The 115,343-nt window shown below is 44.8% G+C and carries 108 protein-coding genes (2 of these 108 running past the window's edge); 80 read left to right on the top strand and 28 right to left on the bottom strand.

Annotation, left to right across the window (positions count from 1 at the left end):
• Nucleotides 1–288, bottom strand: partial view of a TIGR00153 family protein gene (locus FLM48_RS18110; protein ID WP_179025628.1) — the 5' end (the start) only. 393 nt of this gene lie to the left of the window's left edge; 288 of the gene's 681 nt are visible here — the first part of the coding sequence; its start codon is at nt 286–288; the stop codon falls past the left edge of the window.
• A 254-nt stretch (nt 289–542) separates the two neighbouring features.
• Between FLM48_RS18110 and FLM48_RS18105 the strand changes: the two genes are divergently transcribed.
• Nucleotides 543–2,033, top strand: a complete 1,491-nt coding sequence (locus tag FLM48_RS18105; protein WP_179025627.1) for an inorganic triphosphatase — start codon at nt 543–545, stop codon at nt 2,031–2,033.
• Between the two features lie 43 nt (nt 2,034–2,076).
• Here the strand turns inward: FLM48_RS18105 and FLM48_RS18100 are convergent, their stop codons facing one another.
• From FLM48_RS18100 to FLM48_RS18065, 8 genes are all read right to left on the bottom strand, one after another.
• Nucleotides 2,077–2,874, bottom strand: a complete 798-nt coding sequence (locus FLM48_RS18100) for an ion transporter (RefSeq protein ID WP_179025626.1) — start codon at nt 2,872–2,874, stop codon at nt 2,077–2,079.
• A 41-nt stretch (nt 2,875–2,915) separates the two neighbouring features.
• Nucleotides 2,916–3,248 carry a hypothetical protein gene (locus FLM48_RS18095; RefSeq protein WP_179025625.1) on the bottom strand — a complete coding sequence of 111 codons (333 nt, stop codon included), beginning with the start codon at nt 3,246–3,248 and terminating at the stop codon, nt 2,916–2,918.
• Between the two features lie 41 nt (nt 3,249–3,289).
• Nucleotides 3,290–3,943, bottom strand: a complete 654-nt coding sequence (locus FLM48_RS18090) for a hypothetical protein (protein WP_179025624.1) — start codon at nt 3,941–3,943, stop codon at nt 3,290–3,292.
• Nucleotides 3,944–4,040: 97 nt separating this feature from the next.
• Nucleotides 4,041–4,727, bottom strand: coding sequence for a PspA/IM30 family protein (locus FLM48_RS18085; RefSeq protein WP_179025623.1), 687 nt, complete (start codon nt 4,725–4,727; stop codon nt 4,041–4,043).
• Between the two features lie 27 nt (nt 4,728–4,754).
• Nucleotides 4,755–5,168 carry a YjfI family protein gene (locus FLM48_RS18080; RefSeq protein ID WP_179025622.1) on the bottom strand — a complete coding sequence of 138 codons (414 nt, stop codon included), beginning with the start codon at nt 5,166–5,168 and terminating at the stop codon, nt 4,755–4,757.
• A gap of 75 nt (nt 5,169–5,243) precedes the next feature.
• Complete coding sequence (locus FLM48_RS18075) at nt 5,244–6,971, bottom strand: polyamine aminopropyltransferase (protein ID WP_179025621.1); 1,728 nt, start codon at nt 6,969–6,971, stop codon at nt 5,244–5,246.
• A gap of 23 nt (nt 6,972–6,994) precedes the next feature.
• A complete protein-coding gene (locus FLM48_RS18070) occupies nt 6,995–7,897 on the bottom strand; it encodes a DUF350 domain-containing protein (protein ID WP_179025620.1) in 903 nt (300 codons plus the stop codon).
• Between the two features lie 13 nt (nt 7,898–7,910).
• The gene (locus FLM48_RS18065) at nt 7,911–8,864 is read right to left on the bottom strand and encodes a hypothetical protein (protein ID WP_179025619.1); all 954 of its coding nucleotides are present in this window, start codon (nt 8,862–8,864) and stop codon (nt 7,911–7,913) included.
• Nucleotides 8,865–9,116: 252 nt separating this feature from the next.
• On the opposite strand from FLM48_RS18065, the gene glnE reads away from it, so the two are divergent.
• The 3 genes from glnE (at nt 9,117) to FLM48_RS18050 (ending at nt 13,292) form a co-directional block, all read left to right on the top strand.
• Entirely contained in the window at nt 9,117–11,987 is a 2,871-nt protein-coding gene (glnE, locus tag FLM48_RS18060) for a bifunctional [glutamate--ammonia ligase]-adenylyl-L-tyrosine phosphorylase/[glutamate--ammonia-ligase] adenylyltransferase (protein ID WP_179025618.1), read from the top strand.
• Nucleotides 11,988–12,176: 189 nt separating this feature from the next.
• Nucleotides 12,177–12,794, top strand: coding sequence for a hypothetical protein (locus tag FLM48_RS18055; RefSeq protein WP_179025617.1), 618 nt, complete (start codon nt 12,177–12,179; stop codon nt 12,792–12,794).
• A gap of 102 nt (nt 12,795–12,896) precedes the next feature.
• Complete coding sequence (locus tag FLM48_RS18050) at nt 12,897–13,292, top strand: hypothetical protein (protein WP_179025616.1); 396 nt, start codon at nt 12,897–12,899, stop codon at nt 13,290–13,292.
• A 54-nt stretch (nt 13,293–13,346) separates the two neighbouring features.
• On the opposite strand, the gene FLM48_RS18045 is transcribed toward FLM48_RS18050, so the two are convergent.
• From FLM48_RS18045 to FLM48_RS18035, 3 genes are all read right to left on the bottom strand, one after another.
• Entirely contained in the window at nt 13,347–14,141 is a 795-nt protein-coding gene (locus FLM48_RS18045; protein WP_179025615.1) for an ABC transporter permease, read from the bottom strand.
• Between the two features lie 80 nt (nt 14,142–14,221).
• A complete protein-coding gene (gene zapE / locus FLM48_RS18040) occupies nt 14,222–15,364 on the bottom strand; it encodes a cell division protein ZapE (RefSeq protein ID WP_179025614.1) in 1,143 nt (380 codons plus the stop codon).
• A gap of 91 nt (nt 15,365–15,455) precedes the next feature.
• The gene (locus tag FLM48_RS18035; protein WP_028773288.1) at nt 15,456–16,073 is read right to left on the bottom strand and encodes a LuxR C-terminal-related transcriptional regulator; all 618 of its coding nucleotides are present in this window, start codon (nt 16,071–16,073) and stop codon (nt 15,456–15,458) included.
• Between the two features lie 630 nt (nt 16,074–16,703).
• Between FLM48_RS18035 and FLM48_RS18030 the strand changes: the two genes are divergently transcribed.
• The 50 genes from FLM48_RS18030 (at nt 16,704) to FLM48_RS17785 (ending at nt 69,169) form a co-directional block, all read left to right on the top strand.
• Nucleotides 16,704–18,680 (top strand): serine/threonine-protein kinase, encoded by a 1,977-nt coding sequence (locus FLM48_RS18030; protein ID WP_179025613.1) that lies wholly within the window; start codon nt 16,704–16,706, stop codon nt 18,678–18,680.
• A gap of 42 nt (nt 18,681–18,722) precedes the next feature.
• A complete protein-coding gene (gene tagH, locus FLM48_RS18025) occupies nt 18,723–19,994 on the top strand; it encodes a type VI secretion system-associated FHA domain protein TagH (RefSeq protein WP_179025612.1) in 1,272 nt (423 codons plus the stop codon).
• A gap of 18 nt (nt 19,995–20,012) precedes the next feature.
• On the top strand, nt 20,013–20,483 hold the full coding sequence (tssJ, locus tag FLM48_RS18020; RefSeq protein ID WP_028773291.1) for a type VI secretion system lipoprotein TssJ: 471 nt from the start codon (nt 20,013–20,015) through the stop codon (nt 20,481–20,483).
• Nucleotides 20,484–20,507: 24 nt separating this feature from the next.
• On the top strand, nt 20,508–21,836 hold the full coding sequence (tssK, locus tag FLM48_RS18015; RefSeq protein WP_179025611.1) for a type VI secretion system baseplate subunit TssK: 1,329 nt from the start codon (nt 20,508–20,510) through the stop codon (nt 21,834–21,836).
• Nucleotides 21,837–21,863: 27 nt separating this feature from the next.
• Nucleotides 21,864–23,156, top strand: coding sequence for a type VI secretion system protein TssL, long form (gene tssL / locus FLM48_RS18010; protein WP_028773293.1), 1,293 nt, complete (start codon nt 21,864–21,866; stop codon nt 23,154–23,156).
• Nucleotides 23,157–23,179: 23 nt separating this feature from the next.
• A complete protein-coding gene (gene tssM / locus FLM48_RS18005; RefSeq protein WP_028773294.1) occupies nt 23,180–26,728 on the top strand; it encodes a type VI secretion system membrane subunit TssM in 3,549 nt (1,182 codons plus the stop codon).
• Entirely contained in the window at nt 26,710–27,432 is a 723-nt protein-coding gene (gene tagF, locus FLM48_RS18000) for a type VI secretion system-associated protein TagF (protein WP_179025610.1), read from the top strand. Before tssM ends, tagF begins: the two co-directional genes overlap by 19 nt.
• A complete protein-coding gene (locus FLM48_RS17995) occupies nt 27,432–28,214 on the top strand; it encodes a PP2C family serine/threonine-protein phosphatase (RefSeq protein WP_179025609.1) in 783 nt (260 codons plus the stop codon). The genes tagF and FLM48_RS17995 overlap by 1 nt, the downstream gene beginning before the upstream one ends.
• A gap of 189 nt (nt 28,215–28,403) precedes the next feature.
• Nucleotides 28,404–29,510 carry a type VI secretion system protein TssA gene (tssA, locus tag FLM48_RS17990; protein ID WP_179025608.1) on the top strand — a complete coding sequence of 369 codons (1,107 nt, stop codon included), beginning with the start codon at nt 28,404–28,406 and terminating at the stop codon, nt 29,508–29,510.
• Between the two features lie 38 nt (nt 29,511–29,548).
• Complete coding sequence (tssB, locus tag FLM48_RS17985; protein ID WP_028773298.1) at nt 29,549–30,052, top strand: type VI secretion system contractile sheath small subunit; 504 nt, start codon at nt 29,549–29,551, stop codon at nt 30,050–30,052.
• Nucleotides 30,049–31,542, top strand: coding sequence for a type VI secretion system contractile sheath large subunit (gene tssC, locus FLM48_RS17980; protein WP_218645309.1), 1,494 nt, complete (start codon nt 30,049–30,051; stop codon nt 31,540–31,542). The genes tssB and tssC (FLM48_RS17980) overlap by 4 nt, the downstream gene beginning before the upstream one ends.
• A 40-nt stretch (nt 31,543–31,582) precedes the next feature.
• Nucleotides 31,583–33,118 (top strand): type VI secretion system contractile sheath large subunit, encoded by a 1,536-nt coding sequence (gene tssC, locus FLM48_RS17975; protein ID WP_179025607.1) that lies wholly within the window; start codon nt 31,583–31,585, stop codon nt 33,116–33,118.
• A gap of 19 nt (nt 33,119–33,137) precedes the next feature.
• Nucleotides 33,138–33,923 carry a type VI secretion system accessory protein TagJ gene (locus FLM48_RS17970; RefSeq protein WP_179025606.1) on the top strand — a complete coding sequence of 262 codons (786 nt, stop codon included), beginning with the start codon at nt 33,138–33,140 and terminating at the stop codon, nt 33,921–33,923.
• 26 nt (nt 33,924–33,949) lie between these two features.
• On the top strand, nt 33,950–34,450 hold the full coding sequence (gene tssE / locus FLM48_RS17965; RefSeq protein ID WP_179025605.1) for a type VI secretion system baseplate subunit TssE: 501 nt from the start codon (nt 33,950–33,952) through the stop codon (nt 34,448–34,450).
• Entirely contained in the window at nt 34,447–36,279 is a 1,833-nt protein-coding gene (tssF, locus tag FLM48_RS17960; RefSeq protein ID WP_179025604.1) for a type VI secretion system baseplate subunit TssF, read from the top strand. The genes tssE and tssF overlap by 4 nt, the downstream gene beginning before the upstream one ends.
• Nucleotides 36,276–37,262: a type VI secretion system baseplate subunit TssG gene (gene tssG / locus FLM48_RS17955; protein ID WP_179025603.1), complete on the top strand. Its 987-nt coding sequence runs from the start codon at nt 36,276–36,278 to the stop codon at nt 37,260–37,262. The genes tssF and tssG overlap by 4 nt, the downstream gene beginning before the upstream one ends.
• Nucleotides 37,263–37,287: 25 nt before the next feature.
• Nucleotides 37,288–39,888, top strand: a complete 2,601-nt coding sequence (tssH, locus tag FLM48_RS17950) for a type VI secretion system ATPase TssH (RefSeq protein WP_179025602.1) — start codon at nt 37,288–37,290, stop codon at nt 39,886–39,888.
• A gap of 412 nt (nt 39,889–40,300) precedes the next feature.
• Nucleotides 40,301–40,780, top strand: coding sequence for a type VI secretion system tube protein Hcp (locus FLM48_RS17945; protein ID WP_028773305.1), 480 nt, complete (start codon nt 40,301–40,303; stop codon nt 40,778–40,780).
• Nucleotides 40,781–40,851: 71 nt separating this feature from the next.
• Entirely contained in the window at nt 40,852–42,756 is a 1,905-nt protein-coding gene (locus tag FLM48_RS17940) for a type VI secretion system Vgr family protein (protein WP_179025601.1), read from the top strand.
• Entirely contained in the window at nt 42,756–43,115 is a 360-nt protein-coding gene (locus FLM48_RS17935; RefSeq protein WP_179025600.1) for a hypothetical protein, read from the top strand. Before FLM48_RS17940 ends, FLM48_RS17935 begins: the two co-directional genes overlap by 1 nt.
• Nucleotides 43,116–43,140: 25 nt before the next feature.
• Complete coding sequence (locus FLM48_RS17930) at nt 43,141–43,431, top strand: PAAR domain-containing protein (protein WP_179025599.1); 291 nt, start codon at nt 43,141–43,143, stop codon at nt 43,429–43,431.
• Nucleotides 43,432–43,468: 37 nt separating this feature from the next.
• Nucleotides 43,469–44,596, top strand: a complete 1,128-nt coding sequence (locus tag FLM48_RS17925; protein ID WP_179025598.1) for a hypothetical protein — start codon at nt 43,469–43,471, stop codon at nt 44,594–44,596.
• The gene (locus FLM48_RS17920; RefSeq protein WP_179025597.1) at nt 44,593–45,555 is read left to right on the top strand and encodes a hypothetical protein; all 963 of its coding nucleotides are present in this window, start codon (nt 44,593–44,595) and stop codon (nt 45,553–45,555) included. The genes FLM48_RS17925 and FLM48_RS17920 overlap by 4 nt, the downstream gene beginning before the upstream one ends.
• A 1-nt stretch (nt 45,556) precedes the next feature.
• A complete protein-coding gene (locus FLM48_RS17915) occupies nt 45,557–50,356 on the top strand; it encodes an RHS repeat-associated core domain-containing protein (RefSeq protein WP_179025596.1) in 4,800 nt (1,599 codons plus the stop codon).
• The gene (locus FLM48_RS17910; RefSeq protein ID WP_179025595.1) at nt 50,356–51,210 is read left to right on the top strand and encodes an immunity 49 family protein; all 855 of its coding nucleotides are present in this window, start codon (nt 50,356–50,358) and stop codon (nt 51,208–51,210) included. The genes FLM48_RS17915 and FLM48_RS17910 overlap by 1 nt, the downstream gene beginning before the upstream one ends.
• 361 nt (nt 51,211–51,571) lie before the next feature.
• Nucleotides 51,572–51,757: a hypothetical protein gene (locus FLM48_RS17905; RefSeq protein ID WP_179025591.1), complete on the top strand. Its 186-nt coding sequence runs from the start codon at nt 51,572–51,574 to the stop codon at nt 51,755–51,757.
• Between the two features lie 125 nt (nt 51,758–51,882).
• Entirely contained in the window at nt 51,883–52,608 is a 726-nt protein-coding gene (locus FLM48_RS17900; RefSeq protein ID WP_179025594.1) for an immunity 49 family protein, read from the top strand.
• 361 nt (nt 52,609–52,969) lie between these two features.
• Entirely contained in the window at nt 52,970–53,164 is a 195-nt protein-coding gene (locus FLM48_RS17895) for a hypothetical protein (protein WP_179025593.1), read from the top strand.
• Nucleotides 53,164–54,018, top strand: coding sequence for an immunity 49 family protein (locus tag FLM48_RS17890; protein ID WP_179025592.1), 855 nt, complete (start codon nt 53,164–53,166; stop codon nt 54,016–54,018). Before FLM48_RS17895 ends, FLM48_RS17890 begins: the two co-directional genes overlap by 1 nt.
• 361 nt (nt 54,019–54,379) lie before the next feature.
• Nucleotides 54,380–54,565, top strand: a complete 186-nt coding sequence (locus FLM48_RS17885) for a hypothetical protein (RefSeq protein ID WP_179025591.1) — start codon at nt 54,380–54,382, stop codon at nt 54,563–54,565.
• Nucleotides 54,565–55,416 carry an immunity 49 family protein gene (locus FLM48_RS17880; RefSeq protein WP_179025590.1) on the top strand — a complete coding sequence of 284 codons (852 nt, stop codon included), beginning with the start codon at nt 54,565–54,567 and terminating at the stop codon, nt 55,414–55,416. Before FLM48_RS17885 ends, FLM48_RS17880 begins: the two co-directional genes overlap by 1 nt.
• Before the next feature lie 350 nt (nt 55,417–55,766).
• Nucleotides 55,767–55,961 carry a hypothetical protein gene (locus FLM48_RS17875; RefSeq protein WP_179025589.1) on the top strand — a complete coding sequence of 65 codons (195 nt, stop codon included), beginning with the start codon at nt 55,767–55,769 and terminating at the stop codon, nt 55,959–55,961.
• On the top strand, nt 55,961–56,815 hold the full coding sequence (locus tag FLM48_RS17870) for an immunity 49 family protein (protein WP_179025588.1): 855 nt from the start codon (nt 55,961–55,963) through the stop codon (nt 56,813–56,815). Before FLM48_RS17875 ends, FLM48_RS17870 begins: the two co-directional genes overlap by 1 nt.
• Before the next feature lie 476 nt (nt 56,816–57,291).
• Nucleotides 57,292–57,744, top strand: a complete 453-nt coding sequence (locus FLM48_RS17865) for a hypothetical protein (protein ID WP_179025587.1) — start codon at nt 57,292–57,294, stop codon at nt 57,742–57,744.
• Nucleotides 57,745–58,045: 301 nt separating this feature from the next.
• Nucleotides 58,046–58,546, top strand: coding sequence for a hypothetical protein (locus FLM48_RS17860; protein WP_256870970.1), 501 nt, complete (start codon nt 58,046–58,048; stop codon nt 58,544–58,546).
• A gap of 285 nt (nt 58,547–58,831) precedes the next feature.
• Nucleotides 58,832–59,017, top strand: coding sequence for a hypothetical protein (locus FLM48_RS17855; protein ID WP_179025585.1), 186 nt, complete (start codon nt 58,832–58,834; stop codon nt 59,015–59,017).
• Nucleotides 59,017–59,871 (top strand): immunity 49 family protein, encoded by an 855-nt coding sequence (locus tag FLM48_RS17850; RefSeq protein WP_179025584.1) that lies wholly within the window; start codon nt 59,017–59,019, stop codon nt 59,869–59,871. The genes FLM48_RS17855 and FLM48_RS17850 overlap by 1 nt, the downstream gene beginning before the upstream one ends.
• 483 nt (nt 59,872–60,354) lie before the next feature.
• Nucleotides 60,355–60,855 carry a hypothetical protein gene (locus tag FLM48_RS17845; protein ID WP_179025583.1) on the top strand — a complete coding sequence of 167 codons (501 nt, stop codon included), beginning with the start codon at nt 60,355–60,357 and terminating at the stop codon, nt 60,853–60,855.
• Nucleotides 60,856–61,495: 640 nt separating this feature from the next.
• The gene (locus FLM48_RS17840) at nt 61,496–61,771 is read left to right on the top strand and encodes a hypothetical protein (protein ID WP_218645308.1); all 276 of its coding nucleotides are present in this window, start codon (nt 61,496–61,498) and stop codon (nt 61,769–61,771) included.
• A gap of 277 nt (nt 61,772–62,048) precedes the next feature.
• Nucleotides 62,049–62,507: a hypothetical protein gene (locus FLM48_RS17835; RefSeq protein WP_179025581.1), complete on the top strand. Its 459-nt coding sequence runs from the start codon at nt 62,049–62,051 to the stop codon at nt 62,505–62,507.
• Nucleotides 62,508–62,588: 81 nt separating this feature from the next.
• The gene (locus tag FLM48_RS17830) at nt 62,589–62,876 is read left to right on the top strand and encodes a hypothetical protein (protein WP_179025580.1); all 288 of its coding nucleotides are present in this window, start codon (nt 62,589–62,591) and stop codon (nt 62,874–62,876) included.
• Nucleotides 62,877–62,906: 30 nt separating this feature from the next.
• On the top strand, nt 62,907–63,416 hold the full coding sequence (locus FLM48_RS17825) for a hypothetical protein (RefSeq protein ID WP_256870969.1): 510 nt from the start codon (nt 62,907–62,909) through the stop codon (nt 63,414–63,416).
• Between the two features lie 283 nt (nt 63,417–63,699).
• Nucleotides 63,700–63,894 (top strand): hypothetical protein, encoded by a 195-nt coding sequence (locus tag FLM48_RS17820; RefSeq protein WP_179025579.1) that lies wholly within the window; start codon nt 63,700–63,702, stop codon nt 63,892–63,894.
• A 2-nt stretch (nt 63,895–63,896) separates the two neighbouring features.
• Nucleotides 63,897–64,745, top strand: a complete 849-nt coding sequence (locus tag FLM48_RS17815) for an immunity 49 family protein (RefSeq protein ID WP_179025578.1) — start codon at nt 63,897–63,899, stop codon at nt 64,743–64,745.
• A 361-nt stretch (nt 64,746–65,106) separates the two neighbouring features.
• Nucleotides 65,107–65,301: a hypothetical protein gene (locus FLM48_RS17810; protein ID WP_179025577.1), complete on the top strand. Its 195-nt coding sequence runs from the start codon at nt 65,107–65,109 to the stop codon at nt 65,299–65,301.
• Nucleotides 65,301–66,158 (top strand): immunity 49 family protein, encoded by an 858-nt coding sequence (locus FLM48_RS17805; RefSeq protein ID WP_179025576.1) that lies wholly within the window; start codon nt 65,301–65,303, stop codon nt 66,156–66,158. Before FLM48_RS17810 ends, FLM48_RS17805 begins: the two co-directional genes overlap by 1 nt.
• A gap of 118 nt (nt 66,159–66,276) precedes the next feature.
• Nucleotides 66,277–67,101 (top strand): TIGR02594 family protein, encoded by an 825-nt coding sequence (locus FLM48_RS17800; RefSeq protein WP_179025575.1) that lies wholly within the window; start codon nt 66,277–66,279, stop codon nt 67,099–67,101.
• A complete protein-coding gene (locus tag FLM48_RS17795) occupies nt 67,098–67,559 on the top strand; it encodes a hypothetical protein (RefSeq protein ID WP_179025574.1) in 462 nt (153 codons plus the stop codon). The genes FLM48_RS17800 and FLM48_RS17795 overlap by 4 nt, the downstream gene beginning before the upstream one ends.
• Before the next feature lie 304 nt (nt 67,560–67,863).
• Nucleotides 67,864–68,349 (top strand): OmpA family protein, encoded by a 486-nt coding sequence (locus FLM48_RS17790; protein WP_179025573.1) that lies wholly within the window; start codon nt 67,864–67,866, stop codon nt 68,347–68,349.
• A gap of 436 nt (nt 68,350–68,785) precedes the next feature.
• Complete coding sequence (locus FLM48_RS17785; RefSeq protein ID WP_028771620.1) at nt 68,786–69,169, top strand: STAS/SEC14 domain-containing protein; 384 nt, start codon at nt 68,786–68,788, stop codon at nt 69,167–69,169.
• Nucleotides 69,170–69,173: 4 nt separating this feature from the next.
• Here the strand turns inward: FLM48_RS17785 and FLM48_RS17780 are convergent, their stop codons facing one another.
• The 3 genes from FLM48_RS17780 to FLM48_RS17770 all read right to left on the bottom strand — a co-directional run bounded on the left by FLM48_RS17780 (nt 69,174) and on the right by FLM48_RS17770 (nt 73,143).
• On the bottom strand, nt 69,174–70,616 hold the full coding sequence (locus FLM48_RS17780) for an insulinase family protein (RefSeq protein ID WP_179025572.1): 1,443 nt from the start codon (nt 70,614–70,616) through the stop codon (nt 69,174–69,176).
• Nucleotides 70,613–72,046, bottom strand: coding sequence for a M16 family metallopeptidase (locus tag FLM48_RS17775; protein WP_372847486.1), 1,434 nt, complete (start codon nt 72,044–72,046; stop codon nt 70,613–70,615). Before FLM48_RS17775 ends, FLM48_RS17780 begins: the two co-directional genes overlap by 4 nt.
• 170 nt (nt 72,047–72,216) lie before the next feature.
• Complete coding sequence (locus FLM48_RS17770; protein ID WP_179025570.1) at nt 72,217–73,143, bottom strand: LpxL/LpxP family Kdo(2)-lipid IV(A) lauroyl/palmitoleoyl acyltransferase; 927 nt, start codon at nt 73,141–73,143, stop codon at nt 72,217–72,219.
• A 474-nt stretch (nt 73,144–73,617) separates the two neighbouring features.
• Between FLM48_RS17770 and FLM48_RS17765 the strand changes: the two genes are divergently transcribed.
• On the top strand, nt 73,618–74,445 hold the full coding sequence (locus tag FLM48_RS17765; protein WP_179025569.1) for a hypothetical protein: 828 nt from the start codon (nt 73,618–73,620) through the stop codon (nt 74,443–74,445).
• A 132-nt stretch (nt 74,446–74,577) separates the two neighbouring features.
• Here the strand turns inward: FLM48_RS17765 and FLM48_RS17760 are convergent, their stop codons facing one another.
• Nucleotides 74,578–74,862, bottom strand: a complete 285-nt coding sequence (locus FLM48_RS17760) for a hypothetical protein (RefSeq protein WP_028771615.1) — start codon at nt 74,860–74,862, stop codon at nt 74,578–74,580.
• A gap of 307 nt (nt 74,863–75,169) precedes the next feature.
• Between FLM48_RS17760 and FLM48_RS17755 the strand changes: the two genes are divergently transcribed.
• On the top strand, nt 75,170–75,772 hold the full coding sequence (locus tag FLM48_RS17755; protein WP_179025568.1) for a hypothetical protein: 603 nt from the start codon (nt 75,170–75,172) through the stop codon (nt 75,770–75,772).
• Between the two features lie 12 nt (nt 75,773–75,784).
• A complete protein-coding gene (locus tag FLM48_RS17750; RefSeq protein ID WP_179025567.1) occupies nt 75,785–76,867 on the top strand; it encodes a rhomboid family intramembrane serine protease in 1,083 nt (360 codons plus the stop codon).
• A 75-nt stretch (nt 76,868–76,942) separates the two neighbouring features.
• Here FLM48_RS17750 and FLM48_RS17745 read toward each other — a convergent pair whose 3' ends face one another.
• From FLM48_RS17745 to FLM48_RS17730, 4 genes are all read right to left on the bottom strand, one after another.
• A complete protein-coding gene (locus FLM48_RS17745; RefSeq protein WP_179025566.1) occupies nt 76,943–78,313 on the bottom strand; it encodes a MipA/OmpV family protein in 1,371 nt (456 codons plus the stop codon).
• A 135-nt stretch (nt 78,314–78,448) separates the two neighbouring features.
• A complete protein-coding gene (locus tag FLM48_RS17740) occupies nt 78,449–79,831 on the bottom strand; it encodes an NAD(P)(+) transhydrogenase (Re/Si-specific) subunit beta (protein ID WP_028771611.1) in 1,383 nt (460 codons plus the stop codon).
• Between the two features lie 6 nt (nt 79,832–79,837).
• Complete coding sequence (locus tag FLM48_RS17735) at nt 79,838–80,113, bottom strand: NAD(P) transhydrogenase subunit alpha (RefSeq protein ID WP_028771610.1); 276 nt, start codon at nt 80,111–80,113, stop codon at nt 79,838–79,840.
• Complete coding sequence (locus tag FLM48_RS17730; RefSeq protein ID WP_179025565.1) at nt 80,113–81,288, bottom strand: Re/Si-specific NAD(P)(+) transhydrogenase subunit alpha; 1,176 nt, start codon at nt 81,286–81,288, stop codon at nt 80,113–80,115. The genes FLM48_RS17735 and FLM48_RS17730 overlap by 1 nt, the downstream gene beginning before the upstream one ends.
• A gap of 337 nt (nt 81,289–81,625) precedes the next feature.
• Between FLM48_RS17730 and FLM48_RS17725 the strand changes: the two genes are divergently transcribed.
• The 5 genes from FLM48_RS17725 (at nt 81,626) to FLM48_RS17705 (ending at nt 88,862) form a co-directional block, all read left to right on the top strand.
• The gene (locus FLM48_RS17725; protein ID WP_179025564.1) at nt 81,626–83,410 is read left to right on the top strand and encodes an assimilatory sulfite reductase (NADPH) flavoprotein subunit; all 1,785 of its coding nucleotides are present in this window, start codon (nt 81,626–81,628) and stop codon (nt 83,408–83,410) included.
• 94 nt (nt 83,411–83,504) lie between these two features.
• On the top strand, nt 83,505–85,202 hold the full coding sequence (gene cysI, locus FLM48_RS17720; protein ID WP_179025563.1) for an assimilatory sulfite reductase (NADPH) hemoprotein subunit: 1,698 nt from the start codon (nt 83,505–83,507) through the stop codon (nt 85,200–85,202).
• Nucleotides 85,195–85,947 (top strand): phosphoadenylyl-sulfate reductase, encoded by a 753-nt coding sequence (locus FLM48_RS17715; protein WP_028771606.1) that lies wholly within the window; start codon nt 85,195–85,197, stop codon nt 85,945–85,947. The genes cysI and FLM48_RS17715 overlap by 8 nt, the downstream gene beginning before the upstream one ends.
• Before the next feature lie 708 nt (nt 85,948–86,655).
• A complete protein-coding gene (locus FLM48_RS17710) occupies nt 86,656–88,374 on the top strand; it encodes a hypothetical protein (protein ID WP_179025562.1) in 1,719 nt (572 codons plus the stop codon).
• 71 nt (nt 88,375–88,445) lie between these two features.
• Nucleotides 88,446–88,862: a DUF3010 family protein gene (locus tag FLM48_RS17705; protein ID WP_179025561.1), complete on the top strand. Its 417-nt coding sequence runs from the start codon at nt 88,446–88,448 to the stop codon at nt 88,860–88,862.
• Nucleotides 88,863–89,005: 143 nt separating this feature from the next.
• On the opposite strand, the gene FLM48_RS17700 is transcribed toward FLM48_RS17705, so the two are convergent.
• Complete coding sequence (locus FLM48_RS17700; RefSeq protein WP_179025560.1) at nt 89,006–89,536, bottom strand: redoxin domain-containing protein; 531 nt, start codon at nt 89,534–89,536, stop codon at nt 89,006–89,008.
• A 12-nt stretch (nt 89,537–89,548) separates the two neighbouring features.
• Nucleotides 89,549–90,988, bottom strand: coding sequence for a S41 family peptidase (locus FLM48_RS17695; protein ID WP_179025559.1), 1,440 nt, complete (start codon nt 90,986–90,988; stop codon nt 89,549–89,551).
• Nucleotides 90,989–91,330: 342 nt separating this feature from the next.
• Here FLM48_RS17695 and cobA point away from each other — a divergent pair, with 342 nt between their 5' ends.
• Entirely contained in the window at nt 91,331–92,152 is an 822-nt protein-coding gene (cobA, locus tag FLM48_RS17690) for a uroporphyrinogen-III C-methyltransferase (protein WP_028771601.1), read from the top strand.
• Here cobA and FLM48_RS17685 read toward each other — a convergent pair.
• Together FLM48_RS17685 and FLM48_RS17680 are read right to left on the bottom strand one after the other, a co-directional pair.
• On the bottom strand, nt 92,142–92,972 hold the full coding sequence (locus FLM48_RS17685; RefSeq protein WP_179025558.1) for a TIGR03899 family protein: 831 nt from the start codon (nt 92,970–92,972) through the stop codon (nt 92,142–92,144). The two genes, cobA and FLM48_RS17685, sit on opposite strands and share 11 nt — an antisense overlap.
• A gap of 84 nt (nt 92,973–93,056) precedes the next feature.
• Nucleotides 93,057–94,244 carry an MFS transporter gene (locus tag FLM48_RS17680; protein ID WP_179025557.1) on the bottom strand — a complete coding sequence of 396 codons (1,188 nt, stop codon included), beginning with the start codon at nt 94,242–94,244 and terminating at the stop codon, nt 93,057–93,059.
• Between the two features lie 376 nt (nt 94,245–94,620).
• Between FLM48_RS17680 and FLM48_RS17675 the strand changes: the two genes are divergently transcribed.
• The 4 genes from FLM48_RS17675 (at nt 94,621) to FLM48_RS17660 (ending at nt 100,337) form a co-directional block, all read left to right on the top strand.
• Entirely contained in the window at nt 94,621–96,024 is a 1,404-nt protein-coding gene (locus FLM48_RS17675; RefSeq protein ID WP_179025556.1) for a hypothetical protein, read from the top strand.
• A gap of 50 nt (nt 96,025–96,074) precedes the next feature.
• Nucleotides 96,075–97,229, top strand: coding sequence for an imelysin family protein (locus FLM48_RS17670; RefSeq protein ID WP_028771597.1), 1,155 nt, complete (start codon nt 96,075–96,077; stop codon nt 97,227–97,229).
• Between the two features lie 105 nt (nt 97,230–97,334).
• Entirely contained in the window at nt 97,335–98,972 is a 1,638-nt protein-coding gene (locus FLM48_RS17665) for a di-heme oxidoredictase family protein (protein WP_179025555.1), read from the top strand.
• A gap of 366 nt (nt 98,973–99,338) precedes the next feature.
• Nucleotides 99,339–100,337 (top strand): LysR family transcriptional regulator, encoded by a 999-nt coding sequence (locus FLM48_RS17660; RefSeq protein WP_179025554.1) that lies wholly within the window; start codon nt 99,339–99,341, stop codon nt 100,335–100,337.
• 69 nt (nt 100,338–100,406) lie between these two features.
• Here the strand turns inward: FLM48_RS17660 and FLM48_RS17655 are convergent, their stop codons facing one another.
• Nucleotides 100,407–101,372, bottom strand: coding sequence for a LysR family transcriptional regulator (locus tag FLM48_RS17655; RefSeq protein WP_179025553.1), 966 nt, complete (start codon nt 101,370–101,372; stop codon nt 100,407–100,409).
• Nucleotides 101,373–101,908: 536 nt separating this feature from the next.
• Here FLM48_RS17655 and FLM48_RS17650 point away from each other — a divergent pair.
• From FLM48_RS17650 to FLM48_RS17615, 8 genes are all read left to right on the top strand, one after another.
• Nucleotides 101,909–102,418 carry a DUF2726 domain-containing protein gene (locus tag FLM48_RS17650; RefSeq protein ID WP_179025552.1) on the top strand — a complete coding sequence of 170 codons (510 nt, stop codon included), beginning with the start codon at nt 101,909–101,911 and terminating at the stop codon, nt 102,416–102,418.
• 84 nt (nt 102,419–102,502) lie between these two features.
• Nucleotides 102,503–102,973, top strand: coding sequence for a nitrite reductase (locus FLM48_RS17645; protein WP_028771593.1), 471 nt, complete (start codon nt 102,503–102,505; stop codon nt 102,971–102,973).
• A gap of 16 nt (nt 102,974–102,989) precedes the next feature.
• Nucleotides 102,990–103,679 (top strand): 4Fe-4S dicluster domain-containing protein, encoded by a 690-nt coding sequence (locus FLM48_RS17640; RefSeq protein ID WP_028771592.1) that lies wholly within the window; start codon nt 102,990–102,992, stop codon nt 103,677–103,679.
• A complete protein-coding gene (gene nrfD / locus FLM48_RS17635) occupies nt 103,676–104,617 on the top strand; it encodes a cytochrome c nitrite reductase subunit NrfD (RefSeq protein WP_179025551.1) in 942 nt (313 codons plus the stop codon). The genes FLM48_RS17640 and nrfD overlap by 4 nt, the downstream gene beginning before the upstream one ends.
• Before the next feature lie 20 nt (nt 104,618–104,637).
• A complete protein-coding gene (locus tag FLM48_RS17630) occupies nt 104,638–104,928 on the top strand; it encodes a cytochrome c3 family protein (protein ID WP_028771590.1) in 291 nt (96 codons plus the stop codon).
• 807 nt (nt 104,929–105,735) lie between these two features.
• Complete coding sequence (hemG, locus tag FLM48_RS17625) at nt 105,736–106,257, top strand: menaquinone-dependent protoporphyrinogen IX dehydrogenase (protein WP_179025550.1); 522 nt, start codon at nt 105,736–105,738, stop codon at nt 106,255–106,257.
• Between the two features lie 36 nt (nt 106,258–106,293).
• Nucleotides 106,294–106,830, top strand: a complete 537-nt coding sequence (locus FLM48_RS17620) for a cytochrome b/b6 domain-containing protein (RefSeq protein WP_179025549.1) — start codon at nt 106,294–106,296, stop codon at nt 106,828–106,830.
• 167 nt (nt 106,831–106,997) lie between these two features.
• Complete coding sequence (locus FLM48_RS17615; RefSeq protein ID WP_179025548.1) at nt 106,998–108,062, top strand: glycosyltransferase family 4 protein; 1,065 nt, start codon at nt 106,998–107,000, stop codon at nt 108,060–108,062.
• 88 nt (nt 108,063–108,150) lie between these two features.
• Here FLM48_RS17615 and FLM48_RS17610 read toward each other — a convergent pair whose 3' ends face one another.
• Complete coding sequence (locus FLM48_RS17610) at nt 108,151–108,813, bottom strand: thiol:disulfide interchange protein DsbA/DsbL (RefSeq protein ID WP_179025547.1); 663 nt, start codon at nt 108,811–108,813, stop codon at nt 108,151–108,153.
• 162 nt (nt 108,814–108,975) lie between these two features.
• Nucleotides 108,976–109,635 (bottom strand): DNA-J related domain-containing protein, encoded by a 660-nt coding sequence (locus FLM48_RS17605; RefSeq protein ID WP_028771586.1) that lies wholly within the window; start codon nt 109,633–109,635, stop codon nt 108,976–108,978.
• Nucleotides 109,636–109,881: 246 nt separating this feature from the next.
• Between FLM48_RS17605 and FLM48_RS17600 the strand changes: the two genes are divergently transcribed.
• On the top strand, nt 109,882–111,390 hold the full coding sequence (locus FLM48_RS17600; protein WP_179025546.1) for a diguanylate cyclase domain-containing protein: 1,509 nt from the start codon (nt 109,882–109,884) through the stop codon (nt 111,388–111,390).
• 18 nt (nt 111,391–111,408) lie between these two features.
• Here FLM48_RS17600 and FLM48_RS17595 read toward each other — a convergent pair whose 3' ends face one another.
• Nucleotides 111,409–111,837, bottom strand: a complete 429-nt coding sequence (locus FLM48_RS17595; RefSeq protein WP_051484376.1) for a glutaredoxin family protein — start codon at nt 111,835–111,837, stop codon at nt 111,409–111,411.
• 231 nt (nt 111,838–112,068) lie between these two features.
• Between FLM48_RS17595 and FLM48_RS17590 the strand changes: the two genes are divergently transcribed.
• The 4 genes from FLM48_RS17590 to FLM48_RS17575 form a co-directional block, all read left to right on the top strand.
• Nucleotides 112,069–112,266 (top strand): hypothetical protein, encoded by a 198-nt coding sequence (locus FLM48_RS17590; protein ID WP_028771584.1) that lies wholly within the window; start codon nt 112,069–112,071, stop codon nt 112,264–112,266.
• Nucleotides 112,267–112,771: 505 nt separating this feature from the next.
• Nucleotides 112,772–113,797 (top strand): endonuclease/exonuclease/phosphatase family protein, encoded by a 1,026-nt coding sequence (locus FLM48_RS17585; RefSeq protein ID WP_256870968.1) that lies wholly within the window; start codon nt 112,772–112,774, stop codon nt 113,795–113,797.
• Nucleotides 113,798–113,920: 123 nt separating this feature from the next.
• Entirely contained in the window at nt 113,921–114,595 is a 675-nt protein-coding gene (locus tag FLM48_RS17580) for a potassium channel family protein (RefSeq protein ID WP_028771581.1), read from the top strand.
• Between the two features lie 21 nt (nt 114,596–114,616).
• On the top strand, nt 114,617–115,343 hold the 5' portion of the coding sequence (locus FLM48_RS17575) for a hypothetical protein (protein ID WP_179025545.1). Its footprint extends 200 nt past the window's final position; only the first 727 of its 927 coding nucleotides appear in the window; the start codon lies at nt 114,617–114,619; the stop codon falls past the right edge of the window.

Raw genomic sequence — 115,343 nt, 5'->3', positions numbered from 1 at the left:
GGCGATCTTATCTTGCTGGGTTAATAGCTCCAGTAAGTCAGTTCGTTCCACAGGCATAAACAAACCACCAGGAAGGGTCAGGCGAATCTCTCGTTTGAGTTCATCGGCTTCACGTTCCGCAATGCTAATTTGCTTACGTAGTTGAACAGCTTTATCCCAATCTTTCGCTGCCGTAGCTTCGAAAAATGGGATGAGTATTGATGCACAAGAGTGCACTTTATCTATATGCTCTTGAAGAGGCTTAATTGGCGATTTTGCAAACACGCCCAAAATAGAGTTTACTGGCATTGCCGTGTACCTATTTAGGTTATTCCACTGTTGGAAAATGCGGGCGCATGTTAACCCAAGCGACCGCGTAAAGAAACTGTGTTTTTATATAAAAACGAGCAGTTTTTATTCTATCGAGTTATATATTAACTTTAAAGCGCAATCCTAATGCTGTTTTATGACAGTAATATTACATTGTGAACTTTAAATTAAATTATAATGAATTATTCATTACAGGCCTTGCCCGGCCGCACAACCAAGCGAGTATGAGGCGAATGGAAGCCGAGATTGAACTGAAACTTTTTTTCCCATCTACCGAACAAGACGCTTTAGCCATGTTTCTCGATAGCTTACCCCATAGTGAGCTCAAAGGGCAGAAACAGTTATTATCTAATTGTTATTATGATAGCGATGATTTGCAATTGCGTCGCTGGGATATGGGCTTGCGGATACGCGGTTGTGATCAAGTTTTTGAGCAAACGATCAAAACCAAGGGCCAAGTCATTGGTGGCGTGCATGCCCGCCCTGAGTACAACGTAGCAATTGAAAGCAACCAGTTAGATTTAGCACTGTTTCCGCAACAAATCTGGCCAGAAGACATAGACTTAAACGCATTGCAGAGTCAGTTGGTTGCGCTTTTTAGCACTGACTTTTATCGCAGCAAATGGCATGTGTACGTTGATGACAGCCTCGTGGAAGTGGCGTTAGATATTGGCCAAATTTCAGCCAACGATCAGCAAGAAGCCATTTGTGAAATCGAATTTGAGTTACTAGCAGGCGAGCCCCATGCGCTATTGACCTTAGGTCGACAAGTGGCAGCTCAGGTGCCGGTAAGGCTGGGGCAAGCCAGTAAAGCACAGCGCGGCTATCGCTTAAGCGCTAAATCCAGCCCGCTGAGTTTAGATGCACTAACCTTTATTGCCCTCAAGCCGGAAGCTAACCTAAAGCAAACCTTTATCTCTTTACTAGAGACGGGTATTGAACGCTGGCAAATTCTTGAAAGCATGCTGCTTGAGGCACAATCGACTCCTGAGCAGTTACCGCTACTGAGCTACCGTTTACGTGCTTGTATCCGCTTGCTTAGACGCACACTGGAGCAATTTGGTTTAGATGAGCAAGCGCTAACCGCGTGGTTTGAGGTGATAGAACAACACCTTGAATTTGTCGAACAGGGACTCAGCCTGGCAGAAATTATTGCTCATCAAAGTAATTTGGTCGCAAAACTTGATGATGCCGATGCCATTACTGTACAGGTTAAGGAGCAACTGCAAGCGATGGACATTCCGCAGCAGTTGCAATCACTGTTAGCACATAAGGCCTATGGGCAATTACAGCTGGCATTAGTGCAACAATTGCTAGAGTACCAAGACGGTAAGCGTCACTTTAGTCATGATGGCGAATTAAAACGTTTTGCCGATGAGATGCAAGAGGCATCTTGGCAGCGAATTTTGCAGCTGGTCCCAGCTGAGCGTGACTTAAGCAGCCAAGATTACCAAGCCTTTGCCCGTGCGTTGGATGAAAGTGTGTTTGTTGGCGTGGCCTACGGCGAACTCTATGCTGCTAAAGATCGCGATCAGTTCCGAGCGCCATGGCAAGATTTGCTTTTGGGGATCCGCACATTGGCAGCCTATCGCCGCTTAGATAAACTCGCTGCGTTAAATGGCTGGGGGATTCAAGATTGGTTGCAAAACAAACAAGAAAGTTTGCTATTTGCGATGGAGTATTCTCGTCGCAGTGCGTTAAAAAACCAGCCTTATTGGCGCTAGCTTAAGTTAATAAGCGCTATCACCTCAACTCAATGTTAGGGGGTTAGCGCTTTTCTAGACTATCGACCTTGTCATTAAGGCGCGCGATTTCACTGAGCAATACCTGCTGATTTTTCTCCATTCTGACTAAGGCTTGTTCTAGCTCAGATTTAATCTCTTTGCTTTGGGTTTCTAGCTTTTCTGATTCATCAGGTGCGATGAATAACGATGCCATATAACCGGAAATTACCCCGAAAAAGCTCACGCCGCAGACGATAACTAAGCCACCAACAAAGTGTCCTGCACCGGTTACTGGGTAAAAATCACCATAGCCAACGGTGGAGATGGTGACCAGCGACCACCACAAAGCATCTTCAGCGGTTTGAATGTTTGCCCCTGGCACCCCATTTTCGATGATGAGGATCATAATCGATGACATGGTCAAAATGGTCACGGTGGCCAGTAGTAAACTCGCAACTGTTGCCTGTCTGCGCTGCTTGAGCAGTGGACCAATCAGGGATTGAGTCATACGTAGCAAGCGGATGATTCTTAGTACCTGGAAAATACGCGCCATTCGTAATGGCTCAATTGCGGGAATACTGGCAACAAGATCAATCCAGTGAAATTTGATGTAGTGCTTTTTATCTTCAGCTTGATAGAGCCTGACAAAGAAATAAACGATAAAAATCGAGCAAATGCTGGCATCAATAATCATAAGTAAGCGATTGGTTTCATTGTCGAATGAACCAAAACTTATCATCAGCACCACGATGACCGAGATCAACGAAAGCACCATCATAGCCAGCTCAAATGGGCTAGGTGCTTCCTGAACGTGGAATAACCAACTGCGTTTATTTTCCATGATTTAGCCTAGCTCCCTAACGTCGTCTATTGCCAACTTGGCTAACTATTATCATCGCCAAAATGAATCAAGTCGTCCAGCACGCGTTTTTTAATCTCTAATTGAGAGTCAGGGTCTAGGCCATATTTTTCGGCTAACAGGCGATAGTCATCGGCGTTGAGCGATACCGTCAATCGTGGCCGTTTAGGGCGTTTGGTGACACTAAGGCCTAAAATGCTGCGTATTTGGTCTGAAGGGCTAACCCCTGCATCCAATGCCGCTTTGCGAATGGAATATTGAAACTTCTCATCTAAGTCGAAGGCAACTTGAGTTGCCTTCGCAGCTTTTTGGTTTTGCGCCCACTGCTCGGGCATGGACGCTTTCTTATTGCTCATGGGACTTCCTTGCTATCTGGTTACTCTATGGCTTGGTGAGCTTACTCACCAGGCCAAAAATCACGAATATCGCTCAAGGGACGATATAAGGTCAGCATCACATCAGTGTCACCACTTTCATAAACTTCTACTTCAACAGCACACTTTTCTTCATCATCGAGCAGTAAGTAGGCCTCAAAAGGCTCGCCGGTTGCACCGTGGCTGTCTTGAGGCGGCTTCATGCCACGATAGTCTTGTCGATGAAAATAACCAAATTGGGCAAATTGATGCTGATGATATTGTTTGCCAAGCCACTGACCGTATTGGGTTAGCGTATCGCCCTCTATCGTTTGGGTATTAAGGTGCGCACTGTCATTTTCTTCAAAAATAACACTAAACTCATCTAGGTCAAATAGCTGCTCGACGACGGCACGATTAATCTTAATAGAGAAGCTGAGGTAGCTTTCATCGTCTTCATCAAGACTTAGAAATATGCTGTCGCTGCTGTGGCCTTTCAATACCCACTCGCTACGTTGGCTACGCTGATATTCATAAGTATTGACGGCTTCGACGCGAAGCTGCTGGCCACGTAATGCGGGGGGAAGGGCAAAGCTGTCATCGAGTGAAATCATATCGCCAACCTTGAGGTGCGATACATGGTTAAGTTGACGCTTTGGCTGCTCTTTTTTACCGAAAATGCTCTTGAGAAATCCCATAACAGGCTCCAAAAAATATCGCATTGAATGCGAAAACACCTTTAGGTTGCCCTAAAGGTGTTGAATCGCGCTATCAATCACAACTGCAAGCGGATGCTTACTTGCGCGCTTTTAGGCGATCAAGTACCGCATTGGCATTAGATTTTTGCTCACCAATACCGGCTTCAGCCAGTTTAGCTTGTAGCGACTTATCGCTGTTCTCTTCTGCCAGTGCTTCAGACGCTTGTAGACGGTCGTCAAACTGCTGCTGACGTGCCTTGATACGCTCTAAAGAGTCTTTCGCGTTAAGCAACTTAGAGTTGCTGCTAGCAAAAGAGTCAGTAATGGTTGCGGTGGCTTTTTGTACGCTTTCTGTGGTTTTAACCATGCTCAGCTGGCGTTGATAATCGGCCAATTGACGCTCGGTTTTCTTAACCAAGTCTTTCAGGCGTACCGCATGTGCACTAAAGCTATCATTTGCTGATTGCTGCTCTGCAAGTTCACTATCAAGTTGAGCAATTTTTTCGGCAACTTCTAAGGCTAGTGCTTCATTACCTTGCTCTAGTGCTTGGGTCGCGTAGCCTTCATGTTCAGCTACTGAACGCTTAATGCGGTCAACTTCACGGCTTGCTTGCATCTCTTTGGCCATCACGTCGGTTAATTCGCGTTTGGCTTTAGTGAGGTGCTTTTCAGCATCACGAATTTCTTGTTCGAAGATGCGAGTTGAATTTGCGTCGACGATGTTTTGTCCAACTTCGGTCGCGCCACCGCGAAATGCGGTCAAAATTTTATTGAGAATACCCATAGTATTGGCTCCTTAATATTGAAACTGTTACTGCAAAAAGTCGACGAGTTCGTCAATCACTTCAAGACAGTTATCTGAAAGCACCGAGAGTTCCTGTTCTATCTCTTGCATGCTTGAATGCACCGAAAGTGCACCGTAAACCACATATTTGTCATCGACCTTAGCAAATGATGACAACGGCATTGGAATATTAAGTTCCAACATGGTTTCAAACATTTCCGCACGACGCTCTTGCTTGACTTCATCTTCGCCCCACAGGTATGAGATGCATAGCACTTGATTGTCAGTCACAGAAACAAACACGGGGATCTCTTCTCGGCCAACAACGTTAACCTGTAATACCTCAACCTCGCCATCAATTGGATAGCAATCGAACTGAAAGCCGGTATGGCTGTTGTCACCAAGATCGTTTAGGTGATTGGCAATAGTGTGAATGTTCATACTTGTCCTCTTTGACATATTATGTCTGCGATTAAAGATAACAGCTCGACATATTATGTCAAGCGCTATTTTTGATCAGAATAACACTAACTTTTCATTTTCTGACCAAGCCTGCTGGTGGTACTGGTATAGCTGAGATGAACCTATTCGATTGGGTTCAATCTCGTCAATGTGTTGATAAAAATGTTTCGGAAACTCAAATGCGCCTTTTACGAGTCCCATGGTTAGCCAATCATCGGCCACTGGCATCTTGTCTAATAAGGCTAATCGGCTTTGTGGATCTTTGCCCGATAAAGTGGCAATACTCCAACCCCATTGACCGAAACTCGGTACATTATGCTGGTATTGCCGCACATCAAATCCCGCTAATGCCAAGGTTTTGCCCACAGATATAAAGGCCTTGGGCGCATGATAAGGTGAGGTGGATTGCACCGTCACTACGCCGTCGTTACTCAGTAGTTCTTTTAATTTTAAATAGAACATATCTGAGTAGAGTTTATTCAGATCTGGATGGCTAGGGTCGGGCAGGTCAACAATAATGGCATCAAACTTTTGTTGCTGCTTTATGAGCTCATCCACGCCGTTAAACGCATCATTAAACACCAGCTTTACCCGAGGATCGTTAAGGGCATCGCCATTTAATTTGTGTAAGGCTTGGCTAAGGCGATTGGGCATTGCATTGTCGTGCTGTTTAAACAACTCGACTAAATCTTGGTCCAAATCCATCAAAGTGACCGATTGAGGCTGCCAATCTAGTACTTTCTTCAAGCCTAAACCGTCGCCACCGCCAATAATCAATACCTTGTCAGTGCGAGCGCTAGCTGCCAAAGTTGGGTGGACTAAAAACGCGTGATAGATATGCTCATCTTGACTAGAAAATTGCAAGCGGCCATTGATATACAGTGAATAGACAGGTGGCAGATCATTACCACGCAAGCGCTCGGTAAAGGTCAACTGCTGAAAGCGGGTCGACTTGCTGTATACCACGTTGTCTTTGTAGAGCAAGTTATTAAAGCTTTGTTCCCAGCTAGGGCCATGCCAAGCTAGCATTAATAATATGGCGGCGGCGACAAAGTGGCCAGCAAGTAGCACAGGAGCAAAACGAATTTTCGGCCAAAATCGCCACAGGAATAGCAGTCCGGCAATAAGATTAAAGCTGGCGGTGAGCGCTGCGGCTAATTGGATATCGATGGCAAGCATAAAGCTTACCCAAATGGCAGCACCAATACCGGCACCAATATAATCTGCACCATAAATGGTGCCCGCATTATGCAACAAATGTTGGTCGCTTAATGACTGGCGAACGCGGGCAATTAACGGGATCTCCATGCCTATCATCAAGCCGAGAATGACTCCCCATACATAGGGAAGGTACTCGCTGAGCTTTTGTAATATGCCGATAAAGCCGCCATTGGGCAGCTGATCTGGCGGTAGGCCGACCATTTCGGCAACTAATATTGGCAGTTGTTGGCCAAAGCCTATCACTGCTGCAGTCAGTAAAATGGCGAGTGCGCCGCACAGCGCGACGGTTAATTCTAAAATAGCAAAGCCGCTAAAGGCGCAACGAATCTTGCGGGCTGCAAAGGCGCCTAAACCCATCGACACAATCATTAGGCCAATCATGGTGTAGATGGCGGCTTCTAGTGCACCAAGAATACGGCCGGCATAATGGGATAGCAGATACTCGTATATCAGGCCACAGCCAGCCAGCACTGCCATGATGCCGAGCAGTAAAATATCGTCAAAGCGACTGATTTTACCTGAGTCGGGTTGCGCCGACTCAGGTGAAGTTGAGGATGACATTAACTCGTCCTACGTGGGGCGTGTTATGCCATTAAGCTAGTTAAAATCATCGCGATGGCGACGCTGATGGCCAGTTCCACGGTCGCGACACCGATATTGTGCTGCTGCTCAACTTCTTCTGCTAAGTTAATGGCAGCGAGTACCAGCTTCTTAACGATTTTGAGCAGTACTGATAGACAGATAAGCATCAATACCGAGAAAGCTAACCAACCGAGAATATTGCTCACATACGCTTGTGGTACATAAACGATGAAATGGCTGGCTGCATTAAAGCTCAGTGCCATGGCTAACATGTAACCGGCATGACGAATCGCTAACGCCGTTTGTCCTTGGGCTAACGCTTGCTGCATTGAAGCTTGCTGGTTGCGTTTTGCATAGCGAATTTCACGCAGTCTGGTCAAGGCAACCATCATAAGTTGAGATACCGCAAAGGCGCTAAATATCGCGATGAAGGTATCGACTGTTAAGTCTTCTGCCCACATTAGCACTGAGCGAATAATAATGGCGGTGGCGATAGCGGCTGCAGCATCCACTAACGCAACTGAGATGTTGCCTTTAATAATCAGTGCATTTTTATCGATTTCATTGAGGGCAATTTTATCGTGAAGGTAGCGGCCAAGTTTAATCAGTACTAGGCCAAAAATACCGTAGGCACTCATGCCGATAGCTTCAATAAGAAACGACTCTGCAGCTTCTCCGGTAATGGCACCAGTTAACACAATACCGAGTGCGGCGACCGCACCAGCGGTACTAATACCAAAAGCAAAGTTATCTTTTTCAGCCAGCTCAATGCGGCTGTCTACTTTCACCGACCAGCCTTGCAAATAGCGCATTGCGGCTAGCAAGGCGATAGCGATGGTTAAATCAATCACTAAAATTATGGCGAGGTCAAAGCTCAGGCCTTCATAACTATTGAAAAATGTCATTGTCATTTCCTACCTATTTTCCTCGACGAACGCCGCGAGTGGTGCGACTGCTGGAATTTCTTAAATTACTATTCTTTGCGTAGTTAGAGCGGAACTTACTGCTCTTGGCGGCACCGGCGGTGCTTGCTTTAGGCACGCTAGCACTTTGACGCGATAAACTTGTAGAGCCCGAGCGTGACTTAGCATAAGGGCTGTCGAAACGCTTGCCTTGGCGACTAAACTGCTTTTGAGTGCGCTCAAAGGTACTGTTTTGGCTGCGCGCTTGTTTAGGTGAGGTGTAGCGATAACGGCCAACGTCATTGTAATAGCTGTAGTTACGACGGCTTGACCAACGGTCATAGTGAACTGGGCCACGAACTAGATTTGAGAACATGGAGTACATGCCATACCAAGCCCAAAATGACATACCATTTGAGCCCGTTTGCCATTCACCGTATGACGGGTTACCGACTAACTGGCTACCGGCACCAAAATCCTCGGCACCGTTGGCTAATACAGCGGCTTCGCGGCTGATTGAGTTTACCCGCGCTAATGCCCCTTGAGACATATCGGCAACCACATTGACCGGATCGGACAGCATGTCATTAAACAGGCTTGGGTCTGCGGCTTGATATAAATTCTCGGCCTCAGCTAACTGCTGATCTAAATCGATGAAGTTACTGCTGACGCTAAGTTCGCTCAAGCGCCGTTGCAATGATTGATACAAGGGGCCACTAGAGGTAGAATCCTTGGCTAGCTCACTTAATAGCGGCGATAGTTCGCTATTTTGTTTAGCGACAATGTCACTATATTGAGTCAGCAAATTTGCATTACGAACCTGACCGTTGTCGAGCATATTGCCGAGGTCATCGATTCGCTGTTTTGCTAAGCCTTGGTATTGGCTGATTTTTTCTGGCCTATCGTCGCCGCATCCCACTAAGGTAAGCAACAAGGTCAAGGTGAGAACACGCATTAGCATTACTGCCATGATTTCTCCAAATTGGTTTCAGAACTGGGGCAATAAATCACAATTTGCCCTTAAATTTCATACACAATACATAGTCTGCTTAAGGTATAGTAACCGCACATAGGTGTGAAGCAACAACCCTTTTTGCACTTTAATCTGTAGCAGTGACTATCTTGCCCTCAGATATTTACACTTTAGTTGCATTTCTATCATATCTATATCATTCATGACATATTATGTCGATAGGTAAAACTGTTAGGGAATATTTTTACTATGCAGCATCTTCGCCAGTCAGGACTCTCATCGCTTATCTGTGAACGTGCAGATGAACACCTCCAACGTCTGATAGCGAGGTGGCCTGAATTTTCCGAGCTAACCTCTGAGCAACAGCAAGAATTATATCAAGTTTTTGGACTCAGTGACTTTATTGCTGAGCAGTTAACGCGCTGCCCGCAGTGGATAATGCCGCTTTTTGAAGGGCAACTACATGAGCTTGATTGCCAGCTGTTTGCTAAGGAGCTTCGTCAGCTGTTAGAGAGTCAGCAAGATGAAGAGCAAGTTAAATCGCTATTGCGCCAATATCGCAACCAACAAATGGTGCGTATTGCATGGCGTGACTTCAAAGATTATGCCCCATTGCCCCAATGCCTTATCGACTTATCCGCGCTGGCTGAAGCCTTGATTATTGCCGCACGAGACTGGCTATATGATTCTTTGAGCCAGCAGCTGGGTACGCCTAGTGATGCACAGGGTAATCCGCAGCCACTGATGATATTGGGAATGGGCAAACTGGGCGGGCGTGAACTCAATTTTTCTTCTGATATCGACCTTATTTTTACTTTTCCTGAGCATGGTGAGACCCAGGGCGGCAGAAGACCGATTGATAATCAGCAGTTCTTTATTCGCATGGGACAACGATTAGTCAATATGTTGCATCAGGTGACAGTCGATGGCTTTGTTTACCGGGTTGATATGCGGCTGCGGCCATACGGAGAGAGTGGCCCTTTAGTGGTGAGTTTTAGCGGTTTAGAAGACTACTATCAAGAACAAGGGCGCGACTGGGAGCGCTATGCCATGGTGAAGGCCAGAGCATTAGGACCATGGACCAGTTTTAGCGATGAATTACACGGCATGCTGCGGCCGTTTGTTTATCGGCGCTACTTAGATTTTTCTGCAATCGAGTCATTGCGAAAAATGAAGCTGCTGATTTCGCAAGAAGTCCGCCGCCGACAACTGACAGATAATATCAAGCTAGGGGCTGGTGGGATCCGCGAAGTGGAGTTTGTGGTACAAAGCTTTCAACTTATCCGTGGCGGCCGTGAACCTGCGCTTAGGCAGCAATCATTGTTTGCGGCGATTGATACCTTATATCAGCTGGGGCAGCTTGAGTACCGCTCTGTAGATGAGTTAAAAAATAGCTATTTGTTGCTCAGACGCGTTGAGAACTTGCTGCAGGCGATAGCCGATCAACAAACACAAACTTTGCCAAATAACCCATTGGATTGGCAGCGACTGTGCAGTGTATTAGGGATGGCATCGGAGTCAGAGCTCAGAGCCAATATCGAAGCGGCAATGGATAAGATTCATACCCACTTTAAAGATACGGTGGGAGGTCAGGATGCAGATGACATTGATGATATCTGGACCCAACAGTTATGGAATGCCCAAGAAGACGATCATGCCCAAAGTGTGTTGCTTGAACATGGCGTAGAAGATAGTGTTTTTTGGCCTGCGTTGAAGCAATGGTGGCAAACGGTTGTTAAGCGCTCAATTGGTCCGCGGGGTCGACAAACGTTAGACAAGCTCATGCCTTGGTTACTCAATGAGATTGTTGGTTTTGATTCTCCATCAAGTGCCTTTGAACCAGTTTCTAAAGTACTCGATCAAATTTTAACCCGCACCACATACTTAGAATTGCTGTACGAAAATCCTGGTGCAAGACAACAACTGGTGAGCTTGTGTATGGCAAGCCCATGGATTGCCGAGCAACTTGCTAAGTTCCCGATGTTACTGGATGAGCTTATCGATCCAGTGCAGTTGTACGACACTACGGCGTTAGATGACTACGGCAGTGAGCTGCGCCAATATTTGCTGCGAGTGCCAGAAGATGACATGGAGCAGCAGATGGAAGCGCTGCGACAGTTCAAGTTGTCGCAGCAGCTTAAGATTGCTGCTGCCGATGTGACTGGTGTATTGCCGGTCATGCAGGTCAGCGACCACTTAACCTTGCTGGCAGAAGCGATTATTGAGCAAGTGGTATTGCAAGCATGGCATCAGGTCAGTAGCAGGCATGGTGTACCGCCGCATCTTAGTGGGGCAGAGATGGGGTTTGCGGTGATTGGTTACGGTAAAGCCGGCGGTATTGAACTTGGCTATGGCTCAGATCTTGATCTGGTATTCCTGCATGATTATCACCGTGACAAGTATCCGCAAAGTCTGCACACCAATGGCGATAGAGAAATAGAAATTGGGCATTTCTATTTAAAAGTGGCCCAGCGTATTTTACACCTATTTTCCACTCGTACCTCTTCAGGTGAGCTTTATGAAGTGGATATGCGTTTACGTCCATCGGGTGCATCGGGTTTGTTAGTCAGTGAAATTGAGAATTTTGGCGACTACCAGTCTAAGGAAGCGTGGACTTGGGAACACCAAGCACTGGTAAGAGCAAGGTTCATGTTTGGTGATACGAGTTTGTCGGTGCGCTTTAGCGAGCTAAGATCACAGGTGATTTGTGGCACGAGAGATAAGCAAGAATTAGCCACTGCGGTGAAAGATATGCGAATTAAGATGCGTGATCATTTGCTGAAAGTGACTGATGGCGAATTTGATTTAAAGCAAAGCCCTGGTGGTATCGCTGATATCGAGTTTATTGCCCAGTACCTAGTGCTTGCCAATGCTCATCAGCATCATTATCTGACGACTTGGTCTGATAATGTTCGCATCTTTGAGTCATTGGCTGAGTTAGAGTTGCTCAGCTTGCAACAAGCTAAGCAATTAACCGATGCCTATTGTTACTTACGTGATGAAAGCCACCGACTGACGTTACAGCAAAAGCCAACTCGTGTTCCTAGTGAACAGGTTCAATCACATGCAGAGCAAGTTATTGCGATTTATCGTTTAGTACTTGAAGCGCAACTTGAGTGAGTTGTAGTAAATTGACACTGTAAGTCTGGTGAATATGCAACTTACAGCGTCAATTTCTATGTAAGTTGCAGTGCAATTTGCAAAGGAGCGATGCGCTGCAATAATTAAGTGACTGATTTTATTTGCAGCTATCATTTTGGCCTAGTTAATGCACAAATTCCTCCAAGGTTACTCGCTTTGGAGGCGCTTATGCCAAGCCTACATATTTCAGCCAGATTTGATTTTGCTAAGCGTAGCAACCATTGCCATGATGTGATGGTGCGTAGCTTAATCAAACATCAATTGCTACAGATTAAGCCGCAAACCACTAAGGCAAAGTGCACCGTATCCGCTAAACCTCGCGCTTTGAGCTGGCAAAGATTACCGATTGCGTGGACCATCTTGTTGCTGAGCTTATTAGCTGTATACCAATGTCAGGCCGCCACTGAGCTTGAATCGCTGCCTGTGCAAGATTGGTCTATCAGTTTTGATAACATTCTTATTGGCAGCAATACGCTACTTGGCGATACACCGGCGCTCGCCTCGTCCCTGCAAGGCACTCTTTATCAAGGTTGGGGAGCTAAGCTGGCCTATGCTTATCAAGTTGACGATATGCAGTTGCAGTGGGGAGTCGGTGCATTTCAGTGGGCGCACAACATGACGTTAAGTGCAGACCAGCACTTGCGTGTTGGCACGGCCCCCTATGCCCATATCGGTGTAGATATTCAATCTACACCTTATCAGCGTTTAAGTTTACGTGTGCAACATACGCAGCTTGAAAATACAGCGTATCAGCAGTTGGGACTATCGTTTAAGTGGTTGTTTTAAATCAGAGATACAACTTGTATCACTATTTAAGAAGATGATGATTTCATCTTGTTGGTGTTGCAGTTATAGTGTGGATATTAGGGCTATCAGCGGAAAATTAACATGAGCGCGGTATCTGGTCACATAGTCAACGAAGCACGTCCTTCTGTGTCGATTGGTATTACTCCCACAGCAGTAAATCAACAAAATGGGTCGGCTGTTCCGGCCTCGATTAGCAAAGTCTCGGTAGAGGTGACCTTATCACCTGCAGGCCAAGCGCTTAGCGACCAAGCTAACTCGATAAAGCCTGAATCAGAAGCAAAACCTGCACAGCGCCCCGATGAAGAGACTGTCACAGATAAAACTGATTGTCAGGCCCCTGTAGCAGATAATAAAGACCCGCAAGACAATACTGTGGTTGATAAAACCACGGAGTCTGAAGAGGACGACAGCTACGGCTTTGGAAAATACATTAAAGCGGCGGCAGGCATCGGCAGTATCATAGCCCTGTTTGCCTGATTCAATCAGCTGGTTTCAGAGAAACAAGGCACCGTAAGGTGCCTTTTTTAATGGTTATTCATGGCTAAGCTGCTTGATCGCAATATAACCTGTGCTGTGCAGCGCAACTCGTAAGGTAAGCAGCAGAGCAATGGTTACCGATACGCTGAGCATCACAAAAATGGCCACCATAATAATGAGTTGGTATTTCACCGCAATCATAGGATCTGTGCCCCCCAATATCTGGCCTGTCATCATACCGGGCAAAGTGACTAACCCTGTTGTCGCCATGGAAGCTAGGATAGGTGCTTGTGATTGCTGCAAGGCAGACTGGACAAAAGGCCACGCTGCTTGACGGGGTGTTGCCCCTAATACCAACGCTGACTCATAATCAGCTTTCTTTTCGCTAAAGGCGCTAAATAGGCGTTGCAGCGCAACGATATTGCCGCTTAAGCAGTTGCCTAATAACATCCCAGCCAATGGAATTAAGTACTGTGCACTGTAAAAAGGCGAGGGCTGCAGCAGCACAATTAAAAGCAGCACCATTAAGGGGAAGGTCGCAGTGCTTAAGGCAATGGCAAGGGGGCTAAAAAGCGCTCTTTTAGGCAGTTTAGCACCAGACAAAATGGCACTTGCTCCAACCAATACCATCACTAACAACCAGGCGATATTTAGCCAAGGATTGTTGAGTTCAAACAGCACGCCGAGATAAAGCCCAACCAAAATAAGCTGTATCGTCATACGAGCGACAGCAGTGACGATCTCTTTGCCTAACTTCAGCCTAAAGTAGGTGTTGATTGCCGCAGGTATCACCAATATGAGCAAAAACAAACTGACAGCTAACCAGCTGATATCAATGGTGGCTTGCATGGATTTGACCTTAAATATTGAGTGGCATCAGTGTAGCGTGTTTACCTGATTGTTGGCAGCCTATCACGGACATTATTAAATCAATCGCCTTGGCTGTGGGGTTTAGGGGCTTGGGTTAAATAGGCACTTGATTGCATCTCTTTTAGGCGGCTGTTTGTGCGTCTAAACTCAAAACTTAATGCACCTTGGTGATACAGTGCGTCTAGTGGTACGTCTGCTTGTATGTATAAATTGACTTGTCTGTCATATAACTCGTCAACTAAAGCAATAAAACGCCGAGCAGGGTCGTCATTGAGTGCGTATGCAAGTTGCCGTGCGCCCGTCGCCGTGGCTTCAATGCCATCTTCAGTACCTCTGGCTCTTATCCAGCTTTTTGGCTCGCCGCCCAGCACAGGTACATGACTTAGCAGGATAGTCTGATATCGATTAGCTAGTTCGATATAGTCGAGTGCAGAACGCGGGCCTTGGCATAAGGCTGTAAAATCGACCCACAGGATATTCGTCGTGCGTTGAATGACATCAATTTGCCTATCTAACACCGTTATTGCACGTTTGGTCACTGAATGATTGGAATCATTGAGCTGTTCGAATAAGCGAGAAAACGCCTGCTTGTCAGTAAAGTAAGCCGGTTGCAGTTCAAGGCTTCTAAGGCGATAGTCTTGCTGGGCTTGTAAATGTAGGCTTTTTGTTTGCTTTTCAATTAAGTCAATACAAGGTAAAAATCGTTCGCGTTGCAGACCGTTGGCATAAAGTTGGTTAACAGCGACGTTCGAGGTGGCGACTAGCACGACACCTTGCTGAAACAGCGCTTCAAATAGCCGATATAGAATAATGGCATCGCCAATGTCATTGACAAAAAACTCATCAAAGCACAGCACTTCACATGTCAATGCTAGTTCGCTCGCTATCTGCTCTATTGAGGTGGCTGCGTCACCATATTGATTCAATTGACGGTGCACTTGTGACATAAACCGATGAAAGTGCAAACGTTGTGGCTTAATCTTGTCGCTGTTTTGGCAGGCGTGGAAAAACAGATCCATTAGCCGAGTCTTACCGCGACCCACATCGCCCCATAAATAGAGGCCTGTTATCGGCTGCGATTGACTCTGTAATTGTTGAAACAAGCTTTGTAACTGCTGCACAGCATGTTGTTGTGCGGGATCAAAAATTAAAGCTTTGCTATCTAGCAGGTTCTGATAGTGGCAAAGAGGAGAGGCGGCCATGATTGTCCATTGCAGGTTTTCTGGGTTGGCCTGATTGTAAGTTGAGGATCACCAGCATGCAATGATGATCCTACTTTGTCTAACACCTTGTCTATCTCGAGTAGGCAAGTAATAGTTGGCTACGGTTTTTGACCTTTGTTTTTTTGTAGATATTCTGTAAATGCATCTTAATGGTATTAATCGATACCGATAATCTTTCTGCCACTTCGTTATTACTCAGACCCATACAGACAAGAGATAGGACTTCTTGCTCTTTTTTAGTGGTGAGTTTAAATAATGACAGGTATTCAGTTGAAGCGATGGGGCGTTGTTGACTCAATATATAGCGAGACAAGGCTTTATTACTAAATGATAAATTACCTTCTAAGGTATCTTTAATGACTTTTAAAAGTAAATAAGTCGGTTGCTTGCTATCGCAGGCGCCAGAAAACCCTTGGTTTAACAGCGCTAACTCATCATTTAGGCATAAGTTTTTACTGATGGCGATATGTTTACCGGTATCAAAGAGGCTGCGATCTAAGTTCATCATCGCTATGGGTAAATCATTGATAAAATGAATCAGTATCTTCTTTCTACTGGCGGAATGCGCCCATGCAAAGGTCGCATCTTGATCGCTATTTAGGGCTAAGTCTAATAAACCAGCACAGCTATTTAACAGCTGTAGATCTGCAGGCTCGTGACTAAGTGTGAATAATTCACCTTCATACATCTCATATCCTTATGACATCTTAGCATGTGCAAATTGTTACTTCAGATAGGATTTATTTTGATTGTTATTATCCTTTAGGGCGGTATTTTAGTGATTCATTTATATAAATCAATACTTGTTTCGTTAATATCATGATTAATTTTATTGTTCGTTGGTTTTCATCAAATGGTCTAGTGGACAAATTCCGCATTAATTGCGGATGGTAGCGCTTTCAGTATTCTATTGGTGGTGATTTTTATTTTTATATACTTAAGTATTATATGTGGTGGCTTTTCGCGATATTATATACAAAATGAGTCATGTTAAATAGGGTGTTGCCGTCATGCTTTAATTATGTGTTTTTTTGTTTTTGTTGTTTATATTCAGTTGCTTGTGGTTGCATACCTTGAGGCGAGGGAGGTGGTTGCCGGCTGTTTGTAGTATAAAAGTATAGTTTTATATTAATACTGTATTTACAAATAATATTTGTTTTTGTTTTATATGGATTTTTATATTTGTCGATTTTTGTTTTGTATAAAAATAAATTTACACAGTTGTTTTTTAATTCTCTCTAATGCAAAATGTGCAACCTTAAATTATACCGCTCTATTTGTTTTTATAAGTGGTTAAGCGTTAGGGAATATTATACTTATGGATAAGTTAAGGGAAAATGCACCCGCTCAGGATGATAAAACACTTATTGCTGGCATTGATTCACAAGATGTAGAAACCAGTGGTAATTTGGTTGGCCAATGTTTTAAAAACCGTTATCTGATTGAGTCTCATATTGGTAGCGGCGGTATGAGCGATATCTACAAAGCCAAAGATCTGCATTTTGAATCTGCTGGAATAACAGAACCTTATGTCGCTATTAAGGTGCTGTTGCCGCAATATAGCTCAACGCCTGAAGCCAAGCAGGTATTGGTTAGAGAAGCGCGAAAAACCCAGCAACTGTCACATCCCAATATTATCCGCGTTTACGATGTTGATTCTGACGGCGAGCATCACTTCTTAGTGATGGAGTGGCTTGATGGCGAGTCGTTAGATCAAGTTATCAAACGTTCTCGGCCACTGGGGATTAATTTTTCAGGCGTCATTAAAATCATTACCCAAATAAGCTCAGCGTTGGAGTACACCCACAAACAGGGCATTGTTCATACTGATTTAAAACCATCGAATATAATTCTAACCCGGCAAGGTCAAATAAAAGTTTTTGATTTTGGAGTGGCAAAGGCACTTCAACTTAACTTTGATAAATATGCAGTACAAAATCACCAAAATACGTCACCACTAAGTGGATTCACCCCGGCGTATGCCAGTCTTGAACAGCTAGAAGGGCAAGATGGCTGTGCAGCAGATGATGTGTTTGCTTTCTCCTGTATTGTGTATGAATTGCTCAGTAGCAAACACCCTTATCAAAGGTTGGCAGCTAACCAAGTTGATTTGTCTAAGATTGAGCTTAAAAAGCCTAAAAATATCAATTGGCTATTATGGCCAGTACTCAAGAAAGGCTTGGCGTTACATAAACAAGATCGCGCACCAAGCGTTGACAGTATTGCACGGCGCTTAGCCTCTTCAAAGCTGCCGTTAATTAGCGCAACAGCAGCTGCCATCGCGGTTATCATATTGGGCGGTGTATTCTATCAATCTCAGCAAAATCAATTATCTACGCTTAATCAGCTTGTTGCGGTATCGGCTCAACAACAACAGAAGTTAACTGATTATCAGCAACTTTCCGCGCAGCAATTACTATCTCAATTCTCGCAAATGACTGATATCAGTCCATTGACTAAGCACGGACTGCTTGCGTTAAAACAGCCGCAGGTTATGGCGGTACTGGCGCGCCAGATCGAGCAGGTGCCTCGGATTGGCAAAGGTCATTATCGTAATTTTGCCGAAATAAATAAAATTTTGGCTACAGGCAGTCAGCTTTACCCTGATTCTGCAACGTTGGCAAAAATGCAGGGTGAAGTCGATCGAAATCAACAATCAGTATTAGATGCACTGTCAGATCGTTTGAACGTTTTGTTGGCCCAGGGCCGCTATACCGAAATGGGTGATAATGATATCGCGGTGATTCTTAATGACATGCAGATGGTGCAAACCGGTTATTCATTTGTGCCCGATGATGCAGCATTTAGTTTGTATCAGTCGCGTTTTGAACAAGCGCTATCTAATCATGATATTAAAACCATTGCTGAATTAAACAGTGTGGGTGAATTATTGTTTGTTCATCACCAACAGGCACAAGCGCTACTGGATCATGGTCAGCGTATGACAGTGGCAGTGAAAGCGATCAATAGCTATACCCAAGCCGTATCCCAAGGGGTGGACCAACCCTACCCCTATGCCGCAGCAGAAGTCTATTACCTTGAAACCTTTAATGAGTTGTCTGCACAACTTGACGAGGTTGCTACGCCTAAGGAACTGCATGCATTTGATGGCGTTGTGACCGATTTGGCGACGAATTTGCCGCAGGATTTCCAACCCCTATTGAAATTAGAAAAGCGCGTAGCGGCGACCTATTTAAGATTCGCCAATATCTATATGGAGAAGCAGTACTTTAAGACTGCGAGAGACTTGATTGCGCGGGGCAATGAATTGTTTGAACGACTTGATGGCGTATAGATCAAGTACTCGGTATACCAAGGATTAGGACTGTAAAAGGATATGGAATTAGGTCTAGAAATTGTAAGTTATCATCGACTTTCTCCAGAGCAAGTGTCTATTAAGGCGCTCAAAGAGTCGATCTCTTTGGGGCGATCAGAGAGCAATGACTGGCATCTGCCCGATCCCGAAAAAGTGGTGTCGGGCGTGCATGCTCGAATAGAAAAGCAGCATGATGGGTTTTACCTCCATGATGTCTCGACCAATGGCCTATTTGTTAATCGTGCGGTTGAAGCGCTAGGAAAGAGTCGCCAGCATAAGCTGGTCGACGGTGATTTGCTGACTTTTGGTGATTATGAGGTCAAAGTAACGGCGCTGCAGAGTGGGCAAAACCTCGATCCGATCGCGACAGGCGGCGATCGCTCGCAAGTGACCCCTGAAGCTCCGCAAGTTAGCGGCATTGCAGTTTCTAATGTACTTGGCGGTAACGCTGCGCCAAGACTTCCAGTTAGTGAGCCCTTAGCTACAACCAAGCAAGCGAATGGACTCGCCCCGCAAGTGAGTCATGACTTACAAGATCACTTTCAATTACCCAATGCACCAATCCCAGAGGCTTGGGAGCATGAGTTTGGCGCGTCACCGAATCATACTGCGAGTCGACTCGATACTCGTGCAGAGCTCAGCCAGGTGTCAGCCAAGCCCCAGAGCCAGCCAAACGCGCAGCCATCTTGTGCGCCTGAAACGCAGGTGATGGATTCAGGAGAGATGAAGGCGTTTTTTGATGGTTTAGGTGTGGCGAAAGAGCAGCTACCAGCAGCGGTTTCAGAGGCGTTGTTGTTTGAAATGGGGCAAGGCATGAAGTTGATGCTTGAAGGTTTGATGGCCACGCTTCGTCAACGCTCATCGTTAAAAAATCAATACCGCATTAACCAAACGACCTTTCAACAACAAGAAAATAATCCATTGAAATTTTCAGCATCCATTGATGATGTATTTCAAAACCTGTTTCTGCGTCGAAGCAGTACATTTTTGTCATCAAAGCAGGCCATTTCAGCCGCATTTAGTGATGCGCGTAAACACGATGAAGCTTTCATTGCCGGGGCATCGGGTGCCATGCAAGGCCTGCTATCACAGTTGGATCCGCTAAAGATCGAACAGCAAATGGCTCATTTATCACTGGTGGAAACGGTGTTGCCCGGTCAAAAGCAGATGAAGTATTGGAAAGTCTACAAGGGCTTGCATGACGATATGACAAGTGACTTTAGGCAGCAAGGACATGCTGCGCTATCTGATGATTTTATTAAGGCATATGACGAAAAAATTAAGTCATTATAACAAGTGTAGGTTAGGACTATGAATATGAAATCTTGGCTGCTTGGTGCAGTGTTTTTAGGCTATGGCGCGCTGATTAGTGGTTGTTCCACCATCAACGCCATCGTGCCGCCTTCAACAGATGTAATTTTCAATGCTTCGGCTGATATTAATCCAGATATCAATGGTCGACCGTCTCCTGTGGTGGTGAAGCTGTTTGAGCTATCGTCACGCACGATCTTTGATACCCAAGACTTCTTCACTTTGTACGAGTCGGCGGAGCAGATTTTAGGGCCCGATCTCATCAAGAAAGATGAGCTTGAAATGCAGCCCACACAGCAACTTGAATATCCAATGACGCTCAATACCAATACCCGTTATATCGGTGTAGTGGTTGCTTATCGTGATATCGATGCATCTCGCTGGCGCTCTGTCGTTGAAGTTGACCCGACTGGCTACGATAACGTCAATATCAATATTGAAAAAATTGCAGTGTATAGCACAGAGCAATAACCACAGCAGCACAATAGGGAAGTTATGAGCGATTTTAGCCCTGTGGCATGGACAGAAGGCATGTTTCTGCGGCCGCAACATATGCAACAACAAGAACGCTATTTGCACCACCAATATGCCAATTTATTGAATCGAATTACCCCAATGGCATGGGGGGTGTATAGCCTTGATATTGACCATAGTCTGCTAAAGATCGGCCAGTTCCGATTAAATAGTATTGAGTGTGTATTTCCTGATAACACCTTGGCCGTACTGCCACAACAACACCCTCTACCTGAGGTTATAACGGTTGCTGCGGGTACGACAGATCAACTGATTTATCTAGTGTTACCTGTGAGCAAAACCACTGGGCAAAACATTTCTGCCGGTGAGCAACGTACAATCACCCGATTTCATTTTGATGACCATAATATTGTCGATACCAGTGTTGGTGCTGAAGCCATGGAAGTGCTACAGGTTGCTAAACTGAATTGTCGTCTAAAACTGCAAGCTGAAGACAGGGCTGGCTACGTCAGTATTGCTATCGCTCGTATCGTCGATGTATCAGATGAAGGCATGATTCGCCTCGACAGAAAATTTATTGCGCCTCACCTCAGTATTGAGCATTGCAGTGTATTGCAGAGCATGGTGAGTGAAGTGCTCGGCATGACAGTACAGCGTGCTGACGCAATAGCCGCTAGATTAAGTCAAACCCAAGGTAATGCCAGCTCAATAGCGGATTTCTTGATGCTGCAGTTGTTAAATAAGTATCAGCCGATGTTAGAGCGCTTCCTCGCGACGCAGGGAGTCCACCCTGAACAGGTATTTAGCACGCTAGCTTGTTTTGCCGGCGAGCTTGCGACCTTTAGTGCTGCTGACAAGCGGGTAACCAAATTACCGGAATATCAACATGAAAACTTGAGCCAAGGTTTTGCAGCATTAATGACTGTATTAAATCAGGCTCTGAGCAGTGTTTATGAACAAAGCGCGATTGAGTTGCCACTAGAGAAAACCAAATTTGGCATCTATTTCTCTAGCATTGCTGATAAAAGTGCCTTAGATAGTGCCGAATTTGTATTGGCTGTTAAAGCCAGTGTGCCGAATGAAGAGCTCAGACAACGCTTGCCGAGTCAGATTAAGGTGGGCTCTGTAGAAACGATTCGCGAGCTGGTCAATAACCAGTTGGCTGGTATTGGTGTTGTTAGCCTACCCGTTGCGCCGAGGCAGGTGCCTTATCACGCCGGCTATCATTACTTTCAGCTTGATAAATCCCATTCTCTTTGGCGTAGCCTGCATTCAAGTGGCGGTATTGCCTTACATTTGTCTGGCCACTATCCCGATTTAGATATAGCACTATGGCTAGTCAATAGCTGATCTTCACCATATTAAGGATGATATAACGTGAGTGATAAAACGGTAGTGAAGCCTCGCCCAGGGATGCGGCCAGCGCCAGAGTTAGCCCAGCCTACTGCAACCGGCGATAGTCAGAAAACTCAGGTGCAAGAAAAGCAACCGAGTGCGCGCTCAATGCAGTCGGTATTGAGTTTGGCGCAAAACCCGATTGTAGATCATGCTGGCACGCTGATCTCTATTGGTATTCAAGTGCGCAATAGTCATAGCCATGAGGATGTGACCGCACTACGAGTGCAATGTGTTGAGCTGATTAAGAATTATGAGCAGAGCCTGCGCAATGCCAATTTACCCAGCGATGATATTGAATCAGCGCGCTATTGCTTATGTTGTTATCTTGATGAAACCGTATTAAACACCCCTTGGGGCGGTGAAAGTCTGTGGGCATCCGAGAGTTTGCTATCGACTTTCCACAAAGAAACGCTGGGCGGGGAGTATTTCTTTACGCTGTTACAAGACTGCTTACAGCAACCACAACACAAGCATCAGCTCCTTGAGCTGATGTACTTATGCCTGACATTGGGTTTTAGTGGCAAGATGCGTCTAGAGCCGCAAGGGGAGCAGCAACTTGAACAGCTAAGGGATAAGGCTTTTCATGCTCTGCAGGCAGTTAAGGGCGATCGTCATAAAGCGCTATCGCCGCATTGGCGTGACAAAGTCGTGCAGGATGCGGCTTTCGTACAGCCGTTCCCTATGTGGGTTATTGGTGCATTGTTTGCGGTACTCACGCTGTTTATCTACATGGGATTTAGCTACAGCATCAATAGCTATTCGTCGAACGTCTATAAATCTCTTACTGCTTTGGTTCCTTGGCAAGACACTCAACGCGCCGACACACAGAGCATTAGCCGCGATGAGGCTTTGCTACTACAGCAACTATTGCAGACCGAAATAGCTAAACAACTACTGGAAGTTGAGCAGCTTAGTGATCGTACCCGGATCCGCATTGGTGCGGGCGTATTGTTTTCGTCCGGCAGCACTCAGCCACGCTCAGACTTTGAAGCGATTTTAGCCAAAATAGCGCGCACATTAGAAAGCACTTCAGGAAAAATTCTCATTACTGGGCATACCGATGACGACCCTATTTTCACCAGTAAATACCCATCAAATTGGCACCTGTCCTTAGCGAGAGCGACGGCCATAGGTAACTTTCTGGCCAACAATGCTTCGCTCAGTGGCCGTCTGTGGCCTGAAGGGCGCGGAGAGTCAGAACCAAGAGTCGACAACGTAAACGAGCATAATCGTGCACTCAACCGTCGTATCGAAATCGATTTGCTATTTTAATCGTCATACAAAGGAATTGTAAAATGTCATTAAAATCAGTGGGTAGCAAGCTAGTTGGTTACCTCAAATCAAAGTGGATGATTACCATACTTGGGTTTCTTTGTTTGGCGCTATTGATATGGTTCGGTGGCCCTATGGTGGCCATTGCAGGCTATGAGCCTTTAGCGTCGCCATTGGTGCGCGTCATAGTGTTGCTCAGCATTGTGATTGTATGGGGTGGATTGCACTTCTTATTTAAGGCTAAGCGTAAAAAGCAAAGTGATGAGATGGTCGATAGCCTGATTAACGGTGATGAGCATCAAGCTGAGCCTGTCGGTGATGAGGTTGTACAGAACGAGATTGCCTTGTTGCAGAAAAAGATGTTGCAGGCTTTGGACATTCTTAAAACCACTAAGCTTTCAAAAAATAAAAGTATTTATGAGTTGCCTTGGTACATCATGATTGGCCCGCCAGGCTCAGGTAAAACCACCGCCATTGGTCACTCTGGGCTGGAGTATCCGCTCAAAGAAAAAATGGGCATTGATATGATCCAAGGCGTTGGCGGAACCCGTCATTGTGATTGGTGGTTTACCAATAAAGCGGTACTCATTGATACCGCAGGCCGTTATACCACTCAAGATAGCCATGCGAATCAGGATAGTCGGGCGTGGCAGGGATTTTTAGGACTGCTGAAAAAGTTTCGCCCGCAGCGGCCGATTAACGGCGTTATCATTAGCATGAGTATGGCGGAGCTGCTCAACCAGACTAAAACCGAACGTAACCTGCACGCGCGGGCAATCAAGCAAAGATTGCAAGAGCTACAAAATCAGTTAGGGATGACGTTCCCGGTGTATGTCTTGCTATCAAAATCAGACTTGATCGCCGGATTTAATGAATTTTTTAGTGATTTTGATAAAGAAGATTGCGAACAGATCTGGGGGATCACTTTTGAGCTGCCCACAGATCAAAGTGAAGATAATACCGTTGGTCAGTTTAACAAAGAGTTCCACGACTTGTTGGTTAACCTTAATGGCAGAATTAACCAACGTTTGATGCAAGAAAGGGATGTTAATCGGCGTGCTAGAATCTATGAATTCCCCAAGCAGTTGCGCTTGCTGCAGTCTGCAGCGGACGATTTCTTAAAAGAAATATTCTCTCCTAATGCCTATGAAGAGTCGCCGTTGTTGCGCGGAGTCTATTTAACCAGTGCCACGCAAGAAGGCCAACCGATCGATCACTTGTCACAGCACTTAAGTAGCGGTGTTGCCAAGCCTACTGAGCAAAACAGCGCGCAGCATATACGAAGCTATTTTATTAAACGTCTATTAGAAGATGTTATTTTTCCAGAGCAGAATCTCGCGTCAACTAATCGCAAGCATGCACGTAAGAACAATAAGCTGCGCCAAATAACCATTGCGGTAGCCGCTACGGTAACTTTGGTGATGACCTACGCTTGGTGGGACAGCTATGACTGGAATCGCCAGTTAATCGATCAAACTCAACTCGCGTTAAGCACTTATCAAGATGTGACCAATGGCGGGATTAGTGAGCAATCTGAAGTGATCACCTTGACCAAAGGCTTGACTCAGCTGCAACAGCTCGCTGCCGGTGTCGATAATGACAGCTTAGATGAGGCGAAAACCTTAGGTTTGTTCCAGGGGAATAAACTCAAGCAGCCAGCAGATGCAGCTTATCATCGTGCATTGGAGGGGTATTTTCGTCCCTATTTAATGCAGGCGTTAACGCAGGAGATGGCAGACAACGCTTCTCACCTTAACTACTTGTACGAGACATTAAAAACCTATCTGATGTTTTATCAGCCTGAGCACTTCAATGCTGAAGAGGTACAAATCTGGTTTTCGGCTTACTTTGATCGCCATGTGCCGGGCAAGGTGAATACTGCCATTCGCCAGCAGCTCAATTCCCACCTTGCCACACTATTAGGCTTGGGCATTCGCGGCGCTGCAATCAATGAAGATGCGGTAATTGAGGCTCGCGCCACACTGACTATGCTGCCGTTGGTTGAACGCGCTTATCAGCGCCTAAAGAGTGACTATCTTGAAAGCAGCATTCCCGACTTTAAGCTGATTGATATTCTCAGTTACGACAGCATTGATGGTTTGATGTTTCAAAGTGGGCGCTCGTTTGACAATGGCATTCCTGGGTTATTTACCTTTAACGGCTTTCACGGAATTTTTAGCATTGAAAAAGGTAAGATAGTTAAAAATCTTACGGCGGATAGCTGGGTCTACGGTGACGATTTAAACTATCTAGATGAACAAGCAAATGAGCGTTTAGCCCAGGAGTTAGAGCGCAAGTATATTCGTGATTATATCTATTACTGGGAAGATTTTATTGCCGATATTTCGGTGAAACAGTATCAGACATTGTCACAAGCTGAAATTGTCACCCGCGCACTCTCTAGCCCAGACCAACCGATAAAAACCATTATCGCGGCGGTGCAAAAGAATGTGCAACTGACTAAATTGCCAATGTCGACTAACACCAAAGCAGCCTTAGAGGTGGCGAAGAGTGCCAGTGATGTTGCCTTCCAATCGAAAAAGTCCCAGCTCAACCGTTTACTCCCTAAAGAGCCTGTGAAAGTTGAAGTGGACTTACCGGGTAAAGAAGTCGAAGTCGCCTTTAGCGAAATTCTGTCGATTGAGCTAGACCAACTGGATGAGATTCAAGCCACCTTAAGGGCGTTAAATCGCAACATTGGCAAGATCATGCTTGCCAGCGGTAACCGCGCTGCGATGATGAATCAAAATCTAGAGACCCAATTTGCTCAGCTAGGTAATAGCCTCACCGAGCAAATCCTTGATATGCCTTACCCAGTTAACAATTGGTTAGATGATATTGCCTACCAAGCGAAACGTATGGCGAGCAGTAATCAGAACCAGCGATTTAATGGCATTTGGCAGTCTCAGGTTTTGGCTGAATTTAACCGCGCGATCAAGGGCCGTTACCCGTTTAATCGTGGCGCAAGCGAAGATGTACGTTTAAAGGATTTCAGTAAATTCTTTGGCTATGGCGGTACGTTAGATAAGTTTTGGGATCAGTACTTAGCCAGCCATGTTGATACCAGTAAGAAGCCATGGCGGTTTACCAAGAATATCGGCATCAGCAATGACATCTTAGTGATGTATCAGCGCGCTGAAATCATTAAAGAGGCTTTCTTTGAGCCGGGTACTAAGCTACCGAAAATTGACTTTACCCTCGAACCACAGTTACTGGACAGCAATGTCAGTTTGTTCATGTTAGAAGTCGACAATCAGCAGCTCAAATATCGACATGGGCCTTCGAGAAAGGAGCAATTTGTGTGGCCTGGAGGCAGCGCAAACAACGAGACTCGTATCGCTTTTACTCCACCCAATGGTGGCCGTTCTATCAATGTAAAATATGAAGGCGAATGGTCGTTCTTTAGGTTGTTAGATGAGTTAAGCGCCAAACGACCGAAAACCAAACAAGATGGTGTGTTGGAAATTGAGCTTAGCGGCTATAACGCTGAACTAAAGCTGGTGGCCAATAGCGTGAATAATCCTTTTTGGATGGCAAATATGGAGCGCTTCTCATGTCCTCGCAACCTTTAACTCAAATAGGTTATTGCGGCAAAGTGCCATTCAAAGGCGATTTTGTCCAACATAACCTTAGTGCTGACTTTATCAAAAGTTGGAATGAGTGGTTACAAGCGGTTGTGGCCGTCAGTAAAGAGCAGATCCCTGAGCAGTGGTTGGATTGTTATCTAACCAGCCCTGTTTGGCACTTTGCACTATCTGCAGATCTTTGCTGTGAATCAGCCATGTTAGGCACCTTGATCCCCAGTGTCGATCAAGTGAGCCGCCACTATCCGTTTACTTTGGCAGCTACCCATAAAGGCAGCCCGTTAGCAGCTTGGCAACAAGCCGACCAATGGGCTCCGCAATTTCAACAGTCCATTTTGCAAGTGCTGGACGATGACTGCAATCTTGAAACGTGGCTGAAAGAAATTGCTAGTCAAATCAGTTTCCCCACCGCAGCTCCGGCTCACAGCATTATCACTCAACACACCGATCCTGTTAAGAAGGCTTGGGTGTTACAAGGTCACCAGCACATTGAAATGCATGACCTGTTGCACCGCCAATATAGCGAACAACTGGGCCGTTACAGTATCTGGTGGACAGAGGGCTCACAATGGGTCGCACCTTGTGTAGTTATTGCTGAAGGCCTGCCACAGGTGAGTCAGTTTGTATCGATGATTAATGGCCAATGGGTGGAAAGAGATTGGAACTTAGCTGCAGTGACAGAGGAGGGATAATGCACCAAACAAGTCATGGAATAAGTCATCGAGGTACAGTCAGAGAGATTAATGAAGACGCTTGCCTTGAGTTGACACATTTAGGGGTTTGGGTCGTGGCTGATGGTATGGGGGGGCACGCCGCTGGCGATGTGGCTAGCCAACTGGTCATTGATGTAATGCAGCAAGCGTTGAGCCACTGTTCTAGAGAGCAGGTTAATCAAGCTATTTTGGTCAGTGCGTTGGAGGAAAGTAACCGGCGTTTACGGCAGATGAGTCAGCAACAATTTGCCGGCAAAGTAGCCGGTAGTACTGTGGTAGTGCTGTGGATCCATCAGCATCAATACCACTTGTTATGGGCCGGAGACAGTCGAGGTTATCTCTACCGAGGAAATCAGCTTACACAAGTGACCAAAGATCATAGCCAAGTTAATGACATGGTCGATGAAGGGGTGTTGTTACCAGAGGAAGCTGAACAACACCCTCTGGCAAATGTCATCACTCGAGCTGTCGGGGTGGATGACTATTTATGTGTAGATATTAAACAGGGTTCGCTCGTTAATAATGATATTTTCTTACTGTGCAGTGATGGTTTAAATAAAGAGTTAAGCGATCAAGAGATTGCCAATGCCATTCAGCCGGGAAATATTATTGATTCAGGCATGGCATTAATCCATAGCTCACTTGTTAGAAATGCCAGAGATAATGTTACCTGTATTTTAGTTAAGAGCCATTATGGCTTGTCGTCTGATAAAGATATTGGTCGGGATAATAGTGATGCGACCATTCCGGTTTTTATTTAAATTGTAATGCTTGTTGATCTGTTAATACATTGCGGTTTATTATTTGCTTTTATTTTGTTTATTTATAGTTCTTTAGTGTTTTGTTGTTTTAAATAATGTCCTTTGGGATGTAATTTCAAATCGACAAATATATTAATAAGTATGGGTTAGCGGTATTTACCTACCATGGTATTATTCAAGGAATGAATTTTGGGTGTCGACGAATTTAATATCGAAGATTATATTTTACCAATATCTGACACGAATGTGGTGGGCATTGATCCGCGCGAAAATGTCAGTCCAACCTCTACTTATTATCATTTAAAAGATGTCAGAAACAGTGCTAGGGCAAAGGAACGAAAAGCCCTAATAGATGAAGACAATGTCTTGTCGGTCGCAACCGACTGGCGTCCAATTGTTGAACAGGTGCCAGAGGCGCTACGTAACGACTGTAAAGATCTGGAATATGTCGCTTGGTTGATAGAGGCCAATTGTCGCTTATCTGGTTTTCGTGGCCTAGCAAATGGCTTCGAGTTAGCCGCAAAACTCATTAATGATTTCTGGCAACAACTCTATCCCACACCTGAGCCAGACGATCTATCTGAAAGACTCTCTCCATTGATAGGGCTTAATGGTATTGATAGTGAGGGCTCACTTATTCAGCCCATTAAATCAATACTGATATCGCAAGGTGTCACATACGGTGCGTTCTCTACCTGGCAATATGATCAAGCTCAAGAGGTCGCTAGACTCGACAAAGACAAGCAACAGAAACGTATCGATGCCGGCGCCGTATCTTTAGAAGAAGTAGAACAGAGCATTAAGGAAACCGCTGCTTCATTTTATCTGCAGTTACATCAAGATCTGCAAGATGCCATCTCGGCTTTTGAGCGGCTGTCGCGTGCCATGGATGACGCAATGGACGGCGTGCCGCAACCTACCAGTTATATCAGTAAAGCGTTGAGTCATTGCTTGCAGCAAGTGACCACAATTGCCCAACCTATTTTGGTTAAACACAATGCGCCGCAAGAGACGACTGAGCTAGATGATACTGATGATATAGGGTGTAGTGATATATCAGCGGCAGAGCAAGGTGTTATTAAACAACTCCAGTCAAGAGATGAAGCAATAAATAATCTCTCAACAGTAGCAGAATTTTTTAGAAAAACAGAACCTCACTCGCCGATGTCATATGCCATTGAGCAAGTTATTCGATGGAGTGATTTAACTTTGCCTGAATTATTGAATGAATTAATTCAAGATGGTGATGCAAGAAGTGGCTATTTTAAATTGTCGGGTATTAAGGTCGACGAATAAATATGTCTTGCGGAATATAAAATTGAAAGGAGTTCAAAATGAGTATACATGATAGATTGAAGCGGGTAAGAAAACCGCGAGTACATATTACTTATGATGTTGAGACGGAAGGCACGGTAGTAAAAAAAGAATTGCCCTTTGTAATTGGTATTACGGGTGATTTTACTGGTCACAATAAAGAGAGTTTAAAACCATTAAAAGATCGCCGCTTTATCCAGATCGATCGTGATAATTTTGATGATGTCATTAAACGTATGAACCCGACGCTATCGCTGGCCGTGGCTAATACCCTTGCTGATGATGATTCGCAGTTAAAAGTAGACTTGAGTTTTAATTCACTAGAAGACTTTGAGCCAGCAGCCATTGTCAATCAAGTTGAACCGCTTAAAAAACTGATGGAAACGCGCAATAAACTGCGTGATTTGATGACAAAAGTCGATCGTTCAGAAGATCTAGAAAATATTCTAGAGGATGTATTGAACAATACCACGAGTTTAGAAAAGTTGGCCGACGAATTGGATATACAAGGAGCGAAGTCATGAGCATGGAAACAGTTGAAGCCACACTCGATGCCGTAGCCCAAGAGGGGAGTGTTTCGTTACTCGATCAAGCTATTGGTGCGACAAAACAAACGGACTCAAGCAGAGCAGAAGAGCTCATTCGTTCGCTAACAGAAGAGGCGCTAAAAGGCACCGTTAAGTGGAATAAGAACTTAACCGTTACCTTTAATGAAGCCATCGATGTAATCGACAGTGTTATCTCCAAACAGCTTGCAGCCATTATGCACCACGACGACTTACAAAAGTTGGAGGGGAGCTGGCGCGGGCTGCACCATACCGTGTCTAACTCAGAAACCAATGAAACTCTGAAGATCCGCATGATGAGCTTAAGTAAAAAAGAGCTGCATAAAGATCTTAGCAAGGCGGTTGAGTTCGACCAAAGCCAAATGTTCAAAAAAATCTATGAAGCTGAGTTTGGCACACCTGGCGGTGAACCCTATGGCTGTTTAGTTGGTGATTACGAGTTTAGTAATCATCCTGAGGATGTGGAAGCTTTGTCGTTAATGTCTAATGTTGCGGCAGCTGGTTTTTGTCCATTTATATCGGCCGCGGGTTCTTCGCTGTTTGGTTTCGATGATTGGACCCAGCTAAGTAAGCCTAGGGATTTAGAGAAGGTCTTTGAATCGCTTGAATATACGCAATGGCGTTCATTCAGAGAAAGTGATGATTCTCGATTTGTATCGTTAACAATGCCTCGGGTATTAGCCCGCTTACCTTATGGCAGTGCAACTAAGCCTGTTGAAGAGTTCTGCTACGAAGAGTTTGAGCTTGATGATACCGCAACGCGATCTAAAACCGCTAACCACGACGACTATTGCTGGATGAACTCATCTTATGTTATGGCCACCAATATGGGCCAAGCATTCAGTAAATACGGCTTCTGTACCGCAATTCGTGGTGCTGAAGGTGGAGGCAAAGTTGAAGGTTTACCGGCACATATCTTTACTAGTGATGATGGTGACCCTGACTTAATGTGCCCAACAGAGATTGGCATTACTGACCGCCGCGAAGCGGAGTTAAGTAAGCTGGGCTTTTTACCTTTGTGCCATTACAAGCACACTGATTATGCAGTGTTCTTTGGCGCGCAGTCCTGTCAGAAGCCGCAGATTTTCTCTAGCCATGATGCGACCGCAAATGCGGCGATTTCATCACGTTTACCTTACCTAATGGCGACGTCTCGCTTTGCTCACTACTTAAAAGTGATGGCCCGAGACAAGATTGGTAGCTTCATGGAAGCGGAAGACGTGGAGTCATGGCTCAATCGCTGGATTTTGTCATTCGTGAATGCTTCAGAAGGCGGCGGACAAGATATTCGTGCCAAGTATCCACTTGCCGATGCCAAAGTCGAAGTTAAGGAGATTCCGGGTCAACCTGGTAGCTATAACGCGGTGGCGTGGTTGCGTCCTTGGTTGCAAATGGAAGAGCTAACGGCATCACTTCGGTTGGTGGCTAAAATCCCTAAAGTGGGCTAGTCGATCCCGTCGTTGATTGCTTTTCAAGGATAGAAACGTAATGAATCACGAAAGCATTTCATTTGTTGATGATGAAATATTTCTGCAGGACACTGTGCATGCAAGCTCGGTGTCCAGCCAACATTTACGGCTGAAAAACAAGCATTTAGTGGAACGGTTTTTACGTGAAACCGATACCACTAAATCGTTATTGTTGTGGCTGGAAAATAGTGGTGCTTCATTACAGGGCTTAGATAAACATCATGTTTACCCGCTGCTGCTAAAAGCGGTCAATGAAATTGATCGTAAACTAGAAAAGCAACTCAACGCTATCATCCACCACCCCAGCTTGCAGCAATTGGAAGCGAGCTGGCGTGGTGTGCTTTATCTTGTTGAACAAAAAGAACGCTGTGATAAAGCAGACAAAGTTAAAGTAAAACTGCTGGATTGTAGTTGGCGCACGCTATGCAAGGATATCAACAAAGCCATCGAATTTGACCAAAGCGAGTTTTTCAAACTGGTTTACAACAATGAGTTTGATATGTCCGGCGGTGAACCGTTTGGGGCCATTGTAGGCGATTACATGATTGGTAATCGTCAGCAGTCAGGGCAAAGCATCAATGACATCGAAGTTCTTAAAGAGATTTCTCGTACTGCCGCCGCGGCATTTTCCCCGTTTATCGCCTCGGTTTCACCCACATTTTTTGGTGCAGATGACTTTTCAGACTTAGCCTATAGTACCGACTATTCCGATACCTTTGAGCAGTTAGAGTATATTAAGTGGCACGCACTGCGGGCAATGGATGATGCCAGATTTATCGGCTTAACGTTGCCGCAAATATTGATGCGTCCACCTTACAAAATAGATGGGCTCCGCAGTGAAGGATTTAAGTTCAAGGAACATATTGACGATCCGCAGCGGCATCACTTATGGGGCAGTGCAGCATATGCGTTTGCTGGGGTACTGATTCGCGCATTTAGTGACTCTGGTTGGTTTGGCCAAATAAGAGGCATGCAACCTGGGCAGAAGAAAAAAGGCTTAGTGTGCGATTTACCTGTCTGTCAGTACGAAACCGATCTCTATCGTCAGCGTGCTAAACCGTCAGTCAATTTACTGGTGAGCGATAGTGCTGAGAAGTCGCTTTCTGATCAAGGCTTTATTCCATTATCGCCGATTCCCGGCTGTGAGCACTTAGTCTTTTATAGTAATGCTTCTGTTCAAAAGCCTCAGTCATATGAGCGCCTAGAGGACAATATTAACGCTAAGTTATCGGCCATGCTGCAATACATATTATGTGTGTCTCGTTTTGCTCACTACATCAAGGTGTTAGGGCGAGACAAAATCGGCTCGTCCAGTTCTGCTGAGCAATGTCAGGCTGAGCTGCAAAAGTGGCTACACCAATATACGACTGCGTCAGAATCAGCCACCGACGAAGTACGCAGCAAATACCCGCTACGCAGTGCTCAAGTTCAAGTCAAAGAGATGCGCGGCAAACCCGGTCATTTCTATTCAATCATCCAGCTACAGCCGCATTTTCAGCTCGATCAAATGGTATCGAGTATCAAGCTGGTGACCGAATTAACTCCACGAAATTAACCTCAAGGACAGCATTAACATGGAAATCGTTAAACAGATGATTCAAGAAGCTAAATTAACTCAGGCTATTGAATACATTGAACAGCTTCTCAGAGATGATCCGCTTAACCCTGATTTGAAAAGTACACTTATTGAACTGCTGTGTATCAGTGGCGAGTATGAGCGTGCTGATAAACAGTTGAACCTTATTGTGCAAAAACACCCTGATTTCTTGATTGGCGCGTCAAACCTACGTCAATTACTGCGGGCAGCTCAATCTCGCCAAGACAGCCTAACTGGCCAAAGTGTGCCTAAGTTGTTCAGTGAAGTGGATGGCCATAGTGAGGCTTTTATGAAGCTACGAGTTGAGTTGAACCAAGGTCAACCAGAGCAAGTGAGTAAAGGGGCCATCGCGCTTGAACAAGCACGGCCTGCCATTGCAATCAATATTAATGATCAACCTAATCAGGAGGTGCGGGATCTGGATGACACGCTGGGCGGATTTGTGGAGATTTTTGGTACAGACGGTCACTACTACATTGCACAGCTATCTGAGATTGATTACATCCATTTTAAACCCGTGTCTTCCTTAGTTGAGCAGGTATGGCGACGAGTAGATATTGCGATTAAAAATGGCCCCTGTGGCGAGGCCCATATTCCTGTGGTGTATGCAACCAGTGAAACTGATTCGCAAAAATTGGGCCGTGAAACAGATTGGCACGAATCCGCCACCGATGTGATGACGGGTCGCGGCATGAAAATGTGGTTTGTTGACAATGCAGCGCTGCCTTTAAGTGCCATCAGCAAACTGTCAGCAGCTGCTTAGTATTTTGATGATGTAGAGGCAGATTGATGAGCAGCAAACCTTTGTCAGCGACACCCCATATTCAGGCTTCAATTCTCGATCGCTTGATTGATGACGATCCCGATTCGGCCGATGTGAAAGATAGCCATCGAGGTCTGAACTTGCAGCAATTACGCAGCAATGTCCGTCGTGACCTAGAGAATCTACTCAATGCCAAAATTCAGTGGCAACAGTGGCCAGACTATTACCAAGAGCTGGATGCTTCACTTCTCAATTATGGCTTAAATGACTTTTCTAGTATGGCTGTTGCTAGCCTTGAAGGCCGTCAATTGTTGTGCCAGCAAGTTGCGGAAACGATCAAACGATTTGAGCCGCGCTTTATTGAAGTGCTGGTAGAAACCATGGACAACGAACAGCCGTTGGACCGGATTTTACGCCTGCGGATCAATGCCTTGTTATATGCCGATCCCGAACCCGAGTACATTACGTTTGATTCTGAAGTCGAACCTGTACACCTAGGTATGACAGTCAATGAGGCCGCGTTTTGAACGAAGAGTTACTGAAGTACTACAATCGAGAACTGGCTTTTATTCGGCATATGGGCGCTGAGTTCGCTGAGCAATACCCAAAACTAGCGGGCCGATTGAGGTTAAGTGATGAGCATGTTGAAGATCCCCATGTCTCTCGGCTTATTGAGGCATTTTCGTTACTCACTGCCCAAATTAGACAGAAACTCGATGATAGCTTTCCTGAATTGACCGAAGCCCTGTTAGGGCAGCTGTATCCGGACTATCAAGCGCCTATTCCTTCAATGTCAGTCATTAAAGTTGAGACAGAAAATGTGTCAACAACTGGGGTTTTATTAGCTCGCGGCAGTCAGGTTGATACGCAAGTTGAAGGCATGAAAACTTGTCACTTTAAAACCTGTTACGACACTCAGCTTTGGCCAATAGATGTCAGTGATGCCCAGTTTGAGAATGCCCCGTTTAATGCGCCGGAACCTATATGGAATGACCATGCTAAATCTAGCTTAAAACTGACCATCACGGGTGAGTTTGATGAAGTTTCAATGTCGACACTCTCAATCGATCGATTGCGATTTTTCCTCAATGGCCAAGCGCATCAAACATACCATCTCTATCAGATGTTATTTGAGCACTGTATCGGTATGGCGATTTCACCTAAGGGGGACTGCAACCAGGTTAAGTATATTGAAAAGCGTCATATTCAGGCCGTGGGATTTGACCATCAGCAACAAGTGGTTCCTTATAGCCAACGGACCTCTTCAGGCTACCGACTACTGGTGGAGAATTTCACCTTCGCCGAGAAATTTCTGTTTGTTGATATCGTTGATCTTAGTGATTGCTGGCAGCACATTGGCAGTGAGTTTGAGCTGCATTTTTATTTTAAGGCTTCTGCAGAGGACTTAGAAAAACAAGTTAATGCCGGTCACTTCTTACTGGGCTGTACGCCTGTCGTTAACCTCTTTGAGCAAGAGTTAGAACCCATTAGCGTGGACTCTGCGCAGTACGAGTACAAATTACAGGCTCGCTATTTAGATGCTGAAGTATCTGAAATCATTGCGGTAAATGAGGTTTCCGCTTTTGACCCTGCCGACAACAAAGTCAAGGTGAGTCCATTTTATGGTGAATCGCATCCAGCTTACTTAGGCCAAGACAGATTGTTCTGGCACGTGCGCCGAGAAGCGGCGAGTTGGGCGGGGGGTTATGCCGAGCAGGGAACTGAACTGTTCTTGTCTCTGGTTGATAAAGATTTTAAAGGCTTTGATGCGAATAGCGAAAACGAAACTTGGGTATTGAGTGCTAAGGCATTGTGCAGTAATCGCAATTTAGCCGCGCATCTGCCTTTTGGTACTGATGAACCCAAAATGTTCATTGCTGAAAGAGCGGACATTATTAAGAAAGTGAAGTGCTTACACGCGCCCACTTTACCAGTCCGTCCGGCGTTGTCGGATGCATCCCGATGGCAACTTGTCAGTCATTTAAGTTTAGATAGTTTTAGTGGTCCAGAAGCGACGAAACAGCTCAAAGAAACGCTGAAACTCTATGACTTTAAAGCGTCACCAGAAAATAAGGCCCTGATAGAAAGTATTGTTGCGGTTGAGGTGAGTGCCGCTACAGCTCGGGTGGCACAAGCAGGTCGAGTCAGTTTTTGTGCCGGTAGCGATATTGAGGTCACTTTTACCAAAGATCACTATGCCGGTGCTGGGGTATTTTTCTTCTGCACTGTGCTTGATCACTTCTTTGCTCAGTTTGCAGTGATCAATAGCTTTACGCGTTTAAGTTTGCGTTTCACTGGCCAAGATCAGCGATATTACACTTGGCCTGCAAGGGCTGGTATAAGGCCGCTGTTATGATGTTACGCCAGTTAATTGATGCGCCAACTCAACAAGACTTTTATCAAGCTGTGTATCAAGTCGAACGTCAGCTCGCCAATGATAAGGCCCGCTATCACTGTGTTGGGCGTGATAGTTTACCTGCTCAAGAACTCATTCGATTTAAAGTCGATCAGCATCTGGGTTTTCCTGGTCAACCAATCAGCGGCGTTGACCTCCGAGAATCTGATAATGCCCAGTGCAGTGCCATTGATATGAATATTTCATTTATGGGGCTAACGGGTCCCAGCGGAGCCTTACCGCAGCATTATAGTGAAATGGTCTTGGCGCGACTCAAGCTTAAAGATACCGGTATGAAAGATTTTTATGATCTCTTCAATCACCGTTTAATTTCTTTGTTCTACCGGGCATGGGAGAAGTACCGGTTTAGCGTGAGCTACCAAGCGGGTGGCCAGCAACAAACTGATGCTTTCTCAAAGGTATTAAAACACTTTAGCGGCCCAGACTCTTTGTCGGCCTATTATGCCGGTATTCAAAGTCGCTCATCCCCTTCTGCTCAGGGACTGGCCAATATGCTGATGGACTTTACCCAGGGCGATGTTGATGTGCAGCAGTTTCAAGGTCGATGGCTAACATTGTCGCTTCAAGATCAAACCCGGTTAGGTGGGCGCTGTAACCCTGAAGGGCAATATGCCCGCTTGGGTTTAGATGCAAGTCTTGGTCAGCGGGTTTGGGATATCAGCTCGGCTGTCACCATTACCCTTAGCTTTACAGATAAAGATATCGCTGCTGAGTATTTACCGGGTAAGCACAAAACTCGCTTGGTTCAGCAGCTTATTGGTCAATACCTTGGTAACACGACTCAATTTAAACTGCAGTTGAATGTCAGTATGAATCAGGTGCCTGTGGCGCAACTATCACGCCAAGGTCTTGGTCTGGGATTGGGCTGCAGCCTGATGAGTCGCCCATGCCAATCGCAAACAACACAAACATTATCGATTTAAACTCACACCTAAAGGATTAGCGATTATGTCAGCGATGACACTGAGTAAGTTAGTTGAAAAACTGAGCCCGAGTTGTAAACGGTCATTAGAGTCGGCCGCGAGTATTTGTCATAGCCGCAGCCAATTTACCGTTGAGATAGAGCATTGGTTATTGGCAATGTTGGAAAGCGAACTAGGTGATATTACGCTTATTTGTAATCACTTCAGCGTTGACAAAAACCAACTGACGGATGAACTAAGAAGAGGCTTAGAGGGCTTCAAAACAGGCAATAGTGCAGCACCAAGCCTATCACCTCATATTGTCAATTTATTGCGTCAAACTTGGCTCAATACGAGTATCGAGTTTGGCGACAACGCCATGCGATCGGCCTATTTGATATTTACTTTACTGCAGGACGACTCATTAAGTGCTTTAGTGTCTCGGTCAGCAAAACAACTGCTAAATATAGACAGTGCTAAGTTGCTAATGAGTTGGCCTGAGCTCAATGCCTTGTCAGATGAGCAGCAGCCGGTTAACTCGAGTGATGTAACCGATGCTCAAGTACAGTCTGCAACCCCGAGTCTTGCGCAATTTACTCAAGATCTTACCGCCCAAGCAAAATCAGGCAAGGTTGACCCTATATTAGGCCGAGACAATGAAATTCGGCAGATGATCGATATTTTGACTCGCCGCCGGCAGAACAATCCGATACTGACCGGCGAAGCCGGCGTTGGTAAAACTGCGGTTGTAGAGGGGTTAGCACTTAAAATCGCCCAACAAGATGTACCTGATGCCTTAAAAAATGTCGCTATTCATGTATTAGATTTGGCGTTGTTACAGGCCGGAGCGGGTATGAAAGGCGAGTTTGAAAATCGTCTTAAGAGCTTGATAAATGAGGTCAAGCAATCGGCACAGCCGATTATTTTGTTTATTGATGAAGCCCATACCATGATCGGCAGTGGCGGTGCTGCTGGGCAAAATGATGCTGCTAACTTACTCAAGCCTGCATTGGCACGGGGTGAACTGCGCACGATTGCCGCGACTACTTGGGCTGAATACAAGAAATACTTTGAAAAAGATGCCGCATTAACGCGTCGCTTTCAGGTTGTTAAAATTGAAGAGCCTTCTGAGCAGCAGGCTGTGTATATGATGCGCGGCCTATTACCAGTGATGGAGCAGCATCACGGTATTTTAATCTCTGATCAGGCCCTATGTTCATCTGTGGCATTGTCCCATCGTTATATCACTGGAAGGCAGTTGCCTGATAAGGCCGTGAGTTTGCTCGATACAGCCTGCGCTAGAGTGGCAATGAGTCAAGCTTCAACGCCGGGTCCAATTGAGGCGTTACAGCGATCAGCAACGCAACTCGATACCCAAATCGCCTTGCTGCAACGTGAAGTCAAAACTGGTGAAAATCACACCAAAAAAATCCGTCAGCTAAAACGTGAGCTCAAATCTGCGCAGCAACAACTTAAGCCACTTGAGGTGTTATGGCAACAACAACTTGAGCAAGTTAAGCGCGTTGCGGAACTGATTGAGCTGTTACAAGCTGATGAAGTGGAAAACGGCGCAGCGCTGTTGATGGAACTTAGTCAAATCAAGCAAGCGTTAGCTGAAACTAGCCAACCCATGGTCCACTGGCAAGTGGATTCACAACTGATTGCTGAGGTGATATCTGATTGGACCGGTATTCCAGTGGGTAAAATGCAACAGGATGAGATTGATACCATTTTGTCGCTACAACATAACATGGCTAAGCGAGTGGTGGGTCAAGACCACGGTTTGGAAATCATTGCCAAAACGGTACAAACATCGCGTGCGCAGCTAGCAGATGAAAAGCGCCCAATAGGTGTGTTCTTACTCACAGGTCCCAGTGGCGTAGGCAAGACCGAAACGGCGCTAACATTGGCTGAGCAAGTCTATGGCAGCGAAGATAACCTTACAGTCATCAACATGTCTGAATTTAAAGAAGAGCATAAAGTTTCTTTGCTATTGGGATCGCCTCCAGGCTACGTGGGCTATGGTGAAGGTGGAGTGTTGACCGAGGCTGTTCGTCGTAAACCTTATAGCGTCATTTTGCTCGATGAAATGGAGAAAGCTCATCCAGGCGTGCAAGACATTTTCTACCAAGTATTTGATAAAGGTCAGATAAAAGATGGTGAAGGCCGAGATATCGACTTCAAAAATACCATCATCATTATGACCTCTAATGCTGGCACAGATACCACTATGTCGCTATTTGAGGATGAAAATACTACGCCAACTATCGCAGGATTGAAAAAAGCACTTCATGACGATTTGCTCAGTTATTTCAAACCGGCATTTTTAGGCCGAATCAATGTGGTGCCTTACGTGCCGTTAACTTCCGCCATGTTAAATCAAATTACCGAGTTGCAGCTGGCCAGGGTTGGTGTTCGCCTGCACGACCATTATCAAGCGCAATTTAGTTACAGCGAGCATGTGATCGACAAAATTGTGTCTATGTGTCAGGACGCCGGCTCTGGTGCGAGAAATATTCATAATATTTTACAGCAAACATTGCTGCCAGATCTGTCAATTAAAATGTTGGAAAAGACCAGTTCAAATAAAAAATCTAGTTCGGTTAAAATTGACGTTAATAATGATGGCTTTACATATAAGGTATAGTTTTTTTGATTTTATAGTTATTAAGTGCGTATCTATTTTAAAGCTGGGTTAATTTGTCTTTAGTCAGTTTTAAATTGTCTTTACCTATTACTAGTTGCAAAGTTTTACTGAAAACTGTTAGCGGTAGCACTTAAGTGCTACCGCTGTGATTTACAGTTGTTTTAATTTATCTAAGCATCTGATTTTAAATGATTTTAAATGTTTGGGTTTTTACCGGTGTTATCGTTGAATTTGGTGTTTTTTTACTATAATCTTCGCCCTGAATGATCATCGTATTATCATTTAAATGTATCTTTTTAATTGAGTGGTATATTTAAATGTAAATTAAATTTGCATTCAATTTGTTTGTTAACTCAAACTTTAATTAGCCTGTCCAATAATGGATGAACTTAACGCACAAGGAGCATTAATAATGCAAGCGAATACCTATTTAGATTATGAAGGAATTAAAGGCGAAACAACGGCAGAAGAATATAAAGACATGATTACTGTCTTATCAGTTGACTGGAATGTGAGCCGTGAACTCTCTTCTTTCACTGGTACAGCGCAAGATCGTGAAGCTAGCTCTACTCGCTTAGGTGATGTGACGATTACTAAGCTACAAGACAATGCATCAACTTACCTGTTTGAAGAAGCAACGATTGGTAAAGGTAAAAAAGCGGTTTTCCATATCACTAAACAAGGTGACAAGATCGAAGAGATCATGCAGATCGAGCTAACTGATGCGATGATTTCTAGCTATAGCGTATCAATTCAAGGCGATCGTCCTGTTGAAACTATCACAATTAGTTACACGGAAATGATGATGGCTGTGACGCCTACCGATGATAAGAACAATGTTACTGCTGCGCTGCGTTATGGCTACAGTGGCGTTAAAGGTCAACAAATGTAATTTCATTTGCGATCTAAAGGTCTTGGAGCAATGCGCTCCAAGGCTTTGATAAAGATTTACTGAGGCAAGGAATGCTAAAGGCGACACAGGCAAACAACATTATTAGTATCCAGACCCCGCTAGGGAAGGATGCATTATACCTTACACATTTGTCAGCTGATGAGGCGATTTCTCAGCTGTTTTCTATTACCGTGTCAATGTATGCCGTTGGCACCAGTATCTCGCTTGCAAACATAGTCGGTAAGAGTGTGACTATTGCCTTAAGAAATGCTTTTTCTTCGGGCGCGGTTCGATATTTTAACGGTGTGGTCAGTCATATTGAATCAGCAGGTATGCGAACGGCTGCCAGTGATGTCAGTGAAGACTATATTGACTACCAAGCCGTAATTGTTCCTACTGCTGCATTAATGCAAAAACGCACTAATTGCCGCATTTATCAAAACTTGTCGGTGATAGACATTATCTCTGACTTGTTTGGCCAACATAGTGTCGCATTTCAAGATAAGACCACTAAGACCTATCCCAAATATGAGTATTGCGTTCAATACCAAGAGTCAGACCTCGATTTTGTTGCGCGCTTGCTGCAGCAGGAAGGCATCTTTTACTTCTTTGAACACAGTGCATCAGCTCATCAATTAGTGCTGGCTGATGATGTGACCGCCTACAAAAAGTGTGCAGAAGACCAAGTGCGTTGTTATTCCGGTCATTTAGCTGAATCGCACGTTGTGCATTGGCAAGGTGGTTTATCTATGGTCAGTGGTGCCTATGCACAAAAAGGCTACGATTTTGAACAACCCAGCTTATTTCCGCTTGGTAGCAAGTCACAAGCGGAACTTCCAGGGCAAGGGGCTTTGGAAGTGTTTGACTATATGGGTGAGTCAGAAATAAATAAGCGTCCGCAACCTTATGCCAATACGCAGTTAGAAGCCTTACAAAAAGACATGCATAAGTGCTCTGGGCAAAGTGATTGTCGCAGCTTTGCCACTGGGCAATGTTTTACTTTCAAAGACCATGAAGACAGTCGTTACAAAGGGCAGAGCTTTGTCGTGACGGCGATGCGTACCAGCGCCACACAACCTAACCAATCTGGCGCCAGTCAGTCTCATAGCAGCGCGGTTTATCACAATGACTTTGAGTGTGTGCCTAAAGCTACGGCCTATCGTCCTTATAATTTACTGCGTAAGCCGTTAATCAGTGGCGTTCAAACTGCCATTGTGACCGGAGATGCCGGCGATGAACAACACATAGATAAGTTTGGCAGAGTGAAAGTGCAGTTTCACTGGGATCGCGAAGGTGAGTTTAACGGCAAGAGTTCTTGCTGGATCCGAGTTGCGCAAAACTGGGCTGGTAACAAATGGGGCGCATTTTTCTTTCCACGAGTGGGACAGGAAGTGCTGGTTGAGTTTATTAATGGTGACCCGGACCAGCCAATCATCAGTGGTGCAGTATACAACGCGGAACTCATGCCACCCTATGCCTTGCCGGCTAAGAAAACACAAAGCGGTATTAAAACGCGCAGCACTAAAAAGGGCGGAGCAGATAACTTCAATGAGTTACGTTTTGATGATGAAAAAGGTAAGGAGCTGTTATTTATCCAAGCTGAAAAAGATCATCATCTGAATGTTAAGCATGATCAGCAAGATACAGTGGGCAACGATCGCGCGACAGACATAGGCAATGATGATCGCCTGACTATTGGTAACGATAATTTCAGCGATATTGCCAACAATCAGACCCTAACAGTAGGTAAAGATCGCAGCGCCGATATTGGTACTAATGACAGCTTAAAGGTTGGAAAGGTGCTAAGCATTGAGGCCGGTAAAGAGATCGTGCTGAAAACGGGGGCTGCCAGTATCAAACTTAGCAGTGACGGCGCAATTAGTATTGAGGGTACCAACATTAAAGTGAAAGGCACCGATGTTAAAGTTAATGGTGCCACAATTGCCTTAAAAGCTGCCCAGATTAAGTTGAACTGATGATGGAGTTAATCACTTATCCAGGTGTCGGTTTACGGGGCTCAGCTTGCAAAGGCCGTTATTTCTTTTGTCAGTTTGGTCATCGTTATCTCATTTGTCGACCAGTAGATCGACCGGATGACCCGCTGCTAAGCCCACCGCGAATGGATTTGTGGTGTGCGACAACCTACGGGATGCAATTTTTGTCACAGCGACACCAGTGGAAGAACAGTGCGCATATTTTATCGCAATTAGTTAGCTATTTATCTGGGGAGAGCCTAGCTGACAGTTTAGATGAATATGAGCAGCTTGAGCATCTTGCCACAGGGATGATGCAGCGGCAGTTATTGGTGTTTCCGCTAGAAAGTAGCGATAGCTAAGTTTTCAAATAACAAGGATGTGATTATGGGAATGCCAGCAGCAACAGTAACGAGTATGCATGTCTGTCCTAAGACAAACCCTGGCCCTGTGCCCCATGTAGGGGGCCCCGTTGTCGTTGGTTCGCCCAATGTACTGATTAGTTCGCTACCCGCAGCTCGTCAAGGAGACAAATTGGTGTGTGTAGGCCCGCCAGATTCAATCAGTGCTGGTTCGAGTTCCGTCACCATTAATGGCAAACCCGCTGCACGTATGGGCGATAGCACTGCTCATGGCGGTAAGATCGTAGCAGGAAATCCTAGTGTGCTTATCGGCTAATACGCGATCAACAGTAACTGATGTATGTCCAACCAAGATGATTAATATTAACAATTACTTTAATGAGTTATTAGCGCAGCGGCGGGCGATAAACCTGACATTGCTGAGCACCCAAAAGAACCTAAATGACAATACTCAGGCATTGGCGACCTGTATTGATCTGCTTAACGATGCACCGCCTTCACAACCTCATTTGCTCACCGCAACGACTGCTACGCAGGTGATGGCCTTGTTGGAAGCATCCTTTACCAAAGATGACGCAGAATCCATATATCAGGCTGCTGATGTAATGGTCATTTTGCAATTGATGGCATTAGTTAACTGGCCAAAGAATTCAAGTCATTATCCTGATTTAGTCTGGCGTTTATATCAACATACTGATGTTCGCATTCAACAATTAGCACCGCATTTTTGTTTGTATCTTGGCCAGCAATTTGCCGTTGTTGAGTTTCCGCTAGATCCGCGGCATGAAGTCGCATTATTTAATCAACATTTGCTGTATTTGTACTATCAGCGTGGCTTATCAGACGCCCTAGTGCAGCAATTCCGACATCTGCCAGGACTCGCTGAGCTGAGCCTATTGTATCTTGATGTGTTGACCTATAAAGGGCGCAACTTTATTCAAATCGTGCAGCAATTTACGCGACTGCAATATATGGGAACACACCTATTTGAGATCTTTATTACCTCGCTACCGGAGCTAGAGGCAAGCAAGCTGGTTAACATGCTTTCAGCAACTGAGAGTCACACACCTTATGTGATTGAGGTCATGGCACTAAGTGGCTATAGCAAGTTTATACCGTATTTAGCGCGGTACATGTTGTCTGCGGAAAACGCGGCAGCGGCTTTTACCGCGATAAGATTATTGTTGGGGCAAAAACTAGACTACTTTATGCCGCTGGATGTGCAGTTTGATAGCGATGAACAAGCGCAAATCCAGCATTGGCAATATTACGCTGCCAAGTTACTTGATGCTTGGCAGAACCAAGCCGTTGATTTCAGTCACACTCAGATGTTGGATGGTCAAGCTGTGACGATGGCGAATATCGACAACATTATTCAGGGAGGCAGTCGCCTACATCGCAAGTTAGGGTTATTGCACCGTATGCGCCTAAAACCCAACCTATTTACACCGCACTTCGACATGCTTGAGTGGCGCATATGAATATTGTGCTTGATGAAGTGAAACTCAATCTCGGCATTGAGGCTAATTCGTTAGCAGCGGTTAACTTGCCCTATGTCGAAACCCAGCCATGCGTGGTTGATGAGGGGTATGTCACGGCGTTTTTTGCTGATAGTGAACCGTCACAAACTGTTGAGTCTAGTGCTAAGCATATCAGCAGCTTGGTTGGGCCATTATTACAGCAACTTTCGCAACAGCATGCCGACTTTCATTGTGATGTGCCAGTTTTCTGGTTGTTACCTGAAAGCAGTAATGAACGCCCTGAGTTAATTGAGAGCTGGTTGAATCAGCTGCAACAAGACTACCCGCAGCTTTTTGCCCATGGGCAAAGTCAAATATTTCCCTATGGCAGAGCGGCTCTTCCCATCGCTTTAGCTAGCCTAAGCGCTTTGCAACAACAAGGGCTTAATCGCGTAGCACTCATTGCAGTCGATACCGCGATCAATGACATCGCTGAATTATCAGCGGCAAATCTGTTGATAACAGCTGACAGCAGTCAAGGTGTTCAGCCGTCTGAAGGCGCAGTACTGGCATTGATCAGTTTGCAAAATAGTGGTTTGTCGGTGGAGTTTACCCAGCAAGCACTGGCGACATTGTCGCAGCGACGACAAGCCGTAGGTAGCCTATTTAACGATGCTGCCAGCTTCTTAAATCGTCGTTCGGTTGCTAAGTTATATGCTCCAGGTAACGGTGAACCCAAGTTATTGCAAGACTGGTTGGATGGCTATATTCATCTTGCGAACAACATCGACCGTCAAAGTGAAGTTGTACAAACGGGTTATTACACCGGAGAGTTAGGTGGGGTGACGGGGTTGTATAACCTTATCCATATTTATCATAGTTATCAGCAAGGACGCACTGCCGGTACCGTGGTTCAATTGGAATTATCTGAAAGTTTACATCATGGATTAGCCATCTATTCATGGACAGGGAATAGTTAACATGAGTGAGCCGATAAGTCAGTTTTTGTTTCGGGGCCATCATCGGCACGTCATGATCTTACCAAGATCACAGCCCAAACCATCAGGTTTTACCCTTGCTGTAGCCAATGAGATCTCGGGGCACTCTGGTGTGGTAAGAGAAATCTCTCCCCACTTGGCGAAAGACCGCAATGCCCTTATGCATGGGCAAACGTTATTAGCCGCCATAGGCTTGAGCTGCGCCTTAGGCGCAAGATCCATCGCGATGCAATTGAGCAAGGCGATAGAGCAAGGGCTCCTCAACGTATACGTGGAGTCCATTAAAGCTAGTCTACATACTTCAACCGAAGTGGCCTCACCTGTGGGGGCTAGCACCAGTAATAAACCCCAAGGAAAAGCAAGCCCTAAAGGCAAGCAAAGTCAGCCGCAGCCGGCTAGCGGTGAGCAAGCGAATTACACTCAAACTGATGTAGCGATTGATGAGCAAGTTTGCCGCTCTGATCCTATTTCAATGTTCTCAGGTGAAGAAATCCTGCCGCTCGTTGATTTTAACATTGAGGGTGTCATGCCCTTGGTCTGGCGCCGGTTATATCGTTCTAGTCGTGCTGATACCAATGTTGGCTTAGGATATGGCTGGCGCCACAATTTTAGTGTGCAGCTTGAGCAAAAAGTGCAGAGCGCGCCTAAAGTCGGCCCCAAACAGCAAGACAAACATTGGCTTGAGCTCACGGATGATGAAGGGCGGGTTCATGTTTTTGAGCAAGTCAAAATAGGTCAAACTAGTTATCAACTGTCATCGGGTTTAGCGCTGATTTATCAAGCTGAAGATAAACAAGTGTTGGTCAAACCGGATGACACTCACTGGACGTTTAAGCGCTGTTACAGTGACACGGGTTGCTCTTGGTTGCTTGATACGATCAGTAATTTGCAAGGGCAATATTTTGCTTTGCAGTATGACACAAAGCAGCGGTTAACCTCGATTTCAATTGCCCCACATCGTGGCCTCATCCTCCAGTACGATGCTTATGACTGTTTGGTGTCTGTACAAGCGTATTTTGTTGATGGTGAAGGCAAGCAACAGGTGTTACCAAAACCTTTAGCGCGCTATGGATATGACGCTAATAGGGCGCTAACCGTCGCGCGAAATCACTTAGCTGAAACTGAGCAGTACCGCTATCAATATGTGTTTGGCGAGACTTCAATCAGTGATCTTGATAGTGAAGAGCCGGATATGGCAGTGGTCTTTTTACTAAAAAAACGCACCAGATCATCGGGCTTTAGCCATCATTTCCAGTGGCAACTACAGGGGACAAGTAGCCAGTGCATAAAGCAATGGGGAGATGAAGGTAGCTACCAGTATCATTTTAGCTACCAATCACACCCTAGTGGCCGTGTGACTACCAGTACCGATAGTTTGGGAAACACTGAACGTTTTGTGCATAGCCCCCAAGGTAAACTATTAGAGTTTCATGATGCCAATGGCCATATTAGCCGTTATCGCTACGATAGTTTGGGGCGTAAAATAGCGGAAACTAACGCTATGGGCGCGCTGACTCAATATGAATACAACCTTCAAGGCCAACTGAGCGCATTGGTGGCAGCTGATGGTGCGGTGACGCGATACCAGTACAATGCGCTAGGTCAGCGCATTGTTACAATTGACCCACTGGGTGGAAAGCACTTACGGCGTTTTGATGCTACTGGTCGCTTGTTATCAGAGCAGTTAGTTGATGGTCGCCAGCGCCAATATCGCTATAACGATAACGGACAGTTAACAGAGTTTGTTGATGAATATGGTCGTAAAAAAAGCCACTTTTGGGGCGCAAATGGTGAGCTGTTAGCGCAGCAACAGGGTGCTAGCTTAACCCGCTATAGCTATGACAGCATGGGCCGCATCAATGCCAGTATTGATGGTCATGGCATCGTTACCGAAACCGTTCGAGATACAGTAGGCAGAGTGAGCGCCTACCGCAGTTATTCGCAACAGCACCAGCATGAGCAGATTGTCTCTGAGTTTGAGTATGATACTGCGGGTCGAATGATCTCAGCGCTTACCCCAACCATGGTAATCCAAAAGGGGGCCGATAAAGCTAATGATTGCAGTAAACCTCGGCCAGTAATAGCTTCAGCACAAGAGGGTGATGAAGCGGTATCGAGAAAAAGTTGGTGTTATCAAGGGCTGGCTCAGCCTAGCGCAATGCAGTTTGAAGATGGTAGTCGTTTGCAATATTGCTATGACAGCGAACGTAATTTGACCCAAATTATCCGCAGTGACGGGGCGCAATACTCGTTGCAGTACAGTAAAACAGAGCAGATCACCCAGCTAATAGGCTTTGATGGCCGCCAGCAAGATTTTACTTATGACGCAGCAGATAGGCTGAGCGCTATTAGTGATAGCGGCATGCGCCATATCGCATTGAAGCGCGACTTGTTAGGGCGGGTTGTCCAGCAAAGTAGTGTAGTGCTGAGCAACAAATCCAGCCAGCCTATTAGCAGTTTGAGTGTTCAAAACAACTTTCACTATGACGTGCTTGGTCGAGTAGTAAAAGCGCACAACGGCCATAGCCAGTTGGCATTGACCTATCATCTTAATGGCAAGGTCAGTCAATCCACTCAAGGGGCGTGGAAGATAGGTTACCGCTACAACGCTCAGGGGTTAAGAGAGTCAATGCACCTGCCTGACGGTAGCATTATTCAATACGAGTACGACGAACATGCCCAGCTTGCAAGTATGGCGCTTGCGCATAGCGGCAGAGACAGCCAGTCGAAATTAATTGTGACAAGACAATACGATGATGCTGGTTTGTTAGTTGCCCAGAAAATGGGCAACGATGTGACTTTAAAGCAACAGTTTGACCGCTTTTCGCGCCTCAATGAGCAGCGTTGGCATCATCAACAAATTGGTGAGGTTGAATTTCGTTGTTATCAATACGATGCCGAAGGGCAATTGCTATGCCGGCAAACCTCTGCCAGTGCTAAGGATGAAGATACTCAGACAGACCGATTTAGCTATAACTCAATTAATCAATTGGTTGCAGTAGAGCGCGAAAGCCGCGTTGCGGGTAAAGCTGACATTATTGAATCAACGGCATATCAGTGGGATGGCTTTGGCAACCCGCAATCAGCGAGTGCTGCTAACAGCCATCACCAAAGCTCAGTGAACTCAGCGGCTAGGCCGATTAGCGTGTCACATGACAGGTTGCTGTCGCGATTTGATAGCCACTTTAGTTACGATGACAGTGGCAACCAAACCCACATTACAGCTGCGGGAGTACGCCAATATCGCCAGTTTAACGGGTTAAATCAATTAGTAGAGATTAACCACAATGGCAAGCTCACTCGCTATCAATACGATGCGTTGGGTCGTCGCACAGCGAAATTAACTGAGCGGTCACGTACCGACTATTTGTGGGATGGCGATCAGCTGGTGGGTGAGCATACTCAGGGTCAATATCGCTGGTACCTGTATGAGCCTGATAGTTTTTCACCGATAGCCTGTGTTGAAAGCGAGCAGATATATTGGTATCACTTAGACCAACTCGGTACGCCTTGCACCGTGTTAAATGGCCAAGGAAAAAGGGTGTGGCAACATTTTGCAGACCCATTTGGTTTAGCCGCGGCAGATAGCCAACCAATAGCAGATAGTTTTGATAATCCGCTGCGCTTTCAAGGTCAGTATTTTGATGCCGAGTCAGGGTTACACTATAACCGCTATCGATACTATAGCCCGCAACAACAGCGCTTTATCAATCAAGATCCCATTGGCCTTGCTGGTGGAATTAACCCTTATCAATATGCGCCAAATCCGGTTAACTGGATCGACCCGTTAGGGTTACTGTGTAAAGAAGGCCGCGATACCTTATCTGCCATGCTTGATACCTTGGTCGGTGCGGGTATCGATCAACAAACCAAAAATAAGATCATGCAAAGTGCCATAGATAGCGCCTGCATTACAGACCCTAAAGGTAAGGTCAAGGTATGTAAGCCAGGCGGTATCAACAACCTCAATTATTACTACACTGGGCAATCAATGGATGAAGCAAGTGGCAGCTTAACCATTCGCCACAAGATGGGTAATAAGTTCAAAGAGATAGAACTATCCATTGCCGAATTTGCGGGAATGCACGAGTTTGATGGTGAGTTGGTCAACGAAGCATGGGCGGAAAAAGGTAGGATTAAGGAAGATGCAGCCCGTATCTTGGTTGAAGCGCAAAAAGTGGCGGGTAGTAAGCAGGTTTATCAGCTAACGGAGCAACAGCAGCAAGCTTTGCAGCAACACTGCGATAAACGTGATGCTGCAATGCAGGTTCGTGATGAACACAGTCGTAGTACCGATGGCTACAACAAGCAGATCCCCAATGTGAATAAAGCGTCCGCTAAAATTGGCGAGAAAGCCGCCGACATGGCGATGCAAGCCAAGTATCCTGACTATCAACTGATTCATCCCGATGACTTAGATAATTCAGGTTCAGTATCTGGTACCTTTGATATGGTCTATCAAAACCCTCAAGGTGATGTGATTATTGTGGAGGCCAAGGGAGGCCAGAGTGCTTTAGGTAAGAAACAGATTGGTGATTATGATTACCAACAGGGTACAACTCAGTATGCCGAAGCGATAACCGAGAGTATGAAAGGCAATCGCGAGCCTAACGCAGCAACGGATAGAAAGGCCGCTAAGGCGATACAGAAAGCTGCCTGGCGAAAAAAACAGGTTCAGTATTTACACATAGAAACGTCTATCGCAAAAACTGATACTGGCTCAAGCGTTGGCGAAGTTAACATTTCCGAATTTGATATCGATGCAACAAAATTAGCAGGTTAATGATGAAGGTAGAGAGAGCATATAAGCCCGAGTTTGAAAAATATGTCCCGTTAGAGGAATGGTTAGAGACGCCTCGTGAAGCGCGTGAAGAAATGGCTGAATGTATCGTACTACGGCGCGATAATTTACTGTTGTTTAGCGAGGAAATGTTAGACCTCGCTCGCTGGCTAACGTGGGAGACACAAACAGCCGACATCGAGAAGGAGTCAGCAACTGGGCTTAAATATGCCTCAAAAATGTATGCGGCATTTTTTGAATGTGCCCGCGAGCCAAGGAAAACCTCAACGTTTAACATTTATGACTTACCGGAAGTGAGTTGGAATGGTTTGGGGTTACTGGAATCTGGAAGGATTTATCCGGGGCAGTGGTTTGATGCTTATTTCTTGGCAGCTATTACTCGAGATAAGCCGAGTATGGACACATTAGCGACTTTCCCGGTTGAGATTATGCGTCAAAGTGCCACTACTGCTGGCCCAGTATCCTATAAATTAGTCGAAGTGTTTCAGGCCTATCACCATCGCACCAGTAATTTTCCGACATTGCTTAATGAATGTATGGCAATGGCGATGAAGCAGGGTAACGATTGGGCACTCGATATCGCCATGGGCTACCTTGAAACCTTTGCTGCATTAACTACCAATGCGGGGTTTGATTTTAATGAAGTATTGGCTAAGAACCTACAGCGCCAGGAGCAATATCAGATTAGAGAATCTGGTCCAGACCATGTGCCAATAGATTCTTTTATCCCGTTACAACTGCTGGGTATGGCCTGCATGTGGCACGACCGTGGCAATGAGGTCAGCGTTGAAAGTGATTCGCTACCGCGTTTTTTAATCGATGGTCGCTATTTTTAACGATGTTAGCTAACGAGCTTTTAGAATAGCTTTAGGTTAGGTGATAGCACTTTGCGGTCACTATGACCCTATCGCACCAAGGGATTGTGGTGTGAGTTCTTTAACAATAGGGATATGAGTAGGAGATAAGCCGAGTTGGCTTATCTCCTGTTGCACCGTTTTGTAAACCAAGCGTCCGCGGGGTTAGCTAGAGGTGTTCTTTGTCAATACAGGCACTATCACGCAGCAATTAACTAGGCTGAGCCATTAGTAGGGCTACTGTGTACACAAGGGCGGCCAGAGCGCTTTAGGTAAGAAGCAGATTGGTGACCAAGATTACCAACAGGGTACGACCCAGTATGCCGAAGCGATAACCAAGAGTATGAAAGAGAGTGATACCGAGTCAGATGTTATTGCGACAGAGGCTATTGAGGAAGCTTTGGATGATGGTAATAAAGTACAGTATCTACATATTGAAACCCCCATTATTAAAACCGATAGAGGCTCAGCAGTGAGTGAAGTAAAAATATCTGAGTTTGAAATTGATGCAACACAGTTAGCAGGTTAATGATGATAGTTGAAAGAGTATATAAACCTAAGTTTGACAACATATCATTAGAAAGAAGGTTAGAGTCGCCTCATAGGCGGATAAAAAAAATACCCATTAATATCGTTAAACGGAAAGATAATTTATTGCGTTTTGCAGAAGTGAATATAGAACTCGCTCGTTGGCTCACTTGGGAGATACAAACTGCCGACATCGAACAAGAGTCGGCAACTGGGCTGAAGTATGCCTCTAAAATGTATGCGGCATTTTTTGAATGTGCCCGCGAGCCACAGAAAACCTCAACGTTTAAAATCTATGACTTACCGGAAGTGAACTGGGATGGTTTGGGATTATTAGAGCAGGGGTATATTAATCCATCAGAATGGTTTGACGCGTATTTTTTGGCTGTGATAACTCGTGATACTGACAGTATGGACACATTAGCGACTTTCCCGGTTGAGATTATGCGTCAAAGTGCCACTACTGCTGGCCCAGTATCCTATAAATTAGTCGAAGTGTTTCAGGCCTATCACCATCGCACCAGTAATTTCCCGACATTGCTTAATGAGTGTATGGCAATGGCGATGAAGCAGGGTAACGATTGGGCACTCGATATCGCCATGGGCTACCTTGAAACCTTTGCTGCGTTAACTACCAATGTAGGATTTGATTTTAATGAAGTATTGGCTAAAAACCTACAGCGCCAAGAACAATATCATATTAGAGAGTCTGGCCCAAACCATGCGCCAGTAGATTCTTTTATCCCGTTACAACTGCTTGGCATGGCGTGCATGTGGCACGACTGTGGCAATGAGGTCAGCGTTGAAAGTGACTCGCTACCGCGTTTTTTAATCGATGGTCGCTATTTTTAACGATGTTAGCTAACGAGCTTTTAGAATAGCTTTAGGTTAGGTGATAGCACTTTGCGGTCACTATGGCCCTATCGCACCAAGGGATTGTGGTGTGAGTTCTTTAACAATAGGGATATGAGTAGGAGATAAGCCGAGTTGGCTTATCTCCTGTTGCACCGTTTTGTAAACCAAGCGTCCGCGGGGTTAGCTAGAGGTGTTCTTTGTCAATACAGGCACTATCACGCAGCAATTAACTAGGCTGAGCCATTAGTAGGGCTACTGTGTACACAAGGGCGGCCAGAGCGTTTTAGGTAAGAAGCAGATTGGTGATCAAGATTACCTACAGGGTACGACCCAGTATGCCGAAGCGATAACCGAGAGTATGAAAGGCAATCGCGAGCCTAACGCAGCAACGGATAGAAAAGCTGCAGCGGCTATTGAAGAAGCAGTGGATGATGGTAACAGGGTTCAGTATTTACACATAGAAACCCCCATCGTTAAAACTGATACTGGTTCAAGCGTTGGCGAAGTTAACATCTCCGAATTTAAAATTGATGCAACAAAATTAGCAGGTTAATGATGAAGCTAGAGAGAGCATATAAGCCCGAGTTTGACAAATATGTCCCGTTAGAGGAATGGCTAGAGACACCTCGTGAAGCTTTTGACGAAATAGTCGAAGATATCGCTATTCGGCGCGATAATTTATTGATGATAAGTGAGGATATGATAAAACTCGCTCGTTGGCTAACGTGGGAAACACAAACTGCCGACATCGAACAAGAGTCGGCAACTGGGCTTAAATATGCCTCAAAAATGTATGCGGCATTTTTTGAATGTGCCCGCGAGCCAAGGAAAACCTCAACGTTTAAAATCTATGACTTACCGGAAGTGAGCTGGGATGGTTTAGGATTATTAGAGCAGGGGTATATTAATCCATCAGAATGGTTTGACGCGTATTTTTTAGCTGTGATAACCCGCGACACCGCGAGTATGGACTCGTTGGCCAGTTTTCCTGTTGATGTTATGTGCCAAAGTGCCACTACCTCGGGTCCTGTCTCATACAAATTAGTCGAAGTGTTTCAGGCCTATCACCATCGCACCAGTAATTTCCCTGCGCTGCTTAATGAATGCATGGCAATGGCGATGAAGCAGGGTAACGATTGGGCACTCGATATCGCCATGGGCTACCTTGAAACCTTTGCAGCGTTAACCACCAATGCGGGGTTTGATTTTAATGAAGTGCTGGCTAAGAACCTACAGCGTCAGGAGCAATATCAGATTAGAGAGTCCGGTCCAGATAGAGCCCCCGTGCGCTCATTCATACCGCTACAACTGTTGGGCATGGCCAGCATGTGGCACGACCGTGGCAATGAGGTCACAGTGCAAAGTGATGCACTGCCACGCTTTTTAATCGACGGCCGTTATTTTTAACGATGTTAGCTAACGAGCTTTTAGAATAGCTTTAGGTTAGGTGATAGCACTTTGTGGTCACTATGACCCTATCGCACCAAGGGATTGTGGTGTGAGTTCTTTAACAATAAGGATATTGACAGGAGATAAGCCGAGTTGGCTTATCTCCTGTTGCACCGTTTTGTAAACCAAGCGTCCGCGGGGTTAGCTAGAGGTGTTCTTTGTCAATACAGGCACTATCACGCAGCAATTAACTAGGCTGAGCCATTAGTAGGGCTACTGTGTACACAAGGGCGGCCAGAGCGCTTTAGGTAAGAAGCAGATTGGTGACCAAGATTACCAACAGGGTACGACCCAGTATGCCGAAGCGATAACCAAGAGTATGAAAGAGAGTGATACCGAGTCAGATGTTATTGCGACAGAGGCTATTGAGGAAGCTTTAGATGATGGTAATAAAGTACAGTATCTACATATTGAAACCCCCATTATTAAAACCGATAGAGGCTCAGCAGTGAGTGAAGTAAAAATATCTGAGTTTGAAATTGATGCAACACAGTTAGCAGGTTAATGATGAAAGTAGAAAGAGCATATAGACCTAAGTTCGAAAAAGTATCATTGCATAGACGCCTAGAGACGCCTCGTGAAGCTAGTGAAGAAATGGCTGAATGTATCGTACTGCGGCGCGATAATTTACTGTTGTTTAGCGAGGAAATGTTAGACCTTGCTCGCTGGCTAACGTGGGAGACACAAACTGTTAACATCGAACAAGAGTCGGCAACTGGGCTTAAATATGCCTCAAAAATGTATGCCGCATTTTTTGAATGTGCCCGCGAGCCAGAGAAAACTTCAACGTTTAACATTTATGACTTACCGGAAGTGAGTTGGAATGGTTTGGGGTTACTGGAATCTGGAAGGATTTATCCGGGGCAGTGGTTTGATGCTTATTTCTTGGCAGCTATTACTCGAGATAAGCCGAGTATGGACACATTAGCGACTTTCCCGGTTGAGATTATGCGCCAAAGTGTGACTACTGCTGGCCCAGTATCCTATAAATTAGTCGAAGTGTTTCAAGCTTATCATCAGCGCACGAGTGACTTCCCGACATTGCTCAATGAATGCATGGCATTGGCTGTTAAGCAAGGCAATGATTGGGCACTCGATATCGCCATGGGCTACCTTGAAACCTTTGCTGCGTTAACTACCAATGCGGGGTTTGATTTTAATGAAGTGCTGGCTAAGAACCTACAGTGCCAGGAACAATATCAGATTAGAGAATCTGGCCCAAACCATGCACCAGTAGATTCTTTTATCCCGTTACAACTGCTTGGCATGGCGTGCATGTGGCACGACCGTGGCAATGAGGTCAGCGTTGAAAGTGATTCGCTACCGCGTTTTTTAATCGATGGTCGCTATTTTTAACGATTTTAGCCAACTCGTTTTTAGGTTGGGTGATAGCACTTTGTGGTCACTATGACCCTATCGCACCAAGGGATTGTGGTGTGAGTTCTTTAACAATAAGGATATTGACAGGAGATAAGCCGAGTTGGCTTGTTTCCTGTTGCACCGTTTTGTAAACCAAGCGTCCGCGGGGTTAGCTAGAGGTGTTCTTTGTCAATACAGGCACTATCACGCAGCAATTAACTAGGCTGAGTCATTAGTAGGGCTACGGTGTACACAAGGGCCGCCAGAGCGCTTTAGGTAAGAAACAGATTGGTGATTATGATTACCAACAGGGTACAACTCAGTATGCTGAAGCTATAACCAAGAGTATGAAAGATAATCGCGAGCCTAAAGCAGCAACGGATAGAAAAGCTGCAGCGGCTATTGAAGAAGCAGTGGATGATGGTAACAGGGTTCAGTATTTACACATAGAAACGCCTATCGTTAAAACCGATACAGGCTCAAGCGTTGGCGCAGTTAACATCTCCGAATTTGAAATTGATGCAACAAAATTAGCAGGTTAATGATGAAGGTTGAAAGAGCGTATAAGCCCGAGTTCGATAAATATGTCCCGCTCGAAGAATGGCTAGCGTCCCCTCATAGGCGGATAAAAAAAATACCCATTAATATCGTTAAACGGAAAGATAATTTATTGCGTTTTGCAGAAGTGAATATAGAACTCGCTCGTTGGCTCACTTGGGAGATACAAACTGCCGACATCGAACAAGAGTCGGCAACTGGGCTGAAGTATGCCTCAAAAATGTATGCGGCATTTTTTGAATGTGCCCGCGAGCCACAGAAAACCTCAACGTTTAAAACCTATGACTTACCGGAAGTGAACTGGGATGGTTTGGGATTATTAGAGCAGGGGTATATTAATCCATCAGAATGGTTTGACGCGTATTTTTTGGCTTTGATAACTCGTGATACTGACAGTATGGAGGCATTGGCGACTTTCCCAGTTGAGACTATGCGTCAAAGTGCCACTACTGCTGGCCCAGTTTCCTATAAATTAGTCGAAGTGTTTCAGGCCTATCACCATCGCACCAGTAATTTCCCGACATTGCTTAATGAGTGTATGGCAATGGCGATGAAGCAGGGTAACGATTGGGCACTCGATATCGCCATGGGCTACCTTGAAACCTTTGCTGCATTAACCACCAATGCAGGGTTTGACTTTAATGAAGTATTGGCTAAGAACCTACAGCGCCAGGAGCAATATCAGATTAGAGAATCTGGTCCAGACCATGTGCCAATAGATTCTTTTATCCCGTTACAACTGCTGGGCATGGCGTGCATGTGGCACGACCGTGGCAATGAGGTCAGCGTTGAAAGTGATTCGCTACCGCGTTTTTTAATCGATGGTCGCTATTTTTAACGATTTTAGCCAACTCGTTTTTAGGTTGGGTGATAGCACTTTGTGGTCACTATGACCCTATCGCACCAAGGGATTGTGGTGTGAGTTCTTTAACAATAAGGATATTGACAGGAGATAAGCCGAGTTGGCTTGTTTCCTGTCGCGCTGTTCTATAAGCCAAGCGTTCGCATGGTTTAGTTGGGGAATCCTTATCAATATGCGCACCCTCACATCACTGTTAACTGGGTCGATCCGCTAGGGTTGAGTTGTATAGAGGTTGAAGATAAAGAGACTAGTAAAGCAGGCCCTAACAACTAAATAACACCTGAATTAGAATCCAATTTGATTGAAGTTGCTCAGATTACGCAGTCACCAAACACAGCGGATGAAGTCACTGAAAGTACTAGTGCTGCGTCTAACACCCTTTTGAGTGATGTTGAGGAGTTAGAGTTAAGCTCAGAAGTTGTTAGTATGGCAGAGCCTCAATCTCTTGCTGAATGTGTAGAGAGACTAAAAACGCAAGGGAAAACATAATCAAAAATGGTTATAGCGCGAAATATAGTGATAACACATTGGCATCAAAGGCGCAGGATGGCTCAGTAGGAAAGTCTCGCTTTCTTGGCAATTTTCAGCCTATTAACAATAACCCTAATGCCAAACTGGCATTTCAAAAGCCCAATGGGCTGGTGGCGATTTGGGCAACCAGCTTTGATATGTTAGAAAATGCAGATAGTGACCCACAAATAATTTCTGATTTGCTGGCAACAGGGTATGCCTCGGAAAAAGAGTATGTGCTACATGTAGTAGATAGAGGTGAGAATCTAGGTGATTTTGGCGAAAACACCTTTGTACCAACTTGGGACAAGTTGGCGGAACCGGCTAAAAAGCACTTAGATCCAAAATATTACGATGCAACTTCAGATGTACTTAATTCAGACTTTCAAAAATAATATGCAAGTTTTATCCGAGACTATTGGAAGAGCGGATTAGATGAATTCTCAAAAAAGATATCGAATTATTTATATATTCGTTAAAGCAGGATAACCAGGGACGGTTTGCTGCGCGACATGCACTAAGAACAGAGTTTGGTGCTAACAGTGAGTTCACTGGTGACGGCATGACTCAGTGTCGACATAAAGGTAACTCCCATGGAGTAGTCGAAACACTAACACTAGAGAATAATCCACTTCCAATAGCGGAGATGAGTAACATTACTACCATTCAACTTTCACCTATTAAAGGATGATCAACTTGAATATTGTAATACATAGTCCTTTGGGATTGATCGACCAATATGACTTAAAAGATGATGAGCTGGTATTACTAACTGTTAACTATGAAATGTATCCAGGTGAGAACAATGTATTAATTAAAAAAGGTGATTATCTAGTACTGTCTAGCGATTTTTATTCAAAGCAGGATAACAGAAGAAGGTTCACCCAATCTGAATTTCCACTAATTGCATTACCTTGGATTATTGATCGAATTGAAAATGGCTTTTTAAAAAAACCATCAGAAGGTGGATTTTCAAATTTCGAGCGCAGTACAACAGCTGAGTTTGACGGGCAAACTATTGGTATCAATGCCATGGTCCATTGTTGCGCGGAGAATGTGCCGGGATTAAACATTTGGAATGGCAATCGTAAAAGCTACTTGGCTAACATGACTCCTCAAGAGTGGGATATTCCGCTTTATATGCTTAAAGATGGCTTGTTGGATGAGCTTAAAGCCATTGCCGATAAATATGCTTAATACCTAATTCTAGTCGATGGTCGTCATTTTTAGCGATTTTATCCAGAGATTAAGCTGAGCTGGCTTATCTCCTGTTGCACCACTCTGTAAACCAAGCGCCCGCGGGGTTAGCTAGAGGTGTTCTTTGTCAATGCAGGCACTATCACGCAGCAATTAACTAGGCTGAGCCATAAGTAGGGCTATTGTATACACAAGGGCGGCCAGAGTGGGCTGAGTAAGAAACAGATTGACGATTATGATTACCAACAGGGTACGACCCAATATGCCGAAGCGATAACCAAGAGTATGAAAGAAAGTGATACCGAGTCAGATGTTATCGCGGCGAAATCGATTCAGAAGGCCGCGAAAAAGAAAAAGAAAGTTCAGTATCTACATATTGAAACCCCAATAGTGAAAACCGATAACGGTTCAAGCGTTGGCGAAGTTAACATCTCCGAATTTAAAATTGATGCAACAAAATTAGCAGGTTAATGATGAAGCTAGAGAGAGCATATAAGCCCGAGTTTGACAAATATGTCCCGTTAGAGGAATGGCTAGAGACACCTCGTGAAGCTTTTGACGAAATAGTCGAAGATATCGCTATTCGGCGCGATAATCTATTGATGATAAGTGAGGATATGATAAAACTCGCTCGTTGGCTAACGTGGGAAACACAAACTGCCGACATCGAACAAGAGTCGGCAACTGGGCTTAAATATGCCTCAAAAATGTATGCGGCATTTTTTGAATGTGCCCGCGAGCCAAGGAAAACCTCAACGTTTAACATTTATGACTTACCGGAAGTGAGTTGGAATGGTTTGGGATTACTGGAATCTGGAAGGATTTATCCGGGGCAGTGGTTTGATGCTTATTTTCTTGCTGTGATAACTCGTGATACTGACAGTATGAACACGTTGGGGACTTTTCCGGTTGAGATTATGCGTCAAAGTGCCACTACTACTGATGAAGTGGTTTATTCGTTAGTTGAGGTGTTTCAGTCATATCATCACAGAGAGAAAGATTTCCCAGTTAAACTTAATCAGACAATGAAAGCACTATTAGCCGATGGTGATGATTGGTCACTTGATATTGGTATGGGCTACCTTGAAACCTTTGCTGCGTTAACTACCAATGCGGGGTTTGATTTTAATGAAGTGCTGGCTAAAAACCTGCAGTGCCAAGAGCAGTATTGGATGCGAGAAAAGGGTCAAGATATCGTCCCAGTGTGCTCATTCATACCGCTGCAACTGCTTGGCATGGCCAGCATGTGGCACGACCGTGGCAATGAGGTCAGCGTTGAAAGTGATTCGCTACCGCGTTTTTTAATCGATGGTCGCTATTTTTAACGATTTTAGCCAACTCGTTTTTAGGTTGGGTGATAGCACTTTGCGGTCACTATGACCCTATCGCACCAAGGGATTGTGGTGCGAGTTCTTTAACAATAGGGATATGAGTAGGAGATAAGCCGAGTTGGCTTATCTCCTGTTGCACCGTTTTGTAAACCAAGCGTCCGCGGGGTTAGCTAGAGGTGTTCTTTGTCAATACAGGCACTATCACGCAGCAATTAACTAGGCTGAGCCATTAGTAGGGCTACTGTGTACACAAGGGCGGCCTAAAGTGGGCTAGGTAAGAAACTGATTGGTGACCAAGATTACCAACAGGGCACGACATTAAATGAGTTTATTGGTGATGGTGTGACTCAATACCGTCATCAAGGTAACGGTCATGGGGTTGTGGAAACATTGATACTAGAGAATACTCCTCCATCGATTAGCTGAGATGTAAAATGTAATCAGACTGCCGATAAAGCTAATAAAAGGATAGTTAGATTGAATAAAACGATAATGGAACCGTTAGGGCTGATAGCGCATAACTGTTTGAAATCTGGTGAAGAAGTGCTGCTTGCTTTAGATTATGAAATGTTTCCTGATGACAAAATACTCATTATAAAGACAGGAGACTACCTAGTTATATCAACAGATTACTTTTCAAAGCTGAAAAAAAGGCGAAGGCTGACGCAATCTGAATACCCAATGATTGCTTTGCCATGGATTATTGATCGAATTGAAAATGGCTTCTTAAAGAAACCATCAGAAGGTGGCTTTTCCAATTTTGAACGCAGTACAACAGCTGAATTTGAAGAGCAAACTATTGGTATCAATGCCATGATACATTGCTGCGCAGAGAATGTGCCCGGATTAAATATTTGGAATGGTAATAGGAAAGACTACATAGGTGGAATTACACCTCAGCAGTGGGACATTCCGCTTTATATGCTAAAAGATGGTTTGTTAGATGAGCTTAAAGTCATTGCCAACAAATATGCTTAATACCAAATTCTAATCGATGGTCGTCATTTTTAACGATTTTATCCGGAGATAAGCTGAGTTGGCTTACCTCCTATCGCACCACTCTGTAAGCCAAGCGTCCGCAGGGTTAGCGGGGAGCTTTATCAATATACGCCCAATACGGTCAACAGGGTCAATCAGATAAGCTTGAGCTGTAAAGAAGGCCTAGGTGTTTATAGATAAGCATGAAGTCAGCGCTTCTAAAGATATAGGCTCTCAACTAACTTAAATGACAAGATATTAAACGTAGCTCAAGTTGATAGAATAATATTTAATGAACCTCCAGAAGTATTACTGGCTAAAGCCAAAGCTCAGCTAATCCATGAATCTGAACCGCCTGAAAAGGACTGCTTAGTAAATAAAGATAAGCGGTGCTCACCACAGTCAATTGGCGAGGTTCTGATGCTTCTAGAACAAGCCAAAGATAGAATTAAAATCAATAGTGGATATGTTCCCAAATGTAGCGATGAAGAGTTGAGAGACATGGCTTCATCATCTGAACCACCTTCTGATAGATTTGTTGTCCGATTTTCTACGGCTGCCAAAGACTAAGATATAGGGTATCGTGTTGAGCCAGAAAAGGTGGGGCACAAAAGAGATTCTGGTCGGTACCCATCTGTGGATGAGCGCTCTTGAACAAATAAAATATGCAGATAGTGATCCAAAAATAATTTCTGATGTATTTTGTACCAATTACAGCCTAGAAGAAGATTATGTTTCTTATATTGTAGAACGAGGTGGGGATCATGATAGAAATGGTTCGGATGTATTCATACCTATTTTTGATAATATGAATAAAAAGTTTAAAAGTGAGTTATCAGGTGAGTTAAGTTCAGAAGTTATAGATGAATTTATGACTCCTGAATACTCTTTAGTATTTAGAAAATGTTGGACATAATTTAACAAAGAGATCGAGCTTGATGGGTCGATTGGGACAAAGAATTTGATGTGAAGCAAGTTTAATATTTTATAATTTGGCAGAGTACTTTGCCTGACATAGGAGCTTGAGAATTATTTACAGGCATTGGTTTAACAGAAATAACATCTAATCCTGGTAAAGCTGGTACTTTGGAAACCTGAGGGATACAACACTCTCCTGAAACAGTTAAAGATCTCGTTGAACAAAGTGAAATAATCGAGAACCCTTTAAAAGATAACTAATGTAAGAAAAATAAATGAAAATGTTTTCTATTGTTAATAACGGTTTAGAGCAGGCTAAATATTCTAGGGTTACAACGATTTATAAAGGTAGCAACGCGAGGATCGAGATTTATAGAGATAGTGAGCATTTATTGATGTACCACAGTACAATAAAAGCAAACAGTATTACCGAAAACCAAATTGAACTTCCTGTACCCGCAACCCGTTGGATTTACGATACAATTGTCAATGGTTTTTGGCGAACGCCTTCAGAAGGCGGCTTAGCTAAAAATCAACATGCAGTATCAAAAATATTCGAAGGCGAAGAAATACTTATTAGTAGGAGCTCTAATGCTGGTGATTATGGAAAGTCTGGTTTTAATATTAGAAATAAGTCTAGAAAGTCTTACATAGCAAGCTTTATGCCACAATCCATTCAGATCAATGATGAAATACTAAAGGATAGCATTCTTGATATCATATCGGATGTATAAGTGGCTTGTATTAGAGAGTTATGTTTATAGCCAGGGCTTGTTTGCTGTAAAATTGAATTATAGTAGTGTATGGGTGGGAGAATGGACTTAGTTCTGCTGGAACAGAAAGCTAGAATTGCTAAAGATATAATCACTGGTAGTAAGTTTATAGATAAGAGTAACCTATCTATCGCTCCAATATTGGGCCAGTTAGACTTTATTATTAGTCACTCTGAGCAAGGGAGTGACCCGAGAGCAAAACTAAAGAATGGGCAAAAGTTCACATTCAGCATAATTGCTTCAAGAGAGTTTTGTAGTCCTGATGAGCAAAAGGTTAAGAGTTATTTAGATGAATTATCTCGTGAAATGTATCACGATGATTACTCTTGATGGTTGAACGTTATTATAGGTGCTTTGTCGTTGACTAATTTTAATATTGTAATACATAAACCATTAGGTTTGATTTTTCACGATGATTTAAAACGTGATGAAAAAGTGCTGATGACCTTAAATTATGAGATGTTTCCAGATAAAAAGAAGTTAATCATAAAAAAAGGTGATTATTTTGTCGTATCAACAGATTACTTTTCAAAGCTGAAAAAAAGGCGAAGGCTGACGCAATCTGAATACCCAATGATTGCTTTGCCATGGATTATTGATCGAATTGAAAATGGCTTCTTAAAGAAACCATCAGAAGGTGGCTTTTCAAACTTTGAGCGCAGTACAACAGCTGAATTTGAAGAGCAAACTATTGGTATCAATGCCATGATACATTGCTGCGCAGAGAATGTGCCCGGATTAAATATTTGGAATGGTAATAGGAAAGACTACATAGGTGGAATTACACCTCAGCAGTGGGACATTCCGCTTTATATGCTAAAAGATGGTTTGTTAGATGAGCTTAAAGTCATTGCCAACAAATATGCTTAATACCAAATTCTAATCGATGGTCGTCATTTTTAACGATTTTATCCGGAGATAAGCTGAGTTGGCTTATCTCCTGTTGCACCACTCTGTAAACCAAGCGCTGCGGGGTTAGCTAGAGGTGTTCTTTGTCAATACAGGCACTTTCACGCAGCAATTAACTAGGCTGAGCCATTAGTAGGGCTACTGTGTACACAAGGGTGGCCAGAGCGCTTTAGGTAAGAAGCAGATTGGTGATCAAGATTATCAACAGGGCACAACAAAGTACGCGGCTGCGATAACCAAGAGTATGAAAGATAATCGCGAGCCTAACGCAGCAACGGATAGAAAAGCTGCAGTAGCCATAAGGGAAGCGGCGCTTGATGATAATAAGATTCAGTACTTACATATTGAAACCCCCATCGTCAAAACCGATACGGGCTCAAGCGTTGGCGAAGTTAACATCTCCGAATTTGATATTGATGTAACAAAATTAGCAGGTTAATAATGAAAGTAGAAAGAGCATATAGACCTAAGTTCGAAAAAATATCATTGGAAAGGCGGTTAGATGCACCTCGTGAAGCTTTTGACGAAATAGTCGAAGATATCGCTATTCGGCGCGATAATTTATTAATGATTAGTGAGGATATGATAGAACTTGCTCGCTGGCTAACGTGGGAGACACAATCTGCCGTCATCGAACAAGAATCGGCAACTGGGCTGAAGTATGCCTCTAAAATGTATGCGGCATTTTTTGAGTGTGCCCGCGAGCCAGAGAAAACCTCAACGTTTAACATTTATGACTTACCGGAAGTGAGTTGGAATGGTTTGGGATTACTGGAATCTGGAAGGATTTATCCGGGGCAGTGGTTTGATGCTTATTTTCTTGCTGTGATAACTCGTGATACTGACAGTATGAACACGTTGGCGACTTTCCCAGTTGGGATTATGCGCCAAAGTGCCACTACTACTGATGAAGTGGTTTATTCGTTAGTTGAGGTGTTTCAGTCATATCATCACAGAGAGAAAGATTTCCCAGTTAAACTTAATCAGGCAATGAAAGCACTATTAGCCGATGGTGATGATTGGTCACTTGATATTGGTATGGGCTACCTTGAAACCTTTGCTGCGTTAACTACCAATGCGGGGTTTGATTTTAATGAAGTGCTGGCTAAGAACCTACAGTGCCAGGAACAATATCAGATTAGAGAATCTGGCCCAAACCATGCACCAGTAGATTCTTTTATCCCGTTACAACTGCTGGGCACGGCGTGCATGTGGCACGACTGTGGCAATGAGGTCAGCGTTGAAAGTGACTCGCTACCGCGTTTTTTAATCGATGGTCGCTATTTTTAACGATGTTAGCTAACGAGCTTTTAGAATAGCTTTAGGTTAGGTGATAGCACTTTGCGGTCACTATGGCCCTATCGCACCAAGGGATTGTGGTGTGAGTTCTTTAAAAATGGGGATATGAGTAGGAGATAAGCCGAGTTGGCTTATCTCCTGTCGCGCTGTTCTATAAGCCAAGCGTCCGCGGGGTTAGCTAGAGGTGTTCTTTGTCAATACAGGCACTATCACGCAGCAATTAACTAGGCTGAGTCATTAGTAGGGCTACGGTGTACACAAGGGCGGCCAGAGTGCTTTAGGTAAGAAGCGGATAGGTAAGTATGATTACCAACAGGGTACGACCCAGTATGCCGAAGCGATAACCAAGAGTATGAAAGGTAATCGGGAGCCTAAAGCTGCATCGGATAGAAAGGCCGCTAAGGCGATACAGAAAGCTGCCTGGCGAAAAAAACAGGTTCAGTATTTACACATAGAAACGTCTATCGCAAAAACTGATACTGGCTCAAGCGTTGGCGAAGTTAACATTTCCGAATTTGATATCGATGCAACAAAATTAGCAGGTTAATGATGAAGGTAGAGAGAGCATATAAGCCCGAGTTTGAAAAATATGTCCCGTTAGAGGAATGGTTAGAGACGCCTCGTGAAGCGCGTGAAGAAATGGCTGAATGTATCGTACTACGGCGCGATAATTTACTGTTGTTTAGCGAGGAAATGTTAGACCTCGCTCGCTGGCTAACGTGGGAGACACAAACAGCCGACATCGAGAAGGAGTCAGCAACTGGGCTTAAATATGCCTCAAAAATGTATGCGGCATTTTTTGAATGTGCCCGCGAGCCAAGGAAAACCTCAACGTTTAACATTTATGACTTACCGGAAGTGAGTTGGAATGGTTTGGGATTACTGGAATCTGGAAGGATTTATCCGGGGCAGTGGTTTGATGCTTATTTTCTTGCTGTGATAACTCGTGATACTGACAGTATGAACACGTTGGGGACTTTTCCGGTTGAGATTATGCGTCAAAGTGCCACTACTACTGATGAAGTGGTTTATTCGTTAGTTGAGGTGTTTCAGTCATATCATCACAGAGAGAAAGATTTCCCAGTTAAACTTAATCAGACAATGAAAGCACTATTAGCCGATGGTGATGATTGGTCACTTGATATTGGTATGGGCTACCTTGAAACCTTTGCTGCGTTAACTACCAATGCGGGGTTTGATTTTAATGAAGTGCTGGCTAAAAACCTGCAGTGCCAAGAGCAGTATTGGATGCGAGAAAAGGGTCAAGATATCGTCCCAGTGTGCTCATTCATACCGCTGCAACTGCTTGGCATGGCGTGCATGTGGCACGACTGTGGCAATGAGGTCAGCGTTGAAAGTGACTCGCTACCGCGTTTTCTAATCGATGGTCGCTATTTTAAGTAAGCCAAATCTATTGCCAGTAAAAAGAGTCGCGAAACAAAACGAGTAGGTCACTGAAAGCAGACTACACTATAGAGTCGATGCCGCACAGGAGTGCAGTAATTATTAAGGAGAGATACGCATGACAATTCAACTGACAGGCTCGGTCGGAATCGATGGACACAACCAAGCTGCTGACATTAAAACGATTCAATCGGCGTTAAATAAGCTTCTCAATTTGATCGCGCCAACGGCAAAACTTGCTGTCGATGGCAGCCTTGGTCGCATGCCCGCTAACTCAAAAACCGTAGCCGCCATTAATCAATTTCAACGTAAAGTGGTTGGTATGGTAAGGCCTGACGGAAAAATAGATGTCAATGGCCGCACTCATCGAACGCTTAACCAAAAATTACAATCTGCCTCAAACATCCCAAGTACGCCGGCTGTAGTTGTCGATGCTGCGGCTCTGATACAAGGCACGCCGTGGATGAAAACAGCGCTGGCCGAGCAAGGACAATCAGAAGTGGCGGGCAGTGTTGCCAACCCTCGAATACTTGAGTATTTCAAAGCCGCTAAGTTTTGGGGAACAGATGATTCCGGCGGCCAGAATGCTTGGTGTGGTTCGTTTGTTGCTTGGGTTATGCAGCAAAATGGCTATACGCCAGTGAGTCATGCCTTTAGAGCCAAAGCATGGATTGATTTCGGCCAAAAAATCACTGAGCCAGTTTATGGGGCGATTGGTATTAAATCACGCCAAGGTGGTGGTCATGTTGCCTTTGTTGTCGGCCAAAGCGCTGACGGTCAATCGCTTTATATGTTAGGGGGTAACCAGTCTAATAAGGTGCAAATTTCCAAGTATTCTCGCGCTGTGTGGACTGATTTTGTGTTGCCAATCAATGCCAGTGATGTTGGGGGAAGCCTACCCATCTACAATGCGGTGGCGAGTCAAGCCGGGAGTGAAGCATGAGGTTAGTATTATTGGTGATTAACCTTTGGGTGGTGGTGGCGTGTCAGGCCGCGAGTGACACGGCTGCTCCTCATGCAGCAGCCGATGCCGTTGTGTCGGCGCTGATTAATACCCCATACGCTGCAAAAGTGCATGATTTCAATGTGGTGAGTCGCGATTATCAGGACCCAAAAACCAAAGAGTGGTTGCGGCACCATAGGGTTTCTGCTGACGTGTTAAATACCTATCGTGGAGCTGAGTTCGAATTTATCGAGTTTGAAATGTATACCGAGATAGATGAGTCCCTTAGCTTAGATAAAGCAGCAGTCAATATTGTTTTGTGTGAGAGCGAGCAGGGACAGTTGTATTGGCCAGGTACGGGATCTATTTTTCCACCCACAGCAGAGATAGATGCGATGTTTGCCCACTCGGCAAGTCGAGTAAATATCTATCAAAGTTATTTTTCTTGGTGTCGTTAATATCGCATTTATACCCATTGGTATAAATGCGAATATATTACTATTTGTAAGGGTTAGTATAACTTTATATTTAAATCTCGATTAGTGTCGTAATAAAGCATGATTTTATTGTTTTTATTAGCGTGTAACGGCTGTTCTTGAACTAGGTCAATCTTTGGTTTGTGTATAGGTGGTTGTTATAAAACAACTTTGGTTTATTGTGGTGATGATTTTGTTCTTCTTTATTTATAAAGATTAAAAGTTGAAAAACACCGAGTGTAACGGTATTTTGTGCGCATAATTTAACGGACTAAATGAAGGTGTTATGGAATTAAGGTTATTTATTTCGGTGATGTGCTGTCTTTATTTGTCAGCCTGTGCTTCAACGGTGGAAAATAAGCCCGTTGAAGAGCCTAAAGTGACGATGTCGAGCCGCTGTTTGGATTATGCGGTGCAAAACGGTGAACAGATAGCAGGTTTTAAGTCGGTGTATTACGCCAAAAATAGTGATATCCCGCTGCAAAACCTCGACAGTAACATGTCATGCATTGTGAGTTATCTTGCCAACCATCCAGAAAAACGCATTAATGTGCAGGGTTTTACCGATGACACTGGTAGTCAGGCGTATAACCAAGCTTTAGCTCAACGTCGTGCTCAAGGGTTAGTTGAGCATCTTGTGCTGTTGGGAGCATCGCCAAGCCAACTACAGGCAAGCTTTCGCACTCTCGATGGCACTGAAACGCAGCAGGTGTTAACCAAAGAACAACGTGCTGAACATCGCCGCGTTGATTTTTACGTTATTGAAGGTTAGCCCGTAAGGTTACAGGCGACTCCCCCATATTAAAGCTAGGTTCACCACCTAGCTTTTTTTATGCTTGCTAGAATCTCCTTCGTTATAGCGCCGAATGGTTCGGCCTGCATCGTCTATAGTTGGTGTAATACCAATCAGTATAAACATTTAGTCACTCAGCGAGAGTTTAGCGATTTAGAGGCAAGGCAACGAGTGAAGAGCATAGTTATTCTACGGTTAAGCTCGTTAACACAGCATCAGAATCGCTAAAACTCGCCATTGTGGCGCGTTTTTGGCTGCCTACTTCTGCGTTGAATAATTTCACAAGGGAACAACCATTGTTTCAATCATTCGCCTTGAATTAGTTTGCCCAAAGCGCGCTGAGTAGATCAAATTCTTATACTGATTGGTATAAGTCAAAGTATCAATAATGGCGATAGCAAGTGAGGGAGGGGCAATGTCTATATCCTATCCAAGCATTACTATTAGTGTGGCCCGTCAGCAGGCTGGCGTATTGCGACTGCATTGCAAAGTAGCGGGGGAGGTCACGGATAACGACTGCGCGAATGTTGCCCCCATGTGCAACATATTAATGGCACAAAATGACTGCTTTGATGTGCTGTTGGATATGAGTCAGTTTCAACACTGTGATTTAAAACTGTTATATAAAAAGCTGAAGTTAGCGGTGCAATATCGACACCTTTTCAGGCATGTTGCTATATGGGGTACAGACACATGGCAGGTGAGCATTGCAGCATTAACGGCCAGATTACAACTAACCGACATGCATTTCTTTGAATATCGTGCTGAGGCTTTGTCATGGTTAGATGAGCAAGCCTAATACGCTAGTCAGTTGGTGCTATCAGCATGACTTGCCGTTGTGGAAATTGAGTTTGTAGATGGGGTTGAATTACCTCTGCATCACCACGTATCAAGATGATGGGTGACGCTTGCATCAGTGCGTTGGCGCTGTCGTTAAGCTGGGCCGAGTCTAACTGCTCAATTTGTTGTATATGCTGCTGTATTTGTGTTTGGGTTGCCCCCAGTGTTAGCTCATTAATGTAATAAGCTTGTGCACTGCGCGGGGTTTGGCCTTTGAGTTGATATTGGCTCAATAGATAGGTTTTCAATGCGCTGACCTCTGGCGCTTTTACTGCTTGTGACTGCGCTAAAGTGAGATGATCAATTATGCCTTTGATGAAAGTACTTGTGTGCTGAATCTTGGTGTTGCCATAAAACTTCAGTGTTGTCGCTTGCGGGTTATGATAACAACGGCCGTATACACCGTAAGTTAACCCGCGAGTTTCGCGTAAGTCATAATAAAGACGACCGCTAAAGCTGCGTCCTAGCCAGCTTGCCAGTTGCTGACATTGCTGCGCTACGACAAGGCCGGAAGGTAGCCGATACCCAACTCTAACCTGGGTTTGCACCGCACCAGGTGCATCGATTAAATAAATTTTGTCGTTGCTAGCGCTCATTGCTGTGTTGGTTAGCGCTTTTTTTGTAATAGGTGTACTGGTGCGAGGCAGTTTTGCAAGCAACGGCGTAAGATCAGTTGTTAACGCGTTATCAATTGGCTCAGAGAGCAATAAGTGCCATTGTGCGCCTTGCAATAGATTCGACTGGATCTGAGCTAATTGTGGCGTTGAGAGTTCATTTTGCCATTTGGGGTTGTTCAATGATTGTGTGTAGGGATGGTCCGCACCGAGTATAAGTTTGGCCCAAGTACGATCAATTTCTGCACCACTATAGGCGTTGATGTGTTTGCTTAATTTGAGTTGACGCTGCACCAACGCCATATCCAGCTGATCAAAACTACTGGGCTGCCATTGTTTAATAAGCAAGGCTATCGCTGTGTTTACTTCCTCAGCAGGGCAAGTCATCGCTAGGCTAATATGATGAATTCTAGCGCTGATTTGTAATGTTTCTATACAAGATAATGACAAACGCTTCGCCAGTGCAATGGCATTAAGTTGCAGCGCGGTTTGCAGCACGTCGATATCATGTAGTGGTCGATTCGGGTTGAGCAACACAAGATTAATATCTATCAGTGTTGATTGCCGCTTAGGCAGTTGGTGTAAGGAGACCTGCTTTACCTGCCCACTTGGTATGATGGCACTGAGGTTATTGCTCAGGTGGGTGGGGACACTTAAGGTGGGGGCGCCGTTAAGCGGTGCAAATTCAGCCACTGTAGGGGGCTGATGCTCGGTGAACTCAATGTTGGTTTGTTGGCAACCTAGGCTAAACGCCAGCAGTAGCGCAATGAGCATTCGATTGGTGATTGTCATAGTGCCCATTCCTCAATGCTTTCTGCTAGCGAACTTGGCAGCCACTCCATGAGCGTTTTGCCCCAGCGTATATACCAAGGTGGTAAAAGCTTCAATGTAACAGTGCCTTGTTGAAAATATTGCTGCGCCGCAGCTTGTAATTGTTCAGGCGTGACCGCATAAATACGCTCCCATGGGCCCGTTAACGGCGTTAGCTTATCTAGCGCTGCGGTGGCTGATAGCTGCTTTGCGAGCGTTGCAGGATCATCAAGTTTTTGCAGCGCATTAATCAACCAGTTTTGTTTCAATTGCCGCAATGCAGCGGCATCAACGCCATTGGCGGCCACATCTGCGATCAATCGATCAACGTTGTCAGCGAGTAAGTCTAGTGACACCGCAGCCCTTGGGACTAGGACTAAATTACTCACGCCCATATATTGCATCGACAATGGAATTGAATAACTCAATAAAAACTCATTTTGGCTTAAACCGCGCTGACGGACTAAGCTACTGCGATTTTGTAGTAAATAATTTTCAAGCAGCGTGATTGCAGCTGCATCTTGATGCTGTTGGCCAACGGTGTGCCAAGCGAGCAGGAGCGCTGGCCATGGGCCTCTTGAGTCTATGATCTCTCCTGACACTGATTTGGCTTCAAAAGTGTAGTGGGTATCGCGTTTGGGCAGCGGCTTTTCAGGTTGTTGCCAGTGAGCAAAAGCGCCATTGACCCAATCTAGTGTTTGCGCGGGTAGTGAGCCTACTAGACTCAATTGCATATTATCGGGACGGTAATAACGTTGGTGAAATTCCAGTAGTGACTGTGGCGTGGCCGCTTGTATATCTTCAGCGCTGCCAATCACGGCATGACCATAGGGGGAGCCTTTGGCCTGTGCGAGCAAAAATTCCATGGCTTGTCGCACGTAGGGCTGATTGTCGATAGTAGTCGCCATCTCTTCTAAGACGGTGTGCTGCTGATTAGTCACTGTTGCATCTGATAACTGCGGAGCCATAAATCTATCGGCTTCTAACCATAAGGCGAGCTTTAAGGCGTAACTTGGTACCGTGGCATAATAGTTAGTGAATTCAAAAAAAGTACTGGCATTAAAGCGGCCGCTGAACTGACTCATTGTTTGCGCGTAGCTATCACCCGGGGCATTTTCACTGCCCTTAAACAACATATGCTCAAATAAGTGGGCATAGCCTGTTTGTCCTGGGTTTTCATCCCGTGAACCAACTGCAAACTCGCTAGCAATGGTCACGCTACTGGCAGAATTTTGCGGCAGCAATCGCAGTTGTAAGCCATTTTCAAGCTGCAGATATTCAATTTGCTGCTCCACCTCATACAGTGGCTTGGCCATCGTCATTAGGCTCGTTTCTGCCGCTAAGGCAGCGGAGAACCATCCCGGTGTTGTTGTGCCAATCAGCAGTAAGATAAGTACAATTGATTGCCGCAGCGTTGGCCATAAGCATTTGATTGGCATAGACGTGGAGTACTCATTCCATTTGAGAAGGCTAAGACTTTAATATAAAGGCTTATTTAGCCAAAGCAACTGTAAGTTGAGTAATTTGGTAAGGTCTATATAAAGCGGTGAACCACAGGGTTCACCGTATTGATATTGCGCGGTTACTGATAAAGAGACGGTGAGTCTTTATCTGGGCGAGTTTTGAAGCGGCGGTGGAGCCACATATACTGCTCACGTTTTTGATCTATGATTGATTCAATGATTTTATTGCCGCGTATTGCATCTTGTACTTCATCTTCACCGGGGAAGTTATCTAGTGGTGGTTGGATTTCAATGGTGTAACCACTGTCATCATCGTTTCTTACTACAACAAAAGGCAGCACTTTAGCGCGACCGAGCTTAGCTAATGTGGTCGCACCGGTAATTGTTGCAGCATCTGGTACTGCATAAAATGGAATAAAGGTTGCGCTAGAGCGGCCAAAGTCTTGATCTGCCGTGTACCAGATCACATCTGGATTGCGCAGACAGCGGACCATTTGTCTCACATCTCGCTTGGGGACCAATGCTTTATTAGAGCGTAATCTGCCCTTTACTTGCAGGTACTCCATAACCGGGTTGTTATGGGGGCGGTAGACGCCGACGCCAGGTTGAAACTGGCCAAATATACGCGCACCCATCTCCAATGGTAGGCAGTGAACCGCAAATAAGATCACGCCTTGCCCAGACTCAAGGGTTTGTTCGACATGCTGGCGACCATTAATGGTCATGTGTTGTTGAACTCTCGCATCTGACCACCACCAAGCATTGATCGTATCGAAAATAGCCTTGCCAGTTTCTTGGAAGTTGCGTTTCAGTAGTTGCTGCTGCTCTGCTTGTGGCATATCGGGAAAACACAGTTGCAAGTTGCGCTTAGCTGTATTGACGCGGCTACCGAGCAGCTTTTGCGCTAAACCACCAATGCCGCTGCCAATTTTCATTTGCCACTTTAGCGGCAGAATTTGGGTTAAGCGCATTAAAGCTACACCGAACCATAACAACCAATATTTGGGGTGGTACAAGTGTGAGGTAAATTGGGCTTTGTCGATCACGTCTAACTCATTATTTCTCTGACTATTGCGTTATTCTAACGCAAAATTTACCGAGTATTGGCGTGTTTCTGAAATTTTGTAGCAAAATAGCCAACATACAAAAGCGTTGCTGGCTGTGTTATACCAATCAGTATAAGAATTTGATCTACTCAGCGCGCTTTGGGCAAACTAATTCAAGGCGAATGACTGAAAATGGTTGTTCCCTTGTGAAATTATTCAACGCAGAAGTAGGCAGCCTAAAACGCGCCAGAATGGCGAGTTTTAGCGATTCTGATGCTGTGTTAACGAGCTTAACCGTAGAATGACTATGCTCTTCACTCGTTGCCTTGCCTCAGAAGCGCTCAACTCTCGCTGAGTGACTAAATGTTTATACTGATTGGTATTAACCAATATTAGTGTAAATTGGTGCCACATATACGTGGGGTAGCAGTGGATAGAATGACCCTTGATTGAGCATGAAAGGATGGAGAGCGATTGAATACGTGGTTATTGTTGGCCAGTAGTTGGCTGTGGACGCCTTTGAGTCAAGGCCAGGCATTGGTGTGCTCAGTTGCAGAAATTGAAACGTGCTTAGCGCAATTACCCAATGAGTTAACCCATCAGGTTGCACTGACTTCGGCGTCAGCGACAGAGGCGCTTGGCGGGCGAGGTGCGTTAGTTTACCCCTTGTCCCATGATGCCATTCGTGGCTTGGTGTTGCTATCTGAGAGCGCCATACCTACCCAAGTTTCCGCGTATTGGAATAATCAATCGTATGCTTTGCCATTACAGCAACAGCCTAAGTTGACGCTTTGGCATGAATTAGGCCATATAGAGGCGAGCTTGTTATTAGCACAAGGTGAGCAATGGAGCGCATATCAGCATGAATGGCTTGCTGATCTTTACCTGGTCTGGAGGCTGGCCCATGAGCAGCAAGATCAAGCGCTCGCTTGGCAACAGTATCATCGTAGAAATTTAGCATTCATGACTGATACCACTGCGATTAGTCATTGGTCTTCGCCTATTATTTTGCAGCTTTTCCAGCGGTACTCGTGGCAAGAGTTAGGGCAATTCGCGCAGTTCTCACAACTGTTTGAGGCTTTTTATCCCCAGTGCCGCCAATACAGTGAAGATGAATTAGCCGAGTTTGCCAGTTTAGTCGGCCGAACGTTTGGGCGCGGTAAAACTTTTTATCTGCCCAATTACATGAGTTGGCGCCGAGCGGCATTGGGAGAGTACTTGCAGCCAACATTGGCATCGATGATGGGACAAAACCTCGCAAGTGACTGGCTTGTAGAACATCAAATGCTGGCAAGTGATTAGTGGGCCATTGGCATCTATGGTGGTTGACTCGATACCGGGTTGCTTTTAGCTCATTCCGGCGTTAAAAACAAACAGGGAGCCTTAGGCTCCCTGTTTATATAACAACTTTGATTGATTATGTTCTGCGCCGTTTTAGTTAGGTCGGCCGTCTCGTCGCTGGCGGAGAATTAATGTTGGGTTAAAATCGATATCGCCTTCATCGTCAATGGTCACCAATTGATCATCTTGTTTAGCGACAGCTGTACTGTGAGTTTTTTCCTGACGGACAAACAATAATTGGTAACCTAACTTAGCTAATGTATAAAAAGCAAAGCGTTGTGCAGTGGTGAGTCTATGCCAGTGCTCATCTATATTGGGTTGAGTTATTCTTCTATCACCCAAATCTGTAAAAGTATGATTCAGTGCCGATGCTTGCATCTACACAGCTCCCTTAATGATTAGCTCATCATAATATTCGACCAGTTGCTATCTAATCAGATGTTGAATTTTTATGCAAGTCAGCTGTTGTTATTTTGTTAACAAAGTCATGAAATTACTGTTCTGTAGTTCATACATTTAAATTACTGGGCCAGGGTTTTGAAAACATTGATGATTAGGCCTATTTTCACTGGCATTCTTAGCGTGCTCTAGCGTATCCTTTGGCGGGTAAATGAACGGTGCATCACAGTCGCAGAAGATGCATATTATGGAGCGTAGTGCCGTTGTTAAGGAGTCGTGCACGAATATGGATATTAAACCGCAACCCGCTAATCAAGCTCAAAGCGTGAATCAGCAAGTGAATAAACGTTTTCCGCAGCTTGATAATCAAGAGCTAGTTAAAACCAGCTTTTGGATTAGCCAAATTTTCATGATTGTTGCCACCGTTGCCGGCGTGTATTTGGCGGCGCAAGAAGGCCTGTCGCAGGCAATTACTTTCGATTCACTGACCAATCAGCAGAACAACTACTATTTACGTCATGCACTGTATGATGAGGTCTCTGATAACGTGGCTGAGATAGAAAACTATGTCGACGTTATTGCGACCAAGGCTGCCCATGAACGCAAAAACTTTCGACCGATAATGGCAACTTTTGTGTGGGACAACATGCGCTATTCGCCGCACACACTGGAAACACCCACCGCTATCTTGTCTCAGACAAGGCGCTTTTATATGAAATCAGGCGATATTGTCGACAAAATTGAGCGGGGATTTTACGGTGCTGCTTATGGTGGAAAATTGCTTAAAGCACTCACAGCTGAAATGCGCCAAGCGACGCTGCCAGCATTAAAAACAAACTATACCGCACTTGCGCTTTCACTGCGTGAAAATGATATTGAAGTTGATTAGAAAAGGATTTTTATGACCATGCAATGCCCCAGTTGTCAGAGTAAACACTTTGACGTATTTGATTTTCATGGCGAAGAGGTCGACCGTTGTCAGGATTGTTGTGGATTGTGGTTTGAGCGGGGTGAGCTCAATAGTGCGCTGTCTACCGCCGACAATGGCGATGACCGTGTACGACTTGAGCGGTCGTTAGGGCAGCATTTGGGTCAGACTTCACGTCAATGCTGCCATTGCCAGCAGCCGATGCAACATTTTCACTTAATGGAAGGCTTTGAAGTTGAAATTGATATCTGTAGTGAGTGCCATGGGGTCTGGCTCGATGCAGATGAAACTCAAAAAGTGGTGCATTCGCCGCAAATAAAGCAGGTGTTAGGCGAGCTTGATAGGCAAATAAGTATTAAAACCTGGTTGTTTCAGTTTTTATCGCAAATGCCAGTTGAGTTTAATATCAAGCCCAAAAGGCGCCCTTGGATTACCTATTTGCTGATGCTGGTTAATATCGGCATTTTCATGGCTTATGGGTTCAATTTATCGGCTGCCGAAGTGGTGTTTGATGAATTTGCTATGCGTGCCGACCATATTGTGGCGGGCCAACAACCGTGGACTTTGTTAACCCATATGTTCCTGCATGGCGATTTGATGCACCTTGCGGGCAATATGTATTTTCTTTATGTGGTAGGTGACAATCTAGAGGATGCGTTAGGAAAACTGCGCTTTGTTGGTTTGTATCTGCTGTGTGGTTTTGCTGCAGCGGCTGCGCAAATTGGTGCAGATCCTCAATCTAATATCGCCATGGTAGGCGCCAGCGGCGCCATAGCCGGGTTATTCGGAATGTACCTACTATGGTTTCGTCATGCCAGCCTGACATTTATGTTTATCGTGTTCCAGAAGAAGCTGAGTCCGATGGCTTTCTTTGCCATTTGGTTGGTGTTCAACATTGTTGGCTTGATGATGGCGGGTCAAGGTGTGGCCTACTGGGCCCATATTGGCGGCTTTGTCGCGGGACTGCTGGTTGGTTTGAGCTTAAAGCAATCGGTGATGGCACGTAACCCATTGCTGTGGATGTTGAATCAGCCAGAGCTGAAGATTCAGCGGTAGTGCTTAGTACTATCTCACCGCATCAAGTCGCGTGCGGTGAGATATTTGAGACTAGCTTACGGTGCAGACCAGTGTTTAAAAATGCCATTGCAGCGATACGGTCTGGTAGTTGCTGCCCCCTTTAATGCGCCCAAATGCCGAGCTGGTTTCGAAAATACCAGAACGGTGGTGAATGCTATAGCCTAACCACAGGTTCTTCATTCTTTGGCTATTAATAATATCCCCAATATTAACCTCAAATGAAAAATCTAAATAGTTAAGTAGTTTAGATGGTTTGTAACCTTTTTCAGCAATTTCAGAGCCTTCAATATAGGTGAGGTTACTGACGTAAGATAAACCTTCTGCTACGCCAAGGCGCCATCTAGGGCCGAATTTGAAAGTATAAAATGCCTTGATTGCGACGACAGCCTCAACGATATCGTCTTGAACTTCTGAATCGTAGTGCCAAACGGCGCCGGGGGTAAAATACAACTCTATTGGTAAAGTGAATAAAGTTTCAGTTAGGCGCGTACCATAAAACAGCGACGTCATCTGGTTGTTATAAGGATCTTTTTCGGCATTGCCAGACAGAATATCATTCAGATTAGAGGGGGTTGCCCACCCATGAGCGACTCGCAAAAACTGGTCGTTATCTTCATTAGCACTTGGATTTTTGTAGTCGAAACGTTGTTGGCCAGGCTCTGGGAAGAAGCCGAAGCCTAAGAAGCTTTCGTATTGATATTGGCTGTCTATGCTGGGCAGATCTGCTACGCTATCTTCAAGGCGACCAACCCCAAACTTACCGATTAAGTATAAGTTTCTAGACACATGGTAGCGCGCGGTTACGCCGGCATTAAATTGTAAGCCACCTTCAGTATCGTATTGATCTAGCCCGTAATAGTAACGGTTAAATTTATCAGACTTCCATTGAAATTCTGCGTAGGGAATCAAATCCCAGTCGCCGCTATGCCAATGGTATTTGGTGCGCGTATACATATAGCCGCGCTTATTCGAATCCGACAGCAACGCAACATCAGCTTCCCAAGGGCCATGGTTAAATTTGTATTGTAGGCCGAAGTCAAAAGCTTGTGCTTGGGATTCGTTTTGCAATTCTTTGGGGATATCGACAAAGCGGAAACGGGTATAGGCATTGACTTGATGAGCATCATTTTTCCACAGGTGTAGGCCTGCTTCCATGCCGTCAATATAACCGTAGCTACCTTGATACTTTAATAAAGGTAGTACATCGTAGACTTGGTCGTCTTCTACAGCGTAAGGGATATCACCACGGCGTACTCCAATGGCTAACCCCCATGAATCATAGCGCAACGCATCTTGCTCACTCGACTCCAGTGCTGTTGCATCATCACTCTTAGTAGTAGCTGGCTCTTCAGCTAGTAATACTGAGCAGGGGAATACAGTTAAGGTAAGCAGCGTGGCAATTCGGTACAGCAAACTTCGCGTCATAATGATATTGGGTCCAATACAAAAGGAAATGGCGTGCAGCTATGATAACAAGATGTTATCAGGATCGTGTATTAATGGCGAGCCGCCTTGGTTTTAAGGTGAAAAAAAGGCTGCTTACGCAGCCTTTTTATTGTCTTACTCGGCCTCTTTAAGGCTCTGGGTGAGATCGACAATGGCCTTCTTACCATCACCAAAGAGCATCAATGCATTGTCTTTAGCAAATAGTGGGTTAGGCAATCCGGCAAAACCAGGGCTTAATGAACGTTTTACGACCACGACAGTGCGCGCTTTATCAACGTTCAAAATGGGCATACCATAAATTGGGCTGCCTTTGTCTTCCCGAGCCATTGGGTTGGTTACGTCGTTCGCACCAATAACAATTGCCACATCGGTTTGCTCAAACTGTGGATTAATTTCGTCCATTTCAATCAGTTTGTCGTAAGGCACTTCAGCTTCAGCCAACAGTACGTTCATGTGGCCTGGCATTCTTCCCGCAACAGGGTGAATCGCGTAAAGAACCTCAGTGCCGCGTGCTTCCATTACTGATGACAGTTCACGTACCGCATGCTGGGCTTGAGCCATGGCTAGTCCGTAACCAGGCACAATGACAACACGCTCAGCAGTTTCAAGTAGCATTGCCACTTCTTCTGGTGAAGAAGAGGTCACTTTACCGGCATAAACTTCGTCTGCATCAACCGTTTCGCCACCTTCAGCCATCACACCGAACAACACATTGAACAGTGAACGGTTCATGGCTTTACACATGATTTGCGTCAAAATGATACCAGAGGCACCGACCAGAGAACCTGAAACAATCAATACCGTATTACCGGTAATGAAACCGGTTGTTGCCGCGGCAATACCTGAGTATGAGTTGAGCAAAGCAATCACAACGGGCATATCCGCGCCGCCAATTGGGATGACCAATAACAGGCCAAGCACGATGGCGACAGCAACTAGTGCGTAGATAAGCGCAGTGTTACTTGGATCCATTACCACAGCGACAGACAGGCCCAGTGCACTAAGCAGTAATATCGCGTTGAGGACTTTATTGCCTGGGACTTTAATTGGGTTGCCAGAGATTAGCTCTTGCAGCTTAGCAAAAGCGACAAAAGATCCCGATAAAGTAACTGCACCAATTAGAACCGTTAAACTGATAGAGACTAAGGCTACTGTGTGGGTTGCTGATTCTGGGTCTAGGAAGTTAGCAAGCGCAATAAATAATGATGCACCACCACCAAAACCGTTAAGCATTGCAACCATTTGTGGCATTGCTGTCACTTGAATCTTAGTCGCCATCACTGCGCCAATGGTACCGCCCAGTAGGACACCTGCAATGATCCATTCATAACTTAATATGCTTTGGTCTAGCAAGGTGACGACTACGGCGATAAACATGCCCAGTGCCGATAGCTGGTTACCGCGAACCGCAGTTCTTGGCTTAGTTAGGCCTTTAATGCCTAAGATGAACAGACTCGCAGCCACAAGGTAGGCGAGATAAATAATCGTCGTACTCATGCTGCTTTATTTCCTTTTAAACATGGCTAACATGCGGTTGGTCACCATGTAACCACCCACTACATTGATTGTGGCTAACACCACTGCGATAAAACCGAGGATATTGACCCATAAGCCGGCACCTGAACCTGCAGAAAGCAGTGCGCCTACCAGTGAAATCCCTGAAATGGCGTTGGAGCCTGACATCAAAGGAGTATGCAATGTGGGTGGCACTTTAGTAATGAGCTCGACACCCAAGAATACAGCGACCATAAATAGGGTCAGCAGAAGTAATAGTTCCATTATGAAGCCTCTTGGTTGTCAGCATTGAGCGCAGGTAGCTCGAGTAATTCTCGTAAGCGCGCGTTAGTCACTTGCTTTTGATATGTCGCAACGGTGTCTTGGACGATCTCATCTTCAAAATCGAGCACCAAATCACCGTCATCGTTAACCATCAGCTTAAGTAGGTTTTCAATATTTGTACCGTACATCTGGCTGGCATGGGTGGCCGCGCTACCCGGTACATTTGAAGGGCCTAAAATGGTCACTCCTTTATGTACCACAACTTGATCAAGTTGAGTCAATTCGCAGTTACCGCCAGTTTCAGCGGCTAAATCAACAATGATTGTGCCTTGCTTCATCCCGTCGACCATCTCTTTGGTGATCAGAATCGGTGCTTTGCGACCTGGGATTGCAGCAGTGGTGATAACGATATCTTGCTGAGCCAATACATTGGCCATGGCTTGCTGTTGACGTTTAAGGAAATCGTCACTTTGCTCAGCGGCATAACCGCCTTTGGTTTCGGTGTTTTCTGCTTCTAAATCGAGTTCGACCGGCTTAGCTCCCACAGAGATGATTTGCTCTCTAGCAGCCGGGCGGATGTCATAGGCTTCAACCACAGCGCCTAAACGTTTAGCGGTTGCACAAGCCTGAAGACCCGCAACGCCCACACCCATAATAAACGCTCGTGCAGGTTTTAGGGTACCCGCCGCAGTCATCATCATAGGGAATAAGCGAGGCGCTTGGTGAGCGGCCAGTAACACGGCTTTGTAACCCGCAATTGTCGCCATGGATGAAAGAATATCCATGCTCTGCGCGCGAGTAATACGTGGTACCAATTCTAGGGCGATAGCCGTTGCCCCGGTTTCGGCGAACTCGGCAATATTGCTCGCTTGGGCAAGTGGGTCCATCATGCCAATAACAAACTGTTGAGGTTTGACGACCGTTTTTAGCTCGTCGAATTGAGTCCCTTTGCAGTTTACTACTGTGATGATGTCCGCATCGCGAAGCACTTGCTCACGGGGGATGATAGTGGCACCAGCTTGTTGGTATTCATCATCGGTAAAACCAGCCGCAAGGCCAGCTCCCGATTCCACCAGAACCTGGAGATTTTTTTTGATAAGTCGAGTCACATTTGCAGGGATGAGCGCTACGCGCTTTTCTCCAGCTTGGCTCTCTTTAAGTAGACCTAGTTTCACAGAGGAAACCTCTTAGTTAGGGACAGACGTCGTTATTAATATCTTGTAGGGTTATTATTGTGGCGGCTCTAACTTGAGACACAAGCGCGAATTTTTCATTATTCGCTTTTTTGCACTGGTCAGAGCAAAAAGTTTGCACTAGGCCACATTTTTTTCACTGCGGTTTTGTGCTAGACACCACTATTTCTTATAAAAATTGGCTTTCGCCCTCACTTTTGTAGCTCAATAATTCACCTTTGCATATTCCAAAAACGAATTAAAAATTAGATTTTATTCTTTTTTGCTTTTCTCAGTTACCGCTAAGCTAGCTCCATTAAACTGATACAGGGCCGTCCTCATGTTGTTAAAAGAGCTATCATCACTGGCTTCACCACTGTCACAAGGACAAGTGGACAAGCTTAAGCAACTCACCGCCGAACTTAGTGCCGTTCAATTGGCATGGGTGAGTGGCTATCTATCTGCTAGTGCAGAACTTGGAGGCAGCGCTGCTGCAACCGAGAGTGCACCAGAGCAAACACTGACTATTTTGTATGGTAGCCAAACGGGTAACGGTCGCGGTGTCGCGCAGCAGTTAGCGGAAAAAGCACAGGCGCAAGGTTATGCGGTTAACTTAGTTTCTATGGCTGACTACAAAGTGCGCCAATTAAAGCAGGAAACTCTGTTATTGGCGGTCGTGAGTACCCACGGAGAAGGCGAAGCCCCAGACGATGCGATTGAGCTGCATAAATTCCTTGCATCAAAGCGGGCGCCAAAACTGGATAACCTACATTATTCGGTGTTGGCTCTTGGCGATACCAGCTACGAGTTTTTCTGCCAAACCGGTAAAGACTTCGACCAACGATTATCGGCACTCGGTGCGAAAGCGTTGGCACCTATTGTGGAATGCGATGTTGACTATGAATCGGATGCAGAAGCGTGGCAGCAAACTGTCCTTGAGGCTGTTAAGCCCCTTATCAGTGCAAGCAGCGCTAATACCAATGTGGTGTCTATTGGCGCAGCAGCATCAAGCAATGCTTTTAGCAAGCAAAAGCCCTATACCGCAGAGCTACTTGTTAGTCAGAAATTGACGGGTCGTGATTCAGATCGCGATGTTCGTCATGTTGAAATCGATTTAGGCGAGTCCGAGCTGAGTTATCAACCCGGTGATGCACTTGGGGTATGGTTTAACAATGCCGAAGTGCTGGTTGATGAAATCCTTGCGAAGTTAAGTTTAGGCGCTGAAGAAACCGTTACCATTAAAGATGAAACCTTAACCTTGCGTGAGGCGCTCATCAACAAGCGTGAAATCACGCAGATCCATCCCGCCTTAGTTCAAGGTTGGGCGCAACTAAGCGGCGATGAAAGCCTCACCGCTCTTGCTGAAGATCGTGAACAATTGCGTCAATTTGTGCTTAATCATCAGTTAGCTGATTTAGTGGCAAGCTACCCAGTATCGATTACTGCTTTCCAGTTGATAGAGCTGTTACGTCCAATTACGCCGCGCCTGTATTCCATTGCCTCAGCGCAGAGCGATGTTGAATCAGAAGTCCACCTGACTGTGGCTTTGGTTGAAAATGATCGTGATGGTGTTGCGCGTTACGGCGGCGCATCCCGTTTCTTGGCTGAAAGTGAAGAAGGTGCAGAGGTTAACGTGTATGTGGAGCCTAATAACCACTTCCGTTTGCCAGAAAACCCAGAAACGCCAGTGATCATGATTGGCCCGGGTACCGGTGTGGCACCATTTAGATCTTTCTTGCAGGAGCGCAGCGCACAAGGCATTACCAGCGATAGTTGGTTGTTCTTTGGAAACCCGCATTTCGAACAAGATTTCCTCTACCAAACTGAATGGCAACAGTACCTTAAAGAAGGCACCTTAAGTCGTCTTGATTCCGCTTTCTCTCGAGACCAAGCTCATAAGGTCTATGTACAGCACCGTATTGCTGAGCGTGGAGAGGCCTTGTGGCAATGGATAGAGGCGGGCGCGCATATTTATATCTGTGGTGATGCTGAGCGCATGGCAAAAGATGTGCACCAAGCACTACTAGATGTGATTGCCCAATATGGTGGCAAAAGTGCTGAAGAGGCTGAGGCATTTTTAGAAGCCCTACGTAGCGACAAGCGCTACCAGAAAGACGTCTATTAACGCATTTGACGTTGCAGTTTAAATACAACAAAACCAATAAAACAATAGCCTTGTATGGATGTCAGTCGGTACAAGCGAGAGTGAGGCATAAGCCATGAGCGAGCAAAAGTTATCTGTAAATGAGTATTTGAAAACCGACAGTAATTATTTACGTGGCGGTATTGAAGAAGGGCTAGATACTTCTCTGACAGGCTCTTTTAGCGAAGGCGATCAACAGTTGATCAAGTTCCACGGGTTCTATCAACAAGATGATCGTGATTTACGCAATGAAAGAAAAGAGCAAAAACTGGAGCCTTTGTATAGCTTCATGCTGCGCGCCCGTGTCGCTGGTGGTGTTTGCTCGCCACAGCAATGGCTTGGTGTCGACAAAATTGCCACTAACTTAACCAGCTCTAACAGTATTCGTTTGACGACGCGACAAACGTTTCAGTATCACGGCATTCCAAAACGTAATCTTAAAACGCTTATTCAAGATTTGGATAAAGAAGCATTAGATTCAATTGCCGCGTGTGGTGACGTAAACCGTAATGTGATGTGTAATCCAAACCCTGTTGAATCAAAGTTACATCAACAGGCTTATTATTGGGCCAAAAAGCTATCTGACAACTATTTACCGCGTACCAAAGCCTACGCTGAGATTTGGTTGGGTGACGACAAGGTTGCGGTTAGTGAAGGTACAGAGGTAGAGCCTGTTTACGGTAAAACTTACCTGCCACGTAAGTTTAAAATGGCTGTAGCTGTACCGCCTGATAACGATGTGGATGTTTACACCAATGACTTAGGTTTTGTGGCTGTTGCAGAAGCCGGCGAGCTAGTTGGCTTCAACTTGGTTGCAGGCGGCGGCATGGGTTCTACCCATGGTGAAGTTGAAACCTTCCCTCGTCTTGCTGATGACTTTGGTTTTATCAAGGCCGAAGACACGCTTAAGTTTGCTGAAGCTGTGCTCAAAGTACAACGTGACTGGGGTAACCGCGTAGATCGTAAACAATCACGTTTAAAGTACACCATTGTTAAACATGGCTTTGAGGCATTTAAAGCGGAAGTTGAGCAGCGAGCTGGCGTTAAATTTGAGCCTAAACGTGATGTGATTATTGGTGATCGTGGCGATCGCTACGGTTGGATCCAAGGCGTTGATAATAAATGGCACCTCACTTTATTTATTGAGGGTGGCCGTATTAAAGATTTGCCAGGACAGCCATTACAAACGGGTTTACGAGAGATTGCCTTGGTGCATAAAGGTGATTTTAGAATGACCTCGAATCAAAATATCATTATTGCCAGTGTTGATGAGCAAGATAAGCAGCAGATTGAAGATATTGCACGCAGCCATGGTTTGATGGGTAAGCTCATTTCTGAAACACGTGGCCACTCTATTGCTTGTGTGGCTTTACCGACTTGTGCACTTGCCATGGCGGAAGCTGAACGTTATTTCCCAGACTTTATTTCTAAAGTTGAAGCGCTACAGGAAAAGCATGGCTTTATTGACCAGGGGATTGTGGTCAGGATGACAGGTTGTCCAAACGGTTGTGCTCGACCATTTGCAGCGGAAATTGGCTTGGTGGGTAAAGCGCCTGGCCGTTATAACCTTTATTTAGGCGCCAGTTTCGAAGGCACAAGATTGAACAAGTTATATCGAGAAAATATTCAAGAAGCAGAGATTTTGTCTGAACTTGATAGCTTGTTTGCTCGTTACGTGGCTGAACGTGAAACTGACGAGACATTTGGTAACTTTACGGTGCGCATTGGCGTCGTGAAGGCGGTTAACGATGCCGCTAAGGATTTTCATGGATGATTCAGTGATCACTGCTGACGAACTTAAGGCGCTGTTATCTGCGCCTAAAGTTGAGCAGGATATTGAGCTTAAAAGAGTTAATGAGTTCCTGTCAGCATTAACGCCACAACAGCGAGTTGCATGGGGGCTGAAATATTTGCCTGGCAACCATGCACTTTCGTCAAGTTTTGGTATTCAAGGGGCAGTCATGCTGCACTTGATGACGACAGCACAGGCTGATATCCCGGTGATTCTGACCGATACAGGGTATTTATTCCCTGAAACTTATCAGTTTATTGATGAACTGACCGAGCGCTTATCGCTTAACTTGAAAGTATATCGTTCTAACATGAGCAGTGCTTGGCAAGAGTCGCGCTTTGGTCGATTGTGGGAACAGGGGCTCGACGGTTTAGAGCAATACAATCGCATGAACAAAGTGCTGCCCATGCAGCAAGCGCTAGAAGAGTTACAGGTCACGACTTGGTTTGCCGGTTTGCGCCATAGTCAATCGAGCACACGAGAAGGTTTACCTATTCTTGCCATAACGGGTGGGCGCTATAAACTGCTGCCTATTATCGAATGGAACAATAAGCAGGTGCATGAGTACCTGACCAATAATGACTTACCTTATCACCCATTGTGGGAGAAAGGTTATGTCTCAGTTGGGGATACTCATTCAAGCAAGCCACTTGAAGTGGGTATGAGTGAAGAGGAAACCCGCTTCAATGGTATGAAGCGCGAGTGTGGTTTACATTTTGATATTTAATGCGCCAGGCACTATGCAAAATAGGCAGACAAAACGGCCTCGAAAGCACTGATTCACTCAGTGCTTTTTTATTGGAGTAACTAGTACTGATGTACCAGTTATGCGTCCGGTAAGTTAACTGGATAATTCGTTTACATTCAGTGGCTTGTTGTTTTGCCTTTGGTGTGGTGAAATGCGCTGGAAAATAGTTTTACAATTTTTTGCACAGGGTTATGCACAAGGGCTATTTTTGATCTATAGTCTTAGGTTCCCGTAGATGGTTTTAAGCTACCATTCTGTATTGAGCTTAAATTTGAGCTTAGCTAATTTGTCACCTTCCGCTGGTGCATACCAGATGACGGTTAGTCGACAGAGGCGTTGGTAGTGTTAAACCTAAAGCAAGGTGGATGCCTTGCGATTTGATTGGCTTGCTAGCGCTTGTACAATCAAAAGCCTCTGTCTCCTGGGTAGTGCGGTGTCGCTACCCAGGAGCCCGACGATTACTCGCTTCCTTTCTGACTGTTAATTCACCTCTTTGCTCTCGAATTTGTTTTTTACGTGCGCTTATTTTGTCGGTGTCGTAGTATAGTGCCCACAGTTATACTGATTGGTATTATTTAATGGTAACTGCTTGATGTTGTAACGTTCCTTAACATATAGGTGCGTAGTAGCCATATTGGCTTTAGAGTCAAGCAGCGGCTTTGATTGAAACAACATAGGGAAGAGTGCATGAACAAGGTGTTAATTGGGGCGGCGGCAGTGGCTTTAGCCGCTGGGGCTTATGTCATATCAAAGCAAGACGGAGCAACAACGCAATCTGATAGCGTATTGGGGTACATCCCCGCTGACACTCCGATGTTGGCAGTGCAAACCGCAGCTTTCCCCATTAAAGACTATATCGACACTATGGCTTCGAGCCAGCTGCATTCAGTTAAAGCGTTTGCGCAAGAGTTGGCAGACGATCCCGCGCCAATGTCACAGTTTTTAGCGAGTTTAACGCAAAGCTATGCTGCGGCTAGTGCGAGTGGTCAGGCATTTATTGATACCTTTGGGTTACCAGAGAGCGGCCGTAGCTATTTTTATACACTGGGCGCTCTGCCAGTGATTAAGGTTGAACTTGATGATCCGCAGGCTATTTGGGCTGTGCTGGACAATGCCGAGCAGCAAAGTGGTGTTACCCACATGAAGCAGCAACGCCAACAGATTGAGTATCGAGCCTATCGCTTAACAGAGGCCACTGACAGTGAACAGCTGGATGTGGTTGTAGCCATTGACGGTAAGATGTTGACCGTCACCTTAGAAGCCAGCTTTGCCGAACCTGCTTTGTTAGATATGGCGCTGGGTTTGGTAAAGCCGCAACAGTCAGTGGTTGATTCTGGGATTATTGATGCGATTTATGACCGCCATGGTTTTATGAAAACCGGCGTAAGCTATATTGATCACCAACAGCTAGTCACTGCATTAACCACCACAGATGGCAATCAACTAGCCAGTCAAATGACTAAACTGTTTGAGCTTGTTGGCGATGATCCTCTGTATGAGCTTCGCTCGAATGAGTGCCACCAAGATTTAAGTGCCATAGCCAAAAACTGGCCTCGCACGGTGATGGGCTACAACGAGCTCGAGATAGATGCTAAACAAGCCAAACTTAACTTCAGCACCATCATTGAGAGTAATAACCAGACCATGCTGGGTGCGTTGAGTCAGTTAAAGGGTTATTTACCTAGCTTTACTCAAGATGTTAAGGCCAGTACTTTCTCTATGGGCGTGGGGATTAATGTCAATGAGTTTGTGCCCGCTGTGACGACGATTTGGAACGAGTTCCTAAACCCAGAATATCAGTGTGAACCATTACAACAAATGCAGTGGCAGATGAATCAACAAAGTCCGGCAATGTTGGGCATGTTTACCGGTATGGCTAATGGCGTTAAAGGCATGAGTTTTGGCCTGATTGACTATCAGCTTAATGATGATATTAATCAGCCTGCCATGGATCAGGTAGATGCCATTATGACGCTGTCAGCTGAAGATCCGGTGATGTTGCTTAACATGGTGAAACCTTTTGTGCCTGAACTGGCCAACCTGCAGGTGCCTACCGACGGTACGCCAGTGTCACTCAATCAAGCGCTACAAGTCCCCGCTGCTTATGGTTTAGACGCTAAGTTGGCGATTAAGGGTCAACATATGGTGATTTATACCGGCGAGGCGAGCGCTAAGGTGGCAGAGCAAGTTGGCAAAGAGGCGGTCGACAATAATGGTTTGTTGAGTATCACCGCAGATTACCAACGCTTACTTGCGCCATTGATGACAGTGCTGGAAATGAGTGGCGAGCCTATTCCGCCTGAACTGCAAGACTTCCAGTACTACAACATGTCAGCCAAGTTCGACTTAGACATCAATGAACATGGTATTGTTATGGGTTCGGTGATGCAGTCAAATAGTCAGTAAACAAAGACTGGTTTTCAAAGCCCTAATTCATATTAAGAATATGAGGTAGGGCTTTTTTATTTGGAGAGATAATGATTACAACTGGGGTACTACTTAAGGCCAACGAAGCGAGATTGGTTAGTTTGTCTGGCACACGAGGGCAGTGTCAGCTAGTCGCAAGTCAGGTTAATAAGATTGTCATTGCTAAAAATCCTACTCAGCAAGATATTGCTGAGTTCATTAGTGCGCTGCAGGCATATCTTAGCAGTGTTGGAAGTAATGCTTTAATTGTGAATCGCCGCGCTACCACTGGGCAAGGTGCGGGTGGGGCAGGCACTTTTATTCTTGAAGGAGTGATATTAGCTTGTGTGGCGCAGCCGGTTGAGTTTATTCATCCTGCGACAATACGGGCTACCGATAAACGCTGGGCAGAGCAGAAAACCTGTCGACCAAAAACTCAAGATATGGCCAAAGCTTTTGATTTAGCGTTTGAAGGATTGGATGCATAGTAGCTAAACCTGAGCAAAAGTTCATGGTGAACGCATTAACTGCTTGGGACTGATATTTCATCGGTAAAACAAAGCCAGAATGGTCGCTAAGACAACCGCTCTGGCTATGGGGATGATAACCGCTTGGCTGGTTTACTTATCGGTTAGCTTGCCTTGTCGATGTTAAGCTCAGCGAGCGTGGCGGCAATATCTTGCGCTGCAGTTTCTGGATTGATGTCATCATCAATTTTTAAAATGGTGCCATCTTTACCTATGTAGAAAGTAACTCGGCTAGCAACTCTGACTAAGTTGAGCACATCGAAAGCTTTAGCGGTCGTTTTGCTCGGGTCGCTGAGCATAGGAAAGTCAGCTTTTTCTTGCTCAGCAAAGGCTTGGTTATCTTCTAAGTCATCAACACTAGCCATCATATATACCGCATTGTACTGCCGAATTAGGTGGCCATCTTTAACCAGTGAGCGGCACTCCAACGTACAACCACGGGTATTGGCCATTGGATACCAAGCCAATACTAAGGTTTGTTTCCCTAAATAGTCCTGCAATTGATAAAAATGACCGTCTGTGGCTTGTAAGCGAAAGTCAGGGGCTTTGTCGCCCACCTTTAAATCCGTTGCGTGAGCGCTCAAAGGTAGCCATAGGTAGCAAAGGCTAACTAGCATCATGGTTAATTTTTTCATCTGTCGATCCTGTTATTGTGTCACTGCAGTGCTTGAATGGCTGTTGATCACATCCAATAGGCCAGGCCAATGGATATTTTCATCAACAGTCAATTCAATATCGGGTTGAGTTGCGCGCCCTGTGAGTAGCTGGCCGTGCATGTCATAGACCAAACTATTGGTTAGCGTAACGTCTATATTACTCTTAGGTAAAGTAAATCGGTGCTTTAAATCAAAATCGCCACGGGTTGCTGTACCAATTAAGGTTACGTTAGGCCAACTTTGGGCAAAATGAACCAGCCATTGGCACTCACCACGGCATTGTGGGCCAATTATTAATGCCAGTTTGCCGACTTTATTATGGGTCGGCAATGGGCTGACCTTAATCTGACTAAAAGGGGCTTTACGGGCAAACCACTGACCAAAGCTACTGTCATTGTCGCTGTGGGCAGCCTGGCTTGCGGTAGTTAAATGAAGCTGCTCAAAGGAAGAGAATTGCTCGAAAGGCTCAAATTGGCGGCTTTGTAGGTAATCGGCTCGCAGTCGGTTGTTAAGACGATAACGGGCTATGGCCACCGGAGGCTGGATGCCGGAGTAGCTTTGCATACCGTAATAACCTGCAAGGGCGCGGGTTAATAGGCTGTTTGTGCCGTGCCCCCGGCGTAGATCGAGAATGGTAAGCGGCGTAAGCAGACTTTGCGTAACCACGGCTTTGAAAGCGGCATCGTTAGCAAATTGATTGAAATTACCAATTTCAAACACATTGCTTGGCTGCGGTTTTATCACCCAATTGGCACTAAAAGGCAGGTGCGGCGGCCTATCACTGTCGATAAGTGCAATCGTTTGCTGGTGGCTTTGTTGCCCGTCTGATAGTGTCAGCGTGACAGTCTCACTAGGACGAGCTCCAATCTCTTGGCGTAACTGCGGCAAATAGCTTAGTTGGGTCAGGAGTGCGTTGTAATCTTGACTCAGTCCCGATGGCAAATAACGGGCAGCGGCGCTTAACCAATAACTCAGCGGCAGACCATCAAGGTGAGTAAGGTATGGGTACTGGCTGATTTGCAGGCTGCCTTTATCGTTCAGCGCGATAAACTGGTTATCAATATACCGAATATGGATTGGCAGCTGCTTGCTGAAACGATCAGTTTTAACATGGGCGTTTATGTCATCGAGTTGTGCCAATATTTTTTGCACTTCAGGGACAAACTCCGTGACACTGACACGGGAGGGCAAAATTTGCTGAAACTGCTGACTGGCTTTAATCACTTGATTTAACTGAGAGGGATCAATAGCTGCGATGGCCGAGTGTTGGCTAATCTGCTGCTGCAAGACTTGTAGATCTTTGTTGGCCTGATAGGGGCTTAAATGGGTATTTTGCCAATCACTGTTAAGTGCAATTAACCCCAGTGCACAGCCACTGGTCAGCATTGCTAGCCCAAAAAAGTTGATGATTGTCTTAGCGCCAAATTGCATCAAAGTCCTTATGTCGGTGACGACTCATCCAAAGCCAGCTAATTATCCATTGTGTTTTATCAGTGAGTTAACTAGATATCGTGATAGTTACTCGCTTATCTGAGTATCCTTCAAATTACAGCAATTTGCCAATACGATGACAGATAAAAATCAGTCACTTATATAGCAGCATACGAACAGACATTTCAGCCAACATATTCAAACCATAGGCCCGCTACGACTTTGGTAGCGAGAGTATTGCCTCACTAATAACAAAAAGGAATAAATTTTAACTTTTATCTATTTTTTTAATTATAAGAATATCGCTATATTAGCCTGAAGTTATTTCGTCTGGAATTGATTATGGAACTCATTGCGTTACCTGGGCAGCAAGCTGCCGGAAAAGTCTGGCTAGTTGGCGCAGGTCCTGGCGATGTGGAGCTGCTAACCATTAAAGCGTATCGTGTGCTTTTGCAGGCTGATGTCGTACTTTATGACGCGCTTGTGAGCGACGATATTATGGCGTTGGTTCCCAGTGATGCGGAGCGAATTGCGGTGGGAAAACGTGCGGGTAAACACAGCGCAGCGCAAGAAGAGATCAATCAATTGTTGGTCACCAAAGCATACACTCGCAAGAATGTGGTGCGCTTAAAAGGTGGCGATCCATTTATTTTTGGCCGTGGTGGCGAAGAGCTTGATTCCTTAGTTGATGCCGGAGTGGAATTTGAAGTGGTCCCTGGGATCACTGCCGCTAGCGGCACCTCTGCCTATGCAGGTATTCCATTAACCCATAGAGATTATTCTCAAGGTGTGACCTTTTTAACTGGTCATTGCAAGCTTGAAAGCCGTCCGATGGACTGGCCCAGCTATGCTAAAGCCAATCATACTTTAGTGATCTACATGGGCATTCTTAATGCCAGTTTGATAAAGCAAGGTTTGATTGGTGCGGGGCGTTCAGCAGATACGCCGGTGGCCATAGTCTCTAAAGCGACTACACAAGCACAGCAAAGATTTATTGGAACATTAGGTCAGCTTGATAAGTTAGCTGCCGATCCGCAGCTGCAAATGCCAGCGTTAATGATAATTGGCGAAGTGGTAGCCTTGGCTGACACACTAAACTGGTTTCAGCCCAAAGGCGCTACTAACGCGATTGATGAGCAAATTGCCATTCGTCTCAATCAATAATAAAGTCTTTAGCAAACAAGGCTTTTATTGCTTTTGTATATTCGATATCTGCCCCTGGGCGCACCAATTGGGCTAGTTCTTCTCCAACTGGGGTGAGACGATAATAGCTAAATAACAGGTGGCCGCCCTTAGGCGTCAATGTCATCTTCATATCTTGCAAAGTAAAACTGATTGGGGTTTTGCTGTTGAGTAAGCCAGTCTCAAATTCACTTCGGTGCAGTATGCCCGAATCAATTAGCGTTAAAATTGTTGAGTAAGGTAAGCCAAATTGAGACAGGCCGATACTGATGGCATCGGTTTTGCGAAACAGCTTACCTATACCACCTGCATAGCGATAACCAATAATCAGTTTATGCCGGGATTCGTTATTAATTTTTACTGCCATCGCCAAGGCTTTTTCAAAAAACTGCGCCTCTTTATGGGTGAGCTGCTTTAGCGTGGCTAATGTTCTTAAGCTAAAGTTGCCGGGCGAGGTAATTTCATAGGCGAGAATGCGCCCCCACAGCTCCTGCATTTTACGATTGTGGATTTGCTCTGCCAGTTGAAAGAATTGGTGAACCCAATCCGGATCTAAATCGGTTCCAGTGACCTCAGATGGCGTATTTGCTAACGCAATGGTGTAGACCGCTTCTAAATTGGCCTGGTATTGGCTATCAAGTTTACGCTGACGGTGCTCAGCTCGCTCGGCAATAGAGGCTTGAGATGCACGATAGCCTTCTTCGCTTGTTAAACCTAACCGTCTTCCCAACAGCAGTGCTTTTTTACGTGCCGATACATCGGAGGTTTGCTCGCTTTTGGGCACTGAGGGAGTGTCAGCCATGATGTCTATTGGTTCCGTCTTTTGCTTTGCTAATAAGATAAAATAATAGTGTTAACCACAGCTATTGAACAGTGCTATTTACTTTCATTGAGCATTTGAGTGGGCTTTGGTTGGGGTTAATGGCCAGCAGACACGGTGGTTTTGAGTTGGCATTAAAGGGATATTGCGCGCCAAAATGAGTGAACACAGTGCCAGCCCAGCACCGATAAAAAACACCATTTTCGGAGAATACAGCCATAGTAGGCCTAGCAGGGCAGGAATCACCACCGCAGCAATATGATTAATGGTAAAACTCACCGACATAGTTGCGGCAATATCTTGTTTATCAGCAATCTTTTGGAAGTAGGTTTTGATGGCGATCGCCATGGCAAATAGCAAGTGATCGATGACGTACAATCCTGCTGCAATATAGGGGTGGGTCACAAAAGCGTAGCTTACAAATACAATGATTAGGCCGATATATTCGATTGTTAACGCCCGGCGTTCGCCGATTCGGCCAATAAAGCGCCCTAATGCGGGGGCAAAGAGCAAGTTGACGACATAGTTAATCAAAAACAGGGCGGTGATCTGGCTAACGCTATAGCCAAACTTCTCTACCATCATGAAGCCCGCAAACACCATGAATATTTGTCGTCTAGCACCAGAGAAGAAGGTCAGTAGATAATACAGCCAATATTTTTTACGCAAGATGATTTTCTTATGCTGCGGCTCACCTTCTGGAAACTTGGGAAAATATACCGTTAGCACTGCCACCATAAATAGCCCAAGTAAGCCAATAAAGGCATACATATACACATAGTCAAACTTAAGCCAGGTCATAATTAACCAAATACTGGCATAGCCTGTTAATGCCGCAGCCGCTTTCCATGCCATGGCTTTACCCAAAAAGCCTGCCGTGTCTTGCTTATCTACCCATTGTAAGGTTAATGATTGGTTGATGGTTTCAAAATAGTGGAAGCCCACAGACATTAATATAGTGGTGAGATATAAGCCCATTGCTGAGGGGAAAAAACCACTTATCGCGACACCAATGGACAATACGGCTAAAGAAATTAATGCAAAGCTCTGCTCTTTTAGCACCAGTAATACGAAAATTGCGGTAAAGGCGAGAAAGCCTGGTACTTCGCGCAAGCTTTGTAATATACCTATCTCAGCGCCGGTAAACGCTGCACGTTCAATAACAAAGTTGTTGAGCAATACCTGCCATACGGAAAAGACCAACGACATAATAAATGTCATCCATAACAATAAGCTTTGCGGCGTTCTTTGCATTGGTTCATTCCATCGTCGGCACCAGAGCTCAGTCTATCCGAAATCCAACTTTATCCCCAAGGCTATTTTCGATTCAGCGAGGGTGTATGGTCACGATTTCGCTCAACGCTGTGCACTGTGCACTGAGCGCTGTTTAGCTGATCTGCCAAGATTGCTATGCAATGTAACCTGTACAATTCACTCGACCTAAATTTATCCCCCCAAGTTATTGTATTTGCTAATTATTAAAATTGGTTCTACTAGCGGAAAACAATATTAGCGGTTGCAAATGTAATTGTATTGTAAATTGTATTGTAAATATTAATGCAAATTGTTCTCATTCCATATATTTTGTGGGGGATTTTTCAGGGGGAGCTGTCCTACAGCGGAGAATGATATGAAAACAAGATTGACCTTGTTAGGAATTTGTATAGCAAGTGTGTGTTCCATAAATGCTGTTCAAGCAGCCGATCCAGCAGCGCTGGAAAAAGCGATAGCTAAGCAGGAAGCAGAACTGGCAAAGTTGAAACAGGACTTGGCTGAACTGGCGGCACAACAAAAGCAGCAGGCAAAACAGCAAGAGCAACAAGCTGTTGAGCAGCGACAGCAGGTTGCAGCGATTGTTGATGAAAAAGTCAGTGAAAGCCCATGGAGTAAATTCTCCTTCAAGTCGTACGGTTCAGTTAACTATACCAGCGACGAATATTACGAGAATGTCCAAGACACCACACCAGAGCGTCGAGGAAGGTTCGATTTAGAGCGTATCGTTACCGAGTTTGGCTATCAATTTAATGACCAGTGGGATATGGAAGTTGAAATTGAATATGAACACGGCGGCACGGGCGCAGCGCTAGAGTATGATGGCTTTGATGAGTTTGGTGAGTTCGAGTCAGAGGTAGAAGCTGGCGGTGAAGTGATGATTGAGAAAGCCCAAATTAGGTATCGACCTAATGAGGCGTTTGGCGTCAAGTTCGGTAATATCCATCTGCCCATCGGATTGACGAGTATCCTTCACAAGCCTAATCAATACCTGACAGTGCTGCGTCATCGTAGTGAAACCGCAATGATGCCTGCGGTATGGAATGAAACCGGTGTCGGTATTTTTGGTGAAGTGGCAAATTTCCACTATCAAGCGCAAGTCGTCAGTGGGCTCAACTCTGAGTATTTTCGTACCTATGACTGGGTAGCCTCTGGTCATCAAAAACGTTTTGAACATGTCAACGCTGACGATCTCGCCTATGCATTGCGGTTAGATTACGGCAGCTTCAAGCAACCCGGTTTTGCAGCCGGTGTCGCTTACTATTATGGCAATACCACTGGCAATCGTCATAAGAGCAACAAGGTAACTGGTGATGGTACCGTGTCTATTTTGGCGTTGTCGGGTGCATATGTTCAAGGTCCTTGGATACTGCGAGGCCAATACTTATACGGCACCTTAAGTGATGCCGATGCCATTACCCAAGCCAATAAAACCACCCCAGGACTAAAGCCTGGCAACTTTGCTCAGCTGGGCTCAGAGTCTGAGGCTTTTTTTGTTGAAGCTGGTGTCGACTTAAGTCATTTCACCTCTATTCCATTGACGGTTTTTGCCAATATCGACTATTCAAATCCGCTGAAAGAGGTGGAAACCGGTACGGCGACCAATCGCTACGAAAACACTTGGACGAGTGTCGGGGTTAACTATTCACCTATCCCTGAAATTGTCATCAAGGCTGAGGGCGGTCGCCAACAAGTCGCCGTTGCCGCCATTCCCGATACCAACTTCTTCGCTTTAGGCGTCGGTTATCAATTCTCTTTGTAAATATTCCGCCTAATAGGCATTGAAACTTATTAAATTTTTGGAGCTTTAACATGAAAAACATTAAATATTCAGCTGTGGCATTGGCTTTGATTACCACACTTGCAGCTTGCGGTGGCTCAGGCAGTGACAGTAGCACACCCGATCCTGTGGTCCCTGAAACGGGCTTCACTTACAGTGCTGATGAACTTATCACTAATTTGACCGATGATGTCATTGTTGCCGGTTACGCAGCATTAGCGGCACAAGGTGAAGCGATGCTTGCGGCAACACAAACACTGGTTGCCACCCCCACTCAAGCAAACCTTATTGCTGCTCAAGAAGCATGGAAGGCGGCGCGCCAACCATGGGAGCAGGGTGAATCACATATTTTTGGCCCAGTTGACTCGTTAGGTATTGACCCACATCTAGATAGCTGGCCACTCAATACCACCGACTTAACCACTGTGCTTGCGACTAACTCAGGCTTCGATGCTGACACCATTAAAGGTTGGAATGATGATGTGCAAGGTTTCCACACTATGGAATACCTATTGTTTGGCGATGGTGTTGCGGACAATGAGAAAGATATTGCCGATCTAACGGCAACAGAGCGTGACTATCTAATGGGGCTGGCTGAAGTTTTTCGCGACTATACCAAAACCCTTGATGATGCTTGGCAACTTAGCCATGACGGTCAAAGTGGCGATGCTTATGCCAACTTAGTGAAAAATCCTGGCGCTGATGGTAATACATTTTATGCGTCGCAGGTTGGAGTAATTGAAGAGCTAATCAATGGCATGATTGGCATTGTCGATGAGGTGGGCAATGGCAAAATTGCTGACCCATTTGGTGCCACCATTAATGATGCAGACACTTCTAAGGTAGAGTCACAGTACTCTTGGAACTCATTGACTGATTTTAGCGACAACATTATTGGCGTGCGTAATGTTTATCAAGGCGAGCTAACAGGCCAAGCAGATAAACAGGGAATTGTCGATTTTGTTGCGGCGGCAGATGCCACCTTAGCCGCACGTGTTGGCAGCGAGATTGATGATGCCATCATTAAAATTCAAGCGATAGCGGGCACCAGTGACATGCCATTTAGACAAGCTATTCTCGATGAAGCAGGTAGAGAACGAGTGCAAACAGCGGTTGATGCCTTGACCACGCTGCAAACCACCTTAGAGTCTGATGTGTTACCACTATTGCAAGATTGGAATGTTTAACCACAAAAGTTAAGGGAGCTTAGGCTCCCTTTTTTTGATTGTATATCCATGATTTTTAAATGGTTTATCAGTAAATGCTTAAGAGCTATATAGAGTGTGCAGCGCATGAAATCAATCAATAATAGCTTGATAAAACTATCAAGTATTTCTTTAGCTATTCTATTTACCCTTAGTGGCTGCGGAGGATCAGGTGATGAGGTGGTCGACCCTGTCATTCCTGAGCCCGAAGTGACTTATCCAGATTATACTGATGTGACTGCTTTAGGCGGTGACACCACCACGTTCGATGCGTCAGAGTCGGGGCATGGTTTTTCAACCCCGGCACCTAACCTTAGCGAAGCTGAACTTGAGTTGCATTTAGACGGTGACTTAGGTTTTGAAACTGCATTCACCACAGCGCCCAATGTAGAACACCCTGATTTAGATGGGTTAGGTCCAGTATTTAATAATGCCGACTGTAACTCTTGTCATCAGCGCGATGGCCGTAACTCTACACCGATTGTTACCAGTGGCGAAACACGCGTTAAATTGGGGTCTGAGGCTGGTATCTTCTTGCGCATAAGCCTTGCGCCAGATCAGCCCTGTACCCAAGGCACGGCAGCTAACAATTACTGTGCGCCGATCCCTGTAGCAGATTTTGGTGGCCAGCTATTTCATCGCGGTGTGTTAAAAGCTCGGCCTGATTGGGAAACGAATCTGTTTGGCGGTCAAGCCGATGTTTATCTGTCTTATGAGACCAGCCAAGTTACTTACCCTGATGGCCACACTGTCACCTTAAAAAAACCTTTATTCGAAGTTGAAAACCCTTACGATGCGCCGGGGGAAACGAAGCAAAGCAGCAATGTAACCTCCAACTTGTTACAAGATGATGTGTTGATGGGTTGGCGTAATGGCATGCCAGTATTTGGCTTAGGTTTGCTAGAAGCGATTCCTGAAGCGGATATTTTGGCTCTGGTCGATGAAAATGATAGCAACCAAGATGGCATTTCTGGACGCGCGAACTACGTGTTTGATGCGGTAAAGGCGCAGGCCGGTGATCCTAACCCGGTATCGCTGGGACGGTTTGGTTGGAAGGCCAATACACCCAGTGTCAGAGTACAGTCGCTAGGCGCGCTGCGTGGCGATATTGGCATTACTAATCCATTGTTCCCACAAGAAAGTGTTGCGGGCACTGCTTTGCACGATAGTTATCTGACACGTACCGGTTTTGTCGATACTGGTGAAGATGAAAACGGCGCACCTGAAGCGGATGCCGCGTTCAGTGATGCAGTGGTGTTTTATGCCGAAACCTTAGCTGTTCCAGCTCGCCGTAATGTGCAAGATGCAGATGTACGTGAAGGGGCACGACTGTTTGCTGAGATTAACTGTAGCGGCTGTCACCAGCCTAAATTTGTCACTAAGACAGAGGGGACAATTGGTGGCAATGCGATGACTGAAGGTCATAAAGGGCAAACCATTTACCCATTTACCGATATGTTGCTACATGACATGGGAGAAGGCTTAGCGGACAATCGCCCAGACTTTCTCGCGGATGGTACAGAGTGGCGTACTCGACCGCTTTGGGGAATAGGCTTGACCCAAACCGTTAATCCTCAAGCGGGGTTCTTGCATGATGGCCGCGCCGCGACCATTGAAGAAGCTATTTTATGGCATGGCGGCGAGTCACAAGATAGTACCGATAAGTTTATGGCGCTTAGCGCCGCTGAGCGAGCTCAGGTTATCGCGTTTGTTATGTCATTATGATTTACTTAGAGCTGGCGTATAGCCAGCTCTAAGCTTCTTAGTGTGCGCTATCTATAGCACCTAATGCTTACCTTACGCTGATCCCAAGCGTGAACAACTGCGATCGTTGTAATCAAAATATCGCGACATCACAAGTTTTCACCTCTTCGCAGTATTTAATTGTTCTGCTTTACAGTGGGTTAACAAGTAAAACTTGGCCTTCTCAAATGTGGTAACTCGCTTATTGCAAGTCATCAAAATTGGATCATATCTTGATCACAAAAATACCTCTTTAGGGGTAATATGTGAGTTAAACTAGGTTAAGACAGCAGTTGTTGTGATAAGTTCTCATAATCGAAGTAACTTAATTTATTTGGTCAAAAACTCATGTTAAAACAACTATCAAGGTTAGATTACTTTACTTTAAAGGTGCTCATCGGCTTATTTGAATTTAAAAATGGTAGTGTTGTAGCAGAAAAGCTTAATAGTACTCAGCCTAAGGTAAGTCGTGCACTCAGCACGATGCGTGAAGTGATCCATAATGAGTTATTTATTCGACAGCAGTATGGATTGCAACCTAATGCTATGGCTGAACGCCTGTATCCTTTGGCCAAAAAGATTGTGGCTTCCTATGACCAAATGGCTATTGTTGCTCATGCGAAACCTGAATATCATCGGCTGTTGCATATTGGCGCACCGGAGCAAATGTCGACTTTTATCTTACAGTCGATTGAACAAGCGAGTGAGGCCTTTGGCGTGAGTCATACCGTTGATATTCATCCCTGGGGCGAAAATGTCGAACAATTGATGGTTCAGGGAAAGTTAGACTTTTGTATTTCAGCTAGACCGGTGCAAAACCAGCATATCATCAATAATAAACTTGGAGACGTAGAGTTCTGGTTCTTGGCAGTACGTAAAGGTCATCCGATTTTGCAACAGGAGATCACCTTAGAGGCGATTCTTGAACATAGACTAGTATTCATTAACAACGGACCACTTTCTGAGCTAACAGAATTGGTTGACCGCTGTGGTGAAACTATCAACAAGAAAGTCGATATTAGCTTGATCACATCGAGCCTACTGGTTGCGTTTGAGAGGGTAATTAACTCTGATGACTTATGCTGGGCGCCTTCGGTTTTTCCTTATGAGCTAAGCAAGCAGCGCGACGATATTGAGCTGATTGATATGACTCAATTCTATAAAGAACACTTTAAGCACATAGAGAACTTGCGTCACCCGAGCCACTATTTACAATTTCATGAAACTCAGAAAAATGAGTTCGCTGCATTACTGTCTGAAATTATGAAAGAAAACTTGAAGCTATGCCAACAGTTATACAGAAACATAAATAGTACTCAGTCCTTTGAAGTAAACCGCTATAAATGAACTTCGTTTTATTAAATAGCAAAAAGCCATTAGTTATCTAATGGCTTTTTGCTATTGATTCTAAAAGCGCTAGTGCAGTGCGGTATGTACTAGATCTTGCAGTCTATCGGACAGCCAGTGAAAGTTCATTTTATGATTGTTTCTATTGTAAATCATGTACAGTGTCGGCGCTTTTACCTCCATATAAAGCCTTTCTGACTCAACCTTTGCCAATTGACACGCATGTAAGCCCGGAGTGGAATTAATCACATTGTAAATAGAGCTGTATGGCAATAGGGCAACTGCATCAGTCTTTCTTAAATATTCAAACAAACTGGATACGCCGTTAAGGTCCATTTCGGTATTCAGTGGGATGTTATTGATGCAGCAATACTCCTGAAAGGTACTTAGCCTTTGTTCAGCATCCCCTATGTTGCTATTGACATAGGGATACTTTGCAATGGACTCCAGAGTGATATCCTCCTTTAGGATGGGGTGATCATCATCGCAGATTAAAAACAGTTTATTGAGCTTTTCTAGTGGAACAATAGCCAAATTCTCATCAATGGTCTCTAAGTTAGCTACGGTTTTACAGCAACAAAGACCGATATCTATATCACCTGACACAATATGTTTAAGTGATGACTTGCTCCAAGGAGAGATATTAAAGTTAACTTCTTTTCCTGCATCCCTAATTGATGTCAACAACATCTTCGGAAAAGGAAACGACACAAGATCTGGGGCAACAATTTCGAAGTCATGAACGTGCTCTGCTAATACCTCGCCATTGAGTTGTTGTAAGTTATTCGAGCACTCTAGAATTTGCTTGGCAATAGGGTATACCTTTCCTGCGAACTCATTTGGAATTAAGCCATATTTTTTTCGTATGAATAATTCGTTGCCGAAAATTTCACGTGCATGTTTAAGGCATCGGCTAATTTTGGGGGCTGGAACATTCAGCTTGTTTGATACATATGTTGCCGATTTGTATTCGTAGAGGTTTACTAGGATGTTGATACTTAATAAGTCCAAGTTGCTAAAGCTAATATCTCTCATCTGCATTCCTCCAAAGTTGCTACATTAATACAATACATAATTTGTAATTGTTTTTGTTGTTTTATTTTAATTACTTTTTAGAAATGCATGCTGTGTCACTTATTAAGTTATTCATAATTTTTATAGTTGTTAGTTGAATCTAGTAATACTGATATTTTATATGGAGTTTACTGTATCTACTTACCTAAAAATACCTTAAAAAGTCACAAGTAATTGTTTTAATTGTTTTTATATTTGTTATTGCTTATTGTGTATTTTGGTTTTTGTTTTCCGCATATCTGTTCTTTCACTGTGAAAATAAAAGGTTTAGATATTTTAAAATTGCATTTCAAAAATTAATTTTACACCCTAGAGTTCGTCGGCAGCGTCAGATGTGTATAAGAGACAGATAAATAACCTCATTCGATATATTTGGTCATGAAAGTTATCGCCTTATTCATTAATTGATTTAAATCAATGTTTGTAATGCTGAGTGGGGAAATACTGAATGTGCTTTAAATATAAACTTAATAATTAATGAAAGTTTGGAGGCGTTTATGAACACATCAGTCATATTAAGCTATGCTTTTGTCTACTTTGTACTGCTTATTGTTGTACCTTTTGTTTTAGTGACATTTACTATGACATGTATAAAGTTTTTCAAAACAAGCAATGTAGAGAATGTGGGAGTTAATATTAAATTAAACCCAGAAAAAATTGCGAACAAACCGGTTGGATTCTTCAATAATCTAAACAACATCGTTAACACTGTTGCCAAGGGGAAATATAACATTCTATATGGCACTTCAATGGACAGCATAGTCGACATTGATAAAACGGATAAACCAGAGGATGCACACCAGCATTTAAGACACTGTCACCTTGACTATGTTGTGGTTGATGATAACTCTGCCGTTAAATTGGTGATTACTGATCCTCAGCACAATTCACCTGAAAACAATGACTTTATCGACCACTCCCTAGCAGAAGTAGGAATTAAAGTGATTCACCTTGCACAGAACCAGCAATGTGATGAATCCCTCATCCGCAATTCTCTCGCTGCATAGTGTTATTGAGTACTGAGGGTCCACCTCAGTACTCAAATCCTTCAAAAGAATAAATTGTATCACTGAATAATGTGAGGACTCATTATGTCCAAAATCTCTAAAATAGCCCTTCCTTTGCTGACCTCCATTTTGGTGGTATTTAGTTTCAGCTCGCCGATGGTCAAAGCAGAAACGTCAGAACTAAAAATGAACCAAAATCGCCAATGCATTATGTGCCATAAGAAAAACGGCAATATGTACGGTTTGCATGCAAACGATGCCTTGGGACAAACCTGTCAAGACTGTCATGGCGATAAAGGTAAACATCCTCGTGGTGAGTCAGATCTTATCGGCTTCAGCCAGTCTTCTCCGGCTACAGTTGAGCAGCAAACTGCAGCGTGCATGTCATGCCATGATCAACAAGAGTTGTCCGAGGCAGACTGGACTCACAATGTTCACTCGAACAAAGTCAACTGTGCTGGCTGTCACCAACTTCACCCAGAAGTCGATCCAATTATTGGCATTAGTGAAAGCAAACGCATCGCGTCATGTGTTAGCTGTCATGAAAGCAAATAATTAGGAGGATATAACAATGAAAAAAGAAAGAAGACAATTTATAAAAGGGGCATGTGCATCAGCCTTTGGCGTAGCCTGCGTATCGGGCCTTGGTATCGCTAAGTCTAATGCTCATAAAGATAAAAATGAGACCAACTGTAAGTACGCACTGATTCATGATGAAAACAAATGCATAGGCTGTGATGCTTGTTCAGTTGCTTGCCGTGAAGCCAATGATGTACCTGATGGCGTGAGTCGTTTAGAGATTGAGCGTGAAGGTCCGTTTGGCGAATACCCAAATCAATTCTATCGTTTTACCCGCAAGTCTTGCCAGCAGTGTGAAGGCAAACCTTGTGTGAATGTTTGCCCCACAGGTGCCGCATACCATGACCCAAGCACCGGTATTGTCAGTGTCGATGAATGGAAATGTGTGGGCTGTTTGTATTGCATTGCCGCTTGCCCATATCAGATTCGTTTTATCAACCCTGTCACTAAAGCTGCTGACAAATGTGATTTCTGTAAAGAAACTCGCTTGAAAGAGGGGCGGCAGCCTGCTTGTGTTGAAGCTTGTCCTACAAAAGCACTGACATTTGGTGACCTTAAAGACCCACACTCACAAGTGGTAGAAGTACTTAAAGCGACACCGAATTATCGCAGCAAGACTGAACTGGGTACTCGCCCTAAAGTGTTCCGTATTGCTTCGCAAGAGGGAGAAATCAAATTATGAGCCCATTCCACTTTGACAGTTTAGTTTGGCACTGGCCAATTGCTATTTACCTATTTTTAGCGGGCATTTCTGCTGGGGCAATCTGCTTTGCGGTACTGCTAAAGCACTTTAAATTAGGCAAAAACGCCTACAAGTCTAGTTTTGTAAGGGCGGCTTGTTTAATTGCCCCTCTTGCGGTGTTTGCAGGCCTAGGTATTTTGGTCATCGATTTAACCAAGCCTTTCGATTTTTGGAAAATATTGGTTTTCTATAACCCAACGTCGGTGATGTCTATCGGTGTCGCCGTGCTACTGATTTATCAAGTCGCTTTGTTTGCCTGGTTGGCCTGTTTATTCAAAGAGCCAATCCTTAAATGGTGCAATAACCGCTGGCCATTGGTTGATAAAGTTCTGAATGCTTTCACCAAGTGGGAGGCGACGATTACCGGCTTGTTGGTGATATTAGCATTAGGTTTAGGTGCATACACAGGCTTCCTGCTATCAGCACTAACAACCTTCCCGATGCTCAATAACCCAGTGCTACCGCTGTTGTTCTTGATTTCAGGTATTTCTTCAGGCGCCGCAGGTACCTTGTTAGGTGGTGTGTTAATGAAAGGCAACCCAGATGGTAAAGAAGTGCATTTCATTCACAACATTGAAATTCCGTTAATTTTACTTGAATTAGCCCTGCTATTTACATTCTTTGTTGGCCTAATACTTACCGGTGGACAAAGTCAGGCAGCTGCTCTCAATGCAATTGGAGAAGGCTTCTGGGGTTGGATCTTCTGGGGCGGAGTGGTGGTGGTTGGCTTAGCCATGCCATTGGCATTCAACTTATTCATGACAGCATCAGCCAAACGTAAATTCTCTTATGTTGCTATCACAGCAAGCTGCAGCTTATTTGGTGTACTACTGCTGCGTAATTTCATTCTTTATACCGGCCAGATGACGGTAGCTTAATCATTATTTAGGAGTTAACCATGCTAAAAGTTTTAGGACTATCCATTTTACTCAGTTTCTCAGGTGCAGCGCTTGCAGATTCAATTGCAGATACGCATACAGAAATGGCTGGATGTGAAGCTTGTCATATGAACGGAGAGCCTTCTGCAGATATGGCCTATGAAAACCAAACTTGTATCGATTGTCATGGGGGATTAGATAGTATCGAGGGGGAAATTCATCAGCAACATGATGGTGTGCTTGATTGCGGAACATGTCATATCGTGCATGATGAAAAAGACCCTAATGATACGTGTGCAGATTGTCATTAGATTCCTGTCCACCAAGTTGCACCCACTTAACGGTAGTGGGTGCGCTAAATAGTTAAAATTCAAAGTGAAAATCAGCCTCTCATCAGGCGATAGATCGAAGGGATGACAGTTGTCATTTCGTCGAATTAACAAGGAAGTGATTGGGCAGGATGCCATTTTAGCGCAACTACTTTGCACACCTCTTAATCTGCCTAAGGGTGTGCACCCAACCTCCAAATGGGTTCGCCACTCAGTACTAGGGTGGCTTTTTTGGTAAAAGTACTTGTGCTTCCCCCCTTTGTTTTCTCATGGTTAGTTCGCGAAATAGCGCCGCACTCTGTTTGCCTTAGCACTGAGCGTGCCAGGCAAATTGAGCGATCAATGCTGCATCGCGGCTGCTAAATACAGCCTCTTGGTGTGACGTGTCAGGTGCAATGAGCCGGGCGATACTTGCTGCTAGTCACAGGCAATATCTATTAAGTAAACAGCGACGACATCATAGGGTTTTGCTGCTGGGTTTAGCCGACGCTGGCGAGCGACTTTCTGAGTAGATGGACACGATAAATCAATTAGTAGGTAGGGATATCTCGATAGCAAATACCAGTCTATAGTGTTAGATATTAGCGCATGTTGCTGTAGCTAAAATAATACGATCACTAGGCAAAAATATAACGCATTAATACTCTGTTTAATTAATTGATAGTGTTATGTGATAGAGATTAAATTAATGCCAAGATAAGCCAAAGTGCTTGTGATCTGATTCAAGTAAATATTGGCAATTATCTATTATGATAAGTTTATCAATTGTAGTTATTTTTAGAGGCGAGAGTGAGCAAATTTCTTATTATTTATTCCAGCGTGCATGGTCAGACCCTGAAAGTAACCAATTACTTAGCTGAAAAGCTTATTGAGCAGGGTCACCAAGTGACTACGGCAACTTTAGAACAGGCTCCGGCATTGGATGAGTTTGATAAGGTGGTACTCGGGGCCAGCATTCGGCACGGTAAGCATACACCCGGTTTGTATGATTTCATCACTGAACAACAAACTGTGCTTGAGCAGAAAGCGACGAGCTTTTTCTCTGTGAGCTTAGTGGCGAGAAAGCCGGCAAAAAATACGGCTGAAACTAATCCCTATATGCAAGCGTTTTTAGCTAAAACACCTTGGCGGCCAAATTTGTTAGAAGTGTTCGGTGGCAATTTGAATTACCAAGGTTATAACGCGATGGATCGGAATATTATTCGATTTATCATGTGGATCACTAAGGGCCCTACCGATGCAAATACTAATGTTGAGTATACTGATTGGCAAAAAGTTGATCGCTATGCACAGCAATTAATGGCACTGTAAATAGCGCCAATGGCTTGTCGATAATCAAGGATAAATATGGCTGCAAACCGTTCACTCATTCAGCGGGTTATCTCTCAGTATCTGGAGCGTCAGCACCTATTACTGATTGTGTTATGTTTGTTTTTATTGCCAACAAGTGGCTACTTGATGATGGGGCGAGCACTGCGTAACAACGCCTCTTTTTGGGATATATCCCATGTTTATCTGGGTTTGTTGGCGTGCTTTATTGCTGTTACCTTCTTAGTAACCAATGTCATGGGTAATAAGTGGCGTCAGTATTTTCCTTGGCTTACGCTGGATTTTTCACAATTACTTCAAGACATCAAAGGCCTTTTCAAAGGCAGGCTACCACAAGCGGGCGGGCGTGGCTTGTTCAGTTGTGTGGAAGGCCTTGGTATGCTGATTATGGTAGCGGTGGGAATAACTGGCGCAATGTGGTTTGTATTGCAAGGTACGACCGATGCGCTGATGTGGCGCAACTACCACATTATGGCCGCCAAAGGGTTAATGGGTTTCTTAGCATTACACGTGATTTTTGCCGCGCTACATCTGCTGGACTTTATTCGAAACTAACTCAGTTTAGCTGCTTTAAAAAGTAGCCTTTGTGGCTACTTTTCCTTCTTACTAGCTCAATACGTTAATCTTTTTCTATGTTACATTGGCCATATAGTCAATGGGGCTGAGGCCTCATGTGAACTGTCTACTGATAGATACTATGTGTTGGGCTAGGGGAAGGCGATATGGGCAACAAGCAAGCAAAAGTACTCCATTTAGTGGACGACCTGGCCATGGGCGGGGTGAACGTTGCCTTGGCAAGCTTAATGGATAGTGAGCTAAATGCAGAGTATGACTTTGCCAGCTTGTGTGTCTGTTTTCGTTCTCCTCGGCAATGGTGGCGAGCGCTGCGTGAGATAAAGCAGCATCAAGCTGATATTATCTGCCTACATTACGCTGCTAATTGGAGCCGTATCGGGTTCACGTTATTGCTTAGATTGTGCTTTTCTGGACGTATTGCACTGCAAGAGCATCACTATAGTCGTGGCTTCGTAGAGCATAATGTTAAGACGCCAAAGCGATTTTATTGGATGCTAAAGTTGATGTATCGCAGTGTCGATAGAGTGTTGTGTATCTCAGTTTCACAACGCTTGTGGATGCTAGAGCAGCAATTGATAAGCGCTGATAGACTGATTTTTGTGGGTCAAGGATGTCAGCGATTAAACCTTCTTGCCGTTACGCCTAAGCCGCTTGAACAACCACTAGTTGTTGGCGCTTACGGCAGATTTAATCAACAAAAAGGCTTTGATATTTTAGTGCAAGCAGCCACTTTGCTTGATCCTGCCCTAGTACGGTTAAAAATTGCCGGTGAAGGGCCGCAATATGCACAGCTACGTGCATTGGCCGAAGATTCGGACAATATTGAGTTCATTGGTAAAGTTGACGACATTGGACAGTTCATGCAACAGGTCGACATAGTCGCAATTCCATCCAGATGGGAACCGTTTGGTTTAACGTGTATGGAGTCACTGCTAGCAGGAAAACCTGTGATGATATCTCTAGCCGATGGGTTGCCTGAGCAGGTAGATTATTTACTGGCAGCAAATCTGGTTCAGGCTTGGCCACGTTTTACCGCGATGACCCCGGTGGCGTTTGCTGCAGCGATATCGCAAACTGTTAACCAGTTGCAAGCCAGAGAAAGCCGACCACAAAGTCTTGCCATTTCATCCGATGCTCGGCAGCGTGTTGCGCAAAGCTGGCCGGCATTGATACAAAGGTGGCGATTGACACTGATGAAGCTCACCGACTAGCTCGGCGAGACTTATTGGCACAAGCTGCAGCCTACAAAGCACATAAAAAAAGCGCCAGTTTGGCGCTTTTTTTAGGGAGTCATTAAAGTTACTTGTGCTCTACTGCAAGGTAGTTGATCAAGTCGATCAATTCACCCAGTGTACGAATTTGGCCCATGTTAACGGCATATTTATCATTAACGATAAATGCCGGTACGCTTTGTACGCGGAATTCACGTTGTTGTACACGCCATAGGTCGATTTTGTCGTTGACGGCTTTGCTATCGGCAATCGCGTCATATTTGCTTACGTCGAAACCATGTTCTGCAAAGACTTTTTTAATGTCATCGCGGTTGTTGATTTCTGGTTTCTCATGCGCGCTGTGGTCGTGGTCATGGCTGTGACCATGTGCGCCTTCTTCGCCTTGAATTGCCACGAACATAGCGTGAGTCATTTTATCGCCAAGATCGGCTTCTTGAATGACTGCAAGAGAACGCATCACTTCAGTACCAATGTCGCTGTTCATGAAGTCAACGTGTTTACTATCAAAAGTCACTGACTTATTGAGATTAGCTTTGATATCGCCAAGGAACTGAGTTTCCATATTGAAACAGTTGTGGCAATAGAAAGAGAAAAATTCGGTTAGTTTAGGCTCGGCACTGGGTGCCTTATTAGTGACGGTAGTGAAGTGCTTACCTTCAACAAATTGTGCGGCAAAACCGCTTAATGGTGCCACGGCCAAAGTTAAAGCTAATGCGATATATTTAATCAAGCTGCTGTCCTCAAATGTGAAAGGTCTGTCTAAGTTTATGTAACTTAGCATTAACGCAAACCTCTATGCTATTTAGCATAATAGCGAAAGCTTAAGTATGACTGAAGTAGCTTGAAATGGCAGTGTTTAGCATGTGACCTGTAACAAGTTTTTGCATGGATCTCATAAGTTCCGTCGCAAAGTTTGCCATGCTTCACAAACTTGCTTAAATTTTATCGCATCACCGCCTTCTCGGTCTGGGTGCCACTTAAGAGCGAGTCGGCGCCACTGTTTACTGATGTCTTTATCGGTTGCCTCTTCATTGAGTTCAAACACGCTTAAGGCGCGGCAATGGTGCATGTCGGTGGGGTTAGCACCAATGTAGTCTTCATAACGACTCCAGAAAGACGCTAACATCTCTTGAATGACATTAGGGCAGGTATCATAGTTGCCCCAATCTAAATAGTAGTCTCGCAGCGCATCATCAGTACTGAGTTGTTGGTCAAGGTTACTCGGGAGTATCCTAAAAATTTGGATCTCCATGGCTTTGACATGTAAATAGCTATTGGGCAGCAGTATCGATTGCAGATTGAACAGCGCGTTCATTAGTAGGAAGTTGCGCTTGAACAGGGCTTTTTCGGGATTATTATCTAAATCTTGCATTAGGCCTTTAGCTTGCAATTCGGCAGCTAAATGATGGACCTTCCAGCTCTGGTTACTGGCTTGTAGTAAGCTAAGTAGCGGCCAAATTAGCGGGTTATCGCCTTTAATATGGCAAAGCTTTTCCTGTTGAGAAGCATCAGTTAGCCTTGGTTCAGTGAAGGCTGGTTTGGCTAAAAGCATAAACGAGACTCTAGGTAACTGGCGATATTTTCTACTATGACATAGTCGTAATTGAACGCAAGTATTAATCACCCGTCACCAGTATACAGCGAACATATTATCGCCTTTTACTCAGGTTTTTGGATGAACATAGGTAATACAAATTGACACATACTGGCGAGTCATAATTTATTTGTGGTAAGTTGGCTTGTTAGTCGATATTTTGTGCTAATTACTTTGAATAACATTTAGCTAGGGAAGCATGACGTGAGCCGTTGGCGTTGGGTATTATTAATCTTTTGGATGTTGGCCGGATTATCCGTGACCGCGGTCATGGTCGATCGAGTTTATGACAAAGAAACTCGCGCGATCGCGGCTGAGTTTCAGCAAGATGTTGATGATAAAACCGCGGCGTTAGAGCGAGAGGTGCTGCTCAATATAGAAGTGTTGTATGCATTAAAAGGATTATTTGAAAGCTCAGATGACGTCACCCGTGCAGAGTTTGACAAAATAGCCACTCCCTATTTGCAAAGGCATCAAGATATCGATTCGCTGCAGTGGGCAGTGCGGGGCAGCACTGATAGTTTGACTCAGTTGCCAGTTACCTACGTGGCTTCTTTGACAAATTATGATGAGATCCTTGGTTTTGATTTGCTAAGTCGCGATACCTATCGCAGTGCCATTGAGCAAGCCATTGACGTCGATAACCTAGTTGCCAGCTCAAGTGGTATAGGCAAAAGCAGTGCGTTAGACATTAAAGTGTTTATCAGTGCCTATCGTGGAGAACCTAATAATGCCATTGAGCGCAGGGCACAAACCTTTGGCGTTGCGGTGCTCAGCCTGAAAGTGGATGCGATGTTCAACCGAGCTGTGCAACGAACTGCGACGAAGGGGATTCATTTTACCTTAAAAGATCATACTGACCCGCTAGTAGAAACATTACTGACTTTGCACTTAGGCAATGAGCATGGTGGTCATGGTGCCGAGTCTTTTGAATACCAGCGCCAACTATCGACTTTTGCTGGGCGACGCTGGACAATTATCGCGCGCCCTAGCAGTGAATATGTAGATAGTCACCGCAGTGCGTTGCCACTGGTGCTTGGGCTATGTGGCGGCTTGTTTGTTCTGTTTGGCGCTGGCTATTATGTTGCTATGCGACGCCGAACGGATATTGTGGAACAAGAGGTGCAACAGCGCACTTTAGATCTTTATAAAGCCAAGCGTCAATTGGAACTATTATCTCAAACAGACGGTTTAACGGGGCTGGCCAATCGCCGCCATTTTGAACAGCGTTATGAAGCGGTTTGGAGTGAAGCGATCAAAGCCAAGCGTTGCATTACGCTGATGATGCTCGATGTTGACCATTTTAAATCGTTCAACGATACCTATGGCCATTTAGAAGGGGACAAGTGCTTAAAGCGTGTGGCTCAAGTGGTAGAACAAAGTCTTAATCGTAAAAGTGATTTCATTGCGCGCTATGGCGGCGAAGAGTTTGTCTTATTACTACCCCATACCCGTGATAACACGATTCCTGCTCAGCGTTGCATTGAGGCAATCGAAGCGTTGCAAATCCCGCATACTGGCTCGACCACAAGCGAATTTGTCACCGCCAGTATAGGGGTCGCTGCGATGGTGCCGACCACCGCAAATCATATTGAAGACCTAATTGTTTTGGCTGATGCTGCCTTATATCAGGCCAAAGAAAATGGCCGCAATGCCGTGCACTATCATGTGCCTAAGCCCGCCATTACGGCTGTTGAACAAGGTGTTGCTTAAGGGCTAATCACCGCTTCATTAAAGTAGTGATTGCTCTTTTAATGCCAGTTCTACTTCAGGAATATTCAAGCCGATAATTCGTTTGTCACCGATGATAATGACCGGATAAGCATTGGCGGCAAGATCATTAAATCTTTGGCTAGCTTGTTGATCTTTTTCAGGATTAAATTCGGTATAAGCAACGTTATTTGCGGCAAAATAGTCTCGGGTATTAGCGCAAACCGGGCACCAGTCGGTACCATACATAATCACGGGCTTGTCAGAGTATTCAAAGTGTTGTGAATAATCCCCGACCACTACGGGCGCCGGCGTTGTCAGCCATTGATAGCCATGCAAGGCGCCATATCCCAAAGCAAGCCCTATACCAAGGCATAGTGCGTATGAAGTAATGCTCTTTAGTATTGCTACACTACGGCGCTGTTTTACTGCGGTATTGATGTTGCTCATTATAATTCCATTTATATTTCTATTATTATCTAGCCACTTTAAATCAGCCTGTTAATTCAGCCAATAGTTCTTTTTTACTATATTAATGAGTCTGTGAATGATTGGGTACTATATACCTTTGGGGGGTTGTAATCATTTTTGGATGATATTTAATTGTTCGCAGCGTTATAGTAACGCTGAGTAACAAGCAATTTAAATTCTATAAAGTAAAAATAATAAGTGAGAATATAAATGAAAATTAAAAATATGTTCAAAGTTATGTTGTTAGGTTTAGGTCTAGGTGCTGCGGCATCAGCCTATGCGGCATCGTGTACCCAGTGTAACAATGCATTTAATAACTGTTTAGAAAGTGGTGCTTATCCATCTGCTTGCCATACTGACTTTCGTGCTTGTAAGCGAACAGTTCAAGGACCATGCTGGTTGTACTAATCAACTCAGCTCGTCTAAGTTAAAGGTTTTTAAATATCGGCTGTATAGCGATAATTGATTTATATCACCGTCGCTGATTAACAGCTTAGTCAACTAAAAGGAAAGAGTGATGAATATAAAAAAACTAGCTAAAGTTTTATTGGTTGGAATGGGCTTAGGGGTAGCTGCCTCTGCATATGCCGCTTCTTGTGCCCAGTGTGTAACAGCTATGGAGAGATGCGAGTTCACTGGTGGCCAAAACTGTGCTAACAATTTTCAGGCCTGCATTGCAAGCATACCGCAACCTAACCGTTGTTGGTTCCCTTAGCCACTAAGGTTTAGTATTTAGCCTGGTAGCGTTAAGTGGTGCTATCAGGTTGTTTTATTTAGAGTCAGACCTGTTACTTTCTTGCTACCTAACTCCTTTATTGCAGTGTGTAGAGGATTTTGTCGAAATTTAAAATAGTGCGGTTTGTGGTTTAAATCAGATATAATTAGCTAATGCCTTTCAGCTGCGGCCATCAATTTGTCGACTCAGAATGAACTTACTCAGTTTAACATTGCGACGCTTAACTTATTTAATTTTGTTGAGCCACCCAATGCATATTATGATTTTGAAAATATCTATACAGCAGAACAATGGCAGAAAAAACTGACATGGATATCGCGGTATATTGACTTGCAGCAACCTGATGTTATTGGTTTTCAAGAAGTGTTTAGTATTGAAGCCCTCAAAACGTTGATGCAACAATCGGGTTATCAATATTTTGCTGTTGTTGACGAGCCAAGCATTAGTGATGATTTTATTTATAGTCGCCCTGTGGTGGCGTTAGCATCTAAATTCCCAATTGTTGAGATCAATGCCGTCGCGGTTGAACATCAGTTGTTGCAGCTATTGTCATTGCCTAGTGATTTTGCTTTTAGCCGTATCCCTCTGCGTGTCACTGTTGTAACACCATTATTAGGTTCAGTTGATTTTTTCGTTGTGCATTTTAAATCACAACGGGGAATTTTTGATGTAGATGAGCAAGTGCAAACTGATATGGGTAATCCAGAGCGTTTTGCTTTAGAAGCGGTGGCTAAATGGGGGGCGGCTCAACAACGCGGCGCAGAAGCGGTACTACTTCGCTATAGTATTGCATCTAGGCGAGAGCAGACTCAAAACCCTTGTGTATTACTGGGAGACTTTAATGAATCACTACAAACAGGTGTACTTAAAGGCCTAGTGAGTCAAGACAGCCGACTGAAAAATCAGCTAAGCGAGCATGAATTTACCCTATATAGCCTAAGCGATGCTTATGAATTATGCCAAGCCAATCAATATGCCCCCAGTGCTGTAGCGCGCGCACCTACCCATTATCATCTTAATCACGGCAATGTCTTGGACTACATCTTACTTTCTGCAGAATTTAATAGTCAGAATCCACAGAGTTTGGCCGAGGTGACTCGCTATCATACGTTCGACCAACACCTGATCAATCCACAGTATGCAACAGATAGCCATAGCAGTGATCATGCGGCTGTTTGTGTAACTTGCCGTATTAGAAATTGATATTGTCATTTGAATTTGGCTTGCGCAATAAGGTCATTACTCATATGTTGGTGATAGTTTGAAGTGGCATTTTGCTATTGAATCAATAGCGCAGGGAATTGAAACGACAGGGTGGGGTTGGCAGTGCACGTGCAACAAAAGATTAATCAGAGTAATAACTTTTTTTATATGACCTTTGCTTTAGTGAGCTTACTGGTCTGTTCTTCACTAGTGCAGGTGATGCCACAAGGCGTATTAGAATACGTAGTAGAAGGTTTCACTATAGTGACGTTTATTGTCTGTTTACGGAGTTTACGGTTTGATCGGCGTTGGTATCACTTTATGGTATTACTGGTGGTGTGTTGGTTAGCGGCCACGCTAGTTCGCAATTTGTTAGATATCAAGGTCATGGATTTACTGATGCTGTCGTTCATGTTCGCCTTCTTTTGGGGGACGTTTACTTCAGTTGCGCGGCAAATTCTATTTGTTGGCCATGTTGATCGGAATAAAATTATTGGTTCAATCGCGCTGTTTTTATTGCTCGGTTTGATGTGGTCATTAATTTATCTGTTTATTTTGGAGTTCTCCCCTCAATCTTTTACCGGTGTCGAGCCTCAAGCATGGGGCGAAAACTTTTCGCAAATGGCCTATTTCAGTTTCGTCACTTTAACGACACTAGGTTACGGCGACATTAGCCCGGTTACCCCGTTTGCCCAAGTTGCAGTGTATATGGAAGCTATTGCTGGGGTATTTTATATGGCGATTGTGGTTGCGAGTTTGGTTAGTGCAGGCCAGGCTAAAGCAGAGCAGCAAGACTAAGAGACATAGGCCAGAGTTATTATGTTAGATGCCGTATATCGACCAACCTCTTCAGCAGGTTCTGCGCTTGATGAACCTGAGCGAGTTTATTCAGTATTCGCCTTTCAGCAGCTTGATGATGACGAGATTGCCCGATTACGCTGTCACCTTTATTGCCCTGAGTGTCAGGGGCTAGCTTATTATCGTAAAGCATCTAAAGATGGCAAAGCAGCTTGTTTTGGTTCTCGCTATCACGCGGCGGATTGTCTCGAATTTAAACCTTCAAGTTCAAGAAAGCTCGAAGAAGCGGATGCACAAATTGTCAATGACATCGTGTTACAGCACGACGCCATGCAGATTGATTTTAACCTTGCCCCATCGAAGCAACGTCAGCTGCATACAAGCACTAAAATAAACCGGCCATTAAAGCCTGCGTTGACCAGTCAATCACCCCAGTCGATACTTGCTGATGGTGAGTCAACGCCAACCACACCGGTTACAAACTCCCAAGCGGATGATGCTAAAAAGCAATCTGAATTAGCTAAGCCCAAAGAGGGGTTGCAACGACTATTGCATAGCTTACTTCGTGGTAGTGAGCTGCAACAGTCGCAACTGTGGGTTTATACCGATGAAAAGTATCGTTGGCGTGCCAAGAATTTGTTTGTGAACTTTGCCGATGCCGAGCCCACAGACAATGGTGCACCAAGGATGTATTGGGGCACCTTATCCCATGCAGATAAACAACTCAATTGGTTAAATCCGGCGGAGA

It is taken from the genome of Shewanella sp. Scap07 (assembly GCF_013394145.1).
Taxonomy (GTDB): Bacteria; Pseudomonadota; Gammaproteobacteria; order Enterobacterales; family Shewanellaceae; genus Shewanella; species Shewanella waksmanii.
Note: the sequence above shows the minus strand (reverse complement) of the source record. Positions and strands in the feature narration are given on the sequence as shown.

What these genes read in the sequence shown, in the direction of transcription:
- FLM48_RS18105 (WP_179025627.1), top strand. Translation starts at nt 543, where the DNA reads ATGGAAGCCGAGATTGAACTGAAACTTTTTTTCCCATCTACCGAACAA.
- FLM48_RS18100 (WP_179025626.1), bottom strand. Translation starts at nt 2,874, where the DNA reads ATGGAAAATAAACGCAGTTGGTTATTCCACGTTCAGGAAGCACCTAGC.
- FLM48_RS18095 (WP_179025625.1), bottom strand. Translation starts at nt 3,248, where the DNA reads ATGAGCAATAAGAAAGCGTCCATGCCCGAGCAGTGGGCGCAAAACCAA.
- FLM48_RS18090 (WP_179025624.1), bottom strand. Translation starts at nt 3,943, where the DNA reads ATGGGATTTCTCAAGAGCATTTTCGGTAAAAAAGAGCAGCCAAAGCGT.
- FLM48_RS18085 (WP_179025623.1), bottom strand. Translation starts at nt 4,727, where the DNA reads ATGGGTATTCTCAATAAAATTTTGACCGCATTTCGCGGTGGCGCGACC.
- FLM48_RS18080 (WP_179025622.1), bottom strand. Translation starts at nt 5,168, where the DNA reads ATGAACATTCACACTATTGCCAATCACCTAAACGATCTTGGTGACAAC.
- FLM48_RS18075 (WP_179025621.1), bottom strand. Translation starts at nt 6,971, where the DNA reads ATGTCATCCTCAACTTCACCTGAGTCGGCGCAACCCGACTCAGGTAAA.
- FLM48_RS18070 (WP_179025620.1), bottom strand. Translation starts at nt 7,897, where the DNA reads ATGACATTTTTCAATAGTTATGAAGGCCTGAGCTTTGACCTCGCCATA.
- FLM48_RS18065 (WP_179025619.1), bottom strand. Translation starts at nt 8,864, where the DNA reads ATGGCAGTAATGCTAATGCGTGTTCTCACCTTGACCTTGTTGCTTACC.
- glnE (WP_179025618.1), top strand. Translation starts at nt 9,117, where the DNA reads ATGCAGCATCTTCGCCAGTCAGGACTCTCATCGCTTATCTGTGAACGT.
- FLM48_RS18055 (WP_179025617.1), top strand. Translation starts at nt 12,177, where the DNA reads ATGCCAAGCCTACATATTTCAGCCAGATTTGATTTTGCTAAGCGTAGC.
- FLM48_RS18050 (WP_179025616.1), top strand. Translation starts at nt 12,897, where the DNA reads ATGAGCGCGGTATCTGGTCACATAGTCAACGAAGCACGTCCTTCTGTG.
- FLM48_RS18045 (WP_179025615.1), bottom strand. Translation starts at nt 14,141, where the DNA reads ATGCAAGCCACCATTGATATCAGCTGGTTAGCTGTCAGTTTGTTTTTG.
- zapE (WP_179025614.1), bottom strand. Translation starts at nt 15,364, where the DNA reads ATGGCCGCCTCTCCTCTTTGCCACTATCAGAACCTGCTAGATAGCAAA.
- FLM48_RS18035 (WP_028773288.1), bottom strand. Translation starts at nt 16,073, where the DNA reads ATGTATGAAGGTGAATTATTCACACTTAGTCACGAGCCTGCAGATCTA.
- FLM48_RS18030 (WP_179025613.1), top strand. Translation starts at nt 16,704, where the DNA reads ATGGATAAGTTAAGGGAAAATGCACCCGCTCAGGATGATAAAACACTT.
- tagH (WP_179025612.1), top strand. Translation starts at nt 18,723, where the DNA reads ATGGAATTAGGTCTAGAAATTGTAAGTTATCATCGACTTTCTCCAGAG.
- tssJ (WP_028773291.1), top strand. Translation starts at nt 20,013, where the DNA reads ATGAATATGAAATCTTGGCTGCTTGGTGCAGTGTTTTTAGGCTATGGC.
- tssK (WP_179025611.1), top strand. Translation starts at nt 20,508, where the DNA reads ATGAGCGATTTTAGCCCTGTGGCATGGACAGAAGGCATGTTTCTGCGG.
- tssM (WP_028773294.1), top strand. Translation starts at nt 23,180, where the DNA reads ATGTCATTAAAATCAGTGGGTAGCAAGCTAGTTGGTTACCTCAAATCA.
- tagF (WP_179025610.1), top strand. Translation starts at nt 26,710, where the DNA reads ATGTCCTCGCAACCTTTAACTCAAATAGGTTATTGCGGCAAAGTGCCA.
- FLM48_RS17995 (WP_179025609.1), top strand. Translation starts at nt 27,432, where the DNA reads ATGCACCAAACAAGTCATGGAATAAGTCATCGAGGTACAGTCAGAGAG.
- tssB (WP_028773298.1), top strand. Translation starts at nt 29,549, where the DNA reads ATGAGTATACATGATAGATTGAAGCGGGTAAGAAAACCGCGAGTACAT.
- tssC (WP_218645309.1), top strand. Translation starts at nt 30,049, where the DNA reads ATGAGCATGGAAACAGTTGAAGCCACACTCGATGCCGTAGCCCAAGAG.
- tssC (WP_179025607.1), top strand. Translation starts at nt 31,583, where the DNA reads ATGAATCACGAAAGCATTTCATTTGTTGATGATGAAATATTTCTGCAG.
- FLM48_RS17970 (WP_179025606.1), top strand. Translation starts at nt 33,138, where the DNA reads ATGGAAATCGTTAAACAGATGATTCAAGAAGCTAAATTAACTCAGGCT.
- tssE (WP_179025605.1), top strand. Translation starts at nt 33,950, where the DNA reads ATGAGCAGCAAACCTTTGTCAGCGACACCCCATATTCAGGCTTCAATT.
- tssG (WP_179025603.1), top strand. Translation starts at nt 36,276, where the DNA reads ATGATGTTACGCCAGTTAATTGATGCGCCAACTCAACAAGACTTTTAT.
- tssH (WP_179025602.1), top strand. Translation starts at nt 37,288, where the DNA reads ATGTCAGCGATGACACTGAGTAAGTTAGTTGAAAAACTGAGCCCGAGT.
- FLM48_RS17945 (WP_028773305.1), top strand. Translation starts at nt 40,301, where the DNA reads ATGCAAGCGAATACCTATTTAGATTATGAAGGAATTAAAGGCGAAACA.
- FLM48_RS17940 (WP_179025601.1), top strand. Translation starts at nt 40,852, where the DNA reads ATGCTAAAGGCGACACAGGCAAACAACATTATTAGTATCCAGACCCCG.
- FLM48_RS17935 (WP_179025600.1), top strand. Translation starts at nt 42,756, where the DNA reads ATGATGGAGTTAATCACTTATCCAGGTGTCGGTTTACGGGGCTCAGCT.
- FLM48_RS17930 (WP_179025599.1), top strand. Translation starts at nt 43,141, where the DNA reads ATGGGAATGCCAGCAGCAACAGTAACGAGTATGCATGTCTGTCCTAAG.
- FLM48_RS17925 (WP_179025598.1), top strand. Translation starts at nt 43,469, where the DNA reads ATGATTAATATTAACAATTACTTTAATGAGTTATTAGCGCAGCGGCGG.
- FLM48_RS17920 (WP_179025597.1), top strand. Translation starts at nt 44,593, where the DNA reads ATGAATATTGTGCTTGATGAAGTGAAACTCAATCTCGGCATTGAGGCT.
- FLM48_RS17915 (WP_179025596.1), top strand. Translation starts at nt 45,557, where the DNA reads ATGAGTGAGCCGATAAGTCAGTTTTTGTTTCGGGGCCATCATCGGCAC.
- FLM48_RS17910 (WP_179025595.1), top strand. Translation starts at nt 50,356, where the DNA reads ATGATGAAGGTAGAGAGAGCATATAAGCCCGAGTTTGAAAAATATGTC.
- FLM48_RS17905 (WP_179025591.1), top strand. Translation starts at nt 51,572, where the DNA reads ATGAAAGAGAGTGATACCGAGTCAGATGTTATTGCGACAGAGGCTATT.
- FLM48_RS17895 (WP_179025593.1), top strand. Translation starts at nt 52,970, where the DNA reads ATGAAAGGCAATCGCGAGCCTAACGCAGCAACGGATAGAAAAGCTGCA.
- FLM48_RS17890 (WP_179025592.1), top strand. Translation starts at nt 53,164, where the DNA reads ATGATGAAGCTAGAGAGAGCATATAAGCCCGAGTTTGACAAATATGTC.
- FLM48_RS17885 (WP_179025591.1), top strand. Translation starts at nt 54,380, where the DNA reads ATGAAAGAGAGTGATACCGAGTCAGATGTTATTGCGACAGAGGCTATT.
- FLM48_RS17880 (WP_179025590.1), top strand. Translation starts at nt 54,565, where the DNA reads ATGATGAAAGTAGAAAGAGCATATAGACCTAAGTTCGAAAAAGTATCA.
- FLM48_RS17875 (WP_179025589.1), top strand. Translation starts at nt 55,767, where the DNA reads ATGAAAGATAATCGCGAGCCTAAAGCAGCAACGGATAGAAAAGCTGCA.
- FLM48_RS17870 (WP_179025588.1), top strand. Translation starts at nt 55,961, where the DNA reads ATGATGAAGGTTGAAAGAGCGTATAAGCCCGAGTTCGATAAATATGTC.
- FLM48_RS17865 (WP_179025587.1), top strand. Translation starts at nt 57,292, where the DNA reads ATGTGTAGAGAGACTAAAAACGCAAGGGAAAACATAATCAAAAATGGT.
- FLM48_RS17855 (WP_179025585.1), top strand. Translation starts at nt 58,832, where the DNA reads ATGAAAGAAAGTGATACCGAGTCAGATGTTATCGCGGCGAAATCGATT.
- FLM48_RS17850 (WP_179025584.1), top strand. Translation starts at nt 59,017, where the DNA reads ATGATGAAGCTAGAGAGAGCATATAAGCCCGAGTTTGACAAATATGTC.
- FLM48_RS17840 (WP_218645308.1), top strand. Translation starts at nt 61,496, where the DNA reads ATGAGCGCTCTTGAACAAATAAAATATGCAGATAGTGATCCAAAAATA.
- FLM48_RS17835 (WP_179025581.1), top strand. Translation starts at nt 62,049, where the DNA reads ATGAAAATGTTTTCTATTGTTAATAACGGTTTAGAGCAGGCTAAATAT.
- FLM48_RS17830 (WP_179025580.1), top strand. Translation starts at nt 62,589, where the DNA reads ATGGACTTAGTTCTGCTGGAACAGAAAGCTAGAATTGCTAAAGATATA.
- FLM48_RS17820 (WP_179025579.1), top strand. Translation starts at nt 63,700, where the DNA reads ATGAAAGATAATCGCGAGCCTAACGCAGCAACGGATAGAAAAGCTGCA.
- FLM48_RS17815 (WP_179025578.1), top strand. Translation starts at nt 63,897, where the DNA reads ATGAAAGTAGAAAGAGCATATAGACCTAAGTTCGAAAAAATATCATTG.
- FLM48_RS17810 (WP_179025577.1), top strand. Translation starts at nt 65,107, where the DNA reads ATGAAAGGTAATCGGGAGCCTAAAGCTGCATCGGATAGAAAGGCCGCT.
- FLM48_RS17805 (WP_179025576.1), top strand. Translation starts at nt 65,301, where the DNA reads ATGATGAAGGTAGAGAGAGCATATAAGCCCGAGTTTGAAAAATATGTC.
- FLM48_RS17800 (WP_179025575.1), top strand. Translation starts at nt 66,277, where the DNA reads ATGACAATTCAACTGACAGGCTCGGTCGGAATCGATGGACACAACCAA.
- FLM48_RS17795 (WP_179025574.1), top strand. Translation starts at nt 67,098, where the DNA reads ATGAGGTTAGTATTATTGGTGATTAACCTTTGGGTGGTGGTGGCGTGT.
- FLM48_RS17790 (WP_179025573.1), top strand. Translation starts at nt 67,864, where the DNA reads ATGGAATTAAGGTTATTTATTTCGGTGATGTGCTGTCTTTATTTGTCA.
- FLM48_RS17785 (WP_028771620.1), top strand. Translation starts at nt 68,786, where the DNA reads ATGTCTATATCCTATCCAAGCATTACTATTAGTGTGGCCCGTCAGCAG.
- FLM48_RS17780 (WP_179025572.1), bottom strand. Translation starts at nt 70,616, where the DNA reads ATGACAATCACCAATCGAATGCTCATTGCGCTACTGCTGGCGTTTAGC.
- FLM48_RS17760 (WP_028771615.1), bottom strand. Translation starts at nt 74,862, where the DNA reads ATGCAAGCATCGGCACTGAATCATACTTTTACAGATTTGGGTGATAGA.
- FLM48_RS17755 (WP_179025568.1), top strand. Translation starts at nt 75,170, where the DNA reads ATGGATATTAAACCGCAACCCGCTAATCAAGCTCAAAGCGTGAATCAG.
- FLM48_RS17750 (WP_179025567.1), top strand. Translation starts at nt 75,785, where the DNA reads ATGACCATGCAATGCCCCAGTTGTCAGAGTAAACACTTTGACGTATTT.
- FLM48_RS17745 (WP_179025566.1), bottom strand. Translation starts at nt 78,313, where the DNA reads ATGACGCGAAGTTTGCTGTACCGAATTGCCACGCTGCTTACCTTAACT.
- FLM48_RS17740 (WP_028771611.1), bottom strand. Translation starts at nt 79,831, where the DNA reads ATGAGTACGACGATTATTTATCTCGCCTACCTTGTGGCTGCGAGTCTG.
- FLM48_RS17735 (WP_028771610.1), bottom strand. Translation starts at nt 80,113, where the DNA reads ATGGAACTATTACTTCTGCTGACCCTATTTATGGTCGCTGTATTCTTG.
- FLM48_RS17725 (WP_179025564.1), top strand. Translation starts at nt 81,626, where the DNA reads ATGTTGTTAAAAGAGCTATCATCACTGGCTTCACCACTGTCACAAGGA.
- cysI (WP_179025563.1), top strand. Translation starts at nt 83,505, where the DNA reads ATGAGCGAGCAAAAGTTATCTGTAAATGAGTATTTGAAAACCGACAGT.
- FLM48_RS17715 (WP_028771606.1), top strand. Translation starts at nt 85,195, where the DNA reads ATGGATGATTCAGTGATCACTGCTGACGAACTTAAGGCGCTGTTATCT.
- FLM48_RS17710 (WP_179025562.1), top strand. Translation starts at nt 86,656, where the DNA reads ATGAACAAGGTGTTAATTGGGGCGGCGGCAGTGGCTTTAGCCGCTGGG.
- FLM48_RS17705 (WP_179025561.1), top strand. Translation starts at nt 88,446, where the DNA reads ATGATTACAACTGGGGTACTACTTAAGGCCAACGAAGCGAGATTGGTT.
- FLM48_RS17700 (WP_179025560.1), bottom strand. Translation starts at nt 89,536, where the DNA reads ATGAAAAAATTAACCATGATGCTAGTTAGCCTTTGCTACCTATGGCTA.
- FLM48_RS17695 (WP_179025559.1), bottom strand. Translation starts at nt 90,988, where the DNA reads ATGCAATTTGGCGCTAAGACAATCATCAACTTTTTTGGGCTAGCAATG.
- cobA (WP_028771601.1), top strand. Translation starts at nt 91,331, where the DNA reads ATGGAACTCATTGCGTTACCTGGGCAGCAAGCTGCCGGAAAAGTCTGG.
- FLM48_RS17685 (WP_179025558.1), bottom strand. Translation starts at nt 92,972, where the DNA reads ATGGCTGACACTCCCTCAGTGCCCAAAAGCGAGCAAACCTCCGATGTA.
- FLM48_RS17680 (WP_179025557.1), bottom strand. Translation starts at nt 94,244, where the DNA reads ATGCAAAGAACGCCGCAAAGCTTATTGTTATGGATGACATTTATTATG.
- FLM48_RS17675 (WP_179025556.1), top strand. Translation starts at nt 94,621, where the DNA reads ATGAAAACAAGATTGACCTTGTTAGGAATTTGTATAGCAAGTGTGTGT.
- FLM48_RS17670 (WP_028771597.1), top strand. Translation starts at nt 96,075, where the DNA reads ATGAAAAACATTAAATATTCAGCTGTGGCATTGGCTTTGATTACCACA.
- FLM48_RS17665 (WP_179025555.1), top strand. Translation starts at nt 97,335, where the DNA reads ATGAAATCAATCAATAATAGCTTGATAAAACTATCAAGTATTTCTTTA.
- FLM48_RS17660 (WP_179025554.1), top strand. Translation starts at nt 99,339, where the DNA reads ATGTTAAAACAACTATCAAGGTTAGATTACTTTACTTTAAAGGTGCTC.
- FLM48_RS17655 (WP_179025553.1), bottom strand. Translation starts at nt 101,372, where the DNA reads ATGAGAGATATTAGCTTTAGCAACTTGGACTTATTAAGTATCAACATC.
- FLM48_RS17650 (WP_179025552.1), top strand. Translation starts at nt 101,909, where the DNA reads ATGAACACATCAGTCATATTAAGCTATGCTTTTGTCTACTTTGTACTG.
- FLM48_RS17645 (WP_028771593.1), top strand. Translation starts at nt 102,503, where the DNA reads ATGTCCAAAATCTCTAAAATAGCCCTTCCTTTGCTGACCTCCATTTTG.
- FLM48_RS17640 (WP_028771592.1), top strand. Translation starts at nt 102,990, where the DNA reads ATGAAAAAAGAAAGAAGACAATTTATAAAAGGGGCATGTGCATCAGCC.
- nrfD (WP_179025551.1), top strand. Translation starts at nt 103,676, where the DNA reads ATGAGCCCATTCCACTTTGACAGTTTAGTTTGGCACTGGCCAATTGCT.
- FLM48_RS17630 (WP_028771590.1), top strand. Translation starts at nt 104,638, where the DNA reads ATGCTAAAAGTTTTAGGACTATCCATTTTACTCAGTTTCTCAGGTGCA.
- FLM48_RS17620 (WP_179025549.1), top strand. Translation starts at nt 106,294, where the DNA reads ATGGCTGCAAACCGTTCACTCATTCAGCGGGTTATCTCTCAGTATCTG.
- FLM48_RS17615 (WP_179025548.1), top strand. Translation starts at nt 106,998, where the DNA reads ATGGGCAACAAGCAAGCAAAAGTACTCCATTTAGTGGACGACCTGGCC.
- FLM48_RS17605 (WP_028771586.1), bottom strand. Translation starts at nt 109,635, where the DNA reads ATGCTTTTAGCCAAACCAGCCTTCACTGAACCAAGGCTAACTGATGCT.
- FLM48_RS17595 (WP_051484376.1), bottom strand. Translation starts at nt 111,837, where the DNA reads ATGAGCAACATCAATACCGCAGTAAAACAGCGCCGTAGTGTAGCAATA.
- FLM48_RS17590 (WP_028771584.1), top strand. Translation starts at nt 112,069, where the DNA reads ATGAAAATTAAAAATATGTTCAAAGTTATGTTGTTAGGTTTAGGTCTA.